This window comes from Paenibacillus chitinolyticus NBRC 15660 (assembly GCF_000739915.1).
GTDB classification, from domain to species: domain Bacteria; phylum Bacillota; class Bacilli; order Paenibacillales; family NBRC-103111; genus Paenibacillus_F; species Paenibacillus_F chitinolyticus.
In genome coordinates this window covers 346,030-428,757 of sequence record NZ_BBJT01000001.1, presented here as the reverse complement: position 1 = coordinate 428,757, position 82,728 = coordinate 346,030, and the positions used below count along the sequence as shown (strand labels likewise).

General features: G+C 43.6%; 71 protein-coding genes and 9 pseudogenes (1 of these 80 only partly in view). 70 read left to right on the top strand and 10 right to left on the bottom strand.

Annotation, left to right across the window (positions count from 1 at the left end; translation table 11 throughout):
* The 3 genes from PCH01S_RS01820 to PCH01S_RS01805 all read left to right on the top strand — a co-directional run.
* Positions 1-320 (top strand): alpha/beta fold hydrolase (locus PCH01S_RS01820; protein ID WP_042226303.1); only part of this gene is annotated, 320 nt, incomplete at its 5' end.
* A 549-nt stretch (positions 321-869) separates the two neighbouring features.
* Entirely contained in the window at positions 870-2,072 is a 1,203-nt protein-coding gene (locus tag PCH01S_RS01815; protein WP_042226243.1) for a bis-aminopropyl spermidine synthase family protein, read from the top strand.
* A gap of 266 nt (positions 2,073-2,338) precedes the next feature.
* Positions 2,339-3,841 carry an alpha/beta hydrolase family protein gene (locus tag PCH01S_RS01805; protein ID WP_042226241.1) on the top strand — a complete coding sequence of 501 codons (1,503 nt, stop codon included), beginning with the start codon at positions 2,339-2,341 and terminating at the stop codon, positions 3,839-3,841.
* A gap of 116 nt (positions 3,842-3,957) precedes the next feature.
* Here PCH01S_RS01805 and PCH01S_RS01800 read toward each other — a convergent pair whose 3' ends face one another.
* Positions 3,958-4,581 (bottom strand): TetR/AcrR family transcriptional regulator, encoded by a 624-nt coding sequence (locus PCH01S_RS01800; RefSeq protein WP_042226239.1) that lies wholly within the window; start codon positions 4,579-4,581, stop codon positions 3,958-3,960.
* Between the two features lie 193 nt (positions 4,582-4,774).
* Here PCH01S_RS01800 and PCH01S_RS01795 point away from each other — a divergent pair, with 193 nt between their 5' ends.
* The 4 genes from PCH01S_RS01795 (at position 4,775) to PCH01S_RS01780 (ending at position 8,543) form a co-directional block, all read left to right on the top strand.
* Complete coding sequence (locus PCH01S_RS01795) at positions 4,775-5,554, top strand: nuclear transport factor 2 family protein (RefSeq protein ID WP_042226237.1); 780 nt, start codon at positions 4,775-4,777, stop codon at positions 5,552-5,554.
* A gap of 505 nt (positions 5,555-6,059) precedes the next feature.
* Complete coding sequence (locus PCH01S_RS01790) at positions 6,060-6,347, top strand: ArsR/SmtB family transcription factor (RefSeq protein WP_241688904.1); 288 nt, start codon at positions 6,060-6,062, stop codon at positions 6,345-6,347.
* A 581-nt stretch (positions 6,348-6,928) separates the two neighbouring features.
* Positions 6,929-7,207: a LytTR family DNA-binding domain-containing protein gene (locus PCH01S_RS29530; RefSeq protein WP_241688676.1), complete on the top strand. Its 279-nt coding sequence runs from the start codon at positions 6,929-6,931 to the stop codon at positions 7,205-7,207.
* A gap of 28 nt (positions 7,208-7,235) precedes the next feature.
* A complete protein-coding gene (locus PCH01S_RS01780) occupies positions 7,236-8,543 on the top strand; it encodes an alpha/beta hydrolase family protein (RefSeq protein ID WP_042226233.1) in 1,308 nt (435 codons plus the stop codon).
* A 6-nt stretch (positions 8,544-8,549) separates the two neighbouring features.
* On the opposite strand, the gene PCH01S_RS01775 is transcribed toward PCH01S_RS01780, so the two are convergent.
* Together PCH01S_RS01775 and PCH01S_RS01770 are read right to left on the bottom strand one after the other, a co-directional pair.
* Positions 8,550-8,912, bottom strand: a complete 363-nt coding sequence (locus PCH01S_RS01775) for a MerR family transcriptional regulator (RefSeq protein ID WP_042226231.1) — start codon at positions 8,910-8,912, stop codon at positions 8,550-8,552.
* 39 nt (positions 8,913-8,951) lie between these two features.
* Positions 8,952-9,518, bottom strand: coding sequence for an imine reductase family protein (locus PCH01S_RS01770; RefSeq protein WP_129112502.1), 567 nt, complete (start codon positions 9,516-9,518; stop codon positions 8,952-8,954).
* 104 nt (positions 9,519-9,622) lie between these two features.
* Between PCH01S_RS01770 and PCH01S_RS01765 the strand changes: the two genes are divergently transcribed.
* Entirely contained in the window at positions 9,623-10,051 is a 429-nt protein-coding gene (locus tag PCH01S_RS01765; protein WP_042226228.1) for an SRPBCC family protein, read from the top strand.
* A 169-nt stretch (positions 10,052-10,220) separates the two neighbouring features.
* On the opposite strand, the gene PCH01S_RS01760 is transcribed toward PCH01S_RS01765, so the two are convergent.
* The gene (locus tag PCH01S_RS01760) at positions 10,221-10,862 is read right to left on the bottom strand and encodes a TetR family transcriptional regulator (RefSeq protein WP_042226225.1); all 642 of its coding nucleotides are present in this window, start codon (positions 10,860-10,862) and stop codon (positions 10,221-10,223) included.
* A 214-nt stretch (positions 10,863-11,076) separates the two neighbouring features.
* Here PCH01S_RS01760 and PCH01S_RS01755 point away from each other — a divergent pair, with 214 nt between their 5' ends.
* Complete coding sequence (locus PCH01S_RS01755) at positions 11,077-12,714, top strand: FAD-dependent oxidoreductase (RefSeq protein ID WP_042226222.1); 1,638 nt, start codon at positions 11,077-11,079, stop codon at positions 12,712-12,714.
* A gap of 872 nt (positions 12,715-13,586) precedes the next feature.
* On the opposite strand, the gene PCH01S_RS01745 is transcribed toward PCH01S_RS01755, so the two are convergent.
* Entirely contained in the window at positions 13,587-14,138 is a 552-nt protein-coding gene (locus tag PCH01S_RS01745; RefSeq protein ID WP_042226219.1) for a TetR/AcrR family transcriptional regulator, read from the bottom strand.
* Between the two features lie 148 nt (positions 14,139-14,286).
* Here PCH01S_RS01745 and PCH01S_RS01740 point away from each other — a divergent pair, with 148 nt between their 5' ends.
* The 15 genes and pseudogenes from PCH01S_RS01740 to PCH01S_RS01675 all read left to right on the top strand — a co-directional run bounded on the left by PCH01S_RS01740 (position 14,287) and on the right by PCH01S_RS01675 (position 27,326).
* Positions 14,287-15,204, top strand: a complete 918-nt coding sequence (locus tag PCH01S_RS01740; protein WP_042226216.1) for a ketopantoate reductase family protein — start codon at positions 14,287-14,289, stop codon at positions 15,202-15,204.
* 207 nt (positions 15,205-15,411) lie between these two features.
* Positions 15,412-15,501: pseudogene (locus PCH01S_RS31640) on the top strand (Gfo/Idh/MocA family oxidoreductase); the annotation flags it as partial.
* Between the two features lie 470 nt (positions 15,502-15,971).
* Complete coding sequence (locus tag PCH01S_RS01735) at positions 15,972-16,970, top strand: hypothetical protein (RefSeq protein WP_042226213.1); 999 nt, start codon at positions 15,972-15,974, stop codon at positions 16,968-16,970.
* Positions 16,971-17,099: 129 nt separating this feature from the next.
* A complete protein-coding gene (locus PCH01S_RS01730; RefSeq protein WP_053228614.1) occupies positions 17,100-17,363 on the top strand; it encodes an acyl carrier protein in 264 nt (87 codons plus the stop codon).
* A gap of 408 nt (positions 17,364-17,771) precedes the next feature.
* On the top strand, positions 17,772-18,923 hold the full coding sequence (locus PCH01S_RS01725) for a chymotrypsin family serine protease (RefSeq protein ID WP_042226212.1): 1,152 nt from the start codon (positions 17,772-17,774) through the stop codon (positions 18,921-18,923).
* Positions 18,924-19,067: 144 nt separating this feature from the next.
* Complete coding sequence (locus PCH01S_RS01720; protein WP_129112501.1) at positions 19,068-19,490, top strand: DUF3221 domain-containing protein; 423 nt, start codon at positions 19,068-19,070, stop codon at positions 19,488-19,490.
* A 310-nt stretch (positions 19,491-19,800) separates the two neighbouring features.
* Positions 19,801-19,962: pseudogene (locus PCH01S_RS31705) on the top strand (hypothetical protein); the annotation flags it as partial.
* A gap of 77 nt (positions 19,963-20,039) precedes the next feature.
* The gene (locus PCH01S_RS01715) at positions 20,040-20,255 is read left to right on the top strand and encodes a hypothetical protein (RefSeq protein ID WP_042226207.1); all 216 of its coding nucleotides are present in this window, start codon (positions 20,040-20,042) and stop codon (positions 20,253-20,255) included.
* Between the two features lie 503 nt (positions 20,256-20,758).
* Complete coding sequence (locus PCH01S_RS01710) at positions 20,759-21,871, top strand: amidohydrolase/deacetylase family metallohydrolase (protein ID WP_042226206.1); 1,113 nt, start codon at positions 20,759-20,761, stop codon at positions 21,869-21,871.
* Between the two features lie 148 nt (positions 21,872-22,019).
* Positions 22,020-22,733 (top strand): GntR family transcriptional regulator, encoded by a 714-nt coding sequence (locus tag PCH01S_RS01705; protein ID WP_042226203.1) that lies wholly within the window; start codon positions 22,020-22,022, stop codon positions 22,731-22,733.
* Positions 22,734-24,010: 1,277 nt separating this feature from the next.
* The gene (locus PCH01S_RS01695; RefSeq protein ID WP_042226198.1) at positions 24,011-24,670 is read left to right on the top strand and encodes a TetR/AcrR family transcriptional regulator; all 660 of its coding nucleotides are present in this window, start codon (positions 24,011-24,013) and stop codon (positions 24,668-24,670) included.
* Positions 24,671-24,782: 112 nt separating this feature from the next.
* Positions 24,783-25,925, top strand: coding sequence for an alpha/beta hydrolase (locus PCH01S_RS01690; RefSeq protein ID WP_042226196.1), 1,143 nt, complete (start codon positions 24,783-24,785; stop codon positions 25,923-25,925).
* Positions 25,926-26,203: 278 nt separating this feature from the next.
* Entirely contained in the window at positions 26,204-26,665 is a 462-nt protein-coding gene (locus PCH01S_RS01685; RefSeq protein ID WP_042226193.1) for a VOC family protein, read from the top strand.
* Positions 26,602-26,893: pseudogene (locus PCH01S_RS31170) on the top strand (cyclic peptide export ABC transporter); the annotation flags it as partial. The gene PCH01S_RS01685 and the pseudogene PCH01S_RS31170, both read left to right, overlap by 64 nt.
* A gap of 28 nt (positions 26,894-26,921) precedes the next feature.
* Positions 26,922-27,326: a GNAT family protein gene (locus tag PCH01S_RS01675; protein WP_042226187.1), complete on the top strand. Its 405-nt coding sequence runs from the start codon at positions 26,922-26,924 to the stop codon at positions 27,324-27,326.
* Positions 27,327-27,579: 253 nt separating this feature from the next.
* Here the strand turns inward: PCH01S_RS01675 and PCH01S_RS01670 are convergent, their stop codons facing one another.
* From PCH01S_RS01670 to PCH01S_RS01660, 3 genes are all read right to left on the bottom strand, one after another.
* Positions 27,580-28,470, bottom strand: a complete 891-nt coding sequence (locus tag PCH01S_RS01670) for an SDR family oxidoreductase (protein ID WP_042226185.1) — start codon at positions 28,468-28,470, stop codon at positions 27,580-27,582.
* A gap of 229 nt (positions 28,471-28,699) precedes the next feature.
* Entirely contained in the window at positions 28,700-29,659 is a 960-nt protein-coding gene (locus tag PCH01S_RS01665; protein ID WP_042226183.1) for an AraC family transcriptional regulator, read from the bottom strand.
* 949 nt (positions 29,660-30,608) lie between these two features.
* Positions 30,609-31,388 (bottom strand): AraC family transcriptional regulator, encoded by a 780-nt coding sequence (locus PCH01S_RS01660; RefSeq protein WP_084706493.1) that lies wholly within the window; start codon positions 31,386-31,388, stop codon positions 30,609-30,611.
* A gap of 523 nt (positions 31,389-31,911) precedes the next feature.
* Here PCH01S_RS01660 and PCH01S_RS29135 point away from each other — a divergent pair.
* The 9 genes from PCH01S_RS29135 (at position 31,912) to PCH01S_RS01620 (ending at position 39,259) form a co-directional block, all read left to right on the top strand.
* Positions 31,912-32,127, top strand: a complete 216-nt coding sequence (locus PCH01S_RS29135; RefSeq protein ID WP_053228613.1) for a hypothetical protein — start codon at positions 31,912-31,914, stop codon at positions 32,125-32,127.
* A 236-nt stretch (positions 32,128-32,363) separates the two neighbouring features.
* Positions 32,364-32,609 carry a hypothetical protein gene (locus tag PCH01S_RS30135; protein ID WP_156972775.1) on the top strand — a complete coding sequence of 82 codons (246 nt, stop codon included), beginning with the start codon at positions 32,364-32,366 and terminating at the stop codon, positions 32,607-32,609.
* Positions 32,576-32,986 carry an MFS transporter gene (locus tag PCH01S_RS01650; RefSeq protein WP_053228612.1) on the top strand — a complete coding sequence of 137 codons (411 nt, stop codon included), beginning with the start codon at positions 32,576-32,578 and terminating at the stop codon, positions 32,984-32,986. The genes PCH01S_RS30135 and PCH01S_RS01650 overlap by 34 nt, the downstream gene beginning before the upstream one ends.
* Positions 32,987-33,010: 24 nt before the next feature.
* Positions 33,011-34,651, top strand: coding sequence for a nickel ABC transporter substrate-binding protein (gene nikA, locus PCH01S_RS01645; protein WP_042226177.1), 1,641 nt, complete (start codon positions 33,011-33,013; stop codon positions 34,649-34,651).
* Positions 34,652-34,668: 17 nt separating this feature from the next.
* On the top strand, positions 34,669-35,619 hold the full coding sequence (gene nikB, locus PCH01S_RS01640; RefSeq protein ID WP_241688675.1) for a nickel ABC transporter permease: 951 nt from the start codon (positions 34,669-34,671) through the stop codon (positions 35,617-35,619).
* A 2-nt stretch (positions 35,620-35,621) separates the two neighbouring features.
* Entirely contained in the window at positions 35,622-36,479 is an 858-nt protein-coding gene (locus PCH01S_RS01635; protein WP_042226174.1) for an ABC transporter permease, read from the top strand.
* Entirely contained in the window at positions 36,476-37,333 is an 858-nt protein-coding gene (locus tag PCH01S_RS01630; RefSeq protein ID WP_042226172.1) for an ABC transporter ATP-binding protein, read from the top strand. The genes PCH01S_RS01635 and PCH01S_RS01630 overlap by 4 nt, the downstream gene beginning before the upstream one ends.
* Complete coding sequence (gene cntE, locus PCH01S_RS01625) at positions 37,302-38,492, top strand: staphylopine family metallophore export MFS transporter CntE (RefSeq protein ID WP_053228611.1); 1,191 nt, start codon at positions 37,302-37,304, stop codon at positions 38,490-38,492. The genes PCH01S_RS01630 and cntE overlap by 32 nt, the downstream gene beginning before the upstream one ends.
* Complete coding sequence (locus tag PCH01S_RS01620) at positions 38,489-39,259, top strand: ATP-binding cassette domain-containing protein (protein WP_042226170.1); 771 nt, start codon at positions 38,489-38,491, stop codon at positions 39,257-39,259. Before cntE ends, PCH01S_RS01620 begins: the two co-directional genes overlap by 4 nt.
* A 678-nt stretch (positions 39,260-39,937) precedes the next feature.
* On the opposite strand, the gene PCH01S_RS31700 is transcribed toward PCH01S_RS01620, so the two are convergent.
* Entirely contained in the window at positions 39,938-40,225 is a 288-nt protein-coding gene (locus tag PCH01S_RS31700; RefSeq protein ID WP_407670188.1) for a Cys-every-fifth RiPP peptide CefA, read from the bottom strand.
* Here PCH01S_RS31700 and PCH01S_RS31695 point away from each other — a divergent pair.
* The 37 genes and pseudogenes from PCH01S_RS31695 to PCH01S_RS01460 form a co-directional block, all read left to right on the top strand.
* Positions 40,139-40,327 (top strand): annotated as a pseudogene (locus PCH01S_RS31695) (pentapeptide repeat-containing protein); the annotation flags it as partial. The gene PCH01S_RS31700 and the pseudogene PCH01S_RS31695 sit on opposite strands and share 87 nt — an antisense overlap.
* A gap of 786 nt (positions 40,328-41,113) precedes the next feature.
* The gene (locus PCH01S_RS01610; protein WP_174446772.1) at positions 41,114-41,938 is read left to right on the top strand and encodes a DUF2935 domain-containing protein; all 825 of its coding nucleotides are present in this window, start codon (positions 41,114-41,116) and stop codon (positions 41,936-41,938) included.
* A 45-nt stretch (positions 41,939-41,983) separates the two neighbouring features.
* Positions 41,984-42,088 (top strand): annotated as a pseudogene (locus tag PCH01S_RS31810) (YmaF family protein); the annotation flags it as partial.
* A gap of 548 nt (positions 42,089-42,636) precedes the next feature.
* Positions 42,637-43,521 carry a cation diffusion facilitator family transporter gene (locus PCH01S_RS01605; protein ID WP_241688673.1) on the top strand — a complete coding sequence of 295 codons (885 nt, stop codon included), beginning with the start codon at positions 42,637-42,639 and terminating at the stop codon, positions 43,519-43,521.
* Between the two features lie 182 nt (positions 43,522-43,703).
* Positions 43,704-44,117 carry a hypothetical protein gene (locus tag PCH01S_RS01600; RefSeq protein ID WP_042226165.1) on the top strand — a complete coding sequence of 138 codons (414 nt, stop codon included), beginning with the start codon at positions 43,704-43,706 and terminating at the stop codon, positions 44,115-44,117.
* Positions 44,118-44,529: 412 nt separating this feature from the next.
* Positions 44,530-44,637 carry a sporulation protein YjcZ gene (locus PCH01S_RS31070; RefSeq protein WP_084706492.1) on the top strand — a complete coding sequence of 36 codons (108 nt, stop codon included), beginning with the start codon at positions 44,530-44,532 and terminating at the stop codon, positions 44,635-44,637.
* A 269-nt stretch (positions 44,638-44,906) separates the two neighbouring features.
* Entirely contained in the window at positions 44,907-45,164 is a 258-nt protein-coding gene (locus PCH01S_RS30130; protein WP_129112500.1) for a hypothetical protein, read from the top strand.
* Positions 45,165-46,005: 841 nt separating this feature from the next.
* Positions 46,006-46,195: pseudogene (locus tag PCH01S_RS31160) on the top strand (ArsR/SmtB family transcription factor); the annotation flags it as partial.
* Positions 46,196-46,197: 2 nt separating this feature from the next.
* Entirely contained in the window at positions 46,198-46,734 is a 537-nt protein-coding gene (locus tag PCH01S_RS01590; protein ID WP_053228610.1) for a hypothetical protein, read from the top strand.
* A 339-nt stretch (positions 46,735-47,073) separates the two neighbouring features.
* The gene (locus PCH01S_RS31155; RefSeq protein WP_241688672.1) at positions 47,074-47,355 is read left to right on the top strand and encodes a class I SAM-dependent methyltransferase; all 282 of its coding nucleotides are present in this window, start codon (positions 47,074-47,076) and stop codon (positions 47,353-47,355) included.
* Positions 47,356-47,374: 19 nt separating this feature from the next.
* Positions 47,375-48,148, top strand: coding sequence for an alpha/beta fold hydrolase (locus PCH01S_RS01585; RefSeq protein ID WP_042226159.1), 774 nt, complete (start codon positions 47,375-47,377; stop codon positions 48,146-48,148).
* 453 nt (positions 48,149-48,601) lie between these two features.
* Entirely contained in the window at positions 48,602-48,949 is a 348-nt protein-coding gene (locus PCH01S_RS01580) for an ArsR/SmtB family transcription factor (protein WP_042226157.1), read from the top strand.
* A gap of 15 nt (positions 48,950-48,964) precedes the next feature.
* Entirely contained in the window at positions 48,965-50,263 is a 1,299-nt protein-coding gene (locus PCH01S_RS01575; RefSeq protein ID WP_129112499.1) for an arsenic transporter, read from the top strand.
* Positions 50,264-50,281: 18 nt separating this feature from the next.
* A complete protein-coding gene (arsC, locus tag PCH01S_RS01570; RefSeq protein ID WP_042226154.1) occupies positions 50,282-50,701 on the top strand; it encodes an arsenate reductase (thioredoxin) in 420 nt (139 codons plus the stop codon).
* Between the two features lie 47 nt (positions 50,702-50,748).
* Positions 50,749-51,102, top strand: a pseudogene (arsD, locus tag PCH01S_RS29495) (arsenite efflux transporter metallochaperone ArsD); the annotation flags it as partial.
* A 397-nt stretch (positions 51,103-51,499) separates the two neighbouring features.
* On the top strand, positions 51,500-53,236 hold the full coding sequence (locus PCH01S_RS01565; RefSeq protein ID WP_241688671.1) for a sensor histidine kinase: 1,737 nt from the start codon (positions 51,500-51,502) through the stop codon (positions 53,234-53,236).
* A 10-nt stretch (positions 53,237-53,246) separates the two neighbouring features.
* The gene (locus tag PCH01S_RS01560) at positions 53,247-54,821 is read left to right on the top strand and encodes a response regulator (RefSeq protein ID WP_042226151.1); all 1,575 of its coding nucleotides are present in this window, start codon (positions 53,247-53,249) and stop codon (positions 54,819-54,821) included.
* A gap of 157 nt (positions 54,822-54,978) precedes the next feature.
* Positions 54,979-56,517 (top strand): ABC transporter substrate-binding protein, encoded by a 1,539-nt coding sequence (locus tag PCH01S_RS01555; protein ID WP_042226149.1) that lies wholly within the window; start codon positions 54,979-54,981, stop codon positions 56,515-56,517.
* Between the two features lie 188 nt (positions 56,518-56,705).
* On the top strand, positions 56,706-57,647 hold the full coding sequence (locus PCH01S_RS01550; RefSeq protein WP_042226146.1) for an ABC transporter permease: 942 nt from the start codon (positions 56,706-56,708) through the stop codon (positions 57,645-57,647).
* Between the two features lie 14 nt (positions 57,648-57,661).
* Entirely contained in the window at positions 57,662-58,537 is an 876-nt protein-coding gene (locus tag PCH01S_RS01545) for a carbohydrate ABC transporter permease (RefSeq protein ID WP_042226145.1), read from the top strand.
* 26 nt (positions 58,538-58,563) lie between these two features.
* A complete protein-coding gene (locus PCH01S_RS01540) occupies positions 58,564-59,211 on the top strand; it encodes an SGNH/GDSL hydrolase family protein (protein ID WP_042226142.1) in 648 nt (215 codons plus the stop codon).
* A 2-nt stretch (positions 59,212-59,213) separates the two neighbouring features.
* Positions 59,214-60,227: an alpha/beta hydrolase gene (locus tag PCH01S_RS01535; RefSeq protein WP_042226139.1), complete on the top strand. Its 1,014-nt coding sequence runs from the start codon at positions 59,214-59,216 to the stop codon at positions 60,225-60,227.
* A gap of 91 nt (positions 60,228-60,318) precedes the next feature.
* On the top strand, positions 60,319-61,098 hold the full coding sequence (locus PCH01S_RS01530) for an MgtC/SapB family protein (RefSeq protein WP_042226137.1): 780 nt from the start codon (positions 60,319-60,321) through the stop codon (positions 61,096-61,098).
* A gap of 63 nt (positions 61,099-61,161) precedes the next feature.
* The gene (gene galA / locus PCH01S_RS01525) at positions 61,162-63,642 is read left to right on the top strand and encodes a beta-galactosidase GalA (protein WP_042226134.1); all 2,481 of its coding nucleotides are present in this window, start codon (positions 61,162-61,164) and stop codon (positions 63,640-63,642) included.
* A gap of 119 nt (positions 63,643-63,761) precedes the next feature.
* The gene (locus PCH01S_RS01520) at positions 63,762-64,598 is read left to right on the top strand and encodes a tyrosine-protein phosphatase (protein ID WP_042226132.1); all 837 of its coding nucleotides are present in this window, start codon (positions 63,762-63,764) and stop codon (positions 64,596-64,598) included.
* 312 nt (positions 64,599-64,910) lie between these two features.
* Positions 64,911-67,193, top strand: a complete 2,283-nt coding sequence (locus PCH01S_RS01510; protein WP_042226128.1) for a beta-glucosidase — start codon at positions 64,911-64,913, stop codon at positions 67,191-67,193.
* A 566-nt stretch (positions 67,194-67,759) separates the two neighbouring features.
* On the top strand, positions 67,760-67,969 hold the full coding sequence (locus PCH01S_RS31690; RefSeq protein ID WP_156972773.1) for a sulfatase/phosphatase domain-containing protein: 210 nt from the start codon (positions 67,760-67,762) through the stop codon (positions 67,967-67,969).
* Between the two features lie 86 nt (positions 67,970-68,055).
* Positions 68,056-68,892, top strand: a complete 837-nt coding sequence (locus tag PCH01S_RS01500) for a tyrosine-protein phosphatase (RefSeq protein WP_042226126.1) — start codon at positions 68,056-68,058, stop codon at positions 68,890-68,892.
* A gap of 854 nt (positions 68,893-69,746) precedes the next feature.
* Positions 69,747-70,472 (top strand): annotated as a pseudogene (locus PCH01S_RS01495) (phosphotransferase); the annotation flags it as partial.
* Between the two features lie 604 nt (positions 70,473-71,076).
* On the top strand, positions 71,077-71,955 hold the full coding sequence (locus tag PCH01S_RS01485) for a PhzF family phenazine biosynthesis protein (RefSeq protein ID WP_042226287.1): 879 nt from the start codon (positions 71,077-71,079) through the stop codon (positions 71,953-71,955).
* Between the two features lie 175 nt (positions 71,956-72,130).
* Positions 72,131-72,268, top strand: a complete 138-nt coding sequence (locus PCH01S_RS30120) for a hypothetical protein (protein ID WP_156972772.1) — start codon at positions 72,131-72,133, stop codon at positions 72,266-72,268.
* A gap of 678 nt (positions 72,269-72,946) precedes the next feature.
* Complete coding sequence (locus tag PCH01S_RS30115; RefSeq protein ID WP_129112498.1) at positions 72,947-73,498, top strand: hypothetical protein; 552 nt, start codon at positions 72,947-72,949, stop codon at positions 73,496-73,498.
* Positions 73,499-74,953: 1,455 nt separating this feature from the next.
* Positions 74,954-76,414 (top strand): annotated as a pseudogene (abc-f, locus tag PCH01S_RS01480) (ribosomal protection-like ABC-F family protein).
* A gap of 51 nt (positions 76,415-76,465) precedes the next feature.
* Positions 76,466-77,674 carry an MFS transporter gene (locus PCH01S_RS01475; protein ID WP_042226120.1) on the top strand — a complete coding sequence of 403 codons (1,209 nt, stop codon included), beginning with the start codon at positions 76,466-76,468 and terminating at the stop codon, positions 77,672-77,674.
* Positions 77,675-79,099: 1,425 nt separating this feature from the next.
* On the top strand, positions 79,100-79,468 hold the full coding sequence (locus tag PCH01S_RS01470; RefSeq protein WP_241688670.1) for a MarR family winged helix-turn-helix transcriptional regulator: 369 nt from the start codon (positions 79,100-79,102) through the stop codon (positions 79,466-79,468).
* A 13-nt stretch (positions 79,469-79,481) separates the two neighbouring features.
* Positions 79,482-80,168 (top strand): SDR family NAD(P)-dependent oxidoreductase, encoded by a 687-nt coding sequence (locus PCH01S_RS01465; protein ID WP_042226116.1) that lies wholly within the window; start codon positions 79,482-79,484, stop codon positions 80,166-80,168.
* A gap of 38 nt (positions 80,169-80,206) precedes the next feature.
* Positions 80,207-81,253, top strand: a complete 1,047-nt coding sequence (locus PCH01S_RS01460; protein ID WP_042226115.1) for a 2,3-butanediol dehydrogenase — start codon at positions 80,207-80,209, stop codon at positions 81,251-81,253.
* A 655-nt stretch (positions 81,254-81,908) separates the two neighbouring features.
* On the opposite strand, the gene PCH01S_RS01455 is transcribed toward PCH01S_RS01460, so the two are convergent.
* A protein-coding gene (locus tag PCH01S_RS01455) for a helix-turn-helix domain-containing protein (RefSeq protein WP_042226112.1) crosses the window boundary here: on the bottom strand, positions 81,909-82,728 show its 3' portion. The gene runs 416 nt beyond the window's last position; only the last 820 of its 1,236 coding nucleotides appear in the window; its start codon lies off the right edge, out of view — the gene reads right to left on this strand; the stop codon is at positions 81,909-81,911.

Sequence of the window (82,728 nt, the reverse complement as noted above, 5' to 3'; positions counted from 1 at the left end):
CGCAAGCTAAAGATCTATCATTGTTTCGGGAATTATTCAACGATGCGAAAAAAGGGAATGCCAAAAATGCGGAACAGTATTACAAGAACAGCTTGAAGTACAACTGTACATCGCAGCTTCAGGAAATCTATCTTCCCGTCCTGCTCGTTTACGGGGAAAAAGACAAGCACTTTCATCCTTATGCCAAAATATTGCATCAACGATTGCCGAAAAGTGAACTGGTTTTCATTAAAAAAGTCGATCACCGGATTCCTACGAAAGCCTCCGAACCACTGAACGAACTGATCAAGCAGTTCGTTCACCGCTTTGGCCACTCGTAGAGATTTGATGATGATCCAGTTCCGATCTCAAACCTATAACAAGCATAACTACCCGTTATAGATCGGAAAAGGTATCATTCACGCTTCCAGAATTAAGCAGATCGATATCTATGGGAACTCTCATTCTAAGTTAAAGTCCACCCCGATCAAGCCCACTCCGGTCAACTTGACTATAACTGATCCTGTGTGGTATTGTTATTTAATTATTACTAAGGAGAGATGTTGATGTCGGCGGTAGTTCTTAACTAATCAAATTCCATACTTGAGGTTTTCAACAGTCCCAAAGACCAATTGCTGAAAAAGCATGGTTTGTTTCGTTATGGGTATTTTGAAGGCTTCGGAATTAGTTAAGAACAACGGATATTAATCTAGGCCTTAGTGCTGCCTATTTTTATGCACCCACAATCCGTGCTGTTTTCAGCTCGGATTTTTTTGCTTTTCGCGGTGTTTATTTAGGCAGTGTCCAAAAAGGGCAGGGATGACGTATGTTCATTCCTGCCCTTTTTGTATTTTCAAAACGAAAAAATTACATTTTTTAGGAGGGTTTGTGTGAAGACGTATATTGAACAAGCAAGTCAGAATACCAGGCTGCAAGAAGGGACGCAGGTGATCGAGCAGTTGTTACTCGAATGTTACTTGAATCCGGGGATTTCAACGAAAGGGTTGGCACGCAAAACGCTGCTTCCGACCCCTGTCACTGCGGCAATTAAACGGGAATTGATTAAAGCGGGAGCGCTCGTGCAGGATCGTGGTGTCCGTTGTACTGCGGACGGACTGGCTTGGATTGAGCGGGAATGGGGATACGGCGGTTTGGATCATTCCCTTTATTACGATCTGCTTGATGAGACAACATGGATTGAGAGTCTTAAAGATATCTTGGTTATATTGGAGGAACTTTTTGCACTGCGGCCGTCTGTAGATGTTCAGATCGATCAATCCAAATGCACGCCGGAAACAAGCTTACGCCGGGCTATTCTTTGTTTGAAGCAGCATGCGTTGATCGGAAAGAAGATTTTATGCGTCGGCGATGACGATCTGGTAAGTGTGTCTATTGGTCTGCTGCTACAGCGGTTGTTTCCAGATGGCGGGCACACCGTTACGCATGTGGATGTTCTGGATATTGATGAAAGATTCCTAAGATATATTGAAACGATTGCGAAGGAGCGGGGATTACCGATCGGGTGCCACCAACTTGATTTGAGGGAGCCACTACCGGAAAACCTGCACGGGCAGTTTGATTGTTTCTTTACGGATCCCCCATATACGCTTCAGGGAATGGGGCTGTTCGTATCGCGCGGTATACAAGCATTGAAAAGGGAGAAGGGACTGCCGATATTTCTCTCTTTTGCCCATAAATCGCCTTCCTTTATGCTTGCCATGCAGCGGGAATTTGTCCGCATGGGGCTGACGGTCAGTGCTAATTTCCCGCAATTCAACGCCTACGAAGGCGCAGAAATGATCGCCAACCGTAGCCAAATGTTTATTCTGCGGAGAACGGATCAGACGAAACCCGAATACTCGGAGACTTTCACGGACGCCTTGTACACAGGTGAAGTGAAACAAACTCTGCGTACTTACCGCTGCAAGCAGTGCTCAAGAGAAGTGTATGTCGGCATCCATGGGGAGTTTGCAACCATCGAACAACTTAAGAATGAAGGATGTACAGGCTGCGGCAACGATACATTCGACATGGTGGCCAAAAAACAAGTATCTCAAGAAAGGAATGACAAGGATGATCATACGGCAGGTTGAAGCGCGTGATTGGGCTGAAATAGCGAAATGGGAGCGGGAGTTTTCCAAGATCTCTTTTGGAGACGAAGCCATCACGGACTTAACTTTTCACTTGAATAAGCTTGAAAAGGCAATGATTCGCGAACGGTCCGGAATGAATACCGCAAGATCGAATTACAAAATTGTAAGGTAGATGTAAGGCAAATCGATAGCTCAGGCCAGCCTCACAGGATAAGATTGGAACAATAAGATTGGAACAAATAGAATTGTTAAAAAGGAGAATCGAGATGAGGCTGTTTGAACTGCTGTTTTTTTTGTCAAACATCGGCTTGTTTGCATTAACAGTGCTATTAAAAAAAGGACGGCGTAGAATTCCAGTATTCGTTGCAAGCGGGATCGCCTCATTTTTACTGGTCATTCATTGGACGGTGGAAGGATACAGAGTTCAGCTATTTTTCTCCTATTGCATAACGATCATTTTTTTAGCCATTTCAGGTTATCGCTATTTTAAAAAAACCGGCCTCAAAAAAATCCCGCGATTCATGTTGGGTTCAGCTTATACCGCTATAGCGATAATGCTGGTCGTAACAGCGGGGCTCATGTATGCTTTTCCTGTATTTAAACTAGCTGAACCGACAGGCGAATTTAAGGTTGGAACGCAAACTTTTCATTTCGTGGATCCAAATAGGGAAGAGATTTTCGACAAAACCAGAAAGGGTAAGAGAGAATTGATGGTTCAGGTATGGTATCCGGCTCAAGCTGGCACCGGCAAGTACGCTCCCGTTATTCCCGATACCCGGATTTTACGTTATATGGCCGCGAACTATGGCCTTCCCGGGTTTACTCTTCAACACCTGAAGTACGTATCCAGTCATGCTTATTCGGGGGCTGAGCTCTCTTCAGCACAGACTTCATTTCCGCTGATCCTTGCGAATCCCGGCTTCGGCTCTTCCAGGTTCCTTCACACGTCGCAAGCCGAAAATCTCGCGAGCCACGGATATATCGTGGCAGTGATCGACCACACCTACAATACATTTGCAACCGAGTTTCCGGACGGTCGGATCACGACTAGCACAACCAACGACTTATTCTCGCCCGACCATGATTACCGGACGGAAAGCGGTAATCGCGACAAGTTGGGAAAAGTTTTAACCGACGATGTGGCGTTTGCGCTGGACCAATTCGAGCTCATCCAAACGGGGCAGATTCCAAGCCATCTAAAAGGAAGGATTGATCTCGGTCATGTCGGAGTGTTCGGTCATTCCATCGGCGGAGCGACGGCCTATGACGCTTCTTACGATCCGCGAATCTCGGTTGGAATAGACTTGGATGGAGGGCTTTATCGACTGCGTGACAGAGAGGGTCTGCGAAAGCCGTTTTTGTTCATGAACTCGGAAAGCGAATTCGAAAGATTAAAGATGGTGATGGATAACCACGCCTACACGGAGGAAGAGCTTAAACGTATGGGCAACACAAGAGAGTGGATGGATCAAGTAACGGAAGACAAAAAGTTAGAGCTTGAACGGATGCGCGAAACGGTTTCCGCAGGGGGACAATTCCTCTATATCGACAATACGGAGCATTTGAATTTTACCGACGTACAGTTCATTTCTCCGATTTTCAAAATGCTGGGCGTTACAGGAAAGATTGGGCCCGAAAGAGCGAACTCCGTTATCAATGCCTATATGCTGGATTTCTTCGATATGTATCTGAAAAATCAAGGCGGAAACTTAATGAAAGGACCGGATAGCCGCTTTCCGGAGGTGAAGTTCGTAACCTCGCTATTATAAATTACGGAACAGGTTGCCGATTTTGATAGGCTTCCCTTCAAGTAGACCGGTTTAATAAATAAACCGCTACTTGAAGGGAGTTGTCCTTTGTCTAAGAAGAACGAAGCGGTTCAGGATTATCTCTCCGGTGAGTATTCGTCCTCGACGGGGATGCCGGCAGCTCTCAAATGCCCGTAGGCAACAATTCTACTAAACTGAGATGAAACTTCATTCGCAGGAAGATGCTGATCGTTTTTAATCCACCAAATGACAATCCCCATAAAAGCCGATACGAGATATTCGAGCAGCAAATCCTTGGATATCGCTAAAGGAGCATTTACCTGATCAGGATTCCACCCCTCGTTTAATTTATCTTTAATGATATTCTCCATTTTTGCTCGAAACTGATAGATTCTCTTCTCTTCGATTAACATGGCGTAATAAAAGGTAGTGTTGAGAGAAATATGTTCCAGTACAGTTTGCATGACTGTCTCAAGTATAGAAATACTGAACGGATTCATGCCGATGGGACAAAGGACGACCGCATCCTTTAATTCGCTCAACAATTCATTCATACATGTATCTAATAAATCGGGTTTATTTGGGTAGTGAAGATAAAATGTGTTTCGATTGATCATAGCCCGATCGGCAATATCCTGAATCGTTATCGCTTCATATCCTTTTTCCTGAATAAGCTCATAAAACGCCTTTCGAATCGATTGTTTCGTGCGAAGTATTCTTAGGTCGATTTTCTTGTTCATTATTTTCTGTTCCCTTCAATTTATTTAGAGCAGTTAAGCGACAAAGTTTGTTGAGATGTCTGTTATCCTTCAAAACCAAAAATATTGAATATTGAGCGTGATATTACCCTCCATTATAATGAGCGATAGATAAATAAACAACACGACGTTCATTATTTATCTAATGACTATAAACTTTTAGGAGGATATACAAATGACAATAAAAAGCCAAAATGAGCTTGTCCATAAGGCAATCGCTGTTCTGGAAAGTTTTGAGAGCGGCAATCCCGAAGCAATTACGGCTTACGTTCATCCAAAGCAATATATTCAGCACAACCAAGGCTTATCCGATGGTCATGCGGCCATGCTTGGTGCACTTGGCCATTTAAAGGAAATTGGTACGAAGGTAAGTGTTAAGCGTGCTTTGGTCGACGGAGATTATGTGGCACTTCATTCCGTATATGAGTTTTTTGGCTCCAAAATCATCATGGATATTTTCCGTTTTGAGAATGGACTGATCGTTGAACATTGGGACAATATGCAAGAGATGGTGGAAAAGACACCAAGCCATCATACGATGATTGACGGACCGGTCACGATAAAGGATATCGACAAGACGGATACCAACAAAGAATTTGTCAAAAGCTATGTTGAGAACATCTTGCTTGGGAAGAACCCTGGCCTGCTTGCCGCTTATTTTGATGGGGATAACTACATTCAGCATAGTCCACATATAGCAGATGGCCTTACCGGTCTCCAGGCTGCATTGCAGGAGCTGAAGAAAAAAAACATTGAATTTGAATATACTCATGTCCATCAGGTGATTGGACAAGGTGATTTTGTGCTTACAGTGAGTGAAGGTCTCTTCGACAATCAACCTACTGCTTTCTACGACATGTTCCGCGTGGAAAATGAAAAGATAGCCGAACATTGGGACGTCATCGAGGCCATACTGCCGGCAGAAAAACGAAAGAATTCGAACAGCAGATTTTAAGTTTGGTGCAGCTGAATCGTAAGCCTGACGTCAACTGAGCATGAAACGCTACCGTAAAACGCAAAAAGAAGCCCGTTCTGATAAAGGAACTGGCTTCTTTTTGCTATCTCCGGGTAGACAATCAAAGTCACATTTACGCGTCTACTGATTAAGTCAACCAGATTTTGTTCACGTGCCGTTGGTAAGGATAAATTTTCACATATGGTTTTGAATATTTCAAATTTTAATTATGAATAGATTCATCATACAATAAAGTCACTCTTGGGGACCTAGTTTCTACTAGACAATCCCTGATGTGTTATGTGATGTTCAGAGAGCCTAAACCTGCTGTGCGCAGGATTACACGGATCTTTAGGTAGCCAACTAGCTATCATGTTGGAACAGCAACAACTAGCGGATATGGGTTTTGAAGCCTGGTACATCCGGACACTACCGATGATGGAAGAGTAAAAACTTTGACACATCGATAATTTTCGATATTATAATACGTATGAAGCCAATTTAAATTTTTAAAGCACTGTCCAATTCGTCGAGATTGCAAATATTGTTTTGGTTGAAAGATCCTGAAACACATTTTACGCCCTATGAAGGGGTTGATATGAGGAAAGTAGGGGTATGTGTTACTCAAGTCATGGAAAAGCTGAAGATGACACAGTCTACAGCTTCCCAATATCTATCGATACTTCAAAAGGCAGATCTGATTACGGTAGAACGGATCGGTAAGTATACGTATTTCAAAAGAAACGAGGAAACGTTACGCGAAATAGGTGCATTTTTCAATAACGAAATCTAATCACAACAAACTGAATGCTCTCCAAAGATTTCAGTTTGTTAATTATTATATCGAAATATTATTATATGTCGATATAATAATCATAATACATTGACATTATACGATATGTAGATTTTAGGTTGCAAGGTGGGGGATAATGCCGAAGCAGCAGTGTTGAGGTGGAGAGATTGTTCATAAGAACGGTCTCTATTTTATTGTGATTAGAAGGAGTATAGGTCTTGAAATCGAAAAAAATAACAGGCTTCAGAAAAGGTAATTGAAAAAATTGGTATTTATGATATATTTATTGACTTTGAGGTTAACTATAGAAAGGTGGGTCTTGAAATGAAATCTACTGAAGTCAAGCATTCAATAGCGAGGTTTTACATGCAGTAATGACGCATTTTTTTTGTTACTGATGATGGGAATTTAAGAGTAGGTTTATTCTACAAGTTGCTCAAAATAGAAGCTTCCGCGTTTTCGTTGTATAATTCACGTATTGTAAAAGTTAACAAGTTTTAATTCGAATTTCCGAGGGTGATTTCTATCAAAATTTCCATCGAAGTAATAGACCATACAGAAGAAGAGGAGATCCGCATCAGGTGTCACCAAGTAGACGACAAATGCATGAGCTCGTTAATAAAATAAAAACCGAAACGCTCATTGTACTTGGTTATCATGAGGATAAGATCAGCCGCATAAAACTTAGTGATATTTATTATTTTGAAGCTGTTAACGGGAAAGTGTTTGCGTATGGTAAGAACACCGTCCATGAAGTCAAACAAAAGCTTTATGAACTGGAGGAACTTTGCAAAGAGAAACATTGTTTTCGCGCCTCCAAATCGACCATTGCTAGGCCATTTATTATGATGAACTCATAAAAAGTTGGAGGAGGAGCAGAGAAGTCTTATGCAGATTTTAATACTTGTTGTTACGTTGGTCTTTGAGCTGGCAATTACCGTTTATTCCATTGCAACCAAGCAAAGCCGCAGCAAGATAAAGAGTTGGACGAGAATCGCAATGTTTATAGGATTCGTCATGCTGATCTTGGGGAAAGTTGTCGTATGGAAGTACACTTGGGGGCTGTTTGCAGGCTTGCTCTTTATATTAGCGTTCAAGGACACTGTTGCACTCCTGCGCAAACAAACACACACTCCGCGTTACAAAGTTTCTTCTACGATATGGAAATTCCTCTTGTTAGCACTGACCGTAATCGTTACCCTTGTTCCTGTTTTACTTTTTCCGCAGCATAGGCTGCCGCAAGTGACAGGTCCGTATGCAGTGGCGACCGCCACTTACAGCTATGTGGACAAGAATCGTATCGAAAAATTTACGGATCAGGAAGACAATCGGTTTGTTAACGTGAAATTTTGGTATCCTGGACAGGCAGACGGAACATATCCTTTGCTTGTGTTCTCCCATGGAGCATTCGGTATTAAAACAAGCAACACTTCTACCTTTACAGAACTTGCGAGTCACGGTTATGTTGTCGTTTCGATTGACCATCCCTATCATTCTTTTTATACCGTTTCCGAGGATGGAAAGGTCGTGACGATCAATCCCGGATACATGCAAGAAGTCAACAATGCAAATAAAGAAGGGGTTTATTCGCTTGGTGAGTTTTTCGAGCTTACTCAAAAATGGATGAAATTGCGAACGGATGATATGGATTTTGTCATGGATACGATTCTGGAACAAGCCGAGCAAAAAAAAGATTCTGTATATGAACGCATCGATACACAGAAAATAGGCGTGTTCGGTCATTCTGTGGGGGGGACGGCAAGCGTAGCACTGAGCAGAGAACGCAATGACATTGACGCCGTAGTAAATATAGATGCTCCATTCTTTAGCGAGCTTGTGTATGATAAAGTTACAAACGCATTAATTGCAAAATCCGAAGCTTACACCATCCCGCTTCTTAACATTTATTCGGATGATGTGTGGATACAGCTCGATAGCAGTTCTTCGTATATCGCGAATAGAATTTCGAATAAAAATTTTAAAGGTGCATACAACGTTCATTTTAAAGGCGCAAAACATTTAAGTTTAACCGATCTACCTTTATTCTCGCCTATATTGGCAAACCTGTTGCAAGAAGGCAGAAAAGCAGATATCGATAAATATTATGCGATTGAAACTCAAAATGAACTTATCCTTCGTTTTTTTGACTATGCTCTAAAGAATCAAGGTCAGTTTGCTCCAAAAGCGACGTATTGAACTGCATTACAAGCTATCCTTCATTTGCCGGGATTGTTCTTCCAATTCTTGCTTGACGACGGCCAATGCATTCATTTTCCTGTTGACTTCTAGCAGCATTTCTTCATAAATATGGATCATTTCCCGGCAAACCTGTTCTGCTTCATCTTCATAATAACCGTCCGTGCACTTCAAAGTTTCTTCTATTTGTTTCGTCGTCAAACCTAAGTTCAAGTAAGCTTTGATCGTTTTGATCCGCTCAATGGCAGCTTCATCGAACTCCCGATAACCATTTTTAAGGCGGGAAGCAGTGAGTAATTGGGTTTCTTCATAATGTCGGATCGAACGGATACTGGCGCCGGTTGTTTTAGACAATTGGCTTATTTTCATGGGAATGCCTTCTTTCAAGTGGTGTGCACGGACTGACGTTCAGTCACGCGGACGATTTCTGAACAGCTCTGCCAAACGCGAGAAGTCTTGCTTGCCGTAGCCCAAATCGATCGCCTGACGGACGATAGATTTCGCGGCGTCCGGTACTCCAACGTCGATGCCGCGGGCTTTGGATGCATGGATAACGTTATCCATTACTACCTCGGTGGAGATGAGGTTAGAATCAATCCCCGGGTAATGGCCGTTGTCGACCTGATTCGCAAATTCGGCCATTATATCGGGCATCATGCCGATGATGTTCCTAGCATACGGCACGAGGTCCGTAGCCCTGATGTTTTCCACACTGGCGAGGGCAAAGGCCTGGATGTAGCCGGTCATCGATGTCCAGAAAATATCAAGTAAAGCTACGTCGTATGCTGCTGCACTGCCTGGATCGGTACCAAGATATGAAGCAGTGCCTCCCAGACTCATTAGAGTTCGTTGATGTGTAAGATAGGCGTTCTCAGACCCGCTGTACAAAATAGACGCTTCCGGTTGACCGATGGCAGGGACAATAATCGTACCGTCGAGGTAGTTGAATCCGCCCTCTGCAATGCATTTTTTCAAAAATGAGCAATTGAAAAGAAATCACGTCAACCGTACCATGAAATAATATTCGTATACAAATAATTACATAAATTAAATCTATATAGAGAAGGGGAATGAGCAATATGGCAAATATCGAGCACTTACAGACCGTAAATGTTCCAGCTTCAACTGTATATGAAGCATTAACCACTACAAAAGGACTTTCAGAAATATGGACAAATGAACTAGTAGTCAATGATCAGATCGGTTATATAAATGAGTTCCGATTCGGCGGCAAAGGCTTAACAAAGATGCGAGTTGATGAGCTTGTTACCGATAAAAAGATTCTGTGGCAGTGTGTTGATTCAGATCCAGAATGGATAGGTACGACAATTTCTTTTGATATGGAGGAAAAAAGCGGGAAGACTACAATCATTTTTCGTCAGATGAATTGGGAGGAAGTGACCGCATTTTATCGCGCATGTAACTATAACTGGGCTATTTTTTTGTACAGTCTTAAACAGTATTGCGAAGAAGGCGAGGGTCTTCCGTATCATAAACGGAAGTTTTAGAATGATTTAAAACACGGATGGGTGAGACCAAAGTACATGATCCCGAGAACTGATTTCGGAAGCAAAAGGAAGGAGCAGTCTGCAGGCTAGCAGGTTGCTCCTTTTTTCGTTGAGCTTCGGACAGATACCGACCCCTTCGAGTTTAGCGCACCCTCGATCTCCCAGCACCTCAAGGTGCTGGAGCGTGCATCGCTTCATTCCCACCTGCAATAATTAATTTAAGCCCTGTCATGAAATTTTCGTCATCCGTACCGCCGACTTGAATAGCTTCCATAATGTTTGTTAATTCGCCGCTGTTTATTGCACGCTCGGGCAGCGTTTCCCAGTTGTGCTCGTCCGCCTGTTCCTCAATCACACAGCCAAACGTATAACGGATAACGGTAAGCATAACAATTCTGGCTGTTCGTATATCCATTCCTGTACTGCGAAGGGAGACAAAAGAATCTTCCAAAAACTTCGCTAAAGTTCCGTTGGGAAAAGGATGCGCGCCGGCTATCACACGCCCGCCATCCGGATAAGAGAGCATAGCCTTACGAAACAATGTGATATGCTCAATCAGCCAATCCTGCCAGGACTGCTCCCTTTCCCTTGGAACGAAATTTCCCATCTTTTTTTGTAAAATATGCTCGGCCATGTAGTCCACAATCATGGCTTTGTTTTTGAAATGCCAGTAAATGGCGGGTGCTTTGACATCTAGCTTTTTTCCAAGATCACGAATAGATAATTCGTCATATCCTTTTTCAGCCAGTAATTCAAGCGCCGCTTCGACGATTTCCTGTTGTCTTTCGCTTAGTTTCAAATGATCTTCCATGTTCGCACCTCTTTTATTTAATTATAAGACAGAACAAGTGAATTTAACAGTGTTACATTATTTTGTATGCTCGCTTGACAAATTATCTTTAACACCGTTATAGTAAAAATCAATATAACACCGTTAAGGAGGAGGACGGAGATTTGCTGGCGATAGAAGCACATGGTTTAGTCAAAACAATTGGAGAGAATAAGACAGAAAGGATGGATTGGATATGATGTCTAAGAAAATCACTAATGTTCCTGTATTGATTGTCGGAGGGGGATTGGCCGGTCTTTCCGCAGCGTTATTCTTGTCGCGGCATAGCGTACCCTATGTCCTTATTGAACGTCATCAAAAAACGAACATTCATCCAAGGGCGCGGGGCTTAAACTTTCGGACAATGGAATTATATCGAGAACTGGGGTTGGATAAAGCAATCGAAGAGATCGGTGCGCAATTGGCCAAAGGCAAAGGGTGGTACACGGCCCATACATTAAGAGAAGCAGAGTTTGATCCGGAAAAAATGGATATCCCTAAAATACTGCCAGAGTCTGTGAAATCGTATTTTGCTACCCTTAAAGAGATAAGTCCTGCTTCCAGCGTCCGTGCTACACAAAATCTGGTCGAGCCCATCTTGCTTGAAGCAGCTCGCGAACGTGGGGGGGATCTGCGTTTTCATACAGAATTGACTGCTTTTGAACAAAATGAAGACCATGTTAGGGCTACCGTTCTCAATCGTACAACGGGTGTTGAAGAAACCATAGTAGCAGACTATATGATTGCTGCTGACGGTGCAAAAAGCCCGGTTCGTCAAATGCTGAACATCAAGATGACCGAAATGAATTCGCACGGTCATATCATGAATATTTATTTTGAAGCAGATCTCGAACATTTTGTAAAGGGACGCGAATTTAGTGCGTGCAACATCACACGTACTGGGGCGGCAGGCGTGTTGCTTGCAATTAATAATCGTGACCGTTGGTGCTATCACGTTTCTTATGATTTTAAAGGCGGTGAGACTGCTGCTCATTTTTCAGAAGAACGATGCCGGGAAGTCATACAAAAGGCGATTGATTTACCGGATCTCCAAGTAAAGATATTGAGTGTGCTGCCTTGGGAAGCAGCGGAAAAGGTCGCTGAGCAATTTCAACAGGATCGCGTCTTTTTAATTGGGGATGCCGTTCACCTCATGCCGCCGACTGGAGGTTACGGAGCCAATACGGGTGTACAAGACGCTCATAACTTGGCATGGAAATTGGCAGCAGCCGTTCATAAAGCGGCCAGCCCTGAACTGTTAAAAACTTATGAGGCTGAACGTCGTCCCGTCGCCCAAATGACGGTTTCAGAGGCCGGGCGAGTCGCCGACACGGGTGTGTTTTCGGCCATGAAAAAACAGACGGAAAAGAGAACATCTCCGTTTGACGATCTGATTGTATCGGTTGGCTATCATTACGAATCCAAAGCCATCCTTAAACAGGATACCGCTCCTTCATCGCTCGATCATTTTGAACTAAAGGGGCGCCTCGGTACACGGGCCCCTCATATTTGGGGCGAATATCAAGGTAGGGAATGTTCCACGCTTGACTTGTTAGGCTTAGGATTTGTTTTGTTTGTAGGGGAGAAAGCCGAGGGATGGGAGGATGCGGCAAAATACGTATCCGGACAGTTTGGTGTCAAAATCAATACTTATAGCGTAGGACAGAATGGAGATTTCATTGACAAAGATCATGGCTGGCAGAATGCTTATCAAGCCAAGGAAAAAAGCATTGTTCTCGTTCGCCCAGACGGTTTTGTGTGTTGGCGTTGCGAAGAACATATCGAGCAACCGACCTTAACATTGAAAGAGGTTTTTGCCCAACTTCTCGGATAGTGATGCTCCTCCAAAAACTGAACGAAGGGGCTTTGGTAGTGCCCAGTTGCTTCGAGAATCAACGTAGGACGAAAGTCCCACGGGCAGGATAGTTTAAATAACCAATATGTGGTATAGTGGGGCGTACAATACTAAATATAAGTTTCTCTCTATTTTGGGGAGGTGGGTATAGTTCGAAGGAATCGGTGGATTATTATTATATCGATAGTAGTACTTTCTATATGCATTGGATACATTCAGTTCCAAAGGATTGTTCAAGACAGTCAAATAAAATCATGGAGCTCGAATTGGGGATTCGAAGCACCTCCACCAGAAAAGGTTACTACCGTTTTTCATAACGGTGGTCGGGATCCAGACTATTACTTAATATCCGACTATAATGAAGTGGCTATTGAAAAACTCATTCAGCAAAATGATTGGAGAAAGATTGAGAACAGTGATGGCATTGTATCAGATCATATAAATGTATACAAAAAGCAAATACAAAATCTACACCAAGAATACGAACGATATGAGAAGCTATTCCTAGACAATCCGGTAAAATTTAATCATGATTCACTATACTTCACAGAGAAAAAAGCAGATGGGAGCTATATTATTGCTGTGCTTAATATAGCTGAAAGAAGACTCTATACAATGGAAGTTTTTTATTAATGTGAACCTTTAACTGATTCAGCTAACGGGTACGATAGTTATACATAAAGAGTTCCACATATTAGTCATGTACAATATGTAGAACTCTTTATTTTATCTGACTTTTTTAAAGTTAGCTCTTGATAAACCCGGAAAATAAAGTATTAGACTGACGATGCTTCATTAAGCTGCGCTTTTTTATTGTTATACAACATATGGATTTGGTTTGAATGACAGACTCATTCTTTAAAATAGGACGTAATCCCTCTTGAATATAGGTTCTCCACTAACTTGAAAAATTCTTCTGACGATAAATCCTTTTGACGCTGGATCCAAAGACGAAATAAAGAAAGGGAAGTTGTCAGGTAAAACTCAATTATGTATGGCGTTAGGGAATGGTTTTGCGGAACGTTTAATTCTAATTGATCCAATGTGATTTCTTTTTTTAAGCGTTTTAAAAAACGGCTACTTCCATAATCACCCAAAAGGGCATTAAGAACCAGGAGATGTTCTCTTTTGTCCAGACAATAGAGCGTATCTTGAACCGTATGCATCGATAGCTCTTTATTAGCCAATTCTTTTTTTATTTCATTCAATAAGTCATTTTCAACAGAGTCTAACAATTCGTAAATGTCAGTAAAATATTGATAAAAGGTGCTACGATTATATCCTGACTTATTCGTAATTTCCTGAACCGAAATTTTCTCAATCGGCTTTTGGCTATATAACTCACAAAAAACTTCTATAAACTTTTGTCTTGTTTTCTCCGTTATTTGGGGTTGCTTTTTCATGTTTCCCTCCTACTAGCGAATAAGAATATCATCCGACAACTAATAAAAAACTGATGGTTGATCAAGGAATAATAAAGATCTACAATCACATCATACAACATGTTGTCTGATAATAAAAAGGATATGTTAATAAGTAGGGGTGGTTTTAATGTCAGCAAAACAAGATAGAATTTTAATTTTTGGTGCAGGTGTAATCGGGAGCATGTACGCAATTAAGCTCATTGAAGCAGGGTTTGACGTTAGCCTGTTTGCACGTTCAAATAGATTTAAATCATTAAGAGAAAATGGCCTGCAATATAAGGAAAAAGGTACGGTTAAATCGATACAAGTGAATGTCATTGATACGCTCGAAAATGACGATGTATACGATTTTATTTTCGTCACCGTTCGTTATGATCGGTCCGAATCAGCGTTGTTAGCGCTAAAAGATAATCAAAGCAAAAATATAGTTACGATGACTAATAATTCAATTGGATTTTCTTCGTGGCTGGATATCGTAGGGGATAGACTTTTACCAGCTTTGCCAGGCTTCGGCGGGCAGATTAAAGATGGAGTATTGCATGCTCGATTTCTACCAAAGATTATAATGGCAACTGCATTTGGAGAAATTAATGGAGTAATGACAGAACGGATAGAAAACCTCGCAAAATTATTTAAAACAGCAAAGCTTCCCTACGTTGTTAAAAAGGATATGCAAGGGTATCTAATCACACATTCCGTATTCGACATTGCCATGATGAGCTTTTTGCATTCTGAGAATAAGATAATTGACAAAAAAACAGCCAGAAAGACGGCACGCAAAATAACAGTCACTTTAAAAGCGTATCTAAGGGCAATACAAAAAGCTGGCGTTTCAATTGACCCACCCATGCTTAAAATGGTGCTTAAATTTCCAAACTTATTTTTGGATCTTTTCTTTACGACATGGCTACGAACTAAAATGGTTAGGGATATGATGTTGCCGGATTATGCGAATAATGCTAGCAATGAGGTTGTGCAGCTGAGTAATGATTTAATGAAATTTTTAAGTCAAAATGATATCAAATCGGAACTACATGTTCAGTAATTTTTTTGTTAAAATATTTCACATCAACAAATGAGAAAGAAAAATACTATATAGTATGCCGGCGTCATGCTAATCCGCATGCTGTGCTCAGCCGGGACGCGTAATCGTACGCGACCGTAATCCAATCCTGCCACTGGATAAGTGGGACGAACTGGGCGTCGAGTTGCACCTAGGGGAAGTTACCTAGATCGAGTTGGGGGCGATACAGTGTTTACTCCTAAGGAAGCATTGGATTCTTTAAGAGTCGTGGATGCAATCGAACGTTCCATTAAAGAAGGCAGAGAAGTAAGCCTGTAAAAAATCGGGCACCGGCTTCACGGTCCGGCAGCGCATTCCTTAGACTATATTCGGATGATTCCCCGGTTTGTCCGATGCAGGTCTATGGGGTGCATTTTTATTGTACCTGTGGTTGAATATTCGACCTTCGGAGGGACCTGATTAAACATTCGCGACCGCCTGATAATGACTATCGGGCGGTCGTATTTTTATGGTGCGCTCGGCATAGGCGATAACTTGGCGGTAATGACATTCGTTAAAAATTTAATATAATTCAATACAAAGATTCGACAGCATTCAACATAGATGTTCAGTTACGCTAACTGTGTCGAAAGTTGCAATCATTCTAATTTTCATTGGGAGGAATGAACTATTTCATTGTATTGATTGAAACGGTTACGCTGCAAATAGTTTTGCAACGACACTATGTGCCAGCAGCCTTGATGATTGTGAGTAAAGTTGAATAATTATTACAAAAGGTTGGTGAGTCAATGAATTCATCGTTTGTTGGAACGGATGTTAAGCCATTTAATGAATTTTGGATGAATTGTAAGTATAATGCACTTTTTTCGATAGCTTCGTATTATGATCCAAATAATAAATATGCGTCCTATGTGAATCACTATTCTTTCGAACATACAAACAACTATAAAGATCCAAGCTTTAAGTTGCCTATTATTAAGCATGCGGAATTCTCTGAAATGCTTCCAAACTTTACATATTCGATTGAGAATTGTCATTTTGAAAATGAAGAAAACTTTCTTGAAGAACTTAAACAAATGATTCGACAGGGACAACTGGTATTCTTATCTGTAAACTTGTATAGCTGGATTCCGGGGTCATTTTGTTATCAGCGATACCATTGGAGTCATTTTTCTTTAATAAAAGGTTACGATGAAGTAAATAATTGCTATCTTGTATTGGATGATGACATGAATGGATATAACGAATTTGTAGTGTCAGAAGACACCGTTGTAAAGTGTTTTAGATCCTCGGATTATTTTACTGATCGAGAAAATTGGCCATATCCAATAGTGAAGCTTCAACTGCATCAACCCCTTTTACCTTATGAGGTAACGTTGCAAACCGTTCAAGATCATGCTCGCAGGTTAGTTCTGGATATAGAACAATTTACTATCGATGATCTGTGGAAGTTCGATGAAGAGTCTGAATTGCTTTCTAATCATTTGGATTATAGCGTTATCGGAGTGGAGTATTTTTATAACCGTCATATCGCAAACGTTAAGCTATTCAAACATCTACATAAACATAAAAAGATAAATGATGAACTATTTGAAACCATGTTGCACCATGCAAAGAACTTAGAGAACGGATGGCAGACCATACGCAATAATTTGATGAAGGTCAAAGCAAAATTAAAGAAGAGTCGAAACGTTCCACGTGATTCCATTATCGCGGAAGCAAAGTTGTTGTTTGAGAATGAGAAGTTGATGTGGCAGCTATTGGTGGAGGCTAAAAGCGAAAATTAGCACGGTAGATACTTACTTGCAGAGTCAGGTGCATATGGATTGTCATTTAGTCCCAGTTCATTTCTCGGAGAGCTAATCCGATAGGAACTTTATTATTCAACGAAGAACATTTTAAAGGAGGAGAATCACATGAGTAATAATCAAACATCTATAGAAGATATTAAAATCATTAAACTAATCGAGGATAAGGTTAAGGCTATTTTGAAGCATGATCGTGACATTACCCTTGATGAGGATCTCAGGAAACTTGGTTTAGACTCCATGAAATCATTCGAAATGGTTGTTCAGTTGGAAGATGAGTACAATATTGAGTTCTCAGGTGATGAAAATTTGCTTGAAAGATTCTCTACGATTCAAAAAATTAAAGATAGCGTTGACAGTAAGATAAAGTGAGTACTAGTTTCTTCAGGTTCGGCGTTGCAACTCGTTTCAACAAAAGCCTAAAAATACTGGTTAACGATGGATGTATTTGATAAACCAACATTAGAAAACAAGCAGTTTATGCGATGTCGTTAATGGCATTGCATTTTTTATTTTAAGAGATAGAATGAACAGAATGAGAGAGCAGCGGCATACGGCAAATGATATATGTTCTTGTCATCCGACACAATATAAAAGATAATAATCCCGTTTCTTATCGTACTGTATCGGAACTAACTCGGGAGTTGGATCCGGGGCATGAATCCCTTATATTAACAGATTTAACAAAAATATTGGTAGAAAGTATTTACAAATGATGGACTAGCCTTTACTATCAAATAGTAATATATTTACAATAATACCATTGAAGGAGAAGTGAAAATGAGAAAGCAACTAAAAATCACAGCTTTATCCGCACTACTGTCTCTAACATTGATTTCATCTTCATTTTTGAATGTTGAGAATGGTACAGCAAATGCTAGTGCATTAACACCCGAGGAGGTCAGTGTACAACATCAAAATCTAAAGGTCGCTCATGATATCATAGGAAACTATGAAGATTACAGTACTTTATACATCGATGATAACAATGATATTGTGCTGTCCATTAGTAAAGCAGATACGAAAACAGAAAAGATTGAGAAAGATCTTAAAGAGAAACTTCCAAAAGTGAAATTCTCTAAATCAAAATACTCAACAAAGGAACTAAAGGACGTTAGTTTCAATCTATACAAAAAATTCCCTGAGCTTAAAAAAGAAAGTGCTAACGTAGTCAGTACAGCAATTGATGAAGAACTGAATAAAGTAGTAGTTGTAGCTACTGAGTTACCAGAAAAGACTCGTGAGAAGTTGATCAAAGAATACGGTGATATGCTTGAGATAAAAGTTGATAAAAAATACACCGGCGAAATTGAAACTAGTAGAACGAGCAATAATGCAGTCCTTGGTGGAGGTATAGCTGCTAATAACTCCAGTTTTACAATAACAGCTACCGCCAAAAAAGGTTCGGATCGCTATCTAGTTACAGTTGGGCACGCTTTAACCGGTGATGGAACTACGGTTATTAAGCAGAATACGACTAATGTTGGTGTTGATTGGGCGAAAGCTGTAAGCCACGATATCGGTCTTATAAAAGTTACGGCAACCGGTCGCACAATTAGCAATAAGATCATAAGAAACTCAACCGATTACGACTACAAATACACTTCAACAGGATCAGTGACACAAGGTTCTACTTATTGTAAATCCGGTATTAAAACTGGTTATCAATGTAGCAAAGTCATCAGCACAAGTTATAATGGACTATATCAGGATACAATTCAATTAGAAAATCCGAATTGGACATTCCAGGATAACGGAGATAGCGGTAGCCCATTATTTAGCAGCAGTTCGCTTTCATATGTTCTCTATGGGATAATGTCCACTAAATCGACAGCATCTGGTACTGATGCGTTTGCAACAGCTACTAAGATTTCCTACTTAAATCACTATTGGTCTGACTATTCTCTTTACACTTCTGATACGGCCTACTAGTTATAATAAGAAAGTGAGTAGATTATAACCTCTACTCGCTTTCTTTACATTTTACGGAGAAAGGAATGAATGTATTAGATGAGGGTAATCTCTATTCTGATTATTGCATGTATCATTATAGGCGGTTGTTCAAAAGAAGAAAGCGTGAAAACTAAAGTGGATGAATCTATAGTGGGTTATGTTGTTAAAAAAGAAGCAGACAGATTTCTGATAGTCTCCTCAGTAGCAGATTCTAATAATGAATACTCGGCGACTTGGGTATTATCATCCGAGGAGGTTAAAATAGGTCAGTTAGTGGAAGTATTCATTGAGGGTGGTGAAATAAAGGCTTCAGATCCAGGTCAGGCTACATCCAAGAAAATTATATTACGTGAGATAAAAGTGGGAGAGTCTTCTAATCAGGAGGCTAGTAAGGTATTAGAAAACGTTTTGCTGCAACATACCGAGCTAGAAGTACCAGTAGTTAAAGAGTTGGCTTATTCAAAAGATAGCAAAGAATGGTCAGTTACCTTATTTGATAAAAAAGACGCGAACAAAATAGAGATAAGTATTAAGCTTAAGGATTAAGTGTTGCCGCTGAAAGATAATGCCCAGCTGCTGGTGGAATGACAAATAATAAAAAAAATGTCGGGTGACAAGAACATAGTAACATTGTAAGCCGCATAAACTGCGGCTTTTTTTTATGTTATCAAGTTCTTGTCAAAATGATATGACAAGAACTTGATAACATTCCCGATAAGATTCTTCATTTGGCCAGCTGCAGATAACAAAATCAGCGACAGTTTTTATTAACGGGGAACGTTAGTTTAAAACAAAGACCGGCAGCACATCATGCTTCCATTTCAGGAGGTTCGATTACTCCTCCCTCTACAAAAAAGCCTTAGATGACGACCCCGCTAATTCAGAATTGCTGTTTTATTATGGTTGGCTTTTAGAAGCCAAAGGGAGAATACTATTACAAAAAGCAGCCAACTATTTCACAAAAGGAATCGAAAACCATCCTGATCCTAACTCAGCAATAGAACATAAATTAAATTAGGCTTAAACCAATTTCCTGACCATGGATTGCTCAATTATTTAGCTGGTACCGTGTTTGCTCGTGAAGGGAATATTGAAATGGCATTAAACTCCTGGGAAAAAGCTATTCAGCTTGACCCAGAATGGCTAGACTCCAGATTAGCTCGTGCGTCTTTACTCGAACGCGACCAACGGCTACAAGAGGCTGCGCAGGAATGGCGTTTAGTCATTCAATGGTTAAAAAATAGGGGGTTTTTCACAGATAGGCCTAATGCAGAACTTCAGCGTATTGAGAAAAAAATAAATAACAACTGAAGTATTACAACTCTAACGGGAAACGTTAGTTCAACGATTCAGGAGCAGTGTGCCACACGCGGCGGCGGCGGCGGCAGCTGCACTTAATACTTAATGGGGTTAAAACGGACAAGAACATATATCGTTTGCCGTAATTGAGAATCTTTCTCGTGAGATTGTAGTTAATTTGTTCCACTTCGGTTGTCCCAGAGCAAAGCTCCTCCAGCAAAGGAGAAAATTTGCCGTGTGATAGTCTAACATGACCACATCATGGCCTGCTGAGGGACAAACTGCCGGTCCCATCTCATAAATTCTTCTCCTTAAATACTTGTATTAAAATCGACCTTTTTGGATATTTAGTCAGCTTGTTACCACGTTATATTTACTTTAATCTTCCTGTATGCTACATTAACATTATAACGTTATAATCATTTTACAATGCGATCGTGCACATACCTAGGGAACACATAACAAATAATCGTTTGCAAGCGTTCTTAACTAAAACCAGGGAAAAGGTGAAGTTCATGTATGAGCCGAAGCAAGAGTCATTTGTGTTACGTAATGTAAAGCGTGTGAATGGGGAATCTACCGATGTCGTAATCGAAGAGGGTAAAATTACCGAGGTAACGAAAGCCGGGAGTGGACAAGGAAAACAAGTGAAAGACTGCTCGGGGATTTACATATCAAGCGGTTGGATTGATATGCATGTCCATGCCTTTCCCGAATTTGAACCCTACGGCGATGAAATCGATGAAATCGGAATTAAGCTGGGCGTCACGACCATCGTGGATGCGGGAAGCTGCGGGGCGGACCGGATTGCCGAGTTAGCCGCAAGCAAGCAGCATGCCCAAACCAATCTATTCGCCTTTTTGAACATTTCGCGAGTAGGCTTGCAAAGAATCGATGAATTATCCAATCTGGAATGGATAGATACGTTAAAAGTCATTCAAGCGGTAAAAGAGCATAAAGATTTCATAGTGGGATTAAAAGCGCGAATCAGCAAAAGCGTGGTGGGTGAAAGCGGCATCGAACCTCTGCGTATTGCGCGAGCTCTTTCCGATAAAACATTACTGCCGTTAATGGTGCACATTGGTTCCGCACCGCCAAGTATTGAGGAGATCGTCCCTCTATTAGAAAAAGGGGATATTATCACTCACTATCTCAACGGGAAGCCGAATAATCTCTTCGATGATCAGGGCAATCCCCTTCCTGTGTTAGCGGATGCCATTGAACGCGGCGTAAGCTTGGACGTCGGGCATGGTTCAGCAAGCTTTTCGTTAAGAATTGCCGAGGCAGCAAAGCAGCATGGCATCGGTTTAAACACGATTAGCACGGACATCTACCGTAGAAACCGATTAAATGGACCCGTGTATAGTATGGCCAATGTCCTCTCGAAATTTCTTTATTTGGGATATTCGCTAGAGGAAGTGATTGCAGCTGTTACGGATCATGCGGCCAATTGGCTCGGAAAACCGGAGCTTGGCCGGATACAAGTTGGAGACGTTGCCAATTTAACCTTATTCACCCTTCGGAATGATCCGATTACACTGGTTGATTCCGAAGGTGTCAAGTGGACAGCCGATAGAAGCATAGAAGCCAAAGGGGTCGTTGTGAATGGTGTTTACATGGAATGTTAATTACGAGGTTTTAACGCGTCATTAGCGCAAGCGGGAGTATGAGTATTTAATGTTTCAAGAACGCTCGCGTAATGGGACTGGAGATGCATATCGAGAGAGACCGTGTATGGCGAGTCGGAACGATTCTTGAAAGGTAGTGGATGCAGAAGTGAACTTATCCCGGAATCATAGGCCCTTGTATTTGCAAATCAAAAATATTTTAAAGGATAGAATACTGCACGGCGTGTATCCTATTAAGGCGAATATCCCTTCAGAGCCCCAATTGGAGAAGGAGTTCGAGGTCAGCAAGATTACAATTCGCAACGCCATCAAAGAACTGTGCCAAGAAGGCTATCTGGAAAAGGGCAGTGGCAAAAGGACGAAGGTTATACGCAATACGGCTACTTCCAAGCTGTCTACATGGAAACGGTTTACAGAGCTATTGGTCGAAGAAGGCAATCAGGTTCAAAAGCAATTGTTGCAAGTCGAAGTGATCATGACGGAAGAGGGTACGGAACCGCATCAGCTATTTGGAGCACAGTGCGTCCGCATAGAACGTCTGTACAGCCTTAATAATGTGCCCTATACGCATTACACACATTATTTGACCATGCGTATAGGTGAAATCGATCAATGGGAACTGAATGCTCAGTCTCTGTACGAGTGGCTTGAGGAGCAAGAAATCACGTTGGCGAAATATCGGGATCATTTTGCGGTAGCATTTGCCTCTCCTCTTGTAGAGGAGAAATTACGCGTGCAAGAGAAAACCCCTTTATTGAAAAGATTGCGTTATTCCTATGACGAAACGGACGAGGTGATCGAATACAGCGAGGGCTTCTACAATACGGGAATGCACAGTTATATTGTAAATTATAATGTTTAGCCAATAGTAATAAATCGCAACGTACAGTACATTATTTTAGGTTATGGCTCCAATTAGCACAAAATGGTGCCCAGAATGAATCCGTACCAAAATGAGATGCGCTAAATAAGTTGAAGCAGGCGAGTCTATCAAAATTCTCGTTTAAATATATCATTAAAAATGATCGTTTATCCGTACTTGAAGCATATAGGATCCAAGTTAATGAGGCTATACCGAATATGAATTGTCCTAACCGTGCATTAAAACAAAAGAAAAAGATCAATTGTATGCAATCTTTTATTCCGCTCAAAGTAGCGATGGATGTATTTGATAAACCAACGTCAGAAAACAAGCAGTTTATGAAAAATGTTGACCGATTTGTAGCCAAATTGAATTTTTAAAAAGTGCGATGTCGTTAAAGGCATTGCATTTTTTATTTCTAAAGAACAGAATGAAAAAGTCAGCGGCGCATACGGCCGGATATCACGGGTCAACTGTCGGATGACAAGAACATATATGCTAAGCGATTCGTGCACTAGGCATCGCCAGCGGTCGCGAGGGTAATAAGTTTGTGCCGGACGAAACAGCGATGAGAGCGGAAGCGGCAGCTCTTTTACTCCGAATGCTGGAAACCCCAAAATAACGCTTGGAAAAACGCGAAGTGTCCTGAAAGGGATTCTTCGCGTTTTCCAGTTAGAAAAGCCAGTTTTTCCGCTTATGCTCTCAAGAACATTTGCTACCGAACTCCTGATTTGACTGGACATTGACTGGATCAAAAAGAAAAAAAGGACTGTCATTTTTGACAGTCCTTTTTGCATTCTTTGGCCGTTTGATTACGTTCCAAAGCTGGGGAACTTGCATCTGAATAAGGGAGCAATATAAGGGCAACAAATTGGACCAGATCTTCCTGAAGGAACATACCAAACCCTGGGGGCATCTGGTTGTTCATGTACTGTAATCCCTGAACACAATGCGGTGGTTGTACGAATGACGAATAGTCTATGGACTTTTGGCGGAAAGAATGAGTTCGATTACGTATCTGATATTCAAAGGTTTGGTAACCTTATTACGCAGGCTTTAAACCAACACTTAAATGTATCTTAATAACCCAAACAGATGTTCAACAATCAATTCTCATGAAAGGCTGCCAATTGAATCGGCAGCTTTTTGCGTCTTTTACGTGGTTTATAAAGGTTTTAATTTTTTATAATGATATTAATATTTCAATACTACTTGACATGTGAATAAATTATCGTTATAGTGTGAATCAGTTCACACTTCACATGAAGGAGTAGCCTATGCCAAAAAATTCGTTCTTTCGTTTGGATGAAGCAAGGCGCGAGGAAATATCTAATAGCGCTATGCATCTTTTTGTTGATAATCTTTACGAGGATATAACTATGAAAATGGTTTTGGATTGTTTGTCCATGCACCCCGGAACATTTTATCGGTATTTTGAAGACAAAGATGACCTTTATTGTCTCTTAATACGTAATGTGACCCAGAAAAGAGCTGCGTATTTTAATAGCAGTAATGAAGATTCCCTTTTCCAGTTTTTCCTTAATGGCTTATTTGGTAACGTTAATGGCATTGTGACCGAGCCACTGAATGAGTTGGAAATCAAACTCACTAAAACATTTTTATACATTCCTGAGAACATTTTGCTTAAAGTATATCTGAATGTGCTAAAGGGCGAGTCCTCCCCTTTAATCAAGGGCATTTTACGCCGAATGAGAGTTGATGGATATCTCCGACCTGATATTGACGACGACCTGATTTCTTTTATGTTTGAGTCAATGCAGTTTAATTTAGTCATGTTTTTTAGGGAATTCGATATTAAGGACTCTAAGCTGCAACATAAGATTAGCAAATACTTTGCTGACTTTATGGGTCATGGGCTGCTTGAAGATCATAAATATTCTGAAATGGTTAGCGATCTCAAGAAAGCCAAGGAGTAGATATGATTCACTGAAGACAGGATGTAATCGTTTCACTGTTTTGAAAAGCGCTTATAACGCAACGTATGTATTTCACATTCGTCACTTTTATTAATTAAGGAGGAACAAGAAAATGAAAAATTATGATGCATTTCCAGAACCAATTGGCAGCTATACTGTCGGTCGAACCCAGATGGATTTGGAGTACACGGCATCAGATCATTCCAAAAGAGAACTGACGGCGTTTGTGTACTATCCGTCCGACAGTAGCGAAGGTAAAACTACATCAACGTACATGTTTCCTGAAGTCTACGAGATGTTTAATGAACAGCCACTTGTCACTCCGTTGAAGGATGCTTTCTCTATAGATATCAAAACCCAGTGTTACGACGACCTTGCTCTCTCCGGGAAGGAAAAGCGCTACCCGGTGTTATTCTATGTTTGCGGCGGGGGCGGTTCTCCAGAATGGGGTACAGTGATCTGTACAGACTTGGCAAGCATGGGATATGTTGTGGTAAGCATCGGCCATCAGAATAGCACGATGTATAAGCGTAAAGATGGGCGCCTGTTTAATGTATCCAAGGATTTTTCGGATGTCATTATGGCGTTTTCTGAAGATCCGGAGATGCTGGTGTTGGCTGGTAAGATGGAGATGCGGCCTGACGATGAAACTGCCATTGAGATGTGCCATAACGTGCTTACACTGCCGATAGTTTCCAAGTTAACAGAGTATAGTGAATTACAGGCAGAAGACGTAAGGTATGTAGCCGATTATCTTTACAAACTGGACTCTGGAGAGCTGAATTCCAACTTTAAGGGCAGATTATTGCTTGACATCGGCATGGGCATAGTCGGACATTCTTATGGAGGGCTTACGACGGCGATTGTTTGCCGGGACGACGACCGGTTCGCCTGCGGGATTGGCTTGGATAGCGGTGCGTTCGGCCTTCAGGGCAGCGACCTTAAGAAACCCTTCTTGCTACTGTTTTGTGAACCTAACTATAACATGAATGCGATAATTGGTGCTAACAATAGCATGGAAACCTATTATTTCTCTGTTGATCGTGTTGCGCATTTAGATTACTGCGACATCGTGTTTACCAGTGTTAATGAGGAAATCAGAGGCGAACGGGATGCTATGGAGATGCGAAATCTTGTTACAGACTATACGAAGAACTTTTTTGATCATTACATCCTGCAGAAGGCGGCAAGTGTGGAAAGTCTGGCATACGACGGCGTGGACTTGATCAAGAAGTACCAGCAACAAGTGACATAACCGAGAGTGTGCTGATAAACGCTTGTCAAAGAGCTAACCGTACAGACGCAGAGCCGATAACCCTATTACGCGGTTATCGGCTCTTTCATAGTTCGGGCAATGTTTTCTATTTGAGATAAATGGTGTTTTCACCGTTGAAAAACACACTCAATACAAGTTATTTTTCAACATTTACGCTTCCGAAACCATGAGACCGATGAATTCCAAGATCGGATGTCGTTTATATAAACGAAGGCATAAATGAACACAAACTAATTTGACGAAGAGGTGTTTTGAAAATGGCATTAACGTCCGCATTCACGAGCTTCAACCTGCCTGTAAAAAACGTAGAACAATCGAAAGCGTTCTTCACCGGAATCGGATTCGAGCTCAACCCGCAATTCCCCGAGAACGAGAATTCGGTAGCCATCGTGATCGGCGACAACCTGCAGGTCATGCTGATCAATCAAGCATTCTTTAATACGCTCACGGAGAAGGAAACCGTCGATACGAGCAAGTATGCGCAAATGACAATCGCATTGGCCTTCGAGAGCCGGGAAAAGGTCGATGAAATCGTGAATACCGCGGTCTCCTTGGACGCGAAATTGCACGCTGAACCTGAAGATCATGGGTTCATGTATCATTGGGGTTTCGTGGACTTAGACGGCCATCTGTGGGCCATTAACTACATGAACATAGATGCGGCACAGATAACCGATTCAGCACAACCGAATTATCAACGGGACAAAGGAAGCGTCTAGCTTTGCTTATAAGTTATCTTGAAGATCGACCTTTTTGTCTATTTGATGAATGGGCCAGCAGACCAAGATCCCGAATATCGTGAGTACTTCTACTACAATATACTTCCAGAGTTAAAAGCGCAGGGAAAATGCGTAATTGCAATTTCGCATGATGATCGCTATTTTCACATTGCGGACAAAATAATCAAAATGGATTTGGGCCAAGTTGTGAACATGGAAACGAGGTAGTAAACAATTAGAATGGGGTGAGCCGTAAATGATTTACGAACTCAAAAAGAGTGAATATCATCGCTTGAAGCCTATACTCCTGAGTGGATTTCAATTTCCTGAGATTTATGCTGTCGTCAATTTAGTGAACAGCGGATGGATTGTGGCCGATGATCCAGTAAATCCGACATCGGCTTTCGTGTGGGCGGAAGGACTCAAAGGTTTTTTTCTTATCGGATGTGAGAATAACATATCGTTTTTGGAAGATCTTAATCATTTTATTGACCATGAATTGAATGAACGGCTACAAAGAGATGTCAATGGGGTTGAAGTGGCAGGTATGCATCAGGGATGGGACGATGTAATTAAACAATCATATCATTGCCGGAATGTAAAGCAATCAATCCAACTCATTTATAAATGGGATGACCATCAAGCTGTAGAGGCGATATAAGTTCTTGTCACACGTCAGTGACAAGAACTTATATCGTTTGCCGTATTGGGACAAGAACATATATTGTTTCCCGTAATTGTGGGGTCGCAGACGTTATCTCCCGCTTCGAGAACGACGATGTAGCCGCATCCGTCCAAGCGAAAGTCCTGTTCATCCCTTAGTTGAAGAAAGTAGTCCTCGATCCGATCGAGGAGTGCCGCCGGATGTGATCGTTGTTTTGAATCCTGCGTTCCAGCCGTTATATACAATAACCCTAATTTCCGAAATACGCTTGCCGGTCAATATCTGAAAGAAGTGTTAGCTGACCGGGACGCCATTCGAAGCGTTCTTGGGTCAAAGCGCTGGAGGCAGGATTGTCCATCATCACAAAGTGCTTCAGCCAATTAAAGTGATCAACCGCCTCCTCTGGAGATTTGCTGACTACAGGCACATTGAGGCGGCGGCCGATTAAGGCGGCAATATCGCGAAGCGCTACCCCTTCATCGCCAATCGCATGCAATCGGGTGCCGGCAGATGCAGATTCGAGCGCCAGTCGATAAAGTTTGGCTGCATCGAGCCGGTGCACAGCGGGCCAACGGTTCGTTCCATCGCCTACATAGGCGGAGACACCCGTTCTTCTTGCAACATCGATCAAAGTTGGGACCAATCCCTTGTCGCCGTCACCGTGGACGGATGTCGGAAGACGAACCACGGATGCGCGAACGCCTTGTGAAGCCATGGCCAATGCAGTTTCTTCCGATGCGACGCGTGCAACTGAATGGGGATCGGCTGTATCCATCTCCGTACCCAGGCGTCCAGGTGTTAAGAGCGCAGTTACGGAAGTGACTACTAAGGGTCGGTCAGAACCGGCTAATGCCTCCCCGAGCGCTTTAACCACCTGGCTATCTTGACGGTTGGCCTCGGCGTAATCCCTAAAGTCATGAACAAACGCGGCATGGATCACCCCATCCGCTGCCGCCGCCCCGCTGCGCAGACTGTCGAGGTCATCTAGAGATCCACGATGCACCGACACTCCAACTCCGGTGAGTGCCGCCGCCGCCGCTTCCGAGCGGGCAAGACCGACCACTTCATGTCCCGCTCCGATCAGTTCCCGCACTATGGCCGAACCAATAAAACCAGTTGCCCCTGTAACAAAAACACGCATAATCTATTCCTCCCACAATGTAAGTAGCAACGCTATACGTTTATTGTAGTTCAGTCTCACCTGGGAGGTTTGCCTATTCCGCGCCGCTTTTTGCCTGATCCGTTGGAAAATGGGATAGTCCCGGTTCACCGCAGGAAGAATAACACCCGCACGCCTTGTGGCTGCGGGTAGAAGAGAAGTCCAAAGCGAATCCACATCGCCTATGAAATGTTCAATCCCATTTGGTGCTTCAGTCGTGAGGAACTTGTTCTTGCTGCCGCCATCTGGCGATATCTCTGCTTGGCGAAATTCCAAAAAAACGGCTGTAATCACGGCTGAATTGAGAAATGCTTATATATCCAACCTGTCTGGATGCCGTGCTGGCATTCCTTGAATCGGAAAACATAAGACGCCTTGCTTCATGCAGCCGGAGCGCTTTTTGGTATTGCAGTGGGCTCATGGAAGTGACGGATTTAAAATGCTCGTTAAACGAGGAAACACTCATATGCATCAAATCGGCTAAGTCTGTGACCTTCATCTGCTGGGAAAAGTTGGATCGAAGCCAGGCAATCGCTTTGGCGACTCGCTGCACGCCGGAATCAACGAAACCCATTTCAGCGACCTGTTTGCCAAAGGGACTTCGCAGGATGCGTATCAAGATTTCATCCATCACAAGCGGAGCAATCCATTCCGTATCCCCAGGATCGGATAAGCAATCCAGAAGTCTGCTCACCGCCTTCATTATGCTTAAGCCGGTGTTCGCGGCGTACCCAGCACTCCGCTGACCAAGGGGGGGCAGCCCGTGAGCATATACTTTGAGGACAAGCTCGGAAATTCTTCTCGAGTCGAGATCCAGCCTGATACCAAGAAACGGCTCGGAAGGAGTGGCATTTGTAGTCTGCATGGTGACTGGCAAGGCAACGGGAAATAGGAGCATCTCTAATTTGTCCAAGGTGTATACTTGCTGACCAACCGTAATGACCTTTGCCCCTTGCACTGCAAATAATAGGGAAGGGGAATTGAAATCATTTACCGTGTCGGAATCGATCCGAGAAAAGCGGCTGATCAGCAATCCGGGAATGCGCTGTTTAAAAGCGCCGTCATAAGGGGCAAGGGCCAAAATCATTCGGGCCAGCCGGGATCTTTCCTCATCTAAGAGCCCTTTGCTCTGATTTGACACTTGCAGCGGTGAATCGGTTACGATGCGCATTCTTTCACCAACAACTCCTTATTCGGCTGTAATGGTGCTGATAGTATCAAACTATTGCCGCATGTGTCAAACAGGCATCGTGGTCCCGTTATGAAGGAGATTTTGTTCGCTCTAAACGGCATTATGCAATCACTTTAAGTTCATTTTTTACTTATGCAAAACGTTTAAGTTCACCAATTCAATAGTGGGAGGGCGGCGAAAAAAAGAGACAGTAGAAAGAAAGGAGTGTGTGATGTCGGATGACAAGAACATATACGCTTAAAAGTCGCGTAGCAGCGGCTTTTTTTATTTTAACGATATAAGTTCTTGTCACAAGTCAGTGACAAGAACTTATATCGTTTGCCGTATTAGGACAAGAACTTATATCGTTAACCGTAATTGAAGATAATTCTCAATGAATTGTTAAAAAAGCAACTTTAACTGTGACCACCAGAAGAGAGTACTGATGAACTTTCAATTGATAAGATCGATAAAATCAACCGAAAAGAATTAAATACGGAAATTTCACAGGTCGAGACTGGGTTAATAACGGATGCCATCGAGATCTAAAAAGTGCGATGCGATGTCGTTAAAGGCATTGCATTTTTTATTTTTAAAGACAGCATGAACAGAATGAGAAAACAGCGGCGCATGCGCATACGGCAAACGATATATTTTCTTGTCATCCGACAGATTATGTTAGGCTCAAATACATAGCAGATCGTGTCCGAAATGTATGAACATGTCGGATGACAAGAACATATATGCTTAAAAGTCGCGTAGCAGCGGCTTTTTTTATTTTAACGATATAAGTTCTTGTCACAAGTCAGTGACAAGAACTTATATCGTTTGCCGTATTGGGACAAGAACATATATCGTTTGCCGTAATTGATAATCTTTCTCATTAGATTGCGGTTTCATATTTGAACAGCTCAACTTTCACTTTTTAAGATCTCGGTAATCATGTCGTTTATATCGATGCATTCTTGCTCCTTAACCGCATACCGAAATAACTAAGGTATTTATTGAATTCCGAAATTGAGCTTGTAAATTTATTGATTAACGCTGAACAATATATCGCCGACGGTTTGAATGCCATCGGATGATAAAGGGTTAGACCGATTCCCTTCATTCCCATTGCATATAATGTACCCTCCATCCAGACAAAGATCGAGGCAGTCTCATCCTTACCAATTTGATCGGATAGCTTTGACCAAACTTCTTCCAATTTATGAGTGTGATTACGTACCCACGAGCGGGCTTGGGTTTCTTTGCCGAACAACTCTGCTACTTCAAGTATCCGCTTATACGTAGGAATAAAACGGTCAATGTTGATGGTTGGCGCGATATTGGACAACTGTTCCGGCCAATCCATGCAGAAGCTGTTGCAAATAATTAGATCGGGCTCAAGCGCTTTGATCTTCCCAGGCTCTCCCAGCAATCCTATATCGGCAATACCCCTGAGTAGATCACGAAAGACGACTTTCTTGCCGATAATGGTCATATCAGCACCGACGGGTTTAATCCCGAGTGAAAGTAAGTCCCCAAGGGCATATCCGATGGCGATAACTCGTGAGTATTGCTCGGTTGCGCTCGAGTTCTTTTGTTCGGTTCCTCTGCTTTGACTTCGAGCATATTGCTTGGGTGTTACACCCATTGTACTTCGAAATCGTCGAGCGAAGTAATATTCATCCTTGAAGCCTACTCTATGAGCAATTTCCCGAAGCGTATCGCTCGTGGACAGAAGCAATTCTCTTCTTTTTTTAGTTCCTCCATATAGTGTTTGAACTTTTGTCCTCTTCGCTCTGGCATAGTAATTTCACCTCCTAGAATTTCATCGAATTTTACCCAGGAGGTTTTTTCAATGTCCATTCTAAGGGGTGCACTTCAGACTAACATGCGGGCTTCTTCAACTTTGTATAACCGGTGCTCCTTGCGTACTTTTGAACTAAGTTCGATATCAAGTAGATATTTTCCTATATTAAGAAGATGGACTAATTTTAGTAGTTATTTGATTACTGAATACTACATGAACAAATAACTATCGCATGAACAGCAAAGAAATGACCTTCCATTAATGAACCTATGACACCCACTAATCGATTTTTGTTGATGTTAAATAAAATTCGGTCTTTCTAAAAATACTTATTGTCACGAAGCGAAAGATGTATTAAGATGTTTAGTGATTATGATAATCATTATCATTGAAGGCGGTGCTGTTTAACCAAACAGAGTTTATCTACCAGATATGGAGCTCTGAAGGGGTATATTAAATGTCTAAAAGGAAATATCCGGTGGGGGTGCGAATATTCGTGCTCAGTGAAGCGTTGTTTGGTATCGCAGTAGGTATATTCAGTCTCGTGCTGAATTTACACCTGCTTGCTGCAGGAGTAAGTGAAACGCAGATTGGCCGCATGAATTCGGTGAGTACGCTTTTGGCAGGTGCGGTCGCGGTTCCAGGGGGATGGCTTGCTGGCAAGATGGGGTGAAAAAAGGTATTGGTTGCGGGGATATCCATCATGTCCGCGAGTTATGTATTATTTGCCGCAAGTACCCACATAGAATTGTTCTACGTAGCACAAGTTATGCAATCCATCGGATTTACCTTGATCATTACAAATGAAACCCAATTATTATTTTATTATTGCCGCTCCAAAACCGAAGAAACAAACGCATACAGTCTGCTGGTTGCTGTTTTCTAGGAGGCGCTTTAACACGGTTTTCAATGAACACACCAGACAGCACAAATTATCAACTTCAGCTGTGGTTTGCCGCAATCATTATGGCCATGCTTGCTCTCGTGCGTGGAAGGCGACTGCCGACAGAAAAGATGAGTCAAACAGATCTTATTTCAGATGTAGGGGAAGCAACTGCTTCATCTTCAATGAAAGGAAAAAATACATGGCTCTCTATGAGTTTTTTACCAAGTAAATCAGTATGGATATTGTCGATATTTTTTTATCCGGAATGATGACGTCACTTACGCTTCCATTCTTAAATATTCTGGCAGGGCTGTTATTCGCTGCATTACCCGCAAACCTTTTTATAGTCGTATTCTTGTTACGCGGGGGATTTTTTACCATATTAAATAATTTGGTGGAAAGTCACTCTATGTCCATGGTTGAAGATTCGCAAAGAAACCAATTTGCGGGTATGCGTTCTGTTTTCCGAAGCATCGGGGCAGCGATCGCGTCTTACTTCGCCGGTTTTATGTTGGTTAACAGGGATTATCAAATGCCTTTCCTGATAACGGGGGCTGTCATACTGATAGCGTGTGGTTACTTCTGGTTTGTTGTGAGGCCGATGTTTCTAAAGGAAAACAAAGAAAATGCAACGATTATTGACTGAAATTGAAGGAGAGATGAATGAAGGATGGTTTACCCTTATAAAAAGCTACATACGGCAATCTTCATCGTACTAATATTCTCTATTATACTTGCTGGTTGCACACCAACAAATAATACAAAATCCGAGCCTTCCTCCAGTGCAAAAGCTCCAGCTTCGACGACAACGGACAAAACGTTGACCATCTCATGGCCTAAAGACATCGGTCCGTTAAACCCGCATGAATATACGCCGAATGAATTTTTTGCCCAAGGTATGTACTATGAGCCTTTGATCGACTATGGAGAAGGCGGGAAACTGGTACCCAAATTGGCCGAGTCGTGGGATATTTCGGAGGACGGTAAAACTTATACGTTTCATTTGCATAAAAACGTGAAATTTTCGGATGGATCGGATTTTGATGCCAACGTTGTTCAAAAGAATTTTGACACAATCTTGGCGAACCGTGATATGCACAGTTGGCTCGGATTAATCAGCGAGATCGAAAAGACCGAAGTGGTAGATGCAAACACGTTTAAGGTTATCTTGAAAAACCGCTATTATCCTGCATTACAGGAGTTTGCTGTCGTAAGGCCGCTTCGGTTTCTTGGCGCTGCTGGATTCCCGGATGACGGAAATACGGCAAAAGGCATTAAGAAGCCAATCACGACAGGTCCATGGGTGCTGACGGAATATAAGAAGGATGAAGAGGCTGTGTTTACCCGCAATGAAAATTACTGGGGAACGAAACCGAAAATCAACAAGCTCGTGGTAAAGGTCATTCCAGATGGCGAAGCCCGAGTCCTGGCACTGCAAAAAGGAAATATCGATCTCATTTGGGGTGAGGGTGTCATCAGTTTGGACTCGTTCGTCAGTTTGCGAGATTCCGGTAAATTTAAAACCTCGATATCCAATCCTGTCGCAACTCGTACGTTGATTGTCAATACGGCAAAAGGACCGTTTGCAGACTTAAATGTACGTCTGGCATTGCAGCATGCAGTGAATAAAAAAGCATTGGTTGATGGAGTCACTAACGGCGTTGAGAAAGTTGCCGATACGGTGATTTCTAGTAATTTCCCTTATGCGAATGTTGGGCTGAAGCCGTACGACTTTAACGTAGAGACAGCGAAGCAGTTGCTAGATCAAGCGGGGTGGAAACTTCCTGCTGGAAAGACGATACGTGAAAAGGACGGGAAACCACTGGAAATTGAGCTGGTTTACATGGGACCGGACCAAATTGAGAAACCAATGGCAGCTGCCATTCAATCCGATCTGAAACAAGTCGGGATCTCCTTAAAAACAACGGGCTTGGAAAGAGAATTGCGCAATAAACGGATGGAAAGCGCAGACTTTGACCTGCTCTTCTGGGGGACATACGGAGCACCTTACGACCCGCATAATTTCGTATCAACTAACTACCAACCGGGTTATGGTATTTTTGAATCACAACAGGGTCTGTCAATGAAAGATGAACTTCATCAACAAATGAAAGATGTACTGCTCACAACAGATGAGAAAGAGCGGCAAAAAATCTACACCTCTATCTTTACAACGCTGCATGACCAGGCCGTCTACTTGCCGATTTCCTATTTGACCAATATCGCCGTGTATCCGAATTACGTGAAGGACTTGAAATTCCCGGCTCACCGCGATGAAACACCATTTGATACGATTGACATTCAAAAATAAGATAAGGTGTTTTGATCATGCAAATGACCCTTTTTCTATTAAAAAGATTCGCAGCGATGGTCCCCGTTTTACTGGGGGCCACGTTTGTTTCCTTTTTACTTTTACATCTGTCGCCTGTAGACCCGGCCAAAGCGTATTTATCCGCTTCAGGCATCACTCCGACAGAGGACACTTTAAACGCTGTACGAACTCAACTGGGGCTTAATCGTCCGTTCTGGTCGCAATTTGGACATTGGCTATGGCAGTTAGGCAGCCTTGATTTTGGGACTTCTTTTTTTAGCAAGCTTCCCGTTACCCGTGAACTAGCTGCCCGTCTGCCTATTACGATAATTCTCGCTATATCGAGTTTGGCTATTGCAATTCTTGTCAGTATTCCACTTGGCATTGCGTCCGCACTGCACAAAAATCGCTTGATCGACCATATATGCCGATTATTGGCTTTCCTTGGAGCATCGTTGCCCCAATTTTGGCTTGCTTATCTGCTCATTTACTTTTTGTCGGTCAAGATGGATTGGTTTCCGCTGCAAGGTGCAGATACTTGGCAGCATTATGTGCTTCCTTCTTGTACACTAGCGTTCGCGCTGATTGCAACGTATTCACGGTTGCTGCGAACAGGGTTGCTTGAAGCTCAGGAACAACCATTTATAATGTATGCAAAAGCGAGAGGTCTGGGTTCATTCGTCCTAGTAGCACGACATATGCTCCGTTACGCGATTCGGCCGGTCGTAATTGCCGCAGGGATGAATTTGGGGAAATTGTTCGCAGGGACGGTCATTGTCGAACAAATCTTTGCCATGCCGGGTATGGGTGGTTTTTTTCTCGATTCGGTCTATCATCGGGATTATCCGGTCATCCAGAGCTATGTGTTGATCATGGCTGTCGTATTTGTCATAGGGAATTTGGCCGCTGATGTGGTTCAAGCCTATTTGGATCCACGTATTGCCCAAATGCCGAGGAAGGGGGAGTGAACATGGTTAACATTCGAAATCTTATATGGGCTACAAGTCGACAACGTATCTTGTTTATATGTTTGTTCTTTTTATCTGTCATCGTACTTGCTGGCTTGTTTGCTCCTTTACTTGCTCCGCACGACCCCAACTTTGTGGATTTGGCTAATAAACTCAAGGGTCCTTCTGCCGAATACCCTTTAGGAACAGACCACATGGGACGTTGTGTGCTTTCACGATTACTGTATGGAACACGGGTATCTTTAAGCTTAGCATTGTTAATTGTATCCTTTTGTTTGCTGATCGGATTAGTTATTGGCTCATTGGCAGGATATGCTGGAGGGAAATTGGATAGTTTGATCATGCGTTGCTGTGACGCAATTCTTGCCATTCCGGCACTCATCCTTGCGATCAGTTTAATTGCTATCTGGGGGGCGGGCTGGAAGCAGATGGCGATTGCGCTGATTGTTGTCCAGTCTGTCTACTATGCACGGTTTATTCGCGGGTTAGTATTTAACCTCAAAAAACAAACGTTTATCGTCGCAGCAAGGGTAAGCGGTACCTCTCCATGGCGCATGATCGTTCGGCACATCATTCCTAATTTGCTTCCGCCTCTCTTGACGGTTGTAACTTTAGAAATCGGTTGGGTCATTATGGACATATCTGCGTTGTCATTTATCGGACTAGGTGTACAATCACCAACGCCTGAGTGGGGGGCGATGATTAACGAAGGCAAATCATTTATAGGAACCCATCCGAGACTTATGATCGCTCCTGGTTTCATCATATTTTGTATGGTTGCGCTGTTGAATCTGCTTGGAGAAGCGTTCAACGACAAGAAAGGCTTGGTTAGGTCTTTTCGTAAAGGGGGTGCAAGATGAGCAGCCGGAGTATAGTCCTTGAAGTGAACAGCTTACATGTGAGCATGCAAACGAATCGTGGATTGGTTCATCACGCAGTGCAAGACAGTTCGTTTCAAATCGAAGCAGGTAAGGTCTTAGGCATTGTAGGGGAAAGCGGTTGTGGCAAGTCGACGACTTGCATGGCTATTCTTGGCCTGCTGCCTGCTCCTGCACAAATAACGAATGGCAGCATTAAACTGCGGGGTAAAGAACTCGTAGGTTTGGCACAGCAACAGATGCGCCATCTCCGTGGCAAAGAACTGGCATTGATACTGCAAAATCCGATGACCGCTTTTAATCCAACCTTAACGATAGGAAAACAATTCACGGAGACACTGCGGGCCCATCAGGCACTTTCACGGACACAGGCAGAACAAAAAGCAATGGATGCTATCAGACAAATGGGATTGAACGATGCGGAGAAAATAATCAATCAATATCCATTTGAACTTAGTGGAGGAATGTTGCAGCGGATCATGATTGCATTATCCATTTCGATGAAACCATCATTATTGATTGCCGATGAACCAACTACGGCGCTGGACAGTGTTAATCGGTACATGGTGATGAAGACGTTTCAAAAGATCAAGGAAGAGGGGCATACTGCGATTTTGCTCGTATCCCATGATCTGGGGTTTATCAGAAAACTTGCTGATGAGGTGATCGTGATGAAGGAGGGACGAGTTGTGGAAATGTCGGACACGGAACAGATTTTGTCCTCTCCACAAAATGAATACACGAAAATGTTACTCGATGCCAGATTAACCGCGGATAGCAGGATAGAACAGGAGTCGAAACCAAGTGAAACCGGCCATCAAAGAAAATCCGTTTAACCAAAGTGCCATTTGGCTCTATATCGTAGCTTTTGTATTTTATGCCACCAATCATATGCTCATTATTGCTTTGCCGTTTTTATCGCAATCTCTTGGTGCGGGACGCTCGGAGATCGGTATTATCATGGGAGCTTACATGTTTGTTTCCATGTTTTTACGTCCGGTAGCCGGTGCGGTAGTGGATCGCTTTGGAACCCGCAACATTTTTATGATTGCGCTGGTATTGAACGTCATTGTGCTTATCAGTTATACGGCCGAGAATTTATGGGCTTTTGCCATTATGAGGGCATTGCAGGGGGCGATATTGGCCTTTTTTTCTATGACAATCCACTTACTCGTAATGGATTTGCTGTCCGATAAAGTTCGCGGACAAGGTCTCTCCTTGTTATCCTTGGCTTCTATGCTTCCCTATACCTTTGTTCCCGCGCTGGTATTATTTCTAAAAAATCAGGTATCGATGACCGAACTTCTTCTATTGTTTGCAGGACTTGGTTTTTGCAACATATTTCTGGGGGGACGGTTGTTTCGCTCGTTGAGCAACAATACAGGTAAGCAGGAAAAGAAGGAAATGGAACCTGTCAGCATCGAGGCGAAAGCAAAAGCAGGGCGGGCTCTTATTTTCCCTTCGCTGGTTATGCTGTTGGCTTCGATCATCTTCTGCATTGCGCCTACCTATATGCCTCTTTATTTAGAGAGCCAAGGTCTGAGTACGGCACCGCTATATTTCTTGACTGAAACAGGTGTGCTTATTTTCATTCGCTTCTTCGGAAGAAAATATATTCCTTCCTCGGATTCATTCCCGAAAGGGCTGCTTGTGGCCCTAGTCATTTGCTTTACGCTTTCTCCGGCGCTCCTTGCGTTATCATTGTCTACTCCTGTGCTGCTTATCGCGGCGGTATGCAATGGGATGGCCTTATCTTTGCTGTATCCGACCCTCATGACATACATTTCGTTTGTTGTACCGGAGAAGGTTCGAGGATATTCCATCGGATGGTTTATTGCAGCGGCGGATTTTGGTACTTCTTCCGGAGCTTTCCTCATGGGGTGGCTGGCCGATGCATTCACTTATCGCGGAATGTTCGTCGCGGCTGTTGGCATCGGTGTGTTTACTTTGGTGCTGACGTTTTGGCATAAAGGACAAAAGGCGGTGAGTTCATGAGCTTATTGATAGCAGACCAACTAACTAAAACATATAGCACTGCCGGCTTGTTTCGATCAAAAGCATCCAACGTTTCCGGCATTTCCGGCATTTCGTTTGTCATTGAAGAGGGGATGTGTCTGGGCATTCTCGGGGAAAGCGGAGCAGGAAAAAGTACAATCGGTAAAATTATACTTGGACTACTGCGGCCGGATAGCGGTAGCGTGACCTTCCAAGGAACAAACCTATACACCTCAAACCGTGCACAGCAAAAGAAGTGGCGGCGTGATTTACAGGTAGTGTTTCAGGACTCTTATTCGGCAATCAATCCACGGATGACAGTCCGACAAATTATTGCGGAGCCTCTGCGCAATTACGAACGAATGTCTTTGAGAGAGGAAGAACACGTTGTCTGTGAATTGTTAGAGACGGTTGGATTGTCCTCAAACGATATGCGTAAAACTTCGAAGGAAATGAGTGGCGGACAACTCCAGCGCGTGAACATAGCCCGCGCAATCGCATTAAAGCCGAAGCTCATTGTGCTGGATGAGCCCGTGAGCAGTCTTGATATGATCGTGCAGAAGCAAATCCTTATACACCTAAATGAGTTGAAGGAGAAATACGGTCTTTCCTATCTATTGATTTCCCATGATGTCTTAGCTGTAAATTTTCTTTCTGATCATGTCGCATTTGTTGACGGTGGAAAGATCGTAGAGACCATTGAGACTGCGCATTTGTTTAATTGTATGCATCCGGTTTCCAAAAGGATGGTACTGTCAGCGTTTTAACTTATTATTGAAAGATAACTTGATCTTATTAATTCTAAAAACAACTCTTGATCAATCAATATTTATAGGGCAAGCATTTTTTTAGACCAAATTGCTAGGAATGGTCAATATGGACGGATGAATACCTACCCATGCATCCAACGCTAGTAGGATGACACCCTCTTGGGGGAGAGTTATGCATATTTGAGCATGTTTCTGTTCCCATTATCTAATCCTACATGTCCTAACCGGTTGTCTGAGTATCAGTATCTTGTGAAGTGCTTGGACAATTTCGACCCAGTGGCTGAAGTGTGACCTTCCGAGGAACAAGCCTGTACACCTCAAACCGTGCACAACAAAAATTGGCATCGTGATTTACAAGTCATTTTTCAGCATTCTTATTCGTCCGTCAATCCGCGAGTGACAGTCAGGAAAATTATTGAAGTTACCCCCGCCAAGTAGACAACCTTAAAAAGAGTCCACAATCAGCTTTCGCAAACAAGCCAAATTACTACAAGGAAAAAAAGTGCAGGTTACAACCACCGGCAGCATTTTTACTGGTACTCTCTTATCGGTTGGTACGGATTTTCTTATTCTAAGTGCCGTCATTAGAGGACGCAGAAGACGACTCATCATGCGATTGGCAGAGATTATTCTGCTCTCAAGATTATTTGGCTAAAATATAGAATAAACAAGGCCTCAAGATGCTTTGGATAGTATTCTCGACCAAAACAAAAGCCAAGGAATTTGCACCTTGGCTTTTGTTTTGGTATTGGATTCGTAACATTCTGTGCCAGTTAAAGCATCATTTATTGTACGGGGTACATGTGGTGAGGTGTTCCTGTCTGCCAAAGGGCATACCTCCAAAAGGCATACCTCCAAAAGGCATACCTCCAAAAGGCATACCTCCAAAGGGCATACTTCCAAAGGGCATACCTCCAAAGGGCATACCTCCAAAGGGCATACCTCCAAAGGGCATACCTCCAAAGGGCATACCTCCAAAGGGCATACCTCCAAAGGGCATACCTCCAAAAGGCATACCTCCAAAGGGTTGACGATCCATATTGTTATCCTCCGTTCATGATATAGTCATTTGACTATGTATAGTATGGTTTTTGTCATAATCCGTTCGTTGTTAGATTTAAAATAGGCTTGGTTTAGGTTTACCATAATGTAAAATTGTTGAAATGATAAAATGGTATTGCTAAATATAAGCAGTACTGAATAAGTCGTCGAAGCAACCTTCGGTGAATGCGGGTCTCGTCGAAATTCATCGGTTTTGAAATGGCTTCGAAAAGCCATAAACGCCCGTTCGTTTGTAAGCGTCAAATAGCCCTCATAGACAGAAACATTTCTTGCGGATAGAGGTTATGTAAAAGAACGATCAAAGAGAAACTTAGATCACTTCAAATGGCTCGTATGCTATCAGCTACAGGGATGGAATCCAAAAAAGATTGCGGACCGTTTCATGGTCGCATATATTGCGGCTTTTTTTAATAATGAGACAAGAACATTCTCCCTTTTTCGACATAGGAAATCCACCCATAACAAAACCAAGATTCGAATGAAATTAAGGTATGTTGATCAGGTTAAAAAGAAATCAGTATGTTTCAGACGGAAAGGTTAATTTCATCTCGAAAAAACCGGAATCTCAAATAAGCACTCAATGGAGCTAAGTATGGCTGGAGTAACTTAATGGTGCGGTGAGCTTGAAATGTTGGAACAATAACCGCATTTGGCAAGTTGACAACGGTTGTGAATTTTGAAATCTATTATTAGCTATTGCTGCTTTTTTGTCATATCCGTAGACATTAAATCGAAAGCACATTCGTATGTATGGTATGTAGTGACGAAAACACCGAAAGGAGCATCACAATGGCTAACGAGTTTGTAGCGCGCTCTTTGGATGAAGTAAGATTTTGGTCTCGCATTATGAAGGAGCATTCTTTGTTTCTTAAACTTGGCTTCCGCTGCGAAGATACCCAATTGATCAACGAGGCGAATCAATTTTACTCCGTATTTGAATCGATTGAAAACAGGGCTAACGCATTTACGGTCGAAACGGATCCGCATACGATCGTAAGGTTTAATGAAGAAGTCCATAATGCCGCTTCACATATTTGGGTATTTAAAAGAAAAGTGCTCGGATTAATCTTGCGCTGTCAGCTTCCCGGGGCGAATAATTTCCCACTGTTGGTCGATCATGTGAGCAGGGAAGCGAACTACTTCAGAAACAGGTTGACAGAGCTCAATACGGGCAGGTTGGAGCCGTTGCCGGACGCCATTATCGATGAAAACGTGTTTTTCCTGAGAATAATGGCCGATCACGCCAAGTTTATCAGTCACCTGCTTGATCCATCGGAACGGAAATTGGTTGATCAAGCCAACAATTTTAGCCATGATTTCGACCAATTGCTATTTCAAGCAAGAGATTTGGAGTCGATGAGGCCGCAATCACAGACAACTCCTCTTCTTGATCAATTCCTTGATCAAAACCGGGTGTCCGTTAAAGCGCTGCGCGACTTTAAGAAAACGGCACGAGATTTAATAGACGCATGCCGAGTCAAAAGCATCATTCATCCGCTGTTGGCTGATCATGTGTTTCGAGAAGCGGAACGATTTTTGCACATTATCGATATGTTCGAAACCAGTTTAACGGGGAGACCCGTCTCCACGCTCCATAGTATGTTTGAAGATTAATCTCGACGTGTGGCAGCATCAACCTTATTTCCCGTTTTTCCACGGACGGGGCAAGCTATTGGTATTCCCGGTGGCGGACATTATCACTTGTTTGAGGGGTATACGACAATTAACGGCCGTCACCCACATTCGCATGCCTTTCCTATATAACATAATCGACGCAATGATTGCTATGATTCCATTGATAAGGAACGAAACTTCAGCGCCAAATATTTGCCATAACCACGTCCGCATGCTTTCAGAATACATATGTACGAGCAAATGAAAGCATACTCAAATAGTCCAAACCACAAAAAAGCTTTTAAAGCAGACTGGTCAAAAGCCCAAACAAAAAACAACTGTTTGGGCATGTTTATTTGTTTGGAATTAATAAGAGGTGGAAATATACAATGTTATGGACAGCACGCTGATGGAGAACATCTACTCAAACTCTCTGGAAAAGAAAGTTTTTCACTTGTCCCTTCCACGTTATAGTAATAGTTAAGCTCCTCTTTTGTAGGTACATAGGGGAGCTTCTTTGCCGTTTTTGGAACTCTTACCTCTAGCTCAGCCGCAATGGTAGATTATTTATTTGCCGAATGGAAACACTTTAAAATAGTGTCTACTTGATTGTGATACTGCAAAAAGGTTGCTGTAGACCCACACGATATTCGTCTGTTATGGTCTGCTTTATACCAGTAAAAAAGGTTGTGATCTGCTTGAATAGTTCAAAGATTGCCTTCTTATCTGTATTCAGCAACACATTTGTCACTTTGCTAAAACTTATTGTAGGAATAGTAACGGGGTCTGTAGCCGTTATTTCGGAAGCAATCCACTCTGCCTTGGATTTAGTCGCTTCGCTGATTGCCTTCTTCTCGGTCCGATTGTCTGGTCGTTCTGCGGACAAAAACCATCCATATGGCCATGGCAAAGTGGAGAATATTTCAGGAACGATCGAAACCTTACTTATCTTTGTAGCCGGAATCTGGATTATTTATGAGTGTGTCCATAAAATATTAAATCCAACCATCATCGAACTTCCCTTTCTGGGAATAATCGTAATGGTTGTCGGAGCAGGGATTAATTTTATTGTTTCAAGGAAGGTAAAAAAGGCGGCGGATGAATTTCATTCTGTTGCAATGAAATCTAATGCTCTACATCTGCTTACCGATGTTTTCTCATCTTTGGGTGTTGCGGTCAGTTTATTATTGGTTACCCTTACTGGATGGACGATATTGGACCCTATTATCGGAATCGTTTTGGCCCTTTATATCATGAGAGAAGCATACAAGCTTATGAAAGAATCATTTCCTCCACTACTTGACGCACGATTGACAGAAGAAGAGGAGAGTGAAATTCTTCGCGTTATTGAATTATTCAAAGAAAGATACATTGAAGTTCATGATTTACGCACCCGACGATCTGGTCCAGAAGAATATGTGGATTTCCACCTGGTTACTCCATCCACGATGGATGTTCTTTCTGCGCATCAACTATGCGACGAAATCGAACAAGCCATTAAGGCAGTATTTGAACATGCCCAGGTAATGATTCACGTTGAACCGGATCACGAGCGGCTGGGAAATCAACCGCTTTCACTATAAAAAAGAGGTAAAGATATGTTTAAAACCTATTCAGAAAAATAAGACATTCCATTGAGGAACAAAACGGGAATATGGCGATAGCGAAGCGTATTCAAGCAGTAACAGGAAGAGGGGTTAAATGATTACGATTTCTCCGACCAAGGACGTTCACGCTAAGATCGGATATCGAAATTACTGGCACATTGACGGACTACAACGGAGATCTGGAGCTGAAATATCCTTTTACGGTCAAACCGTGGTCCGGAAGCAGCTTCCCGACGCCGCAGCCGGTGGAGCTTGCCGTCAATCAGGTCGGGGAAGCGAACGAAGGGCAACTGGTAAAGGCGAAAAACGTATGGATCACCGGAGAATACGGCAGCGGCGACGGCGGCGGCGTCACGGTAACGCACGGGGACGCTCGTCGTCTATGTGCTGGACCTTTCGGTAAGCGCCGGATGAAGCATTACTTTACCGTTCAGGAGAACGTTGCGGTGCAGGCGGGCCGGCAATACGTATGCGGTGGACAACGAGGTCAATCTGTACGACGCGGTTATCGTCGGCGCGAATATCGGCAAGACGACGCCATAGGCCGCCGAAGGACGTTCGGGAATTGTTAGAATATTGAACTAACGGGAACTATAGTTGAAAGAGTTCATTCCTCGATTTACGAAAACCGGATTCCCTTGTAGATTAGAGGGATCCGGTTTTTTTATGCAACAAATTGCTTAGCGAACGATTTTTTCCGTTTCGTTGGGTGCCCCATGTTCCTCCAGCTGTCAATTAAATCTTGAACCCAGCAAAATAGTTGATCACTTATTAAACTTGATCTCCGAACCGGTTATAAATGCAACCGATCCGAAAGACCGCTGATTTGCGAGCGCTGGTTACCATTCAAAATATCATATGGATAACTACCAAATTTAGAATGACTTGTTCCCCCTGTACAAGGGTACATTCTCTGAACTGTCCAGTCACGCAATAACAGACATTCATAAAATGCAGAAGTTAATGCGGAAGGAGGCGGAAAGTATGGGATTAGGCGTTGGTACAGGTGTTAAAGGTGGTATTTTTACTAGCACAGCTACAATTCTTGTGTTATTCATTTTACTTGTTATCGTTTCTCGGACATTTATCTAGTTCAAAATGATGAAAGTAAGTGATCAAAAAGGAAAATCAACTAAATTACAAGTTCGACAATGAGAAAATTTATCTTGATTCAAGCTACAAACAGGTAAGCACAAGTGCTTTCACACCGTTCTTCAACCCATTCACACCGCTCGTACTTTTTGACTTGCTGGCGATTGAGGAATCTCCGTTCTTCTTTTGAAGGACCCCATTCTTCTTTTGAGATAGAGGAAAATGCGATACCTAAGCGCAAATGAATAATGAAAAAGGGAGAGAGAGGAATGTCTAAAGAATATCATTTAACCACAACTAGAAGAGTACCTTTGAAAACACAAAGAAGGATTAGAAATATATCCCCGGGGTTAGTTGGTAAAGTTGTTGTTGTTCGAACACTATTTAATACTTTTACAGGATGTTTATTAAGTATTAGGGGAAACACGATTCGTTTACGGATTTTTAGTGGGATTGACAGAGTGTTTATAACGATTCGAATTCCAATTGGAATCATCTTAGATATTTTCCGTTTTCCATGTCCATAATGATTTCCAGCCGTATTGAGTACATGAATTTAAAAAGGAGCCCAAGAGGCTCCCTTATCATTCTCTAAGCATAGAGATCCCATTATAACACTGCGCTGAATTCTTGTTTATTTGATGATCGAGAATACACGTCATATAATGTGTAACAATATAAAAAACAAATGCTTGTTGTTGTCGGGTGACAAGAACATTATCTCATTAATAGCCGCGTATATCGCGGTTTTTGTGTTTTATGGGATCAAGTTCTTGTCAAAATCCAATGACAAGAACTTGATCCCATTCCCGACGAACGTTTTCTTATTACGCTAAAACGGATAATTTAAGATTATTCGCGGTGAACATACCATAAGTGACGGCGAAAAATGGGGTGTTCGTATAGTGCGGAAGCGTTTAGTAATCGTGTGGGAACAAGGAAACTGGCCTAATGAAGAGGATCCTGCAGAAATCCTTCAAGTCTACGGACTTGATCTTTCACATTGAAAAAACAACTTCGAATTACTCCGTGTTCAAGCTGTTCATGGACATTAGCAAATTAGACTTGGGTAGCGGGGAAATAATCATATTATTGCTGGTACCGGAGATCACATTCATAGTATTCGGATTTATAGGCGGATTAGTGTTTCAGAAAAAGGAAATCAAGTAACCTGAAAGCGGGTGAGAAGCTTGATCTATATTACACTCTTTTCTGTGTTGGCAGTCCTGTTTGTTCTCACTCGCTATTATTTGATTAAAAAGAAATAAGAAGAGCAACCAAGCAATTACGTGAGTATAACTCAAAGAAGACCGAAAAGAAAATCGATATGGCTTATAGGCCAATGCAGAAAAGCGGTATGCTACAAAACCTCAATCCAAACTGTCTTATCACTTAAAATTATTGTTAGATGTAAATTTGATTACGATGGAGCGTATTGGTAAGTGGAACTACTATGAGTTGAATGAAACAGAAATTAAGGGACTACTGTCTGCAATTGTGCTGCATCTTTTGCCCAACATATCAAAAAAAATTGATTTATGAATCTAAGGAGACGTGAAAATGAAGAACATCGAATTTAAAGTTGTTGCTAAGGAATGCTGTGATCCTAACGAGTGTTGTGTTGAGCCTGCTGAAACAATTAAACACGAGGCAGAGATAGCAAACAGCGAACTCCCAATAGCTATTATCGGAGTTGGACCGATTGGACTAGCCGCGGCGGCTCATTTAGTTAACCGCAAACAAAAGTTTATCCTTATTGAAGGCGGATCTCAAATCGCTCACAATATCCGGGAATGGGGGCATGTACGCTTATTCTCGCCTTGGCAATACAACATTGATAAAGCAGCTCAAACTTTGCTGCTTAATCAGGGTTGGAATGCTCCACCACCCGACGTATTGCCGCTTGGCATAGAAGTTGTAGAACAGTATTTGGGGCCCCTGGCTGAACTACCTGAAATAAAACCTCACATTATGCTTGATTCCCAGGTTATAGCTGTTAGTAGAGAAAATATCGACAAAATGAAGTCCGCTAATCGTGAACAGTCTCCATTTGTCCTCTATATTGAAAACTTGTATGAATGTTTTTCAACCTTATAGGTTAAATTATTTTTCGTGACTAAAATCGAAAGATGGTGAATTTCCATTAATATTCCGTTCTCGCCTAGACTTTATCATTGGTTTGTCCGTCCGAAATGGTTTATTATTCACGATCAAGTACATTCCCATTTTACATTTGATGGCCATACTGTATTAGATTTCGGCTCCGGTACTGGGGCGAATTGCTCCATGTTTCATCCTTTATTATGTTGGGATTGACCCTGATGCCAAACGAATTGATTATGCAAAGCGGTTATATACTCACCATGCATTTCAGGTTTTGGAAAGTAAGAGATTCCCATTTATAATGAATCGTTCGATTACATACTTATTATCGCTGTGTTGCATCATGTATCGGACGAAATATCAAGTTACATGAAGGAATTTCAAAGAATTCTAAAGCCTAACGGAACCATTATCGTTATGGAACCATGTTTATGCAAGAAAAAACCGTTATGTAATAGGTTTATGAAATGGTACAACGGGGAGTATATTCGTAATGAAGAAGAATATATTCGATTGTTTAGAGATCATAATTATGATTGTAAGGTCATAAAACGATTCCGAAAATGTTTTTTATATCATGAGTTATTTTTTTCAGTGAAACCAAAATCACTGTAAAGGGAGGTGGAGTGTGACGATGACTACTGCAAACATAAACGGATACTCCATGCATTATATCGATCAAGGAAAAGGAACCGCCATCCTCTTCATTCATCCTCCGGTTCTTACAAGCTTAAATTTCACATACCAAATTCAAGGGCTATCGCCTCATTTTCGAACCATTGCTTTTGACATCAGAGGACACGGTAAGAGTCAGCCTTCCAAACAAACGGTTACTTATCCTTTAATCGTTGAGGATATTAAACAGTTGATGGACCGGTTGAGCATCGATAAATTTTTCTTGTGCGGATATTCTACTGGGGGTTCGATAGTGCTTGAGTTTCTCTTGACTCATCCCGATCGGGCATGGGGAGGCATCGTCATTGGTGGAATGTCGGAAGTGAACGAAAGGTGGCTAAGAAACAAAATATCTTTGGGCGTTGCTTTCTCCAAAATCGGAGCAGTCGGCACGATCGCATTTTCCAATGCCTGGGCGCAAGCTAAAGATCTATCTTTGTTTCGGGAATTATTCAACGATGCGAAAAAAGGGAATGCCAAAAATGCGGAACAGTATTACCAGAACAGCTTGAAGTACAACTGTACATCGCAGCTTCAGGAAATCTATCTTCCCGTCCTGCTCGTTTACGGGGAAAAAGACAAGCACTTTCATCCTTATGCCAAAATATTGCATCAACGATTGCCGAAAAGTGAACTGGTTTTCATTAAAAAAGTCGATCACCGGATTCCGACGAAAGCCTCCGAACCACTGAACGAACTGATCAAGCAGTTCGTGCACCGCTTTGGCCACTAAGGGAAGTCCATTATGATTCATAAACGAACCGATCAAATGAAGCTTAAGCAGGAAGGCGTAGAGATTTGATGATGATCCAGTTCCGATCTCAACTCTATAAGCAAGCATGACTACCCATTATAGATCGGAAAAGGTATCCATTCCTTCGAATCGCTATGTCAAAGCTGGAAAAATCGTTACAACCCAAGAGGATGCCGCAACAATTCGGGGAGTAGGGCCGGATGCAAGGTTTGTCATAAATCACTTAAGTAACAGACGATGAAAGGTATACTTTTAGGGCGATTTGCAGTCCTTAATATATCAAGCAAAAGCCTAAACAATAAAAATCTGTTTGGGCTTTTTATTTTTTGAAGGGTTGATTTGTGAATAGATCGTTAGTATAGTATGAATTATATATAAGCACATAGTTATATAATGATTTAAGGATATAAAATAAAGGTGGTGGATAAAGCAATGGAACAGACGCATGTAGATGACATAAGTATTATCGCTCAGACTTTCAAATTACTGGGGGATAAAACAAGGCTAACTATTATGAAATTGCTTGAACATCAAGAATGTTGTGTGTGCGAACTCGTTGAAATTATCAATACAAGCCAACCAGCCGTAAGCCAACATTTGAGAAAGCTTAAAGATGCTGGTTTGGTTAAGGAAACAAGAAGAGGACAGTGGGTTTTCTACTCCTTAAATACAGAAAACAAGCAATATGAGATGGTTGAGAAACTGATTCAGCAACTTCCATCTCAGGATCATGAATTTACCCTACTGGAGAATAAGGGATTAAGAATTATTTGCAATTAAATGGGGGTTTATGAAGTGAGTTTGGTTGTTTTAGCTTGTATTATTTTTCTGATTACTTTGACACTCGTGATCTGGCAACCTAGAAATTTATCAATCGGGTGGTCAGCGTGTGGCGGAGCGATTTTAGCCTTGCTTGTTGGGGTCGTTACTTTGCAGGATGTTCTTGATGTAACTCAAATCGTATGGAACGCTACATTAGCCTTTGTGGCGATCATTATTATTTCTCTAATTCTCGATAAGATTGGTTTCTTTGAATGGGCAGCCTTACATATGGCTAAAGCTGCCCGCGGCAATGGCCTTCGTATGTTCATTTATGTTTCACTTCTCGGAGCTATCGTGGCCGCATTCTTTGCCAATGATGGAGCAGCATTAATATTGACACCAATTGTTCTTGCCATGGTAAGAGCGCTGAACTTTGATGAAAAAAAAGTGTTTCCATTTATCATTGCAAGCGGATTTATTGCGGATACCACCTCCTTACCACTAGTCGTCAGCAATTTGGTGAATATCGTGTCTGCGGATTACTTTGGAATCAGTTTTTTACAATATGCAGGCCGTATGATAATTCCGAACATGTTTTCCTTAGCCGCAAGTATTCTGGTGCTTTACTTATTCTTCCGTAAGAGTATTCCAAAACAATTCAATGCTGAGCAATTAAAGATGCCTTCCGAAGCGATTAAAGACCCGAATATGTTCCGTATGTCTTGGATTGTATTAGGCGTACTGCTTATTGGATATTTTATCAGTGAGTTTTTAAGCATCCCCGTATCAATTGTAGCCGGTATAATCGCTATCTTCTTTCTGTTGATGGCAAGAAAAAGCCCGATTGTTCCCGTTAAAGAAGTTATCAAAGGGGCTCCGTGGGCCATTGTATTTTTCTCTATCGGCATGTATGTCGTTGTCTATGGTTTGCGTAATGCAGGTTTGACTGATTTGCTTGCAAATGTCCTTCAAGCCACCGTTGATAAAGGAATGTTCGCTGCCACGATGGGGATGGGTTTTATTGCGGCTTTAATTTCATCTTTGATGAATAATATGCCCACAGTCATGATCGATGCCCTTGCAATAGATGCAACAAATGCAACAGGAGCTCTAAAGGAAGCTTTAATATATGCGAACGTAATTGGTTCCGATTTAGGTCCTAAAATTACGCCAATCGGTTCGCTGGCAACCCTTTTGTGGTTGCATGTCTTGACCTCCAAGGGAGTCAAAATATCATGGGGGACTTATTTTAAAACAGGGATTATCTTAACGATCCCGACTCTCTTTATCACACTTTTAGGTTTGTATCTTTGGTTAACCATCATTTTATAATAAAAGGAGCATACAATCATGGAAAAAAAGACGATCTACTTCTTATGCACGGGAAATTCATGCCGCAGCCAAATGGCAGAAGGATGGGCAAAAAAATATCTGGGTGACAGTTGGAATGTTTATAGTGCCGGCATCGAAGCTCATGGCCTTAACCCCAATGCTGTTATAGCAATGAATGAAGTAGGCGTAGATATTTCAAATCAGACATCCGATGTGATTGACTCAACACGTCTCAACACAGCAGATCTAGTTGTTACACTATGTGGGGATGCAGTGGATCGCTGCCCGATGACTCCTCCACAAGTCCGTCGTGAGCATTGGGGATTCGATGATCCAGCCAAGGCGCAAGGTACAGATGAAGAGAAATGGGCTGTTTTCCAAAGAGTGCGTGATCAAATTGGTGCGCGCATTGAAAGTTTTGCAAAAACAGGTGAATAGGAATAGAAACAGCCGAGATATTCTCGGCTGTTTCTTTAAAAAAGGAGATCAAAGCCAGGAAAAAGATTCAAATTTATGATCCGGCAATGTGTTGTTCAACCGGTGTATGTGGACCAAGCGTAGATCCAGAATTAATCCGGATCTCATCCGCGGTTCATCATTTAAAAACCAAAGGGATTGATATCTCCCGGTTTAACTTGGCTAGCGAGCCGGATGCTTTTGTTTCTAACCAAGTAATTAATAAACTCCTTGCTGAAAAGGGAACGGATGTATTGCCTGTAGTCATTGTAGATGACCAAATTGTGCAAGAGAAAGGGGATCCCACCAATGGAGAGTTATCCCTATGGACTGGAATTCCTGAAGACGAATTAACCAAGAAACCTAAGGACATCTTGCGGCTGCCTTGTTTGAACGATAAAACGTCATCTCATGTCATTGGTCCGTGCCTGGATGGAACGGGCGTTTTCTTTGTTTCTAAACCCTTCTTGGGAGGAGTTGGGTTTAGAAATCCTGTTTGAGATGAATGGGTGAGGTCTGATGACTCGGAAACTCAAAAAGTATAAGACGGAATCTTGAAAGCAGGCAACCCATCTATACATTTATTATGAAGGGTAAGATTACCACAAATGACTATAGGCGCTATAAACTGACTAGAAACGAATAGATTGCAAGACACAAGGAACATTTTTAGCAATCAGGTATCATTGTCAAGACGATCAGGGGAAACGAGCCGTAAAAGTCATGCCGTCTATGTGGTAAAATAATTATCATTAAAGGGACGAAGGGAACATGGACAACATGAGAAAACCACCTTCTACAATATTCAATTCGCTCCGATTTAAGCTGATCACGGGGCTCATGCTTATTATGCTGCCGATTGTTCTCTTCCTGATTTATACAAACTTCTATTCGATCCAGGTTGTTCGCAACCAGGTCGCGCAATCTAACAGCAACATGATCAGCCTCTATATGGGGTTGATCGACAAGTCGTTAGCCGACATTGACAGCTATTTGCTGAAGTATGCCTCGGAGGTAACAGGACTGCACGTTCTCGACCGGTCTCCTGAGATCGATATCGATTTGTATAAAATGGAACGCATTTGGCAATTCAAACAACTGGTGAATAATGTGACTTACTACGAGGGACTCGACTATTTTTTCATATATTCGCCCATTAACAACGATTTGGTATTTGCCCCCAAGCAGACAGGCTCGGCTGACACCGACAATCAGTCTATAAAGGATGCCATCGTCTGGCTTATTGATGACGGGCAATCGGCAGAGAGTTTTCAGACAGGGAAGTGGTCCGTATTTCGCGCTAATAAAAAGGATTATTTGTTATATATCATAAAGGTTGGTGGTTTATATATCGGGGCTGGCGTAAATACGCAGGATGTGACGGGGCCGCTCAATCTTTTGGATCTCGGCGCCGATGGGAGAGCGCTGCTGGTTGATGGCAACCACAAGCCGCTAAAGGACGAATCATTTTTTAGAGAACAGGGAATCGATCTTTCCTATACGCCTAAGTCGTACCGTTTAAGCGGTTTCGATGAAGGGTATCTGGTGATCGGAGAGCATTCCGGCAAAGGAGATTTCGGACTGGTCGCTGTGGTCCCCGATCAAAGCATTCTCCAGAAGCTGCCTTATTTGCAGAGGATTATTTCACTAATTGCGGCAGGGACCGTCTTGATCTTACTGCTTGCCTTCTATTTCATGAGGAGAGTCGTACTCCGTCCGATTAACCGAATCGTACTGGCCATGCGAAGGATCAAAGAGGGTCACTTGGAGATGCGAATAGCGAAGAAACCGACCTCTAACGAATTCGAACTGATGAACGAGATGTTCAACAGCATGGTGACCGACATTCAGAAGCTGAAAATCGATGTCTATGAGGAGCAATTGATCAATCAGAAAGCGGAGCTGAAGCATTTGCAGCTGCAAGTCAACCCGCACTTCTTTTTGAACAGTCTGAATGTCGTTTATTATTTGGCCCAGGAGAGGAAATACGGGTTGATTCAAGAGCTTTCCCTCTCATTAATCAGATATTTCCGCTTCATGTTTCGCAGCCATACGGATCATGTTCTAGTTCGGGACGAGCTGGGTCATACGAAAAATTATTTGAACATCCAGAAGATCCGGTTTCCGGGAAGCTTGACGTACGCCATTACCGTCCCGGATGACCTGCTCGATTGTTGTATTCCCCCGCTGATCATTCAAAGCTTTGCAGAAAACACGATCAAGCATGCGGTCAACACGGACGAGCCTACCCATATCGAGATTTCAATCGAACGGGATAACCGGAATGATGAGGAACGGCTTCATATCCGCATTCGCGATACGGGCATGGGTTATGAGAACGAGGTGCTCGAGAAGCTGAGACAAGACATCAAGCTGACGACTGAAGAAGGTGAGCATATCGGGATTTGGAATGCCCGGCAAAGACTGCGGCTGTTGTACGGGGGTCAGGCGATCATCGGGTTTTCAAACGATAACGGCGCCATTGTCGATATTTTTTTGCCGATCATGAAAGGATAGGGGCGAGAGTATGTACCGGTTATTGATCGTGGACGACGAAGAATTTACCGCGAACGGCATTAAGGCAAGCGTGAACTGGTCAAAATTCGGCATCATTCACGTATCTGTAGCGAACAATGCACGTCAAGCGAAGGAAAAGTTTAGTGAACATCCGTTCGACATGATGATATGCGATATCGAGATGCCGCAAGGAAGCGGACTCGAACTCTATGAGTGGGTACGGGAAGAGCATCCTTGGACGGAGTGCGTCTTTCTGACTTGCCATGCCGACTTTCAATACGCGAAAAAAGCGATCCAGCTAGGGAGCTTCGAGTATTTGCTCAAGCCTGCGCCACCCGAAGAGCTGGAGCAAGTCATGACGGAGATGATCAAGAAAATAAGCAAAGACCGGAAATCGTCATCGATCGTCATCGAGCGGTTCTGGCAGGATGTGCTGCAGCAGGTCATTCCATCCCAGCCGGATAAAATCATGGAGGCTATCGGGAAGCACAATATACCGTATACGAGCAGGATGAAGTTTTTACCCATTTTGATCGGCATTCAACACTGGAAAAAAGAACTGAGCGCTCGCGATGCCCAAATTATGGAGTACGCGCTAACGAACGCCTTGGAGGAATTGGTCATCCATCAGGTTGCAACGGCTCACATCGTTCGCATCAAGGCCAATCAGTTATTGGCGGTGTTTTCTACGGAACATGCGATAGAGGCGAGCGGAGAGAAGTTCCGCGAAGAGCTCATAAAACGCTGCGGTTTGTTCATCGAGACGTGTAACCAATATTTTTATTGCCATTTGTCCTGCTATATCGGTCAACCGTCGGAGATACACGGCGTGCGCGATATGGTTGAAAATTTGGTAGCGCTTAGAAAGAATCAAGTGAACGCCGTCGACCGGGTCGTGCTTATCGACGAGAAGATGGCAAATGAAACGCCTTTTCCCATGCCTCCGATGAGAATATGGTCCGAGCTGATCAAGCAGGGGGACAAGAAGAAGCTGATGGCTGAGTCGCAAGATTTTCTGGAGTCGCTTAAGCGGATCGAAGGGCTGAACTCGAAAAGCCTACAGCAGTTTTATTTAAGCTTCCTACAGATGGTTCTGCATACGCTTCAGCAGAAAGGGTTGTATACGGACGATATTTTAGCGGATCATTTCGCGCCGGAACGTATTTCGTCTGCCGCCGAGAGCGTCAAGAATCTGCAAGACTGGGTAACGGACGTCCTTGAATTTGCAATGACTTCCATCGAAGCGCTTGGTTCGAACGAGACAGTGGTGGAAAAGATCAAGCGGTATATATCGGCGAATATCGATCAGGAGATGTCCAGACAGTACATTGCCGACTACATTGGACTTAGTCCCGACCACATTGTCAAGCTTTTCAAAAAGGAAACAGGTCTCTCGATATCGGAGTATATTCTGAAAGAAAGGATCGGTCTTGCGAAAGAACTACTGGCCAAATCGGAAACTTCGATAAGCAACGTCGCTTTGGCGGTAGGCTTCGCTAATTTCTCTTATTTCTCCACCCTCTTCAAGAAGGAAGTCTTGATGACGCCTCAAGAATATCGGAAAAGATTCTCTTCCGGCATGTAAACGAAATATGTACATCAAGGACGCCAACTGGCGTTTTTCTCTTTATGTGGACGGAATCTCGAAACCGAGAGAACGGATTCTTGAAAGCGGGTAAACGGGAACTTCAATAAAATAATAATAGCAAGCGGCAAGACCAATCAAAATAGGGGGTTCATACATGAAGAAAAGCATGAAGAGCGCTGCAATGCTTCTGATTTCCGTGCTGGCAACGTCTACTCTGGTCACGGCCTGCAGCTCGGGCTCGAGCAACCAACCGAATGCGAGCGGAGCTCCTGAACTGTCGGGCAGCGCGAACCCGGACCTGAAGCCCGTTGAACTGACGATGGTGTTTCCGGTTGCCGGCGAGCAGAAAGACTTGAAAGCCGTACAAGAAAAAATCAACAAGATTACGAAGGAAAAAATCAATGCGACCGTGAAGCTCGTTCAGATCACTAAAGGCGCCTGGGCGCAGCAAACCACACTGATGCTGTCCGGCAACGAGAAAATGGACCTCATCGTAAGCGGCCGAGGCACGTACGAGCAGCAAGTGGCCAAGGGCAACTATCTTGCGCTTGACGACTACATTGCCAAATACGGTCAAGGCGCCCAAAAAGCGCTGGACGATCTGGATCCGGCTTACTTAAAAGCGACCAGGATCAACGGGAAATCTTACGGGATAACGACTGTCCGGGACTTTGCGAACGACTACGGCATCTCGATGCGCAAGGATCTTGTGGACAAGTACAAAATCGATACGAAAGCGATCAGATCGCTGGACGATCTTGACGCCGTATTCAAGGTGATCAAGGAGAATGAGCCTGATGTGACTCCGGTGATCAAGTTTGCCAACTCGATTCTCGGCAGCCCTTTCGTCGGTGGCATGCTGGATCCTTTGGGAGACGGCCTCGGTGTGCTGCCGGCGCACGATAACGGGATGAGGGTAGCCAATTGGGTTGAAACTCCAGAATATGCCAAGCTGCTGGATACGACAAGAAGATGGTATTTGGCCGGATATATTGCTAAAGATGCGGCAACCAGTAATGAAGTTTGGCAAAATTTGATGAAGGCAGGAAAAGCCTTCTCGACGTTCCACCATATGAGTCCATTTAGCCAAGCGGCAAATTCTTTAAGTGTAGGACAAGATTTGATCGAGGTGCGCCTGTTGCCGGCCGTCACGACCACTACCAACATCACCTCGTATATGTGGAGCATTCCCAGAAACGCGCAGAACCCGGAAAGGTCTATGATGCTGCTTAATTTGATGTATACAGACAAAGATTTTATCAATTTGCTCGACTGGGGAATCGAAGGGCAGCATTACGTAAAAAAATCAGATGATATCATCGATTTCCCACAGGGCGTGAACGCTTCGAATAGCGGCTATTACCCTTACCAAAACTGGCTATTCGGAAATATGTTCCTCTCCTATGTGTTCAACGGGGAAGATCCGGACCGTAACCAGAAGCTGGCGGAATTCATTAAGAATTCGAAAAAATCGAAAGCGCTCGGCTTCACTTACAATCCGGAGCCTGTTAAGACGGAAATCGCGGCTCTTACGAATGTGAGGGACCAGTACGCTCTCGCTTTGGAGACCGGTACGGTGGATCCCGCTAAGGTATTGCCCGAGTATATCAAGCAAATGAAAGCGGCAGGCATCGACAAGGTCATTGCCGAGAAGCAAAAGCAGCTTGACGCTTGGGTAGCGGCCAATAAATAATCCGACGGATCCTCCTGTAAAAGACGGAATGTCTCGAACGGGGGGGTTTTTTACGCCATCGCGGATACAGTCAAGCCGATGTCGGAAACTCAAAAATATGATGTCGGGATCATGGAAGTAGGGGCGGACAAATTGCTATAAGATGAAAACATGCACAAAACAATGACAGCAAAAGGTGGTAGTAACGTATGAAGGCAAGCAAAATGTCGGTATTGCGGCTTGAGATGAGGAAGGCAAAAAAATACCGGATGCTCGTGCTCATGACGCTGCCGGGGCTACTCTACTTTCTCGTTAACAATTATTTGCCGATGTTCGGCATCGCCATTGCGTTCAAAGACGTCAATTTCGCGAAGGGCATATGGGGGAGCGAGTGGGTCGGCTTCAAGAACTTCGAGTATTTGTTCAAGACGAAGGATGCATACATCATCACCCGCAACACGTTATTGTACAATCTGTCCTTCATTGTCATTAATACGACAATCGCGATTTCGCTTGCGATCCTGCTGAATGAAATCCGCAAGCGCATTTTATCGAGAACGTACCAAACATTGATCCTGCTTCCGCACTTGATCTCCATGGTGATCGTCGGTTACCTCGTGCTCGGTTTCCTGGACGTCGAAAAAGGCTTCATGAACAAGACTCTGCTCCCCTTTTTCGGCCTAGAGCCTATTTCTTGGTATAGCGAAACGAAATACTGGCCGTGGATCCTGACAATCGTACACGCCTGGAAAGGCGTAGGGCATCTTTGCATCATCTACTTGGCTGCGATTATCGGCATCGATCAAGAGTACTATGAGGCGGCTAAAATAGACGGCGCGAACCGGTGGCAGCAAATCAAAATGATTACGATTCCGCTCATTGCGCCGGTTATTACGATTATGACACTGCTTGCAATCGGGCGCATTTTCTATTCCGACTTCGGCCTGTTCTTCCAAGTGCCGCTTAACACGGGCGCCCTAATGCCGGTCACGAACACGATCGATACGTATGTGTACCGCGCATTGGTCAATATGGGCGATATCGGGATGTCGTCGGCCGCAGGCTTGTATCAAGCGCTCGTCGGGTTTGTTCTGGTGCTGACTTCCAATGCGGTCGTGAGAAAATTCAACAAAGACAATGCACTGTTCTAGAAAGGGGAGTTCCCATGCCATCATCCGGCAAATTTTATCAATGGACGATCAACATCGTCATGCTGGTATTTACATTTTTCTGCATCATGCCATTCTGGTTGCTGCTCTCCGCTTCTCTTACGGACGACATGGAAATCATTCGCCATGGATATGCTTTCTTCCCGAAAGCCGTCAGTTTTTCGGCATACGAATATTTATGGACGAACTCAGCTAATATACTGCGCGCTTATGGAATTACGATTCTCGTGACGGTGGTCGGAACGGCTGTAGGATTGACTCTAACGGCGTTGCTTGCCTATCCGCTGTCACGGACCGAGATGCCATTTCGCAAGATACTGTCCTTCTACGTATTTTTCACGATGCTGTTTAACGGAGGCCTTGTGCCGACCTACCTGCTATACACCAATTATTTCAATTTTAAAAATACGATACTGGCGCTGATCATTCCGAGCCTGTTGATGAACGGTTTTTTCGTCATCCTGATGCGAACGTTCTTTGCAACCTCGATTCCGAAGCCGATCATCGAATCGGCCTACATCGACGGGGCGAAGGAATGGAAAATTTTCGCGAAAATCGTATTGCCGTTATCGACGCCAGTTTTGGCTACGGTCGGGTTGTTTTATACGATTATGTACTGGAACGATTGGTTTAACGGATTGATTTACATTACCGACAGCCGGTACTTCAGCCTTCAAAACATGCTCAACCGGATTTTACTCGATGCGCAATTTTTGCAGTCATCGACGGAGGTCGTCGCGACAAGTCATCTTCCGCTCACCTCCATGCGCATGGCCATAGCCGCGATCGGGGTCGTTCCGCTGCTGGTCGCATACCCATTCTTTCAGAAGTATTTCGTGAAAGGCCTGACGGTTGGCGCCGTCAAAGGTTGACACTATTATTTTGGAGGTGTTTACAGATGACCGGCACGAGAACGATCTTATGCTTCGGAGATTCAAATACATGGGGAGCCGATCCGCAGAATCGAGGAGTTCGGTTTCCGGCGGATGTTCGGTGGACGGGCGTACTGCGTAAGGAACTGGGAGACGGCTACGACATTGTCGAGGAAGGCTTGCCCGGGAGGACGACAGTGTGGGCGGATCCGATCGATGGAATCATGAGTGGAAAAGAGTACTGGCCGACCTGCCTGCTGTCTCACAGGCCGCTTGATCTTGTCGTGATCATGCTCGGAACGAATGATTTGAAAGAGCGGTTTTCCGTCTCAGCGCTAGATATCGCGATGAGCACCCTGTCGCTTGCCGGACTCGTAAAAACGACTTTTTCAAGGCCGGGGATTACGATAGTCCCTCAGGTTCTGATTCTAGTTCCGCCGCCAATCAAGGAAACTGGATTATTCGCAGGCATGTTCAAGGGCGGGGAAGAGAAGTCTAAACAATTGGGCGAGGCATTCGCAATGCTTAGTCCGTATACCGATGCGTCTATCATGGATGTTTCGACCGTGATCGTTTCCAGTGAGGCAGACGGCATTCATTTCGAAGCGGAACAACACCGGAAGCTCGGAAGTGCCGTTGCGGAAAAAATAAAAAGTATGTTGGTGGAGGAATAACAATGAATATTCCTTTGTGGCACGACCAACCCGCATTGCAGGGATTCAACGAAGGTTGTCCCAGCTTAACACCGTACTTGCTGGAAGGGGAAGGACCGTTTCCAGCCGTCATCGTTTGTCCTGGCGGAGGCTATACGCATCGGGCTGTTCATGAAGGCGAGCCTGTCGCCAAGTGGTTGAACGCGATCGGCATTTCGGCTTTTGTCCTTCATTATAGGGTTACTCCGGCACAATATCCGAGCCAGCTTCATGATGCTCAGCGGGCCATACGAACGATCAGGCATAGAGGGACTGAATGGAATATTGATCCCAAGCGAATCGGCATGTTGGGATTTTCAGCCGGAGGCCATCTTGCTTCGATGGCAGGTACGAGCTTTGACAACGGCAATCCGCAAGCCAATGATCCGATCGAACGATACAGCAGCCGTCCCGATGCGCTCGTGCTCTGTTATCCTCTCATTACGATGGGCGAATTTACGAATGTATCGTGCAAGTCGGTATTGATGGGGGAGCGGCAAAACGACCGTGCTCTGATCGAGCTGTTATCAAGTGAAAAGCAAGTAACGGAGGAAACACCGCCGACTTTTATGTGGATCACGGCAGACGATCCGGTCGTTCAGGCTGAGAATTGTTTAATGTTCGCGGCAGCGCTCAGGAAGTTTAGGGTTTCTTTCGAAATGCATCTTTTTGAAAGCGGTCCTCATGGACTCGGACTGGCCGGCGGCCATCGGGAAGCGCAAGCATGGACAAAGCTGTGCGAAGCATGGTTGAAATCCAGGAATTTTCTCCTTGTAGAACGAGTGATTGACGAGTATACAACAGTAGGTCAGTTGCTGGCCGATGATTGCAGCAGTCGCGTATTGGAGCGGTATCTTCCGGATCTTTTGGCATCGCCGAAGATCGACTATGTCAAAGCGTTTTCGTTGAAGTCGCTTTTCAATTTTTCCGATCCGATGTTTACGGACGAGAAAATGGCAGCCATCTTAAAAGACTTGAAATCGGGCGCAAAAAAATAACAACGAAGTGCATAGGCATGCAACGCGTAATTCCTTTTTCAAGGGCAGGACACTCTGCAAAATATATGTTTGAAATAAGGGGGGGATGATATTGACCGGCGCCGCTGCTAATGTTTGGCAACTTGGTCATTGGGATTTGTTCGTACGCATGGTCCTCGCCGCAGTTTTGGGCGGATTGGTCGGCATCGAGCGGGAGTGGAACAACCATGCGGCAGGCTTCCGCACCCATATTCTCGTCTGTCTCGGCTCGACCACCATTATGCTGCTTTCGATTTACGGATTCTCCGACTTTGTTGCCGAATCCAACGTCCGGATCGACCCTGCCCGTCTGGCCGCTCAGGTGATCAGCGGGATCGGCTTTTTGGGTGCGGGTGCGATTCTGCGCAACGGGTCTGTCATCAAAGGGCTCACGACCGCGGCCTCGGTTTGGGTTGTGGCGGCAATCGGCCTTTGCGTCGGAGCGGGGTTTTTGTTTGTCGCATTTCTGTGTACGTTTTTCGTCATTATCAGTCTATACGTGCTGAACAAGTGGGAGAAACATTTGTTGCGCCACCGCAAAAAGCACGAGGTCAAGTGTACGATTATCGATATGCCAGGCGTTCTTGGGAAGGTTGCTTCCAAATTCGGCGAACAAGGGATCCAAATCGCCAACGTCAAAATGATGCCGGATGAACACGCGCCGCCTGAGGCCGGAGGTATGCCTACGATGCAACTCTGCTTCACGGTCAAAAATCATCAAGAAGAAAATATCGTCCAAGCGCTGGAAGAAATTACGGCGCTGGACATGGTGCTGTGGACGGAATCCAGTTATTTGCCTGCTTTGAAACCGGCTGCCGAATCGAAAGAATTAAAAATAGATACAGCCGAGTAAGATTGATTGCTATGGAGATACTCTTTCGAAAATAAGATTAAGACGCAAAAGGAGCCGTTGTTTATGAGAACCAGAGAAAATTTTGATCGAAACTGGATGTTTCATGTCGGTGAGGTAGGGAAAATTGTCAAGACGGTAAAAAAAGCCGGCATGATCGCCGGCCTGACGAATGCGCTGGGTGAGGAGAGACATGAGCCCTTTGCAATCGGCGAAGCTGCACGTATCACCCAGAATGTCGCTCGAGAATTACTGGGAGATCCGAACTTCGAAATTGCCCAAATTTACGGCTCGGATACGCCAAAGGATAAGATTACAGGCTGGGTGGGTGTTAATCTACCGCATGATTGGAGGTTGGAACAGCCGTACAACCCGGAACGCGGGGGCGCGTTTCAAGGTTATCTGCCCAATGGAGTGGGTTATTACCGCAAGGTATTTCAAATTCCGCAGGAGGATGAAGGTAAGAAGATCATCATCGAATTTGACGGTGTAATGCGGAACAGCTCGGTTTGGGTGAACGGATGTTTCGTCGGCGACCATCTCAGCGGTTATACCAGCTTTCATTATGACATCACGGACCTGCTGAAATATGGGGATGAGGAAGGGGATAATGTCATCCTGGTCCGAACGGATACGACAGGCGGAGACGAAGGCTGGTGGTACGAAGGCGGAGGCATCTACCGCCATGTCTGGTTAACCAAACATGATTACCTGCATGTGGACCGCTGGGGAACCTTCGTCAGAACCGAGCGAATGGACAATGAAAGGGCCGCGATTACGGTAGAAACGACGGTAAGCAACGAATATCCGCAGCCGATGAAGTACGGCATTCGAACAAGCATTTTGAATCCGGATGGGGAACTCGTCGCCGTCACGGAATCCGACTGCGAAACGCCGGGAATCGACAAGCAAACGGTTCTTCAATCGGTTCAAGTGACGAATCCGCTGCTCTGGTCGCTGGACATGCCGCATCTGTATGAAGCTATAACTGAACTGATTCACGATGGGCAAATTGTCGACACGTATCGGACCGTTTTCGGCATCCGTACGGTGGAATACCGTCAGAATGGATTATACCTTAATGGTAAGTACGTACAAGTGAAAGGTACTTGCAATCACCAGGATTTCGCCGGCGTGGGCATCGCGCTGCCGGACAGTGTGCATGAATATAAAATCAAACGCCTGCTGGAAATGGGCTGTAACGCTTACCGCTGCGCCCATCATGCGCCGGCACCGGAGCTGCTCGATGCATGCGACAGACTCGGGATGCTGGTTATGAACGAGAACCGGATCTCGGAGAGTACAGAGATCAAGCTCGATGATCTGAAATCCATGCTGTACCGTGACCGCAACCATCCAAGCATCTTTATGTGGAGTCTCGGCAATGAAGAGAAGATCAGCGGCAGCTATCAAGCGAATCGGATGCTGAAGCGCCTTCAGGATTTGACGAAGCGAATTGATTCCACCCGTCCTGTTACGGCTGCCAATCTAAGTCAGCAAGGAATGGACATTGAGGTCAATGGCGTTAATTATGCCGAGTCTATAAAAGGAAGTCAAACGATCGGTGAATGGTTCCAGTCCCATCCTGAAGCCAAAGTCCTGAATACGGAGAATGTCTCCTTCTTCTCGGCAAGAGGCGTCTATGAGGATGATCCAGAGGGCGGGCGGTGCTCCAGCTACGGCTCGAGATATACGATGCTCGGTAAGGAGGTGGATGTAGGCAATCTGGGCGGAGCGGGCGGCACGTCAACACCTGAACGAAGCTGGCGTTATTTCTTAAATAACCGTTTTTCGGGCGGCTTGTTCGTATGGACGGGTTTCGATTATCGCGGGGAGACGACGCCGTTCCAGTGGCCGTCTGTGCTATCGCATTTCGGCATCCTGGATTATTGCGGATTTGCCAAGGACTCTTACTATTTCTATCAATCGATCTGGAAGGACGAGCCTATCGTCCATCTTATGCCGCACTGGAACTGGCCGGATCGGCTGGGACAGCAGGTGGAGGTCCGCGTGTATACCAACTGCAGTGAAGTGGAGCTGGTGTTGAACGGCCAAAGCTTGGGCAAGAAGCAAGCGGAGACTGAAGCGGGCGAGATCACATTATCGTGGCAGGTAGCCTATGAACCCGGTCTTCTCGAAGCCATCGCTTATCGGGATGGCGTGATGGTAGCAGCAGAGCGGAAAGAGACCACAATGGAAGCATACTCTGTTCATTTGGAGGCTAACCGGTCGGAACTGCTCGCTGACGGCCAGGACGTATCCATGGTCACGGTTTCGGTGAGGGATCAATCGGGAAGGGTAGTACCGGTTGCGGGCAACCTGATCCGGTTCCATGTAGCAGGTGAAGGCAAGCTGCTTGGTCTAGGGAACGGAGACCCGGGTTGTCACGAATCGGACAAAGGAGATACGAGAAGCGTGTTCAATGGCTACGCCTTGGCATTGATTCAGTCACTAGATGAGGCAGGAGAGATACGCATTGAGGCGTCTTCGGAAGGGTTAGTACCGGCCGTATTGACCCTTCAATCCCGGAAAGACCTAACGAACTGAACGATCAGTGATTATTAAAAAAGCCTTCCCCCTCTGTTCTTAAGCCATATCGAGAAGAGGGGGGGATTTTTATGGTGATGAGATTTGAATAATAAATATTTCGCTAAAGAGGTGCAGCTATGTCAACAAGCCAATTTGCCGCATATCCCGCCAATCGGGTCATTCCCTTCGAAGGCGTGCATAATTTCCGAGATATGGGAGGCTATCGAACGTCCGATGGCCGCAAAGTAAAATACGGCCTTTTCTTTCGTTCCGATCACTTGACCGGTTTAACGGAGCAGGATTTAACATTCTTGCAAACGTTGAATATCAAAACGGTTTTCGATTACCGCGGCGATCATGAATCGCGCATAATGCCGGATCCGGTTCTCCCTAATGCAAAAAATATACGGATACCGGCGAACACTGAGGATCAGCATGAGCAAATGAATTTGCCGGCCGCTCCTGAAGGGGAGGAACAGCAAGGCCATCTTCTGAAAGAATTGGTTAAAAACGACTTCTTCAAAAGTTTCTGCGCGGAAACCTACATGACGGAATTGTATACGAAACTTCCGATTAACAATCATTCGTTCAAACGATTAATGGAAACGATCCAGGATCCGGATCAATTGGGGCTACTGCATCATTGTACGTCGGGCAAAGACCGAACCGGGGTCGGAGCCGCTCTCATCTTGCTTGCGCTGGGTGTCTCCGAACAAACGGTCATGGAAGACTATCTCTTAAGCAATGAGACGATGAAATCGTTCAACAGGAATCTTCTGAAACGGTTGGCTGAACATGCGGACGAAGCAGTTTTGCAAAATTTGAACCATATCCTCACGGTTAACGAAGCGTTCTTGTCAGCCGCTTTGGGATCTATCAAGAATACGTATGGAGGTTATGATGCTTATTTTGCAGAGGAATTCGGCTTAACAAAGTCGAGACGGGAAGCTTTGCAGAGCATGTGTTTGGAATAAAGGGGAAAACAATCGTGGTAAATTTGGCGGCAAATCCGTTTTTTTGCAGGAAGAGGATATTCAGTGGGTCCGAGAAACGCTGGCTGCGATGGATGTGAGGGAAAAAGTCGGACAACTGCTTTGTACGATCGGGATGACGGATGATCGCGAGCAACTGAAAACGTTAGTCGAATCGATAAAGCCGGGAGGCCGGGGCGGGAATCGCGATCGTACCGATTATCATAATCTTCATTCTATTCCAGCGTTATTTTGTGGAAGGAATCGCGAGCTCGGTAAAGGGATAACGACATTGAATATGTGGAGGGATTCGATATGAAAGACCGAATCAAGCAATTGATCAGCCAACTAACTCTGGAGGAAAAAGCCGGATTATGCTCAGGCCTGGATTTCTGGCATACAAAAGGCGTTGAACGGCTGGGGATCCCGTCCATTATGCTTACCGACGGACCTCATGGTCTTCGCAAACAAAAAGGCGATTCCGATCATTTGGGTATTATGGATAGCGTGCCGTCTACATGCTTCCCTTCCGGTGCAGGATTAGCCTGTTCATGGGATCGGGATTTGATCCGTAAGGTCGGCGAGGCGCTTGGCGTCGAATGCCAAGCGGAGGATGTCGGGATTTTGCTTGGGCCGGCTGCCAATATCAAACGTTCCCCGTTATGTGGCAGAAATTTTGAATACTTTTCAGAGGACCCTTATTTGTCAACCGAGATGGCGGCGAATCATATCGCAGGCGTTCAAAGTCAAGGCGTAGGAACGTCACTCAAGCATTATGCCGTCAATAACCAAGAGCACCGAAGAATGTCCGTGGATGCGGTTGTAGACGAACGAACCCTTCGTGAAATTTATTTGTCCAGCTTTGAGGGTGCTGTTAAACAGGCTCAGCCTTGGACCGTCATGTGCGCATACAACAAGGTGAACGGAGAGTATTGCTCCGAGAACAAGTACTTGTTGAACGATATTTTGAAGGAAGAGTGGGGATTGGAAGGGTTCGTCGTTTCGGATTGGGGCGCCGTGGATGAAAGGGTTCCTGGTTTGCTCGCCGGTCTGGAATTGGAGATGCCTTCAAGTAACGGAGCGGGCGATCGTAAAATAGTCGAGGCTGTACGGAACGGGAGCATGTCCGAGGATATAGTCGATCAAGCGGTAGAAAGAATACTGACGATAGTCTTTAGGGCAGCGGAAAATAAAAAGACCGTGACATTCAACCAAGAAGAGCATCATCAATTAGCCAGGGAAGCGGCCAGGGAAAGCATGGTGCTTTTAAAGAATGAGCGACGCATTCTGCCTTTGTCCAAGGACGCGACTATCTGCGTTATCGGAGCTTTTGCGCAGCAGCCTAGATACCAAGGGGGAGGAAGCTCCCGCATCAAGCCGATGAAGCTGGATAACATCTATGAAGAATTGGCTAAGAAAGTATCCGGCCAGGCTCTAATGTCCTTTGCAAAGGGGTATAACCTGGAAGACGACGAAATCGATGAACAGCTTGTAAAAGAAGCGGTAGAAGCTGCCGGAAAGTCGCAGGTGACCGTTATTTTCGCAGGGTTGCCCGATCGCTATGAATCCGAAGCCTATGATAGGGGACATCTAAGAATTCCGGACAATCAAATGCAGTTGATTGATGCGATCGCCGAGGTTCAACAGCATATTGTCGTCGTATTGAGCAACGGAGCTCCCATTGAAATGCCGTGGATCGATAAGGTGCAGGGCGTGCTGGAAGGTTATTTGGGAGGTCAAGCGCTGGGCGGAGCGATCGCCGATTTGCTGTTCGGAGATGCGAATCCTTGTGGCAAGCTTGCCGAAACATTTCCGCAAAAGTTGTCGCATAACCCGTCCTACCTGAACTTCCCGGGTGAAGGAGATACGGTTGAATATAGCGAGGGCTTGTTTGTAGGCTATCGGTATTACGATAAAAAAGAGATCGAACCGTTGTTTCCGTTCGGTCACGGGCTTAGCTATACAACGTTCGAGTACACTGATTTAAAACTGAATCGCCAAGCTATGCTGGATACGGATCAGCTTCAGGTGAGTTTGAAGGTGAAAAATGCAGGTGACGTAGCCGGTAAAGAAATCGTGCAGCTCTATGTGAGGGACGTTGAAAGCACGGTCAGCAAAGCATTTAAAGAGCTTAAAGGCTTTAGCAAAATCGCTTTGCAGCCCGGTGAAGAGAAGACGGTACGTTTTATCCTCGATAAGCGGGCATTCGCGTATTACAACACGGACATCAGAGATTGGCACGTAGAAAGCGGAGATTACGAAATAATGATCGGGCAATCAGCCGCCGAAATTCGTTTGAAAGAAACCGTACAAATACAATCCACCGTTCTCATTCGAAGAACTTACACGCGAAATACAACGATCGGAGATTTAATGGCGGATCCTTATACTGCAGATATCGTAAAACAATTTTTGCGGGGATTCAAAGGAAATCCTTTGTTCAGTGCTGCGAACGACGAAGGAACATCGGAAATGTTCGCAGCCATACTGAAATTCATGCCTTTGCGTGCCGCCGCTGCCTTTAGCCAGGGAGCATTTACGGAAGAAATGCTGAATCATATGGTTGAACGGCTGAATGGAACCGGATCAGATATGTAAAAGGAGTGTTGACAGGTATGAGAGCAGTCATGCTTATGTTCGATTCGTTGAATAAACATATGCTTCCGAATTACGGATGCGATTGGATCAGGGCTCCCAACTTTGAGAGGCTCTCGGAATGAATGGTCACGTTCGAAATGTGTTATGCAGGCAGCTTGCCTTGCATGCCCGCACGCAGAGAGCTGCATACGGGACGATACAACTTTTTGCACAAAAGTTGGGGACCTTTGGAACCGTATGACATATCGGTGATCGAATTGTTGAAAAAGAACAAGGTATACACCCATCTGACGACGGACCATACCCCTTATTCAAGGATGGCGGAGCCACCTACCATACGAAATACAACTCATGGGAGTTTGTAAGAGGACAAGAAGGCGATGCGTGAAAAGGGCAGGTGGAAGCGCCGCCTATTCCGGAAACATTAAGCAATCCGAAGCCGGGCGATCTGTGTCGGCAGGACTGGGTAAACCGTCAATTTTTGAAGGAAGAGGATGACATGCCTCTCGCAGTCACGGTAATGAGAGGAATCGAATTCATCGAAAGAAATTGACCATCTTCCGCTCATGACCCATCTGCCGGGGACTGATCCCGTCTCCAAATGGATTTCGGCCATCACGCAAAACATCGACTTGATGCCGACGATCCTTGGCTATTTTGGCATCGATATTCCTCAGACGGTTAGAGGGAGGTCCCTACTGCCGCTTATTCAAGGAAGCGAAACAAAAATACGGGATTACGCGCTTGCTGGACGAGGCTGGGGAAATTCGCATTGAAGCGTCTTCGGAAGGGTTGGTGCCGGCGGTATTGACTCTTCAGACCCGGAAAGAGTTTGCGAATTGAACACTATGAGGTGATACTTATGTCAACAACACGTGATGGGGCGTATCCGGGGCAGAGAATAATCGTTCTCGAAGGAACACATAATTTCCGCGATATGGGAGGCTATCAAACTGCCGATGGAAGGAAAGTCAAATATGGTATTTTCTTTCGTTCCGATGAATTGACCGGTTTGACGGAGCAAGATTTAGCGGCTGTTCAAGCGTTGAATATCAAAACGATTTTCGATTACCGTGATGACTATGAAGCGCAAAAGAAACCGGATCCGGTTTTTGCCGGCGTAAAAAATATTCGCATTGCTGCTATTCAAGCAGATCAAGCATCTCGAATCAACATATCGGGAAATGCTGGGAACGCCGATCGAAACCAACACGTTATCGTCGATATGGTCAAAAACGGCTATTTCAAACAATTTCGCGCAGATACAATGATGATGGGACTGTACACGAAGCTCCCGCTCGGCAATCCGTCATATAAACGGTTAATGGAAATGATCCAGCATTCGGACAACCTTGGGCTTCTGCATCATTGCACGGCGGGCAAGGACCGTACGGGAGTCGGTGCCGCCTTGATCTTACTGGCGCTCGGCGTCCCGGAGGAAACGGTAATGAAAGACTACCTGCTCACCAACGAAACGATGAAAGATTTCAACGGGAAATTGCTGAGTCAGCTTGCCGAACATGTGAATGAGGTGGAATTGCGCAATATCGAACACCTGCTTGGAGTGAAAGAACAATTCATGGAAGCCGCCTTCGGGTCGATCAAGAAGACATATGGCAATGTTGACACTTATTTTTCTGAAGAATTCGGCTTGACCAATCAAAGACGGAAAGCCTTGCAAAGCATGTATTTGGAGTAGGGGGACAAGCGTGGTAAAACGCATCCACTGGATGATCACAAAGCTTTTCCCGTCATTAGTAAAACAGGTAAGAGAGGGTTGTATATTTATACACAAATTGAATATCGGCCATTTTGCGCCCCAAATTTTGTCTAACGAATTCTGTAACAAACGGTCTTTTCCGCCGCAGCGGACTTTAAATTCTAATGAATTCTGAAACAACGAAAATGGAGCCACGCGGGTTTGCGGGCTCCGTTTTCTAATTAATTCTGGAATATCACACCACTGGGTAAGATCTTAAGATTGCAGCTGCTGCACTAAAAGGGGGCCATCCTGCCATTGTAGGCCACAATGATGAAATATATGCCATAGCACCATAGCTGCTTTTAGCAATGGGTCCTTTACGCAAGCTAATCAGCAGAAACCGTTGTGAGGAGGAGACTTATTACTTTTGGCATCGATATAATGCTTCACTGTAGACATATGCATAAAAATGTAGTTCTTACAACTGCAGCTCCATGAAGGAATCAGGTGCAGACAAGCCGACCAGCGGGCGATTGCCGTCAAGGCCATCATCAAGTACAGTAGGTGCACGAATCCGACATGTATGAACATTTGTCGGATGACAAGAACATATATGCTTAAAAGTCGCGTAGCAGTGGCTTTTTTTATTTTAACGATATAAGTTCTTGTCACAAGTCAGTGACAAGAACTTATATCGTTTGCCGTATTAGGACAAGAACATATATTGTTTACCGTAATTGAACTTAATTCTTAATTGGTATGCTAAATGTGTATAAGGGCGGGAGGTTCCAAGTGGGGGAAAGAAAAGTGTCAGAAGTGTCGACGCTGGCAGCGACCGCTTTGCATTAGCATGTTATCACGCTGAGATCAATTCCGAAGAAAATGAATTCCAGCTATGGTTGGAATATATCGATGGCGTAACCGGTTTAGACTTGACCGGTGACATGTATGAAAAGGCCGCGCTAGAGTTAGGACGTTATCAACGCAAGCTGTATGTGGAGCAGCCCGCTGTTCTGCAGAGCCTGGCCAACCTAAGCCATGCGGATCTCATGTAGAATACGTATCTGCATTATCGGTCATGGCCGGTCGTCTACGATTATATACGCTCAGAGGACTGCGAATTCCCGCAGCACGTGCGGTAAATGCTCATCGACATCGATGAGCACGCAGACGAGATACTCACCCTCATCGAAAAATTACCCATCGTGCTATGCCATCGAGACTTTTGGGTGACCAACCTGATCTATGCCGATGGGAAAATCGCGCTCATCGACTGGGATACATCCGGATGGGGCCGCCTAGGTGAGGATCTCGCAAGCCTAATTGCGGATGAAGCCGATATCGATCACATGGTCGAATACAACCTGCGATGTGTCCCTGCGTATTACAAAGGCTTCTCGGAGTATACGGATGTATCGCCTATCGCTGATAATTGCGTCTACGAAATAATTCTTCTCATATTCGGATACAGGCTTGTGGAGTGGTATCTCCATACAGAGGACGATGACCAGAAGACGAAGCATGTCCATACGCTCCAAAAAATTTATGAGATGAAGACCAGCACTGCGCAGGGTTGACTCTAAACAAGAACTCCGAAAACCGTTGAGCGTAGTGGGTTTTCGGAGTTTTTTCATTACTCCCATTGGATCGTCGCCGACAGCCTTCTAAAACTTGCCTTTATAGACAGCGCGGAGAACCGTATCATCGATAGTGGTAAAGCAGAAGATTGAATTGAACATTGATGTTGCAATGATAAATTTCCGAATTGGAGTTTAATTGCTCGACACATATTGAATAAGCAAGTGTCAAATAATACACTCCTATGGCGACCTATAAAACATGAGATTAACTTCCTCAGAGTGTTTTGGGCTGTCCGTGGTATAATGGACCCTTGGCCCATGCTGATCAACCTTGATGCGCAGCAATCGGCATTGGTAGGGCTTTACTGGAAGGCGGATCTATTTGTCTTCCAGACCTGTGTTGCTGGCATGCAGTAGTAACGATACGGTGTATATGGAGACTGATAGGGCAGGGAGAGCCCATCTGGAGTGAACATAATGCAATGTCGTAAGGAGCGGGAGAGATTTGCGCGGGCGCCCAGACATCCGTTTCATGGCAGCGAGTGGGACGTGCGGTTGCGCACATCGATTTTTCGAAGATAAAGGAGAGGACGAGCGGAACATGAATGTGAAAGTGTATACGTTAAATGCGTTTGTGAAAGGGGAGCGTGGTGGTAACCCAGCAGGCGTTGTTTTGGAGGGCGGCCTTTCGCTGTGTGCTGCCGAAATGCAGCTTATAGCGAAGGAATTGGGCTTTTCGGAGACGGCATTTATGGAAAAATCCCTGTTTGCCGATTACAAAATCCGCTATTTCACCCCCGCCAGTGAAGTTGATCTGTGCGGACATGCCACGATTGCTGCATTTGGACTAATGCATTCGCTGGGTTTGGCAAAGGAAGGGACCTCCTATAAGATAGAGACCAAGGCAGGGATTTTGGATGTTGATATTAGCTCTGAGGGTCTTGTTTATTTGTCACAAGCCTTACCACAATTTCTTGAAAGGATATCCTGTGAGGAAATCGCCCCATCTTTGGGGATGGATGCCGAGGATCTGGAAACCGGATTGCCCATCCAGATTGTTTCGACGGGGCTGCGGGACATTTTGATCCCGATCCGCAGCAGGAAGCTCTTGAATGAAGTTCAGCCAAATTTTGACACTATAACCGCCATCAGCGAAAAATATGATGTGGTTGGATATCATCTGTTCACGATGGATACTCCAGATGGTGCTGCTGCGGAATGCCGGAATTTTGCGCCGCTGTACGATATTCCCGAGGAGAGCGCGACAGGAACATCCAACGGTGCCCTGCTCAGCTATTTGTACCAACATGGCCAACTATCTTTGCGGGAAGTGGAGCACGTCATGTTCAGGCAAGGGTATTCGATGAATTGTCCTTCTGAAATTAAGGTAGGATTGCGCATGAGCGAGAGCGGTGAAATCAACCAGGTTCGGGTTGGCGGTGCAGTGGCTGGTATTGAACGAAGACATATCACGATATAAGTAACAGGCTGTTTGCAGCTACTGTCCCTCACGGGGCAACGGGCTTATTCTGTTACTGGCGAGGCTAGATAGTGAGGATGCTTGCGTGAGGAAAAAGATGTCTGCAAGACCGTTGAAAAAGCTACCCACCCAAGTTATAACATCAAGTAACTTGTTTACTTGGGAGGAATTTAAAATGGTCGCATTGGCTGAGCGGCTGTACTTTGATTATCCCTATGTTGGGGGGATTCTCGATGAGATCGCCCAATCCTACGAACATGAAGCAAGATGGCAAGATTCCGAAGCAAATATCTCAAAGAGACTTCGCGATTGAGTATTGTCTTTATGATGGGCTTCTGCAGTTTTTAGAGTCACAAAACGATGCGGTAAAATAATAGATGTCGGATGATAAGAACCTACATCAGTTAGTGACTGCATTTCTTGTCATTTAACGATATAACGATATATGTTCTTGTCATATCATTAGGTAGGTAGTAGTGTAATGTCAGATGACAAGAACATACATGCTTAAAAGTCGCGTAGCAGCGGCTTTTTTTATTTTAACGATATAAGTTCTTGTCACAAGTCAGTGACAAGAACTTATATCGTTTGCCGTATTGGGACAAGAACATATATTGTTTCCCGTAATTGAAAATGATTCTCAAATAAATATCCTAATCTTCTTTATGACAATCGTGATTTTAGCGCCCGTACGAAGGCCATTAGTACTGCAAAAACTAAGCGAAAAGAAGACACTTCAGCTGTAACTCCGTTATTGCCTGAAATAAGGGCAGAGGGGCATATTAGATGGAATCAGGTGAGCCGGCTACGTGAAGCTTACCGTAAGGCCATTATGAATGTTAGAGAGCAGCGTTTTGCAGTTCCAATACAATTTCATTACGATGAAAGGGGAGGGTTATACTGGATTCCTTACGGGAAATTTTAATCATTGTGGCCGATGGAAGTATTTTTCATCCTATGAGAAACCCATAAAACATTAATTTTAGACCTAGTGTATATTGTATATATTCCAAGTGCTAGTGAGAATCGCCTTAATGATCCTATTTCAAATTCTCTTTCAGTTCCCGTTGTTGAAGTTACTATCCCTGCTACATCTGAATTAATTAATCCAAATGTTCCAATTCATAAGTTGTCCATTATTCCTCCTACAGGTTTAAATCCAGGTGGATTCACACCTTTTGGAGAAGATGCTCCAACAGGAAATACAGCGACAAACTTAGCTGACAATGACTATAACTATTCAGTAGATAAATTGGGATATAAAGTATACACGAACGCATTCTTCACCGGAGTAAGCAAAATGAGGGTCTCAATTAACAATTTCAAGCAGCTGAGTGGAGTTGCTACAGGAAAAAACATCACCATCACCCTTTATAAAAGCAACGGAAGTGCTGTTTCTAGTACTACTTTAGATATGTCTGCTACTACTGCGGATTACACAAATTTCTCAGGTCTTGATACAAATACGAGGTATTATGTTTTGTTCTCAACAAAAACCAATGACAACACATACTCCTTTAACGGAACAATCAGTAAAGGTTAAGGATTATCCTATTTTAAAAAGCTACGACCTCTAAATAGGAGGCTGTAGCTTTTTACTTTTTTGGATGTCTATCATTTATATATATGTAACAAATGACTTGGGTGTTGAGATGAAGATTAAGAGTAGAACCGAATTAAGGACAGAATCTTACTCATAAAAGAAGGATACTGGCATATACAATTGACCCCCTTTAGAACGATCTGGCCAATAATAAAGTTAAACATTTTATATGGTATTGGTGGACTGGATTATTAAATTTAATTGCCAACATAATTTTATTTGTACCTATGGGTTTCTTGATAGCATTACTTTTGCCAAAGGCTAACTTTTTGAAGGCATTTGTATACTTACTTGGAATAGTTTTGTCTATAGAAATATACTCGGGGACAAAAGACGAAAAAAATAAGTTAAGCGTTTAGCAGAAAAAGATAGAATAGACAAATGTAGGATGTCAAGAATATGGGACGATTGATTACCGCGTAAACCGCGGTTTTTTTATTTTATAGGAACATATTCTTGTCAATTGTAATTGTCAAGAATATGTTCCTATTGCCGATTAGGTCCAAGAATATGTTCCTATTGCCCAAGCTGACAAATTGTCTTATGAGCAGTTCAAAATGTCGCGGATGAATTAATTACTTTTCACTATCGTTTTGAGGACAAACATGTTTAAGCGGCCGTTTCTCAACGACCGCTTTCTCATTAAGAATATATCTTCTCTAAAGCTGAACGTTAAGCAGGCTTAGAATTCAATCTAAACGGATCTGTTGAGCTTTCTGTTCAGCCTCATCAATGGAGCTTAAAGACGAATGAGATTGATTGAACAAAAATAGGTAGCCCATGAATTAATGTCGTTAACATACCCGTCGAATGAATGGAGCAGGAAGTTGATGGGACGGCACCGTCGAAGCTGGAGGCAGCCAAGATCATGTTTTATATTAGATCAAGAGGATATCTCCAGACATAGACAAACAAGAGATGCAATTTCTAGTATCGCTTGGATAAAGTGGGGTCTGTAAAAATCTGGATGATAATTTAAACGGGATACGAATATTGACATTTGTAGTAGCCGATGTTAAGATTCGACTATAAAAATTGAGGAGGATTGCGATCTATGATTCCACGTATTTGGTAAGCACACGATAAAAAAGCTTTTTTCCACGAGTGTGGGCTTTTTTGAGTTGCTTATCTTTACGTTTGAGGACATCGATTGCGATCTCTACGGCTTTCTTTACTGTGCCTTGTTTCGCTATGTCCAATTGTGTAATTCAAGCAGACCAAAGCCCCTATGCGGACTTGGGTCTGTTTTTTTATTGTCTTGAATCCAACTATAAAAGGAGTCGTAACGATGCGAGGCATACATCTGTACTTTTTTATTTAATCCTTTCTAAGCAAATCGCGGGTTAGCCTGCGATCGGAAAAACGGAAACTGCGATTTTCGAAGGAGGATTAAGTATGTTATTGATAAAAGCGACGGATATTCATGTGGAATTTTTTGGGCGCGACGTGCTTGATATCGAGCAGTTGGAGTTGTATGAGTTTGATCGAATCGGTCTGGTTGGCGCCAACGGAGCTGGAAAAAGTACATTGCTCAAAGCGTTGCTAGGCAAAATCCCTTTGCAGCATGGCAAGATTGCAAGGGAGGGGACGTTTACCTATATTCCCCAATTGGAAGAGGCGGTTACCCAAGATGTACAGGATCACGCTTTAGCGGGCAAGTTAGGCGTCAGTCAGGTACATGTGGACACAATGAGCGGCGGGGAAGAGACGCGGTTAAAAATTGCACAGGCACTGTCGGGAGAGGTGCATGGCATTTTTGCCAACGAACCGATATCCCATCTTGATCGTGAAAGCATCGACTTCCTCGTAAACCGGCTTAAACATTATTCGGGGGCGCTGCTCATTATTAGTCATGACCGTTACTTCCTGGATCAGGTCGTAGATAAGATCTGGGAGCTTAAAGAAGGGAAGATCACCGAATACTGGGGTGGTTATACCGACTATTTGGCCCAAAAAGAAGAAGAACGAAATAGCCAGGCTGCCGAATATCAACAATATATAGTTGAACGAGAACGGCTAGAACAGAATATTGAGGAAAAGAAAAGTCAAGCCAGAAAGCTTGATCAACAGTCAAAAGGAGCAGATAGAAAAAACAGGACGAATAGTGGCGGACGACTCGGCCATCAGAAATCCCAAGGCAGCAAGCAGCAGAAGCTTCATAACGCAGTCAAAAATATGGAACGGCGAATCGAAGTGCTGGGCGTAGTCACTGCGCCTGAAACCATACGGAATGTTCAATTTCGGCTTAGTAAAGCACTTGTATTGCACAATCCATTTCCAGTGGTCGGAAACGAAATCAGTAAATGGTTCGGAGACAAGGTGATATTTGACAATGTATCCTTCCATTTCCCCCTCGGGGGCAAAATTGCAATAACCGGCGCTAATGGGGCCGGAAAAACCACTTTATTCAACATGATTCGCGATCAGGAGAGCGGTATTAAGTTATCGCTCAAAGCGGAAATCGGCTATTTTGTTCAAACCGGTTACAAATTCGATCGGAATCAGAATGTAATGGCATTCATGCAGGAGGACTGTGAATACCAGGTTTAAGACATTCGAGCGGTACTTGCATCCTTGGGGTTCACTCACCAAGATGTTCGCAAAGAACTATCCGTATTAAGCGGCGGTGAAATCATAAAGCTACAGTTAGCCAAATTGTTGCTTGGACGCTACAACATCCTGCTTATGGACGAACCGAGTAACTTTTTAGATATTCCCGCCTTGGAGGCACTTGAGACCATGATGCGAAATTATCTAGGCACAATCGTATTTATATCACACGATGCCCGTCTGCTCGAGAGTGTCGCCGATCAGATATATGAGGTGAGTGATGGCCGGCTTGTACGATTGAAGTAATGTATAAGTAAGGTGATCCAAAAGAACGAAAATAGGAGGTACAAAAACTTCATGCTTATGCAATGGAAACAGAAGTTCGCATTCATCTTCAGCGGGCAAATTTTCTCGATTCTAACATCATCTATGGTTCAGTTTTCAATCATCTGGCATTTGACAGAGACGACCGGGTCGGCTAGCGTACTGATGATTGCTGGTCTTGCCGGGTTCCTGCCTCAAGCGCTCTTAGGCCCATCCATTGGCGTCTGGCTTGACCGATGGAATCGTAAACTTACAATGATCGTTTCTGACAGCGTTATAGCCGTTTCCAGTTTGGTATTAGGCGCCTATTACTTATGGGGTGAACCAAGTTTATGGGTCGTGTACGCAATACTATTTATTCGATCGATAGCTTCATCCTTCCATGCCCCTTCGTTCCAAGCCGCGATCCCACTCGTCGCGCCGGAAGAACAATTAACCAGGGTGGCTGGCTGGAATCAGTTAGTGTTCTCCGCATCCAGCGTACTCGGTCCAGCGCTCGGAATAGCGGTATACTCGGCTACTTCACTAGGAACGGTATTGCTCTTGGATGTGATTGGTGCTTTAATTGCAAATCTTATGCTCCTATTGGTCACTATTCATCAACCGAAGCCGGAGAAATTACCCACGTCTTCATTCCGCAGGGAGTTTACTCTTGGTTGGAAAGCATTCCTTTCTGAAAAGTCCATTGTCACGATTACGATCGCAATGGCGATCTTTAGCGTTGTTTTTATGCCGTTGGCGATGCTGTTTCCCCTGATGACACTGTCTTATTTCGGCCGCGGGGGATATAGCGCCAGCTTGATTGAGGCAGTATTCGGAATTGGCATGATCCTTGGCGGCGCACTGTTGTCGGTTTTTGCTTCTAAGTGGAAGGATTCCACTTATATGAGCCTGAGCTTGGTCGCGATTGGGTTGGCCTGCGTCCTGAGTGGGGTAGTAGGGAGCGATGCGTTTCTTGCGTTTATCTTCCTATCCTTGCTTATGGGTGCGGCAGCGCCTTTGTTCAATGGTCCTTACATGGCGATGATTCAGAAGTCATACGAGCCTGAAATATTGGGGCGTGTGCTCTCATTTGTCACGAGCATTGGACTATTGTCTTCCCCGATCGGACTCGCTTTGGCGGGACCGGTTGCCGACCGATTCGGGGTTCAAGTTTGGTTTTTCTGGTCAGGGATTGTCATGGCCTTGATCGGAATTTTTATATTTGTCAAGTTTTATGGTATAAGTAAAGAAGAAAAGTAACACATCGGTCAGTGATTAAATGAGTAGCGAGTACTTATTAGTAGAATCAATTTGTTGAGCTATCGGCGAGCGATAATTGAATGTACACAGCGGCAGCCAATCATGTAATCATCCAGTATGAAGTTGAAAGGCACGAATTCCGAGACACATTCTAAAACGCCAAAACACAACAAACAAGGACAAGGACAAGATCCACGGAGATCTTGTTCCTTGTTCTAATTTAGAATGTATATTGATACAAATTCACCAAATCAATTTGTATACTGAAACGAACCTACTCGTTAAAATAGACGAAACTACGACAGAGTCAACATCGGGGGGGTTATGTGTAGGATGTCAAGAATATGGGCCGATTGAATACCGCGTAAATCGCGGTTTTTTTGTTTTATAGGAACATATCCTTGTCATTTCCAAATGTCAAGAATATGTATCTATTGTCGATATGATCCAAGAGCATGTTCCTATAGTCGATGTTGACACTTATTCTTGTTACCAGTTCAAAGTATGCCGACGCGCTAGGAAGAATTACGTACTGGGGCGAGTGGTTTCGCACGGTATGGATGAAACAGTCGGCATCAGGTCTAATTTTTTTAATCGCCAGCTTACTTTGAGAAACTCCAGAAGCTGCCTTGAAACTCTTTAACGTACATGGGCAAGGTATGCCTACAACTCATGTAATGTTTGCGCTGCACAAACTCTCCAGCGACCAAGTCCAGCAACTTGATTTATTTGATAATCGAACAAAATATTTGAACTAGAGAAGTACAGACGTCATAAAGGACATCTTTGGTGACATGGCAATCATAAGGGCATCTTCGATACTTGATGCTGGTGAAGCTCGAGAGAGGGCAGGACAGATCTGAGGATATTACAAATGAGTAAACTCGATGGGAACGAGCGATGGTAAACGAAAATGTTGCCTACAGATAATAAAGAGCAATATGAAATGCAGATCAGCCCAAGCTTAGTGGAAGGTCAACTCCAGATGATCTCGTCATGATACGGGATTTATATTATGTACCCCCAGATGATTAAGATGGTTCAAAAGATAGGAGCAAGCAGGACTATGAATCGAAATGGTTATAAATACGTCAGTATTCCCTTTGGGAAAATCGCTTGCTTTTTCCGATAACATAGAGTTTTGAATCTGACAAATCTCGAATAGGGTGCAAAACGAATCTTTACAACGCGGCCATACAATAATATAGTAAGTATTGTAGTTCATTTGTATATACAAACGAAATGAGATCTAGCTTTTAGACTATCTACCAATAAAGGATAAAGAATTTCGTTGAGAGAAAATCTGTATAGCTAGCAAATTGAAAAAATTCAGAGAGGAGAGGTTGAATTGTTATGCAGACACCTAATTCCGATTATTTGCTGAGTAACTGCCTTTATTTTACCGTTTCCAGGTTCGCAAGACAGATGGAAAAGCTGGCTGAGGAAGCATTTGCATCAATAGATATTCCGCCTTCATACACTTATTTGATCATTACACTCAATGATTATCCTGGAATTACGCAAAAAGAGCTATGTGAAAAGTTGACGATTGCTCCTTCAACAAGCACTAGATTCATTGATAAGCTTGTTCAGCGTAACTTTGTGGAAAGAAAGCCCGACGGCAAACATATTTTGATTTACTTAACAGATGAGGGGAAATCTTTATGTAAAGAAATTTATGAGAACTTGAATAAAATTTATTTGCGGCACTCAGAAATATTGGATAAAAAGCATAGCCAACAGTTGATTCACTTACTTCATGAAGCAAGCCAATTAATGGAAAAAAATAAATAGGAGAGTGCTAGTTATGGGATTATTGAAGAATCGAGTTGTTCTAGTGACAGGTGCAGGAACCGGTTTAGGCAGAGAAACGGCCATTCAATTGGCGGCCGAAGGAGCAGAGATTGTACTAACAGGAAGACGTATGGAAAAATTACAGGAAGTAGCAGAGGTGATTGAGCAGGCTGGTGGACGATCCCTTGTATTTTCAGTGGATGTAACGAATGCAGAAGAGGTTAACAGAATGCGTGATCAATTAATCGCTCAATTGGGCCGGGTTGACGTCTTAATCAATAACGTGGGGGGGACTGGGGATTACAGTACAGTCCATGACATGACGATTTCGTTATGGGATCATACGATTCGTCTCAACTTATACAGCTCCTTCATTGTAACTAACGCATTTCTCCCGGTAATGAGAAAACAGCAATATGGTCGGATTGTATCGATTACCTCAGCAATGGCTAATTATGTTTACGAAGGTTTAGGGGCCTATTCGGTTGCTAAAGCTGGTTTGGAAGGATTAATGCGAACTGTCGCACTCGAAGAAGAAAAACATGGAATATTAGTCAACATGTTCGATCCAGGGAATTTGAAAACAGAGCAAAACCCTCATGGAGAAGGAGATCCAGCTACGGTTGTTGATGGAATTGTGAAGCTGGCAACTTTACCAGAGGATGGGATCAATGGTCAAGTTTTCAGAGCGAATCAATAAAACAGCATAGTATTCCTACATCTAAGGAGGATTTTATTATGAAAGCTGCCGTCATTTATGGAACTAAAGATGTGAAAATCGAGGAAGTAAACGAACCATCTGTATCAAAAAATGAAGTGAAAGTAAAAGTAAGCTGGGCCGGAATTTGTGGCAGTGATTTGCATGCGTATCATTATGGGTTAGGAATACCCATTGAACCAAATGAGCTAACTGGAGTACAGGCTCCTTTAACTCTTGGACACGAATTTGCTGGAACCGTTGTTGAAATAGGGGAAGGCGTAACGGATATAGTGGTTGGTGATCGTGTAGCGATTGAACCCTTACTATACGCTGAAGATGACGTGTATGTTCGACAAGGCCAATATAATTTGGCAAACCGATTTGCATTCATGGGAATTCAATCCAATGGTGGTTTTGCGGAATATGCAGTAATGAATGAAAGTAAGGTCCACAAACTTCCTGAAAATGTCTCTTTAGAAGAAGGAGCCCTTATAGAACCAACTGCAGTAGCCTTCCAAGCTATTCGAGAAAGTCAATTAAAAGTAGGGCAAAAAGTGGTTGTCTTTGGTGTGGGTCCTATTGGTCTATTAACAATCGTTTGTGCTAAAGCAGCTGGAGCCGCTGAAATTATTGCAGTTGATATCTCAAATGATCGTCTAGCACTGGCAAAAGAAGTTGGAGCAACTTATATCATTAATAGCATGGAAGAAAATGCAACTGAAAAAATCTTATCTCTTCATAAACATGGAGTTGACATTGCCTATGAAGCAGCGGGTGCAGAGATCACATTCACTACTGCTCTAAATGTATTGAAGAAACGTGGCCAGTTGATGGTTATTGCTGCTTTTGGTAAACCAATCTCTTTAGATGTTACTCAACATCTTTTGATGAAAGAAATCAATATAACAGCTTCTTTTGCATACTGTAACATCTTCCCTGAGGTCATTAATTTAATCGCATCAGGGAGAATGGATGTTAAGAAAGTAATCACTAAAAAAATTGCTTTAGATCACTTAGTTGAAGATGGACTTGAGTTATTGGAAAAAGATAAAAGCCATGCGAAAATACTTATTGATATAAAATAAAAATAGGAAAGTATTAAACACCGTTCGAAAACGCGAACGGTGTTTTGCATTAGGCAAACCAGATCGTTTAATTTTTATGGCCGTAGTAACATTCTGGCCAACCTAACTACTATTGTTGGTTCGAAATCGTGCATGATTACCATTAGAGATGGAAAAAAGGAAACACATGGATATACTATAAAACGGGCAGTAATATGAGAGTACTTTATTTAAGTAAGCGCTGTTTGGAGCAATAACTAAAGTTACACAAGAATCATTATCGCAAACGGAAAAAGAAGTGAACGATAATCTTTTAATTTTAAAATCTGCAGCATGCAAAAAGGAAATAATCTCTGGCAAAGATTATGGGGAAGACCTACGAACATTAACAATGGCAACAAAGATGGGATAGGATATCGATTTAAATTCCTGTTCTTGGGTGCTGTTTGATTTCGCTCTATAGATGATACTGTGAACCTTACCATAACTATTATCCGTTAACACGCGAAAAGCGGGGGGAACCGAAAACTCTAAGCCGCACCAGATTGAATAATGTAACGGGTGCTGCTGATAGGACTCGAACTACCGACTTACGCATTACGATTTCGTTAATATTTGAATCGATTGAGGTATTTTGGTATTAAAACATTTCTATTAGTAGATCCTACTTTTCAAATTATATTGTTTGAAAAGTAGACCGATACTGCCTTGGCGTCATGTCGGTTAACTTCTTGAACACCTTTGTAAAGTGGGATTGATCATAAAATTTCAACCTCGTTCCTATAGACGAAATGGTGTCATTGGTTATTTTCAGCAGCTTCTTAGCTTCGTTAATTCGTTGCTCCTGCAAGTAATTCATCAACGTCATTCCCGTTTGTTCTTTAAACAGGTTCATCAAATAATTGCTGTTCACCCCTGTAAGTTCTGATAGCTTCTCAATTGTAATTTCTTTATACAGATGATTGACCATATATTCGCAACAGATCCTGATCGGCCTGGACATGCTTTCATGCTTGCTTTTTGCAACCCGTTCCGTAAAGTCCATTACAGCCCGGGATAATACAGCCTGAACGGCCTGTACCTTATTCAGTTCCTCGATTTGCTGAATATGCCAATCGCTGAGCGTGAAAGCCAGCTCTTCATCCAGCCCTCCCTCAACAGCAGCTCTCATTGCAAATGCTACACAGCAAATCGCCAAGTTTTTTACATTTCGAAGTTGACTCTGTTTGGATAACACGCCTACGCCCGCTTGCGGAGAACTCGACCACATTTTCAACAGTTCGGTTGTATTTCCGGTACGGATCAATTCAGAGAGCTGCTTCTCGATCTCCGAGCTATGCTGGGTAATCGAAGATTCCCGCTGCTCTGATATGATCTTCTCAACATCGCTCTCAAATGTGGCAGGCCATACGTATTGACAGCTATATTGCGCCACATCTGAAATTTCTACAACTTCCTGATTAATTATCCAGTGCGCCAGAACACTAATGTGAATC

What these genes read in the sequence shown, in the direction of transcription:
- PCH01S_RS01805 (WP_042226241.1), top strand. Translation starts at nt 2,339, where the DNA reads ATGAGGCTGTTTGAACTGCTGTTTTTTTTGTCAAACATCGGCTTGTTT.
- PCH01S_RS01800 (WP_042226239.1), bottom strand. Translation starts at nt 4,581, where the DNA reads ATGAACAAGAAAATCGACCTAAGAATACTTCGCACGAAACAATCGATT.
- PCH01S_RS01795 (WP_042226237.1), top strand. Translation starts at nt 4,775, where the DNA reads ATGACAATAAAAAGCCAAAATGAGCTTGTCCATAAGGCAATCGCTGTT.
- PCH01S_RS01780 (WP_042226233.1), top strand. Translation starts at nt 7,236, where the DNA reads ATGCAGATTTTAATACTTGTTGTTACGTTGGTCTTTGAGCTGGCAATT.
- PCH01S_RS01775 (WP_042226231.1), bottom strand. Translation starts at nt 8,912, where the DNA reads ATGAAAATAAGCCAATTGTCTAAAACAACCGGCGCCAGTATCCGTTCG.
- PCH01S_RS01765 (WP_042226228.1), top strand. Translation starts at nt 9,623, where the DNA reads ATGGCAAATATCGAGCACTTACAGACCGTAAATGTTCCAGCTTCAACT.
- PCH01S_RS01760 (WP_042226225.1), bottom strand. Translation starts at nt 10,862, where the DNA reads ATGGAAGATCATTTGAAACTAAGCGAAAGACAACAGGAAATCGTCGAA.
- PCH01S_RS01755 (WP_042226222.1), top strand. Translation starts at nt 11,077, where the DNA reads ATGATGTCTAAGAAAATCACTAATGTTCCTGTATTGATTGTCGGAGGG.
- PCH01S_RS01745 (WP_042226219.1), bottom strand. Translation starts at nt 14,138, where the DNA reads ATGAAAAAGCAACCCCAAATAACGGAGAAAACAAGACAAAAGTTTATA.
- PCH01S_RS01740 (WP_042226216.1), top strand. Translation starts at nt 14,287, where the DNA reads ATGTCAGCAAAACAAGATAGAATTTTAATTTTTGGTGCAGGTGTAATC.
- PCH01S_RS01735 (WP_042226213.1), top strand. Translation starts at nt 15,972, where the DNA reads ATGAATTCATCGTTTGTTGGAACGGATGTTAAGCCATTTAATGAATTT.
- PCH01S_RS01730 (WP_053228614.1), top strand. Translation starts at nt 17,100, where the DNA reads ATGAGTAATAATCAAACATCTATAGAAGATATTAAAATCATTAAACTA.
- PCH01S_RS01725 (WP_042226212.1), top strand. Translation starts at nt 17,772, where the DNA reads ATGAGAAAGCAACTAAAAATCACAGCTTTATCCGCACTACTGTCTCTA.
- PCH01S_RS01715 (WP_042226207.1), top strand. Translation starts at nt 20,040, where the DNA reads ATGGCATTAAACTCCTGGGAAAAAGCTATTCAGCTTGACCCAGAATGG.
- PCH01S_RS01710 (WP_042226206.1), top strand. Translation starts at nt 20,759, where the DNA reads ATGTATGAGCCGAAGCAAGAGTCATTTGTGTTACGTAATGTAAAGCGT.
- PCH01S_RS01695 (WP_042226198.1), top strand. Translation starts at nt 24,011, where the DNA reads ATGCCAAAAAATTCGTTCTTTCGTTTGGATGAAGCAAGGCGCGAGGAA.
- PCH01S_RS01690 (WP_042226196.1), top strand. Translation starts at nt 24,783, where the DNA reads ATGAAAAATTATGATGCATTTCCAGAACCAATTGGCAGCTATACTGTC.
- PCH01S_RS01685 (WP_042226193.1), top strand. Translation starts at nt 26,204, where the DNA reads ATGGCATTAACGTCCGCATTCACGAGCTTCAACCTGCCTGTAAAAAAC.
- PCH01S_RS01675 (WP_042226187.1), top strand. Translation starts at nt 26,922, where the DNA reads ATGATTTACGAACTCAAAAAGAGTGAATATCATCGCTTGAAGCCTATA.
- PCH01S_RS01670 (WP_042226185.1), bottom strand. Translation starts at nt 28,470, where the DNA reads ATGCGTGTTTTTGTTACAGGGGCAACTGGTTTTATTGGTTCGGCCATA.
- PCH01S_RS01665 (WP_042226183.1), bottom strand. Translation starts at nt 29,659, where the DNA reads ATGCGCATCGTAACCGATTCACCGCTGCAAGTGTCAAATCAGAGCAAA.
- PCH01S_RS29135 (WP_053228613.1), top strand. Translation starts at nt 31,912, where the DNA reads ATGTCTAAAAGGAAATATCCGGTGGGGGTGCGAATATTCGTGCTCAGT.
- PCH01S_RS30135 (WP_156972775.1), top strand. Translation starts at nt 32,364, where the DNA reads ATGAACACACCAGACAGCACAAATTATCAACTTCAGCTGTGGTTTGCC.
- PCH01S_RS01650 (WP_053228612.1), top strand. Translation starts at nt 32,576, where the DNA reads ATGGATATTGTCGATATTTTTTTATCCGGAATGATGACGTCACTTACG.
- nikA (WP_042226177.1), top strand. Translation starts at nt 33,011, where the DNA reads ATGGTTTACCCTTATAAAAAGCTACATACGGCAATCTTCATCGTACTA.
- nikB (WP_241688675.1), top strand. Translation starts at nt 34,669, where the DNA reads ATGCAAATGACCCTTTTTCTATTAAAAAGATTCGCAGCGATGGTCCCC.
- PCH01S_RS01635 (WP_042226174.1), top strand. Translation starts at nt 35,622, where the DNA reads ATGGTTAACATTCGAAATCTTATATGGGCTACAAGTCGACAACGTATC.
- PCH01S_RS01630 (WP_042226172.1), top strand. Translation starts at nt 36,476, where the DNA reads ATGAGCAGCCGGAGTATAGTCCTTGAAGTGAACAGCTTACATGTGAGC.
- PCH01S_RS01620 (WP_042226170.1), top strand. Translation starts at nt 38,489, where the DNA reads ATGAGCTTATTGATAGCAGACCAACTAACTAAAACATATAGCACTGCC.
- PCH01S_RS01610 (WP_174446772.1), top strand. Translation starts at nt 41,114, where the DNA reads ATGGCTAACGAGTTTGTAGCGCGCTCTTTGGATGAAGTAAGATTTTGG.
- PCH01S_RS31070 (WP_084706492.1), top strand. Translation starts at nt 44,530, where the DNA reads ATGGGATTAGGCGTTGGTACAGGTGTTAAAGGTGGTATTTTTACTAGC.
- PCH01S_RS30130 (WP_129112500.1), top strand. Translation starts at nt 44,907, where the DNA reads ATGTCTAAAGAATATCATTTAACCACAACTAGAAGAGTACCTTTGAAA.
- PCH01S_RS01590 (WP_053228610.1), top strand. Translation starts at nt 46,198, where the DNA reads ATGAAGAACATCGAATTTAAAGTTGTTGCTAAGGAATGCTGTGATCCT.
- PCH01S_RS01585 (WP_042226159.1), top strand. Translation starts at nt 47,375, where the DNA reads ATGACTACTGCAAACATAAACGGATACTCCATGCATTATATCGATCAA.
- PCH01S_RS01580 (WP_042226157.1), top strand. Translation starts at nt 48,602, where the DNA reads ATGGAACAGACGCATGTAGATGACATAAGTATTATCGCTCAGACTTTC.
- arsC (WP_042226154.1), top strand. Translation starts at nt 50,282, where the DNA reads ATGGAAAAAAAGACGATCTACTTCTTATGCACGGGAAATTCATGCCGC.
- PCH01S_RS01565 (WP_241688671.1), top strand. Translation starts at nt 51,500, where the DNA reads ATGAGAAAACCACCTTCTACAATATTCAATTCGCTCCGATTTAAGCTG.
- PCH01S_RS01560 (WP_042226151.1), top strand. Translation starts at nt 53,247, where the DNA reads ATGTACCGGTTATTGATCGTGGACGACGAAGAATTTACCGCGAACGGC.
- PCH01S_RS01555 (WP_042226149.1), top strand. Translation starts at nt 54,979, where the DNA reads ATGAAGAAAAGCATGAAGAGCGCTGCAATGCTTCTGATTTCCGTGCTG.
- PCH01S_RS01550 (WP_042226146.1), top strand. Translation starts at nt 56,706, where the DNA reads ATGAAGGCAAGCAAAATGTCGGTATTGCGGCTTGAGATGAGGAAGGCA.
- PCH01S_RS01545 (WP_042226145.1), top strand. Translation starts at nt 57,662, where the DNA reads ATGCCATCATCCGGCAAATTTTATCAATGGACGATCAACATCGTCATG.
- PCH01S_RS01540 (WP_042226142.1), top strand. Translation starts at nt 58,564, where the DNA reads ATGACCGGCACGAGAACGATCTTATGCTTCGGAGATTCAAATACATGG.
- PCH01S_RS01535 (WP_042226139.1), top strand. Translation starts at nt 59,214, where the DNA reads ATGAATATTCCTTTGTGGCACGACCAACCCGCATTGCAGGGATTCAAC.
- galA (WP_042226134.1), top strand. Translation starts at nt 61,162, where the DNA reads ATGAGAACCAGAGAAAATTTTGATCGAAACTGGATGTTTCATGTCGGT.
- PCH01S_RS01520 (WP_042226132.1), top strand. Translation starts at nt 63,762, where the DNA reads ATGTCAACAAGCCAATTTGCCGCATATCCCGCCAATCGGGTCATTCCC.
- PCH01S_RS01510 (WP_042226128.1), top strand. Translation starts at nt 64,911, where the DNA reads ATGAAAGACCGAATCAAGCAATTGATCAGCCAACTAACTCTGGAGGAA.
- PCH01S_RS31690 (WP_156972773.1), top strand. Translation starts at nt 67,760, where the DNA reads ATGACCCATCTGCCGGGGACTGATCCCGTCTCCAAATGGATTTCGGCC.
- PCH01S_RS01500 (WP_042226126.1), top strand. Translation starts at nt 68,056, where the DNA reads ATGTCAACAACACGTGATGGGGCGTATCCGGGGCAGAGAATAATCGTT.
- PCH01S_RS01485 (WP_042226287.1), top strand. Translation starts at nt 71,077, where the DNA reads ATGAATGTGAAAGTGTATACGTTAAATGCGTTTGTGAAAGGGGAGCGT.
- PCH01S_RS30120 (WP_156972772.1), top strand. Translation starts at nt 72,131, where the DNA reads ATGGTCGCATTGGCTGAGCGGCTGTACTTTGATTATCCCTATGTTGGG.
- PCH01S_RS01475 (WP_042226120.1), top strand. Translation starts at nt 76,466, where the DNA reads ATGCTTATGCAATGGAAACAGAAGTTCGCATTCATCTTCAGCGGGCAA.
- PCH01S_RS01470 (WP_241688670.1), top strand. Translation starts at nt 79,100, where the DNA reads ATGGAAAAGCTGGCTGAGGAAGCATTTGCATCAATAGATATTCCGCCT.
- PCH01S_RS01465 (WP_042226116.1), top strand. Translation starts at nt 79,482, where the DNA reads ATGGGATTATTGAAGAATCGAGTTGTTCTAGTGACAGGTGCAGGAACC.
- PCH01S_RS01460 (WP_042226115.1), top strand. Translation starts at nt 80,207, where the DNA reads ATGAAAGCTGCCGTCATTTATGGAACTAAAGATGTGAAAATCGAGGAA.